The organism is Streptomyces winkii, from assembly GCF_032248595.1.
In the GTDB taxonomy this organism is placed as follows: Bacteria; Actinomycetota; Actinomycetes; order Streptomycetales; family Streptomycetaceae; genus Streptomyces; species Streptomyces winkii.
This window is the reverse complement of record NZ_JASTTH010000013.1, coordinates 1-113,768: the sequence shown is the minus strand read 5'-3', so window position 1 is coordinate 113,768 and position 113,768 is coordinate 1. Positions and strand designations below refer to the sequence as shown.

Genomic DNA, 113,768 nt, shown 5'->3' with positions numbered 1-113,768 from the left:
ACGGAGGAGCGTGACCCGGAGCGTGCTCCGTACGTCGGCCCCGAGGACGGCCGTGCGGGGGCGGACACGGCCCCGGAGCCTGCGCCCGTACGGGAAGAGGACTGTGAGCCGTCCGCCGGGCCGGAGCCCGAGCCGCCCGGAGCATCCGCCCGGGAGCCGGAGCGCGGGCCCGCCGAGGAACAGCCGCCCGACCCCCGCGCGGGCGGACCCCTCGCCCAGCCGAACCTCCAGCAGAACCTTCAGCCGAACTCGCAGCGGGAGCCGCGACAGAGCCCCCAGCCGAACCCCCAGCCCCGCTCACAGCGCGGCCCGGAACGGACCCGGGGGCCGGAGCCCCTCCGGGGGCCTCAACCGGAGCCCCGGCCAGGGCCGGAGACGTCGCCGGAGCCGGAACAGCCGCCGCAGCGGCAGCCGGTCGGCCAGGAGGCGCGTCCGGAGGCGCCCGCTGGTCCGGGGCGCCGAGCCGAAGGCGCCGGGCCAACTGCCCCTGACGCGGCCGGAGTCGAGGGCCCGGAGGCCCTCGCGCCCGCTGGTCCGATTCGCCAGGGAGGAGGAGCGGGGCCAACTGCCCCTGACGCGGCCGGAGTCGAGGGCCCGGAGACGGTCGCGCCCGCCGAGCCGGGCGACGGGCTCGCCGAAGCCGAGGTTCCGCCGAGCCCGGACCACGTCGGCGATCGCCCGCCGACGTACGAGGCCGAGCCCGCGACCTTCCCCGCGGCCGACCCCGCCTCCCTCTCCGAACTCGTCCCCGACACCGTGCTCGACGGCGCCCACTACGGCGGACTCACCCTGCGCGCCGCCTCGTTGCGCGGCGACTCCGCCCGGCACCGCGGAGCGCTGCGCCGCGACGCCCTGCTGACGGCGCGGTTCGGCTCGGGGGAGTCCGCGCTGCTGCTGGTCGCCGTCGCCGCGGGCGGCCGGGCCGCCACCGGCGGCCACCGCGCGGCCCGCGAGATCTGCCACTCGATAGGCGGCGTCGTCGGCAGAAGCCACGCCCGCCTCGCGGAGGACATACGGGCGGACCGGCGCGACGCCCTGAAGTCCGGTCTGCATCGGCTGACCGACCGGTGCTACGGCAAACTCCGCGCCCAGGCGGCCGCGTTGGAGTTGCAGCCCGAGGAGTACACGGCGGATCTGCGCTGTCTGCTGCTCTCCGCCGACCCTCGGTGCCGCACGCGCGTGTTCTTCGGCTCAGGTGCGGGCGGCCTCTTCCGGCTGCGTTCCGGTACGTGGCGCGACATCGAGCCGGGCCTGCGGATACGGGACGACGGCTCTCCGGGCGACGGCGGTTCCGCCGAGGACGCCGACCTGGACGCCCTCGACCCCTCGGAGCTGGGTGACCCCGCGGCGCTCAGCGTTCCCGTGGGCCGTCAGGAGGGCGCCCGGCGGGAGGGGGCGCGACAGCCGGGCATCCAGCAGCCGGGCATCCAACGGCCGGGCGGAGCCGCCCAGTTCGGCCCTCCGGCCACCGTATCCGGCCGACCCGGTGTGCCCGGCGCGTCCGGTCCGTACGCCGGCGACGGCGGGTCCGCCCCGGCAGGCCCGTCCTCCGCGATGTCCTCCATGGGCCCCTCCGCGATGGGCCCGCCGGGCGTCGCGGGTGCGGCCGGGGCCGCGCCGCCGCCCTTGCCGCCGCCCGTCCGCCCTGAGGCCGAGCCGTTCCGCTTCCGGGCGACCGTCGCACAGCGCGGCGACACGCTGCTGCTGTGCAGCCCCGGCCTCGCCGAGCCGCTGCGGGCCGAGCCCGCCTTCGCTCAGCGGCTGGCGCAGTCGTGGTCGGAACGCGACGAACCTCCGGGCCTCGCCGCGTTCCTCGCCGAGGTTCAACTCCGTGTACGCGGCTACGCGGACGACCGTACGGCCGTGGCGGTCTGGGAGAACTGACGCCGCAGCACGCGACGTCGGTACCCGGCACCCCACGGTCGCGTCCCGGTCGCCCCACGCTCGCGCCCTGTGGAGATCGCTCGCGGTGCGCGAGATGAACGACCGGCGAACACCCGCCGAGCCCGCCGGCGTTCAGCCGAACTGCCGCTCGATCTCGGCGAGTTTCTCCTCCAGCGAGTCGAGTCGCGGCCCCGCCGTCCCGACCCCGCTCTCGTCGCCGCGAGCCCCGGCCCCAGCACCGGCACCGGCCCCGGCGCCCGGCCCCGAGCCGTTCGCATGCTGCGCGCTCCGCGGCGCGGGCGGCACGGCGGACTCCGCAGGTGCCGCGGCGACTTGCGCGGCAGGGGCAGGGGCCGGGATGGAGGCGGAGCCCGCGGCGCCGGCTTCCTCCGCGCCGCGCCCGCGGCCGCCGCGCCCCCGGTGCTGCCGGCCCAGCGCCTTCACCCGTGCCCGGTCCAGCTTGTGCTGCTCGCGACGGCGGAGACGTTCCTGCTCGTTCCGGCGGCGCTCGTCCCGTACCTCCTCGACCGCCTGGTCGAGCGTCCGTACGCCCTCCAGCAGCATCAGCGACCAGGCGCGGAAGGTCTCGCGGGGAGCGCGGAGCCACCGTACGACCCGGATCTGCGGCAACGGCCGCGGCACCAGGCCCTGTTCGCGCAGCGCGGCACGCCGCGTCTGCTTGAGCGCGCGGTCGAAGAGGATGGCCGCCGACAGCGACATCCCGGCGAAGAACTCCGGGGCCCCGGCATGCCCGTCGCCGCGCGGCGCGTGCACCCAGTTGAACCAGGCGGCCGCACCCGCGAACGCCCATACGAGCAGCCGCGATCCGAGCGACGCGTCGCCATGGCTGGCCTCCCGTACGGCGATGACGGCGGAGAACATCGCGGCGCCGTCGAGACCGAACGGCACCAGGTACTCCCAGCCGCCGGACAGCCGCAGATTCTGCCGCCCGAAGCCGACCAGGCCGTGGAAGGAGAGCGCCGCGGCCACCGCCGCACAGCAGAACAGCAGCAGATACGCGGCCGTCGCATAGACGGTCTCCTTGCGGCGGCGGCGCTGTTCCATCTGCTCCCAGGAGTCCGCGGAGAAGCCGTCCTCGCCGCCCGAGTGCTTGTCCGCTCGTCTCCCGCGCACCATCAGCACGACCGCGGCGAGGGCACCGGCGAGCAGTACCGCGCCCGCCACCGCCCCCGCCAGCCGTAGATCCGTCACTGTCATCCGATCCCCTTGCCGCCCGTCGGCCGCCCTTCGCGCCGGCCTGCTCCGCTCTGACGCGACGCATCCTGGCGCAGCGGGCGGCACATCACGGGGGATTCGGCGCAACTGAACGCCAACGGGGCCCAGCGGGGACCGAGTTGGGCGATTGGGGTCGAAATTCTCAGCGACTCGCGGACAGCCGCGCGATGCGCTCGGCGTCGCACATACGGGGACAGGTCACGCACGTGTCCTCGGGGCGCAGCGTGTAGTAGAGGCAGCAGCTCGCCCTGTCGCGGGTGGAGAGCAACTCGCCGTGCGTGCCGGTCAGTTCACGGAAACCGGCGGCCTGCGCGTACGGATGTGTGCCGCCCGGAAGCAGCAACCCGGCCTCGCGTACGGCGCGTTGCTCCTCGCCGAGGAGATGGCCGAGATACCAGAGCCCCTCGGTGATCTCGTCCGTCGCCATGCCCCACAGCGCCCTCGGGCCGCGCCGCAAGCGGCGGCGGAACGCTTCGAGCACCGGGGTGAGGTGCTCCGCGATCGCCGCCCGCACCTCGGCGCGCAGCGCCTCCTCGTCCGGAACGGCGCGCGCACCCGGCACGCGTACGGCCGGGTCGTCCGGAAGGCACGCGAACTCCCCGATGCGCACGGCCACTTCGGCGGGCGTACGACGGAAGGCGACCGCCTCGGCCGGCAGGCGCGGCACACGCCGGTGCAGGAACCAGGGGATGGTGACGAGGAGGCAGAGCGGCCACGCGTACCGGTGCAGACCGAAGGCCGCGACGACGTCGGGGCGGGGCCGGCGACCGTAGTCCCGCAGAGCCTGCTCCGCTTCCTGGGAGAGGTACGCCTCCAGAGCCCGCCCGTCCTCGGCCAGCCGGGTGGCCGGAACCCACTGGGGGCCGTCCGGCAGGCCGCCGCCGGGCCCGGTCTCGCGCACGCGCAGCCCCGGGAACACGGCGGTCAGCCGCGCGTACGCCGCGGTGAACGGCGAGGTGGCGGCGGGTTCTGCGGAGGACTCTGCGGGGGCGGGAGCGGCGGCGGGGGCGAACGTGGGCACGGCCATGGGCGGACCACCGATCGAGATCAACGGCAGGTAAGCCTTACCTTAGCCGATGCAGCGGAGGTTTGATCTCGCGCCGGGTCGGCCTATGGTGCACAGCGAGACCTGGAGGGCACATGGAGCAGACCGCAGCGGATGCGCCCGTACGGGCGGGACGTGCCGCACTCCACCCCCACCGCCCCCACCGTCCGGCGCCGGCCGGAGAGCAACACCCCGCGGGGGCCGACGACGACCAGGGGGCACGGGGCGAGCATGTGCACAGCGAGCCACCTCCGCCGCAGATCGGGGGAGGCACACGGACGCCGGCGGACACCCGCCGCGAGCCGGACGAGCGTGCCGGGACCGCGCAGGTCCCGGACTCCCGGACCGCGCAAGTCCCGGACTCCCGGCCGCCGGCGGAGAGTTCGCCCGGCCGGCACCGGCGCCCCCGCCAGACGAAGCAGCCCGAGCGGCACTCCGTGCGCGCACAGGTGCTCGCCGCCCTGCGCGAGGCCCTGCTCTCCGGCGAACTCGCCCCGGGCGAGGTCTACTCGGCGCCCGCGCTGGCCGAGAGCCTCGGCGTCTCGGCGACGCCCGTACGGGAGGCGATGCAGCGGCTCGTATGCGAGGGCGCCGTCGAGACCGTGCCCAACCGCGGCTTCCGCATAGCGGTGTGCAGCGACCGCGATCTGGCCGAACTTGCAGAGATACGGGTCCTGTTGGAGATCCCCTCCGTGCTGGAGACCGCCCGTACGATGCCGCCGGAGTGCTGGGAGAGCCTCCGGCCGTACGCCGACGAGACCCTGGCCGTGGCCGACCTCGGCGACCGTGCCGCCTACGCCGACGCCGACTGCGCCTTCCACTGCGCCCTGCTGGAACTCACCGGCAACCGCCAACTCGTCGCCATCGCGGCGGACATACAGCGCCGCGCACAGCGCCGCCCCGCTCCGACCGCCCCGTCGCTGCGCACCCAGGAACTCGTCCGGGACGCCTCCGACCACATGGCCCTGCTGGACGCCCTTCGCACCCGCGACCTCACGACCGTGGAACGCCTCATGCGGGCGCATGTGACGGCGTGAACGAGCGCCGGGCCGCCACCGAACGGCGGCGGCCCGGGCCGCAGTTCATGCCGAGGGCAGCTCTTCGGCCAGCCAGGCCGGCACCCCGCCCAGCAGCCGGAAGAGACGCCCCGCCTCCTCGCGCAGCCGTGTGGCCTCCGGCTCCGGCTCCACGTCGGCGAGGGCCGTGAGCGCGGGCGCCATGCCGACCAGGAAGCCCAACTCCTCGCGCAGCCGCAGCGATTCGGTGAACCCGTGCCGCGCCTCCGCCACTTCGCCGTCCCGCAGCGCGAGCCCGGCCAGATGGCGCCAGGTGAAGGAGCACAGCAGCATGTCGTCCAGCGCGGTGGCCGCGGCGTGCGCACGCCGGTACGCCGCGAGCGCCGACTGCGGTGTGTCGCTGAGGTGTTCGGCGAGCAGCCCGCGCCGGTAGTCCAGCATGGCCCGGCCCTGTGCGGTCGGCGGCAGCAGGGCCGCGGCCCTGCCGAGCGCGGCGCGTGCCTCGTCGGAGCGGTCGCGCACACCCAGCACCGTTGCCGTGTAGGCCAGTTGGCCGCGCTCGCAGGCGGCGGCCCCGCGCTCCTCGTCGTCCTGGGCGAGCGCCTCGGCACCGCGAAGCGCGGACTCCGCGGCGTCCCAGCCGTCGCCCGTGAACATGCACTGCTCCACGAGCAGCGCGGCCCGCCGCAGGGATGCAGCCGTGTCCGCCGCCGCGTACGGCTCCAGGAGCGCGGCCGCGTCCTCCCAGCAGCCGCGTGAGCGCAACCGCCACACCGCGCCGTCCACGGGCGACGCCCTGCCCGGTTGTTCCGGCGGTGCGCCACCACCGAACACCGGAGACGGTTCGCCGTCCCCGGTCTCCAGCTGCACCGAACGTGACATGGCGGTTTCCGCCACAGTTGCCCTCCCAAGCGCACCGTTGAGCTTCGAGCCGGATGTGAGCGCATCTCAGCACGGAGTGCGGGACCCGGCCAAGTCTTTGCTGTGAAACAGTTCACAAAGTTTTACTCGGCGCGCTTGAATGCAAACCACAGCCTGGGGCAAACCGCCCGCTAAGCCGTCTTACGGGCGGTCCGCTGCGTCTCCTGCTCGTACGCCCGGACTCGCTCCAGGCGACCCGGGCCCCGTGACGCCGGCGGACTGTTCGCCCGTCGGGCCGAGGGCAGACGGTGGGGGCCTGGCCGGGGTCGCCGCTCGCCCGGAGCGCTGGAGGTGTGGCCGCTCTAGTTGTCGGCCTCCTTGTGGAACTTCCCGTCCTTCATGATGCAGTGCAGCTTCGACTTGTCCTGAAGGATCGTGATGTCGGCGAGGGGATCGCCGTCGACCAGCAGCAGATCGGCGAGGTAGCCGGGCTGGACCTTGCCCAACTCGTCGGGCCGCAGCATGATTTCGCCGCCCCAGGCGGTGGCGGAGATGATCGCCTCCATCGGGGTGAAGCCGAGGAGTTCCACGAAGTGCTGCAAGTCGCGGGCGTAGGTGCCGTGCGGGGTCCAGGCGAAGCCGTAGTCACCGCCCGGCAGCACCTTGATCCCGCGGCGGTGCATCTCGCGCAGGCCCGGGATCGCGATCTCCAGCTCCCTCTTGTACCCGACGGCTTCGGCCGCCTCCTGCGGGAAGCCGAACGCCTCGGCCTCGTACAGGGTGGCGACCAGCCAGTTGATGCCCGGCGCGACGAACACCCAGTCCTTGTTGGCCTCAAGCATGTCCATGCCCTCGGCGTCGGTGAAGCTGGCGTGGTAGACGATGTCCACGTGGTTGCGCACGCACATCTTCACGCTCTCGGCGCTGCGGGCGTGGGCGCACACGCGCTTGCCGCGCCGGTGCGCCTCCGCGACCGCCGCCGCGACTTCCTCGTCGGAGAAGTAGGTGTCCTCCGCCCGCTGGGTGCCGGTGATCTCCTCGCCGGTCATGGACAGCTTGATCTGGTCCACGCCGATGTCGATCAGCTCGCGGACGGCCTTGCGCATACCTTCCGGTCCGTCGGCGAACTTGGTGATCGACTTGATCAGCGCGCCGCCGGTCACGGCGATCTCCGGGCCGTTGGCCAGGTAGCGCGGCCCCGGTATCCGGCCGGAGTTGATCGCGTCGCGGCACACGACGTCGAGCCGCTCCTTGGCCGAGGCCGCGCCCAGGCACATGGTGTAGCCGGAGTCGATGTACGTCTTGGCGGACTCGATCGCGAACAGCAGGTGCTCCTCGACCGGCATGCCTCCCAGACCGTCGAGGTCGGCGGAGTTGTTCCAGGTGAAGTGGGTGTGGGCGTCGCACAGTCCGGACATCAGGGTGCGGCCGCGGCCCTCGATGACCCGCGCCCCGTGGGCGGCGTCCGGGTCGGTGGTGCCGACGGCGGTGATGCGGTCGTCCTCGACGAGTACGTCGCCCGGATAGGGGTCGGCGCCGGTGGAGTCGAGGACCGAGACATCGCGGAACAGGATCTTGCTGGTCGTGGTGGGCATGATGCACCGCCTCTTCCTTGAGGGTTCTCTGTGGTGCGGTGACCGGGCGGCGGGGCCGTCCGTGCGGGTGCGCCCTGGCGGGCGCTGACGGATGCGGTATCCAACGGATGCGTGTCCAGAGGAACTTGAGCAGGTCTAGAGGAACTTGAGCAGGTGGTCGGTGACCGGGGAGGCGGCCTCGACGGCGGTCCAGTGCCCGACGCGAGGCAGGACGTCGACCGTCGCCGAGCCGTGGGCCGAGGCCAGCTCGCGGCTGGCCTCGGGTGGCCCGACCTTGTCCTCGTCGCCGGTGATCAGCAGCAGCGGCAGCGCGGGGTCGACCGGGCCGGGGTCGGTGGCGTCGGCGAGGGCCTCGCAGTTGCGGGCGTAGCCCTCCGGGTCCTGGCGCATGATCAACTCGCGGACGAACGCGGCGACCTCGGGCTTCTCGGCGCGGGTGGTCTCGGACAGCGCGTTGGCGACGACGCCGGGGGCGACGGCTGCGGTGCCCTTCTCCCGCAGGACCGCCGCCCGGTCGCGCTGTGCCTGGCGTGCGGCCTCGGCGGGCTCGCGGACGGCGCCGAGCAGGGTCAGCGAGCTGACCCGGTCGCGGTACCGGCGCGTGAAGTCCCGTACCACCAGCGTCCCCATCGAGTGACCGACGACGTGCGCGGACGCGACGCCTGCCTGGTCGAGCACGCCGGACAGGTCGTCGGCGTGCGACTCGATGCTGATCCCGCCGGCCGTCGCCGAGCGGCCGGCGCCGGCCGAGTCGACACGGATCACGGTGTGGGAGCCGGACAGGGCGTCGGCCTGTACCTGGAAGAAGTTCGAGGTCCCGCCCAGTCCGTGCACGAACAGGACCGCCGGCCCCTCGCCCTCGATCTCGACGGCCAGTTCCTTGCCGTTAACGTTCACAACTCTCCCTCGTCGTAGGTGTCTTGGATCGCCCTGGTGAGCTGGGCTTCTCGGTTGGTCAGGGGAGCGGTGGCCTGGCAGGACCGGTCACGACACGCGGTTGCGCTGCGCGCCGAGCCCGGTGATCGACACCTCGACGACGTCGCCGGACACCATGAACTTCGGCGGATCGAAGCCGATGCCCACTCCGGCGGGAGTGCCGGTGGCGATGATGTCGCCGGGTTGCAGAGTGATGCCCGCGGAGATCGTGGCGATCAGCTCCGGGATGTCGAAGATGAGGTCCTTCACCATGGCGAGCTGGCGGGTCTCGCCGTTGACACGGCTCTCCACCTGTAGCGCGGTCACGTCGCCGATCTCCTCGGCCGAGACCGCGTACGGGCCCATCGGGCAGTGCGTGTCCAGCGACTTGCCCAGCAGCCACTGCTTGTGATTGCGCTGAAGATCCCTGGCCGTGAAGTCGTCGATGATCGTGTAGCCCCACACGTGACCGAACGCGGCCTCGCGGGAGATGCCGCGACCGCCGGTGCCGATGATCACGCCGAGCTCGACCTCGTAGTCCAACTCGGACGTCACCTCCGAGTGGGACAGGATGTCGTCGAAGGGGCCGGTCACCGACGTGGTGGCCTTGGAGAAGACGACCGGGAACTCCGGAAGCGCCTCCGAGCGGTCGGGCTGGTCGTAGCCGCTGCGGCCGAATTCCGCCACGTGGTCGCGGTAGTTCTTCCCGACGCAGAAGATGTTGCGCCGGGGGAGAGGGATCGGAGCGAGCAGCCGCACCGAGTCCAGCGGCTGCGCCCGCAGCGCGCCCGCCCGCTCGGCAAGCACCGAGCCGAACTCGGCCCAGCCCTCGATCACTTCGAGGACGCCCGCACCCTCGGGCAGCAGCCCGCTGACGTCGCGTACCTCACCGGCGTCAGCGTCCACCACGCCGACCCGAGGCCCCACGCCGTCGGAGGCCCCGGCAGGGAAGAAGGTCACCAGCTTCATCGGCGCACCAATCTGAACCAATTGAACCAATCAGTACGTTGGTGACCGTACGCCTCCGCACCGGAGATGTCGATACGTGAGTGAGCACCCGCAGCGAACTTCCTCATTGGTCTTGATTGGTCGCGATCTGTGCGTAGCATGGCGCCATGCAGACAGTGGAGCAGTCCCTGCGGGCCTTGTTGACCGAAGGGGCACAGGACGGCACGTTCCGGCCGGGATCGAAGCTGCCCACCGAGCGAGCCCTCGTCGACCGGCTCTCCGCGCCACGCTCGGCCATCCGCCGCGCGCTGGAGATCCTCGAACGCGACGGGGTGGTGACCCGCCACGTCGGGCGGGGGACCTTCCTCACCGACGCCGCCGTCCAGCAGGTCGACGGCGCCCCGGCCGACACCAGCCCGGCCGAGATCATGCAGGTACGGCTGCTGCTCGAGCCCCAAGTCGCCGCTCTCGCCGCACGCGTCGCCACCCAGGCCGACCTCGACCGCATCAGTGAGTGCCTCACCGGCGGCGGCTCCGCCGGCGACTTCGAAGGCTTCGAGTCCTGGGACGCCAGGCTCCATCGTGAAATCGCCAGGGCCGCGCACAACGGCCTGCTGATGAACATGTTCGACCTGCTCAACACCGCCCGGGCCCTGCCGGTCTGGGGCACGCTGAAACGCCGGACCTCCAGCCCCGAACGGCGCCGCTGTTACCACGAGGAGCACACGGCGATCGTCCACGCGCTGTGCGACCGCGACCCCGAGTCCGCCGAGGCCGAGATGCGCCGCCACCTCGAAGGCGTCACCGACAACCTGCTCGGACGCCGCTGAACCCGTGGCCGGCGCCCCCGGGCCTCTGCTGACCGGGGTCGGGGTCGAGGTCGGGGTCTTGTGGGTGCCGGGGGCCGGTTCCGTTCTTCCGGCAGCGATCAGGCGTCGGGAGACTGTCCTCCGAGGCCCGCACCTGGGCAAGGTGACGCCATGACTGTGGGGTTCAGCGGTGACGTCGCCGAGTACTACGCGAAGTTCCGGCGCGGCTATCCGCCTCAGGCGCTCGACGCGATGCGGGCAGCGTTCGCGCTGACAACCGACGACACGGTGCTGGATCTCGGTTGCGGCACCGGCCAGTTGGCCGTCCCGCTCGCCACCCGGGTCCGCTCGGTCATCGGTATGGATCCCGAGCCGGACATGCTCCGGCTCGCGAGGCAAGCAGCCGTGAACGCGGGCGTGCAGAACGCCACTTGGGTCCTCGGCGCCGACACCGACGTTCCCGCGCTCGGGGAGCTGATCGGGCAGCGGTCGCTGGGGATGGCCGTCATCGGACAGGCGCTCCACTGGATGCGATGCGACGAGCTCTTCCGTGCACTGCGGCCTCTGTTCCGCCCAGGGGGCGGCGTCGCGGTGGTCTCCAACGGAACGCCGCTGTGGTTGCAGGACAGCGATTGGTCACGCTCACTTAGGGCCGGCCTGGAAGACCATTTCGGCACGAAGCTTGAGGCGTCCTGCGGCACCGGCGCGCCGGATCGGCTGCGCTACGCGCAGGCGTTGGAGGCCGCCGGCTTCGAGGGCGTACGGGAGGTCGTGATCGAATACAGCGACGAGCTGAGCTTCGACCACCTCATCGGCGGGGTCTTCTCCGCCATCCCCGCAGACGAACTGCCAGGGGACCGCACGGCGTTCGCAGAGCGCATCCGGCAGTCACTTCCACAGGACCAGCACTTCATCGAGGACGTCAGAGTGTCCGTACTCGTGGGCGGGGTCTGCTAGCCGGCAGAGGCGCGTCCGGCTCGTGCACGTGTGGCCGGACACTGCGGTCGGTGCGGACATGGGGCGGTGCTCACACTTGCGTACTCCGGGGCGGCGGCTGACCTCCCGAGGGGAGGACCGCCTGGGTCTGAGTGGTCTGGGCGAGCAGGCGGTTCTCGTCGTCGTGCAGGTCGGTCTGGACGACGACGAACCTGCGGCCCACGTGCAGCGGGCGGGACATGGCGCGGACGGTGCCGGCACGGGCCGCACGGAAGAAGTTGGTCTTCGACTCGACCGTCGATGTCCCCGCACCCGGCGGGAGGTTGAGGTACGCGCAGGCCGCACCCACCGTGTCCGCCAGCGACATCAGTGCACCACCGTGCAGTGCATTGTCGACCGTGCACAGCTCGGCCTCCCAGGCAAGGCAGCCGGTGACGCGCTCCGGGGCAGCCTCGTCGACCGTGATGCCGAGCCGGGCGGTGTAGGGCATCGCCGCTGCGATTTCGGCGGGTTGAACTCTCGTCATGCCGTCCCCCCCCGGGGGTGGAAGGCCTCGGCCACGCCCGGCTGCCGGGCTGGGAGGCGGTGCGGTTGTCATGCGGCAGACGTTAAGCAGGTACGTGGGCCAGAGCCATTACCTCAGACGTCATCGACGCGACCACGGGTAGGGCAGTCGCGGAGCCGAGCTCCGAAACCCATCGGGCAGCAGACCCTGTTGACCTTGACACGGTGACAAGGTCTTCACTGCTTGCCGAGGAGGTGGTCCCGGTGACCATGGCGAGACAGGGCACGGATGCGGTACGAGCGTTCCAGGGGCTGGAGGACAGCCGTTCGTCCGTGCGACTGCGGGCTGCTCTTGCGGTGGGTACGGCACCTGATCCGTGCTTCGTCGACAAGCTCGTCGAGCGGTGCGCGATCGAGCCCGAGTTCTTCGTCCGCGACATGCTGACCTGGGCGCTCACCCGCCACCCCGTATCCCTGACGGTCCCCGAGCTGATCCGCGAAACCCGCTCGGAGCATGCGCAGGCACGCAGCCAGGCGCTGCACACACTGTCCAAGATCGGGGACCGGCGGGCGTGGCCGGCGATCACACGGGCGCTGATGTCCGATGCCGACGAGGAGGTGGCGAGGAGCGCCTGGAGGGCCGCGGTCGTGCTCGTGCCGGAAGGTGAGGAGTTCGCCTTGGCCACGGTGTTGGCAACGCAGCTCGGGCGCGGTGAGCGGGAGACACAGCTGAGTCTCAGCCAGGCGCTGGTCGCGCTGGGTGACGTGATCGTTCCGGCTCTGCATGCTGCGACAACGGCCTCTGACCAGCGTGTGCGTGCGCACGCGCTCGCCACACAAGAGCTGTTGCGCGACCCGGACGCCGGATTCGAGTCGGCGATCGAGGAGGCCAAGCGCGCCGTGGCCCTCGCCGGGGCCCCCAAGACGGAGACGATATGAGCTGTGTTGATCGGTGAGGTGGCGCGACGATCCGGGGTCAGTGCCCGCATGCTCAGGCATTACGAGTCGCTCGGCCTTGTGCGGCCTTCGGGCCGTACGGGCTCGGGCTATCGGGAGTACTCCGGCGAGGACATCCGGCGGATCTTCCACATCGAGAGTCTGCGGTCGCTGGGGCTGTCGCTGCGTGAGATCGGGCGTGCGCTCGACGACCCCGATTTCACACCCTCGGCGCTCGTCGGCGACCTCATCCGTCAGACGCGCGAACGCATCGCGGCCGAGACCGAGTTGCTCACGTGGCTCCTTCGGATCGATGCAGCGGAGCCCGCAGGCTGGGAGCACGTCCTCAAGGTCGTCGCGCTCCTCCAGGCACTCGGGTCGCAGCGTACCGAGGTGCGCCAGCGTGCGGCCCTCTCCTCGGCCGACGAGGTTCCGGTTCCGGTGGAGGCCCTGGTCGAGGCGGCGCTGAGTGAGACGGAACCGAACGTCGCCGGGGCCCTTCGCTGGGCGCTGGCACGATCGGGCGACGACGCCGGTCCGGCGCTGCTCGCGCGTGGCCTCGGCTCACCGGTGGCAGCGGTACGGGAACGCGCCGTCCGGTCTCTCGTCGAAATGCCCGGTGACGAGGCCACCGCACGGCTGCGCGACGCCCTCGCGAACACCGACGTGGCGGTCCGTGGGCATGCGGCTCTGGCACTCGGGACACGTGGAGTGACCGATGCGGTCCCGACGCTCATCGACATGATCGTGGAGGGAAGGAACGACACAGATGCAGCCGACGCACTGAGCGTGCTGGCGAGCGACACCGCGGCGGCGGACCGGATCGCGGCCGGGCTGGTGGACCGCCTCGCCCACGAGACCACGGAAGCGCCTGCCCGCGGACGGCTGACCCAGGCGCTGGCGGACATCCCGGGGAGCACTGCGTCACGTGCCCTGGTGGAGCTGTCGCATGATGAGGACCGTGCCGTCGCGCTGACTGCGGCGTACCTTCTTCAGCTCCGCGACGCACGGTGACGGATTCCTCAACGCCTCGTCCGGCACGTTCTCCTGGAGACCTCCGGCGGCCGATCGCTGACCGCCGGAGACCCCGCGCAGGAGATCGCCCCGAGCGATGGCGTTATTGGGCGAGCAGTCGTTTGCGCTGAGGGGTGTAGTGCCACCACGGGTGGGCGGGACGCCCCTCGGCCTGGTCGACTGCGGACATGACGGTGTCGAGCAGGCACGGGTCGAGCCGTTCGCCGTAGGCGGCCGACATCCGCTCGTACAACTCGACCGGGTCCTGTTCCACGAGCTGCGCGATCCTGGTGATGCCGACGCGCCGGAAGTAACGGGCCACGGCCGGGCCGACGTTGACCAGCTGTGTGAGGTCGGGCTCGCCGCCGGAGGCGTGCTTCGCGGTCATCGCGATTCCCTCGCGTCCGTCTTCCAGCCCGTCTCGTCCAGGGCGTCGGCCAGCAGCCCGATCTGCTCGAACTCGCCCGAGCACGGCAGCAGTACGAGGTCGTCGGCTCCGGCGTCGGCGAGGCGCCCGGCGCTCTCGCGCAAACCGTCCCGGTCGGTGATGACGTCGTCGCGAGCCTGGGGAGGGGCCTTGGCCCCGTAGTAGTGCGCCACATACGCCTCGGCGGTCTTCGCCGCGCCGGTGCCGAGGCAGAAGTAGCGCTCGACGATGATCCGCGGTCGTCCGGGGCGTCCCGCCCGCTCCCATTCCCGGCGTACGGCGTCGGCGCCCTCTTTGAGGAGCTCCAGCCCGAACACCGGCGCGACCCAGCCGTCGGACAAGGCGGCGGCCCTGGCGAAGCCCGCGGGCACGACTCCGGCGAGCAGCAGCCCCGGGCGCCCGCGCGGCAAGGCAGGGATCGGCCCGGAGGCACCGGTCACTCCGCCGCGCCACACCTCGCACATCCTCGCGACGGTGGCCTCGAATGCGGCGCCCCGTCTCTTCAGCGGCACGTCGCTGGCCGCGTAGTCCTCGGGCCAGCCGCCCATGCCGAGTCCCACGGTCAGCCGCCCCGCGGAGAGCCGCTCGACCGAGTCGATCTGCTTGGCCAGGACGACGGGGTTGCTGCGATAAAGGGCATTGAGGACGGTGGTCAGCAGCTCGATGCGTTCCGTACGGGCCGCAGCGGCGGACAGTGCCACCAGCGGGTCCACGTTGTCGTACACCAGCCGGTCGATGACGCTCAGCGAATGAAAGCCGCGCCGCTCGCTCTCGGCCGCCCATTCCCCGATCGACGTGGCGTCCGCCCCGGGTACGGCGGCGGGTAGTCCGATTCCGATGCGCACCATTCCTCCTCAGACGGCCAGTTCGTACGCCTGCGTGTGAGCGTAATCAGGCGGATTCAGCCAGTCTTGAAAGAATCGGACGTGGTGCCGATGCCTCAAGGCATGATCGAGGAGAGCGGCGAGAGCCTGGGGCGGAACAAGATCTTCAAGCGTGCACGGGAGCCGGCCTCCATCGTGACCGGCCACCGTCAGGTCTTCTTCCGTGCCCGCTTGGCTTCCTGCTTGAACGCGCGGACCCTCTCCAGGGACTCCTGGCCCGTGATGTCGGCCGCCGAACGGTACGCGTCCTGCTCGCCGTACGCGCCGGCCGCCTCGCGCCAGCCCTCCGGCGTCACGCCCATCTGCTTCCCCAGCAGCGCCAGGAAGATCTGCGACTTCTGTTTGCCGTAGCCGGGAAGGGCGTTGAGGCGGCTCAGCACTTCCTTGCCGGTGGGGACGTCGCGCCACACGGCGCTCGCGTCGCCGTCGTAGTGGTCGACGAGGTACTGGCACAGCTGCTGCACCCGCTTGGCCATCGATCCGGGATAGCGGTGCACGGCGGGCCTCTGCGACAGCAGCGCCGCGAACTCCTCGGGATCGCGCGCGGCGATCGCGTGCGCGTCCAGGTCGTCCTCGCCCATGCGCTGCGCGATGGTGTACGGGCCCGCGAACGCCCACTCCATGGGCACCTGCTGGTCCAGAAGCATGCCGGTCAGGGCGGCCAGCGGGCTGCGGCTGAGCAACTCGTCGGCTTCGGGCTGCTGCGCGAGGCGAAGGGAGATGTTCATGTACCGATGATCGCCCGCTCGGCGCCGCATCGCACGCCTGCCGCCGCGTCTTTCACCGCGCGCGATCGGCCGGTTGTCGTGAGCCGGGCGGCGGTGCTCGCCGCCCGGCGGCTGGTCAGCCGCGGCCCTTACGGGCGTGAGCCGGGGTCCCTTGTGCCGCCCGTGTCGGCGGGTTCGCCGCCGGAGGTGAGGTAGGCGATGACCATGTCGCCGAGCATCGTGCGGTAGTGGTCGCGGCGTGCCGCGGACGTGAGGTCGCGGTCGAAGATCGCGCGGAACGTGTAGCGGTTCGCGACCCGGAAGAAGCAGAACGAGCTGATCATCGCGTGGAGGTCGAGGGCGTCGACGTCGGCGGTGAAGACACCCTCGGCGCGGCCGGCCTCCAGGATGTGCTCGATGACCGTGATGGCCGGCGAGTTGAGCGAGCCGAGCGTCGGCGAGGCGGCGATGTGCTCGGCCCGGTGGGTGTTCTCGATGCCGACGAGGCGGATGAAGTCGGGGTGCGCCTCATGGTGGTCGAAGGTCAGCTCGGCCAGCCGCCGGATCGCGGCGACGGGGTCCAGATGCGCGACGTCGAGTTCCTGCTCCTGACGGCGGATGACCGCGTACGCCTGCTCCAGCACCGCGGTGAACAGCTGCTCCTTGCTGCCGAAGTAGTAATAGATCATCCGCTTCGTGGTGCGGATCTGCGCGGCGATCTCGTCCACGCGCGCCCCGGCGTAGCCGAGCCGGGCGAACTCCCGCGTGGCGATCTTGAGTATCTCCGCCCGAGTCCGTGCCGCGTCTCTGGTGCGCTTGGCGGGCTGCGAAGGTGGGGGGACGGCGGCGACCATGCGGCTCCTCGTCGGTGCTTTCCGGCGCGACGCGTACGGCGTGCGACGCACCCAGTCTAGGAACCTCCCGCCGTGTGCTGTGCGGTGAGCCGGACCGTCGCGTTACGCGCGCCGTAGCCGGCGTAGCCGGCGGTCCGCTGCACCACCTCGAAGAAGACCCGTCCGACGGTGACGGTGTAGAAGTGGAAGAACTCCCCTCCATCGTCCCGGTCGTAGAGGATCTGCAGCTCACGTAGCGTCTCCAGGGTCTCAGGAGCGAGCTCGCGCAGGGCGTCGAGATCGTCGTAATAGTTCGCGGGTATGGGCAGCACGGCGGTGCCGCGTTCCCGCATGCGCTGGGCCGTGGCGACGATGTCATCGGTGGCGAGGGCGATGTGCTGGGAACTGGTCGCTTCACCGTCCGGGCTCGGGGCGACGTTCAGCGCGATGCGCAGGGTTCCCTCGGCGTTGGCGACGGCGCGGCTGCGGAACAGGCCGTAGGGGTCGGCCAGATCCAGGCTCTCTTCGGGCTTCAATCCCAGCACGCTGCGGTAGAAGAGCGCTGCCTCGTCGAAGTGGTGCCAGGGCTGGGCCAGCGCCACATGATCTATACCGGTGATCCCGGTGCCGGTGCCGGTGCCGGAACGGGAGCCGGCGCCGGCTCCGGCCGCCGTACCGGGCGGTGGCAGGTGCGGTCCTGACGCGAAGTCCTGCGTCCAGCTGGGGTGGCCGGCCTGGTCCGTACGGCAGAAGAACAGCTCGGTGCCGTCGGGTGCGGCGACCGCGTCCAGGGGTGCCTCGTCCGGTCCCCGGCGGCGCGGCACCACGGGCGCGAGCAGCGTCTCCGCGCGCCGCACGGCAGCGCCCGTATCGGGCGACTCCAGGCCGATCGCCGACAGCGACGGACCGGAACGGCGGTCTGCGTGCGCGGTGTTGAGCAGTACGCGCGCGGTCCCCTGCTCCCACAGCTCCACCGGTTTTCCGGCATGCCGGCCTGTACGGGCGAAGCCGAGCGACCCCAGCAGCCCGCGCAGCGGCTCGGGGTCCGCCGCCGCCAGCTCGGCGAACGCGAAGCCCGTGGGCACGACGGGCGCCGGCGGCGCGGTGAGTCCCGCCGCCTCCTCCAGCGCCAGCAGCGAGCGCATCGCGTCGACGGCGGTGCGGCCGGCGTCGGCCTGCCGGAAGACGTCGTTGAACACTTCCAGGGAGAGCGGGCCCCGATATCCGGCCTTGACGGCATGGGCCAGCAGGCTCGTGACGTCCAGGCCGCCCTGTCCGGGGAAGCAGCGGTAGTGGCGGCTCCACTGGAGGACGTCCATCGCCATCAGCGGGGCGTCGGCGAGCTGGAGGAAGAAGATCTTCTCGCCGGGCATCTCCTCGATGCCGCGGGGGTCGGACGCGCGGGAGAGGATGTGGAAGCTGTCGAGACAGGTGCCGAGCGCCGGATGGCCGGCCGCCCGCACCACTCGCCAGGCGTGGTCGTACGTGCTGATGTGCCGGCCCCAGGCCAGCGCCTCGTAGGCCACGCGGATGCCGTGCTGCTGGGCGAGGTCGGCGAGTTGATGCAGCTGCTCGGCCGCGAGGTCGTCGTCGTCGACGGCCTCGGGCGAGACGCTGGAGCAGACGAGGATCAGGTCGGCGCCGAGTCGTTCCATCACTGCGAACTTCCGCTCCGCGCGCCGGAGATTGCGCCTCAGCTGCTCGGCGGGCACGGCCTCGAAGTCGCGGAAGGGCTGGTAGAGGTCGATGCCGAGTCCGAGGTCGGCGGCCCGTGACCGTACCTCCTCGGGACTGAGCGGTGAGGCGATCAGATCGTTCTCGAAGATCTCCACCCCCTCGAATCCCGCTGCGGCGACGGCGGTGAGCTTCTCGGAGAGCGAGCCGCTCAGCGACACCGTGGCGATCGACTTGCGCATGACGTCTCCTCCTCGGGTCTCAGAGCGCGGCACTGCCGACGAGGTCGGCGAGATCGTCGAGCATCAGGTCCGTGTGCGGCTCCAGGCCGGTGAAGAGCCGGAAGGCGTCGGCGGCCTGGAGCGCGGCCATGCCTCCGCCGTCGAGGGTGCGGCAGCCGAGCGCGCGCGCCTCGCGCAGCAGCTCCGTCTCCAGCGGGCGGTAGACGATCTCGGCCACCCACAGCTCCGGGCGGAGCAGGCCGGCGGGCAGCGGCAGCCCTGGATGGGCCGCCATGCCGACGGGGGTGGCGTTGACGACGCCGTCGGCACCGGCGAGTACGTCCGGTACGGCGGCGGGACCGGCGGCCGTGACCCGGTCCGGGCCGAAGCGGTGGTTGAGTGCTGTCGCGAGGGCGCCGGCCCGGTTCGTATCGGTGTCGACCAGGGTGAGCCGGTCGGCGCCGAGGGCCAGCAGCGCATGGGACACGGCCGCTCCCGCGCCGCCGGCGCCGAGCTGGACGACGCTGTCCAGGGGGGCGCCGGGCAGTCCACGTGCGAAGGACTGGGCGAACCCGGTCACGTCGGTGTTGTGCCCGACGGATCGCCCGCCCCGGAAGACGACGGTGTTGACGGCGCCGAGTTCCGCCGCCTCCGGGGCCAGTTCGTCGAGGTGGTCGAGTACGGCCTGCTTGCAGGGATGGGTGATGTTGAGCCCGTCGAAGCCGACCAGCTGCGCGGCGCGCAGCAGTTCGGCGGTGGCCTCCGCCGTGCTCCGCGCGGTGACTCGGCCGCCGCCGGCCCGCGGCAGCGTGTCGAGGTCGATCGTGCGATAGAGCAGGCGCAGCCCGTGCCGTTCTGCTTCGCGCTCGTGCAGTCCGGGGCTCAGCGACGGGCCGATGCCGGAGCCGATCAGCCCGGTCAGGTACGCGTGTGGGGTCGTGGTCAAGTCCCGGCCCTGTTCAGCCGGTCACGGACGAGTGGGGGGACTGCGACGACCGGGACGAGAGCGGCCCGTCCGATGTGCGTCCGGCCTTCAGACCGAGTTCGGCGGTCGGCACCCGGTAGGTCTCGCGGCCCGTCAGCGCGGCGAGCGCGCTGACGGCGCAGATGGCGGCGGTGAAGGCCGCGACGCCGACCCAGCCGTCACCGCCCGGTCCCGCGATCTGCTCGGCGAACGTCACGGCGAAACCGGCGATGGCGAAGCCGATCTGGGTGCCGACCGCCATGCCCGAGAGCCGGACCTGGGCCGGGAACATCTCTCCGTACAGCGACGGCCAGATGCCGTTGGCCGCGCTGTAGACCACACCGAAGAGCAGGATTCCGGTCAGCAGCACCAGCGGGAACTTGCCGGTGGAGATGGCTCCCAGATACACGAAGATCATCACGCCGGATCCGACGGCGCCGATCAGGAAGACCGGCTTACGGCCGATCCGGTCGGAGAGCCTGCCCCACAGCGGTATGGCAAGCAGTGCGACGGCGTTGGCGGCGACGCCGACCCAGAGCATCGACGAATCCTCAAGGCCGGCGGCGTCGCTGGTGGCGAAGGAGAGCGCCCACACGGTGAAGATGGTGCTGACGGTCGCGATCAGCGCCGCCGCGACCACCCGCAGCACATCGGCCCAGTGCTCCCGCAGCAGACTGACCAGCGGCAGCTTGGCCACCTCGTTGTTCGCCGCGACCTCCTGGAAGACCGGGGTCTCCTCCAGCTTCCGGCGTATGACGTAGCCGACGACGGCCACGACCGCGCTCAGCAGGAACGGAATCCGCCAGCCCCAGGTGTAGAGCTGGTCGTCGGGGAGGGAGGCGACGGGGATGAAGATCAACGTTGCCAGGATCTGCCCCGCCTGCGTCCCGTTCAGGGTGTAGCTGGCGTAGTAGCCGCGGCGGTTCTCCGGCGCGTGCTCCAGCGTCATGGAGTTCGCGCTGGCCTGCTCGCCCGCGGCGGAGAGGCCCTGCATCACCCGCATCAGGACAAGCAGGACCGGGGCGGTCGTCCCGAGCTGCGCGTACGTGGGCAGGCAGCCGATGAGGAACGTGGACACGCCCATGAGGATCAGGGTGAGAACCATGATCTTCCGCCGGCCGAGCCGGTCTCCGACGTGCCCGAGTATCAGGGCGCCGACGGGGCGGGCGGCGTAGGCGACGCCGAAGGTCGCGAGGGAGATCAGAGTGGCGCTGGCGGGGTCGTCGGGGTTGAAGAAGACCTTCGGGAAGATCAGCGCCGCGGCGCTGCCGTAGATGAAGAAGTCGTAGTACTCCAGGGCACTGCCGATCCAGGCGGCGAACGCTGCCTTGCGTGGCGTGCTCGGTGGGGTACCGGGGTGGGCCGGAGCACCGGCCGAGTGAGCGGACACGGGGGACTCCTACGGGGACGGGCGATACGGGGCCGGCGAGTGTTAACGCACTAGGTAGTTAATTAGCCGTTGCGGGGATGTTGCGCCCCGCCTCCACCGCTGTCAAGACCTCGCGCAGGTAAGGGGCGACGGCTCCCGCGAGGGCGCCGGTAAGGACCGGGCCGGGCGACGGTGGCCTTCTGGCCGGCCGGGCGGGAGACGCCGCAGCCGGGGTCCGAGGTCTGGGTACGGGTCAACCCCGCGCCGTAGGGACGTGAGTGATCTCGCTGGCCGTGCCGGTGGGGCCGTGCCGGTGGGGCGGACCCTTCTCCGCGCCCGGTGCCGGGATGCCGTATATCGCGGGCGTATCGAAAATCGCATACGCCGCCGCAACAGTCCTCCGGCTTCAGTGGATGCATGGACAACGACGCGTCACTGTCAGCCCAACCCCGTCGTACGCGCAGGATCGTGCTGGTCGTCCTGGCGGTCCTCGCCATGGCGAGCGCCGTATTCGTCGTGCGCAGACCGCTCATGATGTCCGTCCCGATGTGCACGAGCGGGCGGTGGCACGGGTGCTTCGGCACGTTCAACGGCGTCGCACTCATGACGGTGGCCGCACTGCCGCTGGCCGCGCTGGCGGTGTGGGCTCTGGCACGCTGCCGGAGTGTCACCGGCAGCACCCCGGCGCGGGTGTGGCGGGTGTCGCTGGCCGAGGTCGCCATGGTCTACGGGACGGTGCCGTGGGTCTGGATGATCATGCTGCCGGGCGACGAGGCCGGTGCCGTCATCAGCCTGGTACCGCTGCGGGATCTGCTGGCGATGGACACGGGCCAGGTCGTCGGCAACCTGCTGGTGTTCGCGGCGCTGGGGTTCTTCGCCCCCCTGCGGTTTTCGGCGCTGGCGTCCGTGCCCCGGATCCTGGCGCTCGGGGTGGGCTGCTCGGTCCTGGTCGAGGCCGCGCAGTACGTCCTGCGGCTGGACCGGGTCTCCTCCGTGGACGACATACTGCTCAACTCCGCCGGCGCCGGGCTGGCCGCGCTGGCGTCGCGCCGCTGGTGGCGCGCTACGGCCGGAGCGTCGTCGGACCGGCCTCGACCCGGCCCGTCGCGGGTAGTTCCACGGTGACGCGGAGCCCGCCGGCAGAGCGCGGGGTCAGGGTGAGCGTTCCGTCGTGAGCCTGGGTGATGGTCTTGACGATGGCCAGGCCGAGGCCGACGCCCGCGTGGTCGGTGCGTATGCGTTCGTTGCCGCGCTGGAACGGTTCGGTGAGTGTCGAAGCCAGCTCTGGGGTGACCTTCTCGCCGGTGTTCTCGACGGTGAGCACCACGGTCTCGGGGTGGACGCCGGTACTGACCCACACGGTGCCCTGCTCGGGCAGGTTGTGGACGATCGCGTTGTGCACGAGGTTCGTGGTCAGCTGCAGCAGGAGCGCTTGCGACCCGGTCGTCGGGGCCATCTCGGCGGAGGTTTCGATGGTGACGCCGTGCTTTTCCCCGAGGGGGAGGAGCGTCTCCGTGGCTTCTTCCGCCATGAGGGACAGGTCGACGCGTTCCCGGGGGAAGGACCGCTGCTCAGCGCGGCTGACCAGGAGCAGCGCCTCAGTGAGGTCGATCGCTCGGGTGTTGACGGCGTGGAGGCGGCTGATGAGTTCGCCGGTGCCACGGTCCGGAGCGGTACGGGCCACGTCGAGAAGCGCCTTGGAGATCGCGAGCGGGGTGCGCAACTCGTGAGAGACGTTGGCTGCGAACCTCTGCTGTTCGGCGACGTGCGCTTCGAGTCGTACGAGCATCGTGTCGAAGGCGTCCGCCAGTTCGCGGAACTCGTCCTTGCGGCCCGGCAGCCGTATCCGGTGAGCCAGTGATCCGTTCGTGGCCAGGCGGGTGGCGTCGGTGATGCGGGTCAGCGGGGCGAGCATCCGGCCCGCGAGGAGCCACCCTCCCACGAGCCCGAACACCAGCAGGAGCGCCAGCACCGCGGCTGCCCTCGGAGCGAAAACGTCCAGGAGGGCGGACCGGACGGGGAAAACGCCGTTCGCGGGCTTGTCCTCGGGGTTGATGAGCATCGCACGGTCGGGGACATAGCGGAGGAGAAACACCCATACCGCCGCGAGCAGCAAGCCGCTTGCGACCATGAGGAATCCGGCGTAGCTGAGGGTGAGTTTGAGGCGGACGCTCAGCCCAGGTGCCCTGTCCACCCTCATCCGCCCTCGCCTCTCTCGTGTCCCTCGTGTCCCTCGTGCCCGCCCTCCGGGTGCGCGTCGATGCGGTAGCCGACGCCTGGCACCGTGGCGATCAGCCAGGGTTCACCGAGCCGTTTGCGCAGCGCCGAGACCGTGATGCGCACGGCGTTGGTGAACGGGTCGGCGTTCTCGTCCCACGCCCGCTCCAGCAGCTCTTCGGCGCTGACGACACCGCCTTCGGCAGCGACGAGAACTTCGAGCACGGCGAACTGCTTCCTGGTCAGCGCGACGTAACGACCGTCCCGGTAGACCTCTCTGCGGAACGGGTCCAGCCGCAGACCTGCGATCTCCCGCACGGGCGGCCTGATGTGCGCGCGCCTGCGGTCGAGTGCTCTGAGCCTGAGCACGAGCTCCTGCAGCTCGAACGGCTTGGTGAGGTAGTCGTCGGCGCCCAGCTCGAATCCGGACGCCTTGTCGTCGAGCCGGTCGGCCGCGGTGAGCATCAGGACCGGCATGCCGCTGCCGGAGGCGACGATGCGCTTGGCGATCTCGTCACCGGAAGGCCCTGGGATATCGCGGTCCAGGACGGCGATGTCGTAGGCGTTGACGCCCAGCAGTTCCAGAGCGGCGTCGCCGTCACCAGCGGTGTCCGCCGCGATCGCTTCCAGGCGCAGCCCGTCGCGGATGGCCTCTGCCAGAAAGGGCTCGTCCTCGACAACCAGCACACGCATGTGTTTGAGGGTACGAGTCGGCGCATATCGTCGGCGTATCGAAAACCGCATACGTCCCGGCAACAGCACGCTGCCTTGACTGGCAGCATGACTCGATCCCCGCCGTCAGCACGGACAACCACCTGCCGGATTCGCCGGCTCCTTTTCGTCGGGCCCATGGTCGTCACAGCAGCGGTCACGGGAGTTCTGGGCTGCCAGGTGCCGAAGTCCCCGCCCTCCCCGGTCGCATCATCCTCGCCGACCGCATCACCGCCCAGGGACACTCCTCACGGCGAGCACGAGCGTGCAGACCGCAAAGGTGCACTTGCCGAGGCTGACGGTGCCCTCCCGGACGGCGCGACAGTGTTCAGCGACGCGTACGCAGGCGTGGCCGACCTCGACCCGGATCTGCTCCAGGCCCTGCGCGAAGCGGCGACGGATGCCGCTGACGACGGCCTCGAGCTCTACGTGAACAGCGGCTGGCGTTCCCGTGAGGACCAGGATCAGCTTCTTCGTGAGGCCGTCTCCGAGTACGGCTCGGAAGAGGAAGCCGCCCGTTGGGTGGCCACGGCGGACACCTCTCCTCACGTGTCGGGGGACGCGGTCGACATCGGGCACTCCGATGCGACGGCGTGGCTGTCCGAGCACGGCGCCCGGTACGGGCTGTGCCAGATCTACAGGAACGAGCCCTGGCACTACGAACTGCGCACCAAGGCGACCGGTGTACCACGTCTTCTCGCATGGGTACGGGTCTACGGTCGCTGGCCGGCGACGAGGCGGTCAGTCCTGTTCAGGGCGGTGACACGTTCGGGGCACAACCGCAGGCAGTTGCGACCCGCAGGTACGAGCCTGCCTAGGGTTCTTCGTGTTCAGCACAGCCGAGCATCGGGGGACGGTCCCCGAGCTCGAGGGTGCTTGAGCCCCGGATAGCCGCCTCTTCGTGCCGGGCAGCGCCTGGTGCAGATCTTCCCCTGGGTAACGCAGTCCACTTCGTGCAGGGCTCGTACATGAAAGGTGACCGAGTGACAGACGACCGCTTCGCCAACCAGATCCTCTCGATGACAACCGCCAACCCGGGGTGGCAGGTTCACGCTCGGGTCGAGGAGTTCGACAAGAAGACCAGGGAGCGCAGTATCCAGGCAGAGTTCCGCTCCCCGGTTGTTGCCTGGGCCGTGGTCCAGCGCAGGTCGAGCGACGGCGAGCTGAGCACAGCAGCCGAACCCGTCTTCCTGGACGGAGGACTACTGGTGAACTCTTCTGAGTACCGCCGGGAGAACTCCGAGCTCCACCCCGAGCCCGGCAATCCGGAGGTGACCGCTTCCGTCAGAGTCGAGGCTCCGTCGAACTGAGTCCACCTGATGCGCCTCGCACTTCACGCCTCGCCCGCACATCAGGTGGGGCGTTGCGCTGTTCCGGACCGGTGGGCCCCGGACCGGTGGGCGAGCTCGTTGCAGCCGGACGGAGCCGGGAGTCGGCCGTCCGGTTCAGAGCAGGCCGTGCCTGGGCGGGCGGGTGCCGTTGACCACGTGGCGGCCGATGTGCTGGATCTTCCAGCGAGCCGGGTCGTGGAGGGTGTGAGTACGCGCATCGCGCCAGTGCCGGTGGAGATTGAGGCTGTCCACGGCGGCACGTGTGCCTGCCACCTCGAACAGGGCGCTGCCGGTCTGCACCGCCGCCTCACCTGCCTGAACCTTCGCCGCGGCCACGGCGAGGGAAGCCTCGGCGGCGCTGTCGTCGGTGAGGTCGGCCTGGGCGGCGTCCACAGTCCGGGCCGCGACGGACAGCAGGGCCTCGGCGGCCCGCACTTGGAGTGAGAGCTCCCCGAAACGCTGTATGAGCAGGGGGTCTTCGGCGGCGCTCTCCAGGCCACTCTCGAACCAGGGGCGGCTCTTCGTCCGTACGAACTCCGCAGCTTCCCCCAGCGCGCCCGCGGCGATCCCCGCATCGATCGCCGCGTGCAGCAACTGTGCGACAGCGCCGTGGAGTTGGGGTCCCTCGAACGTCAGATGGTGCGGCACGACCCGGTTCGCGGGAACCTTGACGCGGTCCAGGTGGACGGTGCCGCTCGCAGTGGTTCGCTGCCCCATGCCGTCCCAGTCGTCGTCGACCGTCAGGCCGGGCGCGTCACGCGGTACAAAGGCGACGTACAGCGCGCCGTCCGCATGGGCCGCGCGTGCGAGGACGGGAATCCAGTGGGCGAAGAGGGCGCCGGTCGAGTAGTGCTTGACCCCCGTCAATATGAAGCCGCCGGAGCCGCCCGCGGGGTCGGGTTCGAGGCGGGTACGCAAGTCCTGTACGTGCTTGGTGCCCCTCTCGGACTGCGCGTTGCCCAGCCGTCTGCCGGCGAGTATCTCCGCGAAGAAAAAGCGCTGCTGTGCCGGACTCCCCTGGCGGCGCAGCACGTTGACGTACGCGAAATGGCTCTGCGGGATCTGCGCGAGGCTCGCGTCGCCCGTGGCGAGCAACCGGAAGACCTCCGCCAGCGTCTGTGCCGTGACGTCGGCGCCGCCGTGTTCAGCGGGAACGGTGATGCCGAGCAGGCCGCTCGCCGAGAGTTCTTCCAGCTCTTCGTGCGGCGGCAGCCGTCCGGCGTCCCGCTCCGCCGCACCCGCGCGGAATGCACGGGCGAGGCCGGCGGCTGCCGACAGAGCTTCGTCGGGGTCGGCAACCACCCGCACCGGTGCCGTCACGCCGCGGCCCCCAGCCGGCTCTGCCCGACCGCCGCGGAGAACTGCCCGAGGATCTGGTCGAGTGCTTCCTGCGAGCTCGGATCGATCGTGACAGCACCGTCCTCCCGGACAGCGATGTGCTTGTCGAGCACGAACCACCCCTGGACGATGTGCGAAGCGCCGAGTGAGGAGAGCACGGGCCGCAGCGCGTAGTCGATAGCGAGCACGTGTGCGGTGGTGCCCCCTGTGGCCAGAGGCAGCACGGTCTTGTCGGCCAGCGCGAACTGCGGCAGCAGATCGAGCAGGGACTTCAGGAGGCCTGAGTATGCGGCCTTGTAGACGGGCGTCCCGACCATGACACCGTCGGCCTGCTCGAAGAGCTCCTTCGCCTCGACAATCCGGGGGTGGTTGAAGTCCGCCCCCACCAGGGCCTCGGCGGGCAGCCTACGGACGTCCAGCGGCAGGACCTCGTGTCCGTCGGCGGCGAGCGCGGTATCGAGATGGCGCAGCAGTCGGGCGGTTCGGGACGTGGGGGAAGGGCTGCCAGAGACGGAGAGAATGGTGGCCATGGGGATTTCACCTCGTGGTTGCGGACTGCCGGGCGGGACCCGGACGTTGAGGAGGTGCGCGGGCCGGCGCCGGCCGCCGGCCCGCGTCGCTCACGAGTACCAGGTGGGCTGGGGTAGTTCGTCCGCGAGGATGTAGCGGCCGACCTCGCGGCGCTTGTAGGCGACCGGATCGTGCAGCGTGTGGGTGCGGATGTTCCGCCAGAAGCGGTCCAGTCCCTCGGTCGTGGCGGTGGACCTTGCTCCCGTCACCTCGAAGATGCGGCTTGAGGTCTCCAGCGCGACCTCCGTCGCACGTGCCTTCACGGCGGCCACCCGCACCTCGAACTCGCCACGGTCCCGCTCCGTGACGGAGTCGGGGTCGTCGTGCAGCCGTTGGCCTTCGTCCGCCACCTGGTCGGCGAACGCCTCGGCCGCCCACAGCTTGGCCGTCAGGTCTCCGTAGACGTCGATGACGTACGGCTCGTCGACCGCCTCGGCGTACCCGCCGTGCAGCCAGGACCGGGACTTGGTGCGGGTATAGGTGTTGGCCGTCTCCAGTGCCCCCTCGGCGATGCCGAGGTAAAAGCTGACGAACACCAGCTGGATTGTGGGGACGTTCAGGGTGTTGTAGACCCGCGGCCGGAACCTCTTGTCCACATACCCCGCAGCCGACTCCCACGGTGCGCGCACGCCCTCGAGTGTGACCCCGCCGCTCTCGGTGAGCCGCTGGCCGATGTTGTCCCAGTCGTCGTGGAAGGTCAGGCCTTCGCTGTCGGAGGGCACAATCGCGAAGACGTGGTCCTCCGTACCCTCGAAGACGCCTTCGAGCACGGTGACATCGGAGACCTTGCTGCCCGTCGAGAACGACTTGTGTCCGGTGAAGACCAACTCGTCGCCCTGTTCGCGTACGACGACGTCGTTGTCGCGCGGGTTGACCGCGCCTCCGAAGAACCAGCGCTGCCGGGCTGCTTCGGCCTCGACCTGTTCCCACTGCTCACGGGTGCCGACCAGCCTGGCCGCCCAGTTCCACAGATAGTGGTAGCCCAGCAGCTGACCTATCGATCCGTCTGCCTTGGCGACCTCACGGATCACGCGGTAGGCCGTCGTCCAGTTCTGGCCCGCACCGCCGTGCGCAGCGGGGCCCAGCAGCGTGACGAGGCCGGAGTCCTTCAGCAGTTCCACCTCGGCGTAGGGGGTGGCCCCTGTGCGGTCGCGGGTTGCCGCGTCCGTGGCGAGAACGGCGGACACCTCAGTGGCCCGGTCGATCCATTCCTGTGGTGTGCCGGGCGCGGGCCGGGTGCTCCAGTCGATGGACGTGACGGTGCTCAAGACCAATCTCTTTCGGGTTCGTTCGTGGTCGGTCGAGGGGCTGGGTCAGGCACGTACGGCGGTGGGGCCGGTCAGGTGGCCCGTTGCCTCCTGGGGCAGTTCGGCCTCGAGTTCGCGCACGAGAGGCAGTACGCGTCGGCCGAAGTACTCGACCTCCTCCTTGTAGTGCAGGAATCCGAGCAGGAAGAGGTCGGCTCCGAGGCGCTTGTAGGCGACAATCCGCTCCGCGATCTGTTCGGGTGTCCCGATCAGTCCGGTGCGGAAGCCGTCGTTGTACTGGACGAGGTCCTCGAAGGTGGAGTCCTGCCACATGCCCTTGCCGTCGGACGCCGACTTGCCGGCCTGCGTCACGGCGGACTCGAAGCCGCGCACGGCGTCGGTGTCCGCCTTGGCGACGATTTCGCGCAGTACGTCGCGGGCTTCGGCCTCGGTGTCGCGGGCGATGAGGAAGCCGTTGAGGCCGAAACGGGGTGCGGGGCGTCCGGCCGCCGCGGCGGCCTCACGTACGTCCTCCAACTGCTCGGAGACGCCGTCGAAATCCTTGCCGTTGCTGAAGTACCAGTCGGAGACCCGTCCGGCCATCTGCCGCGCGGCGGTGGAGTTGCCGCCCTGAAAGATCTCCGGGTGCGGACGTTCACTGCTGTTGAGCGGCTTCGGCTTGAGGGAGAAATCCCTGATCCGGTAGAAGTCGCCGGCGAGCTCGGCGTGGTCCTCGGTCCAGATCGTGCGCAGCGTGCGGATGAACTCTTCCGAACGGCGGTAGCGCTCGTCGTGTTCCAGCCACGGCTCACCGAGCGCCGTGAACTCGCCCTTGAACCAGCCGCTGACCACGTTCACGGCGAAGCGGCCACCCGACAACTGGTCGGCTGTGGCGCCGAGTTTGGCGAGGACGCCCGGATGCCACAGGCCCGGATGGACGGCGGCGATGACCTTGAGCCGCTGCGTCGCCAGCAGGAGGGCGAGGCTGAAGCTCGTTGATTCGTGCTGGTACTCGGCGCCGTAGCTCGCCATGTACCGGACCTGGCTGAGGGCGTAGTCGAAGCCGTTGTTCTCGGCAAGGACGGCCAGTTCGCGGTTGTAGTCGTAACCCCAGTCGGTGCGCTGCTCGATCTTGCTGGTGACGAGGCCGCCGCTGACATTGGGCACCCAGTAGGCGAAACGTGCGGGCTCGGAAGCGGACTTGACGGACATTGGAAAACTCCCGGGGAGACGTGGAGGGCATTGCTGTCCGGCAGCCGTGCGGCTGCACCGGAACGAGGCAGGAGCAAGTACGGGCGGCGGGATCGAAAGGGAGCAGCCGCGGCCAAGGCGAAGCCGCGGCCATGCTGGAATACCCCGCGGCGGAACACCCGCGGGACGGGCACGGAATGATTCCGGTGAGATTTCGCGAACCCGCAATACGCCGTTCATGGAATGTGACGCTGAAAGAAGCGCGACGGCGTCGATGCATACGCGACGAGCTCGGAGCCGAGAGCCGACGACGGCTTCAGTCAGCCGTCAACGCAGCTCACACGAAGGTCACGTGACGACAAGAAGCGCTGAAGACACGCGCCAGATCGACATGGCGCCGACGCGTGAGTCCGCTCTGCTTCGTCATGCCATTGATGAAAGCAGCCGACGGCGCACGGCGTCAAGGAATGCATGGGCAGCGCTGATTTATGAAGGGAGTGTTTCGTTGTTACGAGGCTGCCTGGCTTGGTCGACGAACGCCTTAATCGAAGTCTTGGACTCGCGGTTATCGAGTCAAGGACGCCATGGATGTCTCAAGAAGGTGTCGCAGTCACGAATTCACGGTAGACGTTACGTTCAGTCCGGATGGGAAGGCACTGGCCACCGGAGCCTCGAAGGACACGGTGCGGCTGTGGGACGTAGCGGGGCGCGAGCAGCGGGGGCTGCGCGTTGCTGTCACGATCACGTCGTCGGTGCAGACCGAAGTGGCGCTCCCCGACGACGCCCTCACGGGCGGCCCGGTCCACCCGGCGTTCCCCGGGTCGGAGCGGGACCAGTGGTGTTCCCCGCCATGCACGCCGACTACGGGAGACGCGGGAGGAGTTGGACCGCCGTCCACCCACCCTTCGTCCGGATCGTGGCGACCCGCGTCTCGGGCTCATGGTCGCGCCGGCCAAGCACCCCACACGGCGCTGGCACGTCGTCGACGGCCCAGCCGGACAGGGGCATTCGAACCCCGGATGCGGTCGAGCAGGGCCAAGTGCTTCTGATACTTCGCGCACCTGCTGGTCCGGCAGGGGCCGCTGCCCGGCACTACGGCCGGTGTGCCCGCGGGCGCGCCGGGCGATACTGGTCCGCGACCCAGTAGATGTACCAGGAACCGGAGTTGCCGTGGACGGCGCGGAGACCGCAGGCGAGGACACCGCGCGGGCGGAGAGCAAGCAGGTCGGGCCGGATCTGCCGGCAGCCCGGGACGCGCCGGTCAAGGACCCGCTGCCGCCGACCGGTTGGCGGCGGCTGATGATGGACACCCGCCCGCTGCGCCACCCGCCCTTCCGCCGGCTGTGGTTCTCCACGGCCCTCACCGCCGTCGGCAGCCAGCTGACCGCCGTGGCCGTGCCCAAGCAGGTGTACGACATCACCGGCTCCTCGGCCTGGGTCGGCTACGCCAGCTTCGCCGGGCTGATTCCGCTCGTACTCTTCTCGCTCTGGGGCGGTGCGATCGCGGACACCGTGGATCGGCGCAAGCTGCTGCTCGTCACCAACGCGGGCATCGCCGTCACGTCGCTGCTGTTCTGGGTGCAGGCGGTCACGGGCGCCGAGTCGGTTCTGGTGCTGATGGTGCTGCTGGCGTCACAGCAGGCGTTCTTCGGCATCAACCAGACCACCCGCAGCGCCTCCATCGCCCGGCTCGTGCCGCTGGAGGAGCTGCCCGCAGCGAACGCGCTGATGACGACCGTGGGGTCCACCGGCATGGTCTTCGGCCCTCTGCTGGCCGGCGCGCTCATCCCGGTCATCGGGCTGCCGGAGCTGTATCTGATCGATGCGGTGGGGTTGTGCGCGGCGCTGTGGGCGGTGTGGCGGCTGCCCGCCCTGCCGCCGCTGACCCGGACGCGGACGAAGACGGGGACGAAGACGGGGACGAGGACGGGGAGGGGGACCGGGGCGGAGACCGCGGCCGCGGCTCCGCGCCTCGCGGGCTGGCGTGAAGTGGCGGAAGGATTCCGGTACATCACCGCGAGCCGGGTGCTGCTGCTCTCCTTCGTGGCCGACATCGTCGCCATGGTCTTCGGCATGCCGCGCGCCCTCTTCCCGCAGCTCGCCGCCACGACCTACTCGCCGTGGGGCGAAGGGCTCGCCCTGGGCCTGCTGTTCGCGGCGATCCCGATCGGGGCCGTCGTGGGCGGGCTGTTCTCCGGGGCCTTCTCCCGGGCACGCAACCACGGCGTCATGGTCATCGGCGCCGTGGTCGCCTGGGGGATCGCCGTCGCCGGCAGCGGCCTGAGTCCGAGTCTCTGGTGGGCGGTCGGCTTCCTCGTGGCCGGCGGCGTCGCCGACATGGTCTCCATGGTCTTCCGCGGCGCCATCCTCCAGTCCGTGGCCACCGACGACATGCGGGGCCGCATGCAGGGGGTGTTCACGGTCGTGGTGGCGGGCGGCCCGCGAGTGGCGGACCTGGTGCACGGCATGGCGGGCGCCGCCCTCGGCACGCGTACGGCCGTCACCGCCGGCGGCCTGCTGGTCATCGTCACCATGCTGGCCCTGACGGTCGCGATGCCCGCGCTGCGCCGCTATCGGGCCTGAGCCCGGGGGCGGCGGAGTTCGCGGGCGTTCGCGGGTCGGAAGCAGGACATCTCGTCCTGGTAACAGGACATCTCGTTCTCTCGGATGCGCAGCGACGTCCACGACGCGTACGCCGAGCGGCTAGCCTCAGAGCGCCGGCGGCACGGCCGGGCAAGATGTCCGACGCCAACGTCCGACGCCAACGTCCCGTATGCGCCTGCCTGTTGGGGCACCTGGCCCCCTCGTCCTCGTCCACGTCGGCAATGACCAAACGGAGGAGTTCCGGATGCGAAGACTGCACGCCCAGCTGGCCGCGGTGGCTGTCGTGAGCCTGGCTCTGCCCGTGACGCCCGCGCTGGCCGAGCAGCCCGCCGGGTGTACGGACGAGTCGGTGCCGCTGACCGTGGAGGAGCAGCGCCTGGCCGAGGACGTCCCGCAAGAGATCCTTCAGCGTTCCGGATTCGACTCTGCGGCTCCGGGCTTCACCCGGGCTCTGTGCGGCGCGGACTCCTACGGCGAGGCGCAGCAGGCCGTGACGCGGCACGGGCAGCGGCTGTGGCAGCGGGCGGTGGACCGTGCCCAGGGGCGCGGCCCGGCGGACGGGGACCTGAGCCGCGCGGACGACCGGCCCCTGTACTGGGCGCGGCTGGGGATGACGGGCGCTCTGCGGCAGTGGCGGCCCGGCTTCGAGCTCTCCGATGCCCAACGCACGGCACTGCGCGACCAGTTGGAGCGCACCTCGCGTGGTCAGGACGCCATCTCCTTCCCGGGCGGAAAGGACAGCGGGAGAGAAGGCGGAAAGGACGGCGGGACGGAGAGCGGGAAGGACGGCGGAAAGGACAAGGGCCTGAAGCGGGTGCTGGTCACCGGCTTCGACCCGTTCACGCTGGACGAGGACATCCGGATCAGCAATCCGTCCGGCGCGAGCGCGCTGGCACTCGACGGCGCGGTGGTGCGCACGAAGGCGGGCCGGGCCAGGATCGAGACGGCCATGTTCCCCGTACGCTGGGCGGACTTCGCCCGCGGCACGGTCGAGGAGACGCTGTGGCCGCATCTGCCGGAGGTGGACCTGTTCACCACGGTCAGCCAGGGCCGGCCCGGACGGTTCGACGTCGAGCGCTACAACGGGGCATGGCGGGGGACCTTCCCCGACAACGACAACATCTCGGCCTCCGGCACCATCCCGGTGACCGACCAGTCGACGCAGCCGCAGTGGACGGCCACCACGCTTCCCTTCCGGGACATCGTGTCCTCCCCGACGGGCCGCTTCCCGGTGAAGGACCACACGGAGGTGGTCGAGATCCCGGCGGGAGCGAGTGAGCCGGTGACGCGGCCGGACGGGCCGACCGACGGCTCGACCGCACGCGAGGGCGGCGGCGGGGACTACCTCTCCAACGAGATCGCCTACCGGGCGACGCTGCTGCGCGACCGGCTCGGCCTGAACATCCCGGGCGGCCATGTGCACACCCCTGTCCTCGAGTTCGGCCCGGGCAACACCGACCCGGCCACGGGCACGATCACCGACCCGCAGTTCCTCCAGAACCGGCGGGACATCATCGAGCAGGTCCGCTCGATCGTCCGGGTGGCGGCCGGGCACTGACACCGTCGTACGCGGTGGGGCGGGCCGGGACTGTGACTGCACGCGGTTTCCGGCATTCGGTGGGCGCCGTCGATCGTCGCTCGTGCGGCGCAGGCCCGCGCCTGAGCGACGGACGGCGGCCACGCCCCAAGATGCCTGATCCGGCGCCTAGTTGAGCTTGATGCAGGTCTTCTTGCCGGATCCCTTGAACTGCGTGCACACCAGCGAGCCCTTGCGGAGCTTCTTGCCGCCGGGCGGCTTGGTGTACCAGTTCACCTCGGTGAACTTCTCCTTGGAGAAGTACTTCCCCTTCTTCCAGCTCTTGCCGACGTGGACCTTGCCGCCGGGCTGCTTGTACAGCCATCTCGCGTGATGCGCCTTCTTCGCCGGATCCTTCGAGGCGTAGACCCAGTTGACGCCGCGGTACTTGGAACCCTTCTTGTGCCAGTGCCCCACGACTATCCCGTACGAGCCGTTCTTGTTGCTCTCGCGCTCCTTGATGTGCGACGCCGATGCCTCAGCGGCAGGCGCGGGCGAAGCGGAGGCCGCGGTCGTGGCGCCCGACGCCAGTGCGAGAACCGCTGCCGCGCCGGTCGCCAGCGCTTTCCCTGTTGAATTCAACGCGGTGTTTCCTTCCATCAGTTGGGCAGCCGGAGGTCACCCTGAACGTGGGCGGCAGCCTCGGTCCGCCCGTACGGCCGGACGTTATGGCTGGGCGGGAGACGGCAGGCATTGCCGCGGCGCCCGGGATTTCTGCCGCGCCGCATGAAGCGAAGATTCCGCGTAATTCGCCTTTCCGCGGCGCCTGATGCTCCTTCCGCGCCGCAGGCAACGGACATTCCGGGTGGCGCGGAGCCGACTCCCGGGCGGAATGGTGAGCGTGGAGGTGAGGACGGGACAGAGGCCGGTCCTGTAGCCGTCGGGGCTCAGGCGTCGCGGGTGTCGTACTTCTCGCGGTTGGCGAGCACCTCGTCCATGTGCGCCTCCGCCCACACCTTGATGCTGCGCATGAGGTCGTGGAGCGAGAGCCCGAGGGCGGTCAGCTCGTACGTGACCGTGACGGGCACGGTCGGCGTCACCGTGCGGGTCAGCAGGCCGTCGCGCTCCAGGGAGCGCAGGGTCTGGGTGAGCATCTTCTGGCTGACACCGGCCAGCCGCCGGGACAGCTCGGAGTAGCGCATCGGCCGGGGCTCGCCCGCGCAGTCAGCACCCGGGTGCGGGCCGTCGCTGCCCAGCGCCGCCAGGACCAGCGCCACCCACTTGTCGGAGATCCGGTCGAGGAGCCGGCGGCTCGGGCAGCCGGCCAGGAATGCGTCGTACTCGACCTTCGCCTGCGCCCGCTTCTGGGCCGCCGTCATCGTCGGCATCGACCGCTCCTTCCTACCGCGCGGTGACAAACGCACTTCGAAGTGCGCACTTCCCGTTGGAGAGCTACCCCTCCACTGTGGAGGAACAGCACCGATATCTCCAGACGTAGGAGGCAGACCATGGCCACCACCTTCCGCACCGCGGTCGTCCGCACCCCAGGGGGTCCCGAGTCCATCGAGATCATCGACGTACCCGTCGTGGAGCCGGGGCCGGGCGAGATCCGGGTGGAGATCGCCGGGGCCGCGGTCAATCCCGTCGACCTGGCGGTCGCCGCCGGGGTCTTCCACGGGCTCGGGCTGGTCGATCAGCCCGAACACACCGGCCTGGGCTGGGACTTCGCGGGCACCGTCACCGCGGCCGGTCCGGACGCCGGCCTGCCGGTCGGCAGCCGCGTCGCCGGGCTGGTCGCCGGGTTCGACCGCGACTTCGGTACGTACGCGGAGCAGCTGGTCGTTCCGGCGAGCGACGCCGCCCTTGTGCCCGACGGGCTCGACCTGGCCACGGCGGCCACGGTCCCGCTCAACAGCCTGGCCGCGGCCCAGCTGGTCGACCTGCTCGGCGACGGCGAGGGCCGGAGCCTGCTGGTGACCGGGGCGGCCGGCGCGGTCGGGGGGAACGTCGTGCCGCTGGCCCAGGACCGCGGCTGGCAGGTCACCGGACTGGCCCGGGCCGAGGACGAGGAGTTCGTGCGCGGCCTCGGCGCCGGCTTCACCACGCGGGCGGCGCCCGGCTGGGACGCGGTGGCCGACGGTGCCGCGCTCCAGGAGCAGGGCGTCGAACTCGTCCGCGACGGCGGCCTCTTCGTCGGCGTACAGCCGGGTGCGGAGCCGGCAGAAGTGCGCGGCGTCACCGTACGCGTGGTGGTGGCGCACCCCGACGGCGCCCGGCTCGCCCGGCTTCTCGATGCCACCGCGAGCGGCCGCCTGCCGGCGCGGGTGCACGCCGTCGTACCGCTCGACCAGGTCGCCGCCGCCCACCGCGCGGTCGCCAAGGGCGGCGTGCGCGGGAAGTACGTCCTGCGCCCCTGAGATCCGCCGTACGTCACCCTGGCCCCGGTCGGCCCCGGTCGGCCCCGGTCGGCCCCGGTCCGCTCGCCGCCCGCGGCCCGGCCACCGGTCGGCCGGCAGGGCCTTCGCCTCCGAGGAAAGCCTTTGCGCGTGCCGCCGCCGGGCTGATGAGCTGCCACGGTGACCGACCACGATGAGGCCGCGGCTGTCCGGCCGTCGACCCTGGCGTGGGTGAGCCGGCATCTGGAGGCCGGCGAACGGATCGTCGGAACCGAGGCGCTGCACGGCGGCATCACCGCCGAGATGCGGAGGCTGACCATCGGCGGTCGGGACGGAGGCACCCGTGACCTGGTGCTGCGGACCGTCGTCGACGTGGAGCACGCCGGGGACATGCTGGAACGGGAGGCCGGCGCGCTGACCCTGCTCGCGGGGACAGGTGTGCCGGCACCAGCGCTGGTCGCGGTCGATCGGACCGCCGCGCATTGCGAGTACCCGTCGCTCCTGATGACGCATCTGGCGGGCCGGACGGTCCTCGACGACGAGGGACTGGAGGCGCGCGTCCCGCTGCTGGCCCGTCGACTCGTGGCGATCCATGCGTTGCGACCCGCCGAACGGCCCCGGGAGTACGAGGCGTTGACGACCGCCGACACCGTCGCGGTCCCGAAGGGCGCCGACGCGGCGGCGTGGGCGGCGGCGATCGCCGTGATCCGCGAGCCCCGCCCGCCCTATGAAGGGCGCTTCCTGCACCGGGACTTCCACCCCGGCAACGTGCTGTTCGACGTGCTGCCTTCACGGCCGGCCGGTGCCCGCATCACCGGCGTCGTCGACTGGGCCGGGACCTCATGGGGCCCGGCGGATCTCGATGTGGCTCACTGCTCGGCCAACTTGGCGCTGCTGCACGGCCCGGAGTGGGGTCTGCGGTTCGCCGAGGCGTACGAGAAGGCCGGAGGGCTGCTGGCCGCGGCCGCGAGCGAGCGGCTGTACTGGCAGGTGCGGGACGCGCTGGCGCTCTCGGAGGAAGTGCGGTCGGTGTCGCAGCCATGGCGGGAGGCCGGAAGGACGGAACTGACGACGCGAGCCGTGGAGGAGCGGCTGGACGCCTATGTCACCGCCCTGATGGGCGAGTCGGGCTGAGCCAGGACAGCCCAGCCTGAGCCCGGGTCGCGGACCTGGCGGCAGGCGCCGGGCCCGGCTCCCGCGTCCGGGGACGACGTTCGCCCTGGTCACGTCGAGGCGCAGACGCGACGCGGGCCCGTGTCACTTCAGCCCCGTGTGCGCGAGGCCCTCCACGAACTGGCGCTGGGCGAAGACGAACACCGCGAGGACCGGGAGGGCCGTGAGGGAGGCCGCCGCCAGCTGGACGTTCCACATGGGGCCGCCGTAGGCGTCGACGTACTGCGTAAGCGCCTGGGGGAGCGTGAACATCTCCGGGGTGGAGAGGTAGACGATCGGCTCCAGATAGAGGTTCCAGCTGTGCAGGAAGGTGAAGATGCCCACCGCCGCGAGCGCCGGCCGGGCCAGCGGCAGCGCGATCCGGTAGTAGACGGCGAAGCGGCCCAGGCCGTCCATCCGCGCGGCCTCCTCCAGCTCGCCCGGCAGGGCGATGAAGAACTGCCGCATGATGAACGTGGCAAGGACGCTCGGCGCGCCCAGCACCGGCACCAGGATCAGCGGCCAGTGGGTGTCGACCATGCCCCATCCGTGGAACATCTGGAACAGCGGGACGATCGTGACCTCGCTGGGGATGAGCAGGCCGGTGAGGACCACGAGGAAGAGCACGTTCTGCCCGCGGAAGCGGATACGGGCGAAGGAGTATCCGGCCAGCGACGACACCGCGAGCGTGCCGAGCGTCACCACGACCGCGACGTACATGCTGTTGAAGTACTGCTGGCCGAACGGCTGGAGGTCGAAGACCTTCTCGTACGCGCGCAGGCTCGGGCTGTCGGGGAACAGGGACGGCGGGAACGCGAACACATCGGCCGCCGGCTTCAGCGAGGACGTCGCCATCCACCACGTCGGGAAGACGAACGGCACGCACAGCACCAGCAGGACGCCGTACAGGACGACCTTGGCGCGGGTGGAGAGCTTACGACTCATGGAAGACCCACTTCTTGCGCATCTGCCACTGGATCACGGTCAGGACGAGCACGATCAGGAAGAGCAGCACCGACAGCGTGGCGCCGTAGCCGAAGTGGTGGTACTGGAACGCCTGTTGGTAGAGGTAGTAGACGAGGACGGTGGTGGAGCCGGCGGGGCCGCCCTGGGTGAGCACCGCGATCTGCGCGAAGACCTGGAGCGATCCGACGACCGTGATGATCGACGTGAGCAGGATGGTGGGGCTGATCAGCGGCACCGTGATCCGCCAGAACTGCCGCCACCTCCCGGCCCCGTCGACGGTCGCCGCCTCGTACAGCTCCCGCGGCACGCCCTGTAGGGCGGCGAGGAAGAGCACCATGTTCAGGCCGACGTTCTTGAAGACCTGGACGACGATGACCGAGATCATCGAAGTGGTCTCCTCGCGCAGCCAGTTCGGTCCCTGGATGCCGACGAGGTCCAGGCCGGCGTTGATGCCGCCGTTCTTCTGGAGCAGGAAGCCCCAGACGATGGTCCAGGCGACCAGCGAGACGACGACCGGCGAGAAGAACAGGGTGCGGAAGACGACGCTGCTCCGCAGTCTCTGGTTGAGCAGCACGGCCAGCACGAGCGCCAGTCCGAGGTTGAGGACCGCGAGGCCGGCGGAGAAGTATCCGGTGGCCCGCAGCACGCCCGGCAGCTTCGGGTCGTCGAGCAGCTTGCGGTAGTTGTCGGCGCCCACTGAGTGGAAGCTGCCGGCCAGCACGTTCCACTCGTGGAAGCTGTACCAGACGACCAGGATCAGCGGGATCAGCACGAAAAGGACGCTGCCGATCAGCTGCGGGGCGATGAACAGGTAGCCGGCCAGCTGGTCCCGGCGCCGGGAGGTCCAGAAGGGCCTCCCGGCGCGGGAGCCGCCGTCGCGCGGGCCGGCGGCCGGGACGCGGGGTCGTTCGAGAGTCCTCATGGCGCCGTCATGGCTTCAGTTGGGGCTTGATGGCGCGGCAGACTCCGGTGAGGACTTTCCGCACGTCGGCGTTCGGCTTCCACAGCGGGTCGAGGGCGGAGCGTACGGCCTCGGCGATCTCGGCCTGTCCAATGTGGACGGGCTTGACCTTGCCGTGCTTGATGCCGTCGACGACGACGCTGGACAGCTGCTCCTCACTGAGCTTGGGGTTGCTCTTGGCGAGCGTGCCGGCGTCCAGCTGGGAGCTGCGGGCCTGCGGGAAGTACGTGCCGAGCTTGGCGGAGTTCTTCTTGTTCGTCATGAACGCCTGGAAATCGGCGGCCGCATCGGCGTGCTTGCTCTTGTTGAGCACCGCGATCCCCGCCTGGCCGGTCACGGCGTAGTCGCCCTCGGGCCCCTCGGGCAGCGGGACGAAGTCCCACTTGAACTTGTCCGTCAGCAGCGAGGCCCGGCTCATCTGCGTGACGGTCATGGCGGCCTCGCCCGCGAAGAAGTCGGCGGGGGCGCCGGGGGCGAGCATCGCCTTGTCGTCGAAGATCGCGCTGTGCAGGCTGGTCATGGCCTTGACCATCTCCGGCTTGTCGAAGCCGCAGGTCCTGCCGTCGGCGGACCACGCCTCGGCGCCCCAACCGTCCCAGTAGGCGGCGAGGTTGTCCCACGCCTTGAAGTCGAAGTCGCGGATGACCATGCCGGTCTTGCCGGTCTTGTCGTGCACCGCGGCGCCCATCCTGGTGGCCTCGTCCCAGTTCCACTCGCCCTTCTTGATCAGCTCGGCGGGAGACGGCTGCCCGGCCTCCTCCAGCATGTCGGTGTTGACGAACACGCCGAAGGGCGAGGTGGAGAAGGGGTAGGCGTAGAGCTTGCCGTCGTGCTTCCAGATCTTCTTGGCGGCGGGCAGCACGTCGGGGTCGTCCTCGACCTCCTTCAGGGCGCCGGAGGAGACGAAGTCGGGGGCGGAGTTCTCGAATATCCACGCCAGGTCGGGGGACTTGCCGCCGGCTATCTGCGTGGTGAGCGTCTCGGTGTAGTTCTCCACCGGGAGGACGTCGAACTTGACCGACTTCACCTCGGGGTGGGACTTGCGGTAGTCGTCGGCGATCCCGTTGAGGAGCTTGAGGTGCTCCGGGGCGCCGGACCAGACCGTCATACGGAGGTTCACGGGTCCGTCGTCGGAGCCGGCGCCGCTGCCGCCGCAGGCGGTCAGGGCGATCAGTCCGGTGGTGGCCAGGGCGGCGAGCTTGGCGGTGCGCTGCTGTCGGTGGGAGATCATGCCGGTCTTACCTTTCAGCCGTGAGTCTGACCTGCTCAGTAGCCGCTGATGTCGGGCCAGCGCAGCTCGACTCCGTGGGCGGTGAGCGTGCGCTGGAAGTCCTCTAGCGGGACGGGGGTGTTGCGGACTGCCCGGGGGGTGAGGCCGTGTTCGACGCAGTGGGCGGCCAGCAGGCCGGCGGCCTCGCCGATGTTCCACTCGACGGGGTGCAGCCGGTAGCAGCCGTTGGTGATGTGGGTGGTGCCGATGTTCTTGCCGGCGGGCAGCAGGTTCTCCATCCGGACGGGGATCAGCGCGCCGAGAGGTATCTCGAACGGGCTGGACGGGACGTCGATGTAGTTGTCGCCGCCGGTGGAGGGGTGCAGGTCGATGCGGTACATGCCGATGCCGACGGAGTCGGGGTAGTTCACGGCGCCCTTGCCGCCGCGCACGTCGAGCGAGAGATCCTGCTCCGGGACGGTGTACTCGGCGCGGATACGCCGGGACTCGCGGATGTACGGGGCCTGCGCGAGGCCGTCCGCGCTTCCGGTGACGTCGCCGCGCAGCCGCAGTCCGGGGAAGCCGGTGCCGCCGTCGGGGCGGGGGGCGTCGGTCTGCATCCAGTACAGGACGGACAGGGACAGCTCCTTCGCGGCGGCGAGGTGCCGGTCCGCGTCGGTGACGTCGATGACCGGACCCTCCAGGTAGTCGATCATCGGCCAGTTGACCAGGGTGATGTCGCCGTCGTAAGCGCCCGCGGTGAAGTTGTCGCGGGCGGCGATGCGGCGGTAGGTCCACAGGTTCAGATCGCCGCCGCTGACGCGCTGGTCGGCGACGACGGCCGCGGGGTCGTCGCCGGGGTCGGGAGTGAACATCCGCTCGACGGTCTCGAGGGTGCGCGGATGGGGCGCGGACCAGGACAGCAGCGGGGCGCCCCAGAACGGCGGCCGGTAGGCGCGCCAGAAGTCGTACGAGGCGGGGCGGTCGATGGTGTGGTCCCCGTCGGCGTGGTCGACGGCGAAGCAGAAGGAGACGGCCTGCATGTTGAGCGGCTGGGCGGTGTCCGGGGCGGACGGCTCGCCCGTGTCGCCCCGCGCCTCGAAACCCGTGACGTACTCCGTGCCCGTCAGCGGCAGCAGCTCCCCGGTCTCGGTCGCGTCCAGTACGTAGGCGGCGGTGGCGGTGATCCGCTCGCCGCTGTGGCGGTGAGCCAGCGTCACCGCCGTCACACGGTCGCCGTCGGTGGCTGCGGCCACGGGGCGGTAGGGCTGAAGTACGGTCAGGCGGCCGCAGCCCCGGTACGGAGCGAGCATCGCGTCGATCACCGCGACCGATACGCGGGGCTCGTGGCACAGCCGGCTCACCCAGCCCGCGCCCGGGTTGAGGTCGCGGCGGGCCCGGGCCGCGGCCGTCAGCGGGTAGTGGCGGCGGTAGTAGTCGCGGATGCCGTCGCGCAGTGCGCGGTAGGAGGCGGTGGCGCCGAACTGCTCGATCCAGGTGTGCTCGTCCGGTGGCACGGCCTGGCTGGTGAGCTGTCCGCCCAGCCAGTCGTACTCCTCCGTGAGGATCACGGTCCGGCCGGTGCGCAGGGCGCCGAGTGCCGCCGCGACGCCGCCGATTCCGCCGCCGACGACGAGTATGTCCGCTTCCATGGGGCTCCTTGCTTGACGAGTCGTACGGTCGTCCCGGACAAGCGCGGTGCGTGGCCGCTGAGTTCCGGGCGGTGCGGGCCGGTGCTGGCGCTGGATGTCAGCGCGACGGCGCGGCGAGGGTCTCGCCCTGCGTCAGCTCGCACGCGAGCAGCCGCTGGGTCGCGGACGTCCGGTCGTGCAGCACGTCGGCCAGCAGCTCCACCGCCTGACGGCCCATCTGCTGCCGGGGGATGTGGAAGCCGGTGAAGTCCAGGGGCGAATCGACGGGGGTGGTCGGATCGCCCAAGGTGACCACCGAGAGGTCGCGGGGCACCGACAGGCCCTGCGCCTCCGCTGCCGCCACCAGGGCCACCGCCTCGGCCTGCACCTCCATGAACACCGCGGTGACACCCGCGTCCAGCAGCCGGGCCAGCCGCTCGGCCGGATCCGGTGTCTCCGCCGAGAGGTACGGCGCATCGCTCCCGGCCGCCCGGCGGAAGCCGGTGAGCCGGTCCGCCGAGGACTCCGCGCCCCTGCCGGGTCCCACGAAGGCGAAGCGCCGATGGCCGAGGTCCCTTGCCTGGTCGACGAGTTGCGCGGTCCCACTCACGTAGTCGGCTCCGACGTACGGCACAGGACGGCCGTCCGCGTCGTCGCGGCGGCCGACGCAGACGAACGGGTAGCCCTCCGCCACCAGCCGGCTGAGCTCCCCGGAGGGGATCTCGCGGCCCAGCAGGACGCAGCCGTCCGCCACCCGCAGCCGGTTGTTCTCGTGGAAGATCCGCCGCCGGCCCTCATGCACCGGAGCGCTGGTGAACAGCAGCAGATCGCATCCGCTGCGCTCCGCGCTCTCCTCGATCCCGCGCAGGAACGGGTGGTAGAAGTCGGCGCTGGTGCTCGGGAAGACCGGCTCGTAAGTGAACACGCCCAGGATCTGGTTGAGCTGCTGGAGCATGCGCCGGGCGAGCGGGTCGGCGGTGTAGCCGGTCTCGCGGATGGCGCGCATCACGCGCTCACGGGTCTCCGGAGCGATCCGGGCAGCGGCGTCGCCCCGGTTGTTCAGCACCAGCGAGACGGCGGTCTGGCTGACGCCCGCAAGCCGCGCGATATCACGTTGCGTGATTCTTCCGGGGGCTTGGCTCATGGACGATCGCTCCCGCTCCGTCGGTGCTAATACGCATTGCCTGACCAGGTGAAGGGAACGTAGAGCGCTCGGCGCCAACGCGTCAAGGGGTTGGGTCCCGGCAAAAATCCCTGAAGTAATTCGGATTACCAACTTGACGGCCGCTCCGGATGAGGCAACGGTGTCCGCTCAGAACGGACGGTCACGCCCCGTCGGCGTCGTCTCGCCTTCACTCACTCTGAGGAGTCGCCCCGTGAAGCACGGAATCGATCTGCCGCGCCGCGCACTGCTGGCAGCCGCCGGGGCCGCCGGCATCGCGGCCGCCCTGCCCGCACCCCGTGCCGCTGCCGCGGGCGGCCTGCCGGACCTCGCGCCGCTGCCCCCGGGCGCGCCCGACCGGAGCGCCTTCGCCGCCGCCGAACAGCGCTTCGCGCCCTACCTGGTGAGCCTCGCCGGGATGGTCGACGACATCGAGGGCAGCGACAGTTCGACCCCCGGCTTCATGGGCGGCGGATGGTGGCGTACGCCCTCGGCGCCCTACAACGCGCGGGTGCAGGAGCACGTCTACACCCTGGCCTGGTTCCTCACCAAGGCCCGCTCCTGGAACCCGTACTCCGGCGACGCGGCCCTGCTGGCGGGCCTCGACGCGGCGCTCGGCCACTATCTGAGCCTTCAGCACGACGACGGGTCATGGTCGGAGTACAGCCCCGGCGAGCACTCCCTCCCCGCCACCGGCTTCGCGCTCGGCTATCTCAGCAAGACCCAAGTCCTGCTGAAGGACGCCGGCTTGCTGCCCACCCGGCGCACCCAGATCGCCCGTGCGCTGCACGGTGCGATGAACTGGCTCCTCGACCCGTCCAACGGCGGCGTATGGCAGACCCCGATCACCTACGCCAACCAGGTCGCCGCCGGACTGGCGGGATCGGCGCTGGCGCTCAGGACCAATCCCGACGCGGAACTGCGCGGGCGGCTCGACGACGCCTTCGTCCGGCTGGCCCGCGACGGGCAGAGCCCGGCCGGCTTCTTCTACGAGCAGCGCGGCATGGACATGAACTACAACTTCGAGGTGATGCTGCCCGAACTGGCGGACGCGTGGCGCCAGTCGGACAACAGCCACCTGGTCACGATGACGGCGAAGTTCACGGACTGGCTCGGCTACAACCTGCTGCGCGAACCCGACGGCTCCGGGTGGTTCTGCAACATCGCGCCCTCCTCGCGCACCAGCACCCGCGCCTACGACGACACCCGGCCCGACCCGGACCGCACCGCGCTCAACGCCCAGTTCGTCCCGTCCGTGCCGGCGCTGGGAGCGTTCCTCTCCGCACGCGAGGACCTGGCTTCCGCACGCGCGGCCTGGGCCGCGACCGAGTCGCCGGTGCCGGGCCTGGTCAAGCAGGACACCTCCCCGCGCATCCTCGCCCACGCCGGCTACGGCGAGCGGAACCCGACTCTGAAGGCCAAGAACCAGGCGATCGCGGCCGTGCCCTACATCGCCTCGAAGAACTTCACCGAGCACCGCACCGACCGCGGCCAGGACTTCCTCTACGTCCGGCGGCCCGGCGTCTACCTGGGCGCCTACCTCGGGACGCGGGCGACGACGACGGCGCGCACCGGGCTGACCTTCCTGTGGCACCCGGTGGCCGGCACGGTCATCCAGTCCCTCAACGACAACGACCACGGCCTGTGGTCCACCGTGCTGCCCGGCCAGGTCCCCGACTCCGACGGTCCCCAGCCCGGGCAGTTCTTCGGCGGCGAGCCCTACGCCTTCCGATTCGGCACACCCAGCGGCTCGGTCGTCACCGATGTGAAGGTCGAGGACGGGCTGGTGCGTCGGTCCGTGCGGGCCACCTCGTCGGCGACGGAGACGGTGCCGCTGATCCTCCAGGCGTCTGACCGCGTGGTCTTCACCGACGGCACCACCGTGCCGTGGGGCGGCTCGGCCGCTGCCACCGCGACGGGCATCGACCTGCACCGGGGGACCGGCGCCGTGCACATCCGGTGGGGAGGTCCACGTGCCGCCGGCATCGCGGCGGCCTCGGTCACGTACCTGCGCGACGGCAGCCGGCGGATGCACATCCTGAAGGTTCCGCACGGCGGCGCGATCAACGTGAGCGTCAGACTTGCGTACTGACAACCGTCCGGCTGTGCGCCCGTAACCGCACGGTGCTGCGCCCGGCGGCCCCGCCACGAGCGGCGGAGCCGCCGGGCACTCCGAGGAAGGCTCGACCCGATGGCCCACCACCCGAACCTGGACCCCGAGATGGCCGCGGCACTCACCGCCGACCCCCCGGTTCCCACCGTCCTCGAAGGCCTGCCGTACGAGGGACTGGTCGCGCTGCGCGACGCCCGCGCGGCCGCCGCCGAGCCGCCCGCCGAGAGCGTCCTGGTCGCCGACCAGGACCTGCCGGGCGCCGACGGCATACGGGTGCGGACCTACCGGCCGCGCACGGCCGGCCCACGGCCGCTGCCCTGTCTGCTGTGGATGCACGGCGGAGGCATGGTGCTCGGCTCACCCGAGATGGACGACGCCCGGGTCTCCGAGTACGTCGAAGAGACCGGCTTCGCCGCGGTGTCCGTGGACTACCGGCTCGCGCCCGAGCACCCCCACCCCACCCCCGTCGAGGACTGCTACCGCGCCCTGCGATGGACGGCCGAGAACGCCGGCCCGCTCGGCATCGACCCCGAGCGCCTCGCCGTCGGCGGGATCAGCGCGGGAGGCGGCCTTGCAGCCGGCACGGCCCTGCTCGCCCGCGACCGCGGCGGCCCCGGTCTGGCCTTCCAGTTCCTGCTCTGCCCGATGCTGGACGACCGGAACACCACCGACTCCAGCCGTACGTTCAGCAGCGCGGTCACCTGGCCGCGCGCCAACAATCTCTACGCCTGGGAGGCGCTGCTCGGACCGCTCGCCGGCGGGTCCGGGACCTCCCCGTACGCGGCGCCCGCCCGCGCCACCGATCTGTCGGGGCTGCCACCCGCGTACGTCGACGTCGGCGAACTGGAGGTGTTCCGCGACGAGTGCGCGCAGTACGCGCTGCGCCTGATCGCGTCCGGAGTGTCGACCGAGTTCCACCTGTGGCCCGGCGCCTTCCACGGCTTCGACCGCGCACTGCCCCGGCTCACCCTCCCCCGCCGGGCCGCCACCGAGCAGATCGCGGTCCTGCGCCGGGCTCTCGGGCCACGCTGAAGGCTCCAGCGACCGCTACCCGGCGGCCCGTTCGAGATAGGCGCTCACGGCGGTACGACTCCGGGTCAGGCAGGAGATCTTGTCGTCCAGAGCGTCCAACTCGGCTCGCAGGAGCGCGGTGAACTCGTCGTCGCACGCGTCGGTCCAGTCGTCCGGCCGGTCTTGCGCGGTGAGAAGGATGTGGATCAGCCGAGTCGGCAGTCCGGACTGGATCAGGCTCACGATGGTCCGCACTCGTTCGATGTCGCTGTCGTGGAAGTAGCGGTAGCCGTTGGGGCCTCGCTCGGAGTGCAGAAGGTCCTGTGACTCGTAATACCGAAGCATCCGCGTCGAGATACCGGCCCGCTTCGCCAGCTCACCGATCTTCATGGGAGATCCTCGCTGAGGCTTGACTTTGACATTGATGTCAAAGTTTACGTTCTCGGACGTGACTAGACCAAGCAACTTCCTCGCACCGCTGCTGGTGCTGAGTGCCGCGACCTTCACGACCGTGAGCGCGGAGATGATGCCGGCGGGAGTCCTGGATTCCCTCAGCTCCTCTCTCTCGGTCGCCGAGGCGACTGCCGGACTGCTGGTGACAGGGTGGGCGGGCACGATCGTCCTGACGAGCATCCCGCTGGTGCGCGCGACGATGCGCTGGGCCCGCAAGTCGGTGGTCCTCGCGAGCCTCTTCGTCATGGCGGTCGCGAACCTCGCGACAGCGGTGGCGCCGACGTACGAGGCGGCCCTCGCCGCGCGGATGGTTGCGGCCGCCGCCCACGGCCTCTTCTGGGCGGTGGTGGTCTCCTACGCAGCCTCATTGGTCCCGCCGGACCGGGTGGGACGCGCTCTGTCGATCGTCCTGGCCGGGCCCACCCTCGCGGGCCTTGCCGGCCTGCCCGCCGGAACCGAGTTGGCGCACCAGGCCGGTTGGCGGGTGACCTTCGCCGTACTTGCCGCCGCGTGCCTCGCCTGCATGGCCGCGATCACCATCGTGGTGCCGGGCATCGATCGCGGATCGGCCCGGCCGACGGCCGAGCGATGGGACCGGTCGGCCAGGCCGGTGCTCCTCGTGGCCGGCGGTGGCTTCTTCTCCCTGATCGGCTACTACGCCGTGTTCACGTTCGTGGTGCCTGTCAGCGGCGCCGTCGCCGGCATCAGACCGGAGTCGATGTCGGGGGTGCTGCTCGCAAGCGGGATCGGCGGCTTCGCCGGAGTCCTCATGGCGGGCCGCATCAGCGATCGCTGGCCGCACTCCGCACTGCCGGTCACCGCGCTCGCCCTGGCCGGGTCTCTTGCCGGAATGGGGCTGCCCAGCGGCCCCGTCGTCTACGTCGCCCAAGTGACGTTGTGGGGCGCGCTGATCGGGGTTCTGCCCGTCGTGCTCCAGGCCCACGTGATGCGGGTGGCCTCCGAGCAATTCCGCAACACCGCCGGGAGCATCCTCATCACGGTCCTCAACATGGGCATCGGCGTCGGCGCAGGGCTCGGAAGCCTCGTCTCCACGCTCGACTCCCTTGCCCTGCTGCCCCTCATCGCAGCGGCGGTCGCGGCCCTCGCGCTCGCCCCGCTCGCCCTGCTTCGCAGCCCCGCTGCCGCCGGCAGGGCACCTTCGGATTCTGGAGCGCTTCCACACTCGGGCCGAGAGCGAGCACGAGGCGAGCCGCGTGGGTGAGTCAGCCGCAGTTCACCCAGATCCCCTGGACGTATACGTCCTGGGCTCCGCCCGGGAAGTAGCCCTGGTTGAACCAGGCACCGTCCCACCAGATGCCGCCCGTCGTGACGAACTGCGATCCGGCCCCGACGTACCCCGCGGGACCCGAGCCGAGTGCCCGGAAGTACGGAACCGCGTGACCGGAAGAGTCGCCGGTGATGACGCAGACGGAGGTGACGCTCGCCCGGTGTGCCTGCACGGTGCTGCCTTGCGTCCCGCGCTCCGCGGCGCTCGCCGCGGGCACCAGAAGGGAGGCAGACAGCGCGGTGGCGAGAACCGTCCCCGCAGCCAACGTCTTGACGGAGCACATCAGTTCACCTTTCTGGAAGCGATCGGCGCTTCACGCTACGAACTCCTCCGCGGTGGAGATTCAAGCATTTGCGAGGCACGTCACTCCGGGCGAGCGGACGCAGTCGGCCTTGACCGGTCCCAGGCGCTGTCCGCCGACCAGGCCGCGGCGTGGGCTCTGCCCGGTGATACCGCAGGAGCGTGAGCCTGCGCCCCGTCAGCTCTTACGACGCGGCGAGTCGGCCCTCAAGTACCCGCCGCGTACCGGGAATTCCGGCGCCAGACCGTGTAGATGGCCGCGGCGAGAATTCCGCGCCCCGGCGCGCGGTCGCCGGGAAGGACGACCCGGACCCGGCGCGGTCGGGGACGGTTAGGGTGGCTGCCCTGAAACCGGCCAGGTCATCGGCATCATCGGCGTCGGCGCGCTGCCTCGGTGCCGGGCGAGATCGGCGGGAGGTGCCGCATGGGGCCCACTCTGCGGTGGCTGCTGAACCGGAGCGAGTTGCGGCTGCGGGCGCTGGGGGAGTTCGACGAGCAGCGCACCGTGCGGTGGGTGCATGTCAGCGAACTCACCGATCCGACCCCCTATCTCACCGGCGGCGAGCTGCTGTTGACGACCGGCATGCACACCGCGCCGCCCCACTGGGACGGTTACGTCGGCCGGCTCGCCGCGCACGGGGTGGCCGCGCTCGGCTTCGGGGTGGGGCTGGGGCACGAGGAGGTGCCGGAGGAGCTCGTCGGCGCCGCGGGGCGTGCCGGTCTGCCGCTGCTGCGGGTGCCGGAGCCGACGCCGTTCATCGCGATCAGCGAGGCCGTCGCCGGGGCCATCGCCCGTACGCAGGACGAGTCGCTGACGACCGCGCTCGCCGCACAGCACGATCTGATCGGCGCCGCCCTCTCCCCGGGCGGTCCCCGAGCCGTGGTCGACGAACTGGCCCGGACGCTGGGCTGCTGGGTGGTGGTGCTGGACGAGACCGGCGCCGCCCGCTACGCGGCGCCGCACGCCTCCCGCCGCCATGCCGCCCGCATCCGGGCCGGCCTGGACCGGCTGCGCCGGGGTGCTCACGCCTCCGTACACGCGGCCTCGCTCGACGTCGACGGCGACCAGGCGGCCGTACTGCCCATCGAGAGCCAGGGACGTACGACCGGTTATCTCGCCGCGGGGCGCTCCGCGCCGCCGACCCCCGCCGAGCACACGGTCCTGGCGAGCGCGGTCGGGCTGCTCAGGCTGGACACCTCGTACCGCAGCGCGGGCCGCGAGGCGAACCGGCAGAAGCGCCTCGCCGTGCTGCGCCTCGCGATCGGCGCCCACGCCGAGTTGGCGGAGTCGACCGCGGACACTCTCGGCGTCACGCTGCCGGCCGCGCCGCTGCGCGTCGCGATGCTCGGCCGTGCCGGCGACGGAACCCACGGCGGCCACGGCGGCCAAGGCAGCCACGGCAGCCAAGACGGCGGCCGCGTCGAGGAGTTGCTGCGCGCCGCCGAGGAGCATCTGGCGCTGAAGCAGGCGGGCGCGCTGGTCGCTCCGTACGACAGATACAGCCTCGTCGTGCTGCTCCCGGAGGCGCAGGGCGACTTGCAAGCGCTGGAGGAGGTGCTGCACCGCGTGCCCGGTTCCCGCGGCGTGGTCAGCGAGGCGGCACCGCTGCCGGAGGTGCCGGACGCGCTGCGCAGGGCGCGCTCCGTCTTCTACGGCGTCTTCTACGGAAGGGCGAAGGAGACGGCGCGGCTGGTGCTGGCCAAGGACGTGGTCACGGCGGGACTGCTCGCCCAGCTGGACAACCCGGGGGCCTACGGGTGGGCGGACTCGCTGCTCGAACCGCTCGACCGGCACGCGACCCGCTCCAAGCTGGACCTGATCTCGACGCTGCACGTCTTCCTCGCGCACAACGGGCACATCGACGCGTCGGCGACGGCACTCGGCATCCACCGGCACACCTTGCGCTACCGGCTCGACCGGATCACCGAACTGCTCGACAGCGACCTGGAGGACCCGACGGCCCGCGCCGAGCTGTGGCTTGCCCTGCTGCTGCGCGAGGGACGGTGACGCGTGCCCGAAGCGGCCCGAGGCGCTCCGCATGTGCCTTGTGCGCCGACTGTCCCGTCACGACGATGGAGCCTCATCGTCCGCACCTAGCCGAGAGGCGTCCATGGGCGAACACGCGGCGATCGCCGGCACCCCGCCCTGCGCCGGCCGCCCGGCCGTCACCTACCGCCAGGCCGGAGACCGCTGGCTGCTGATCGAGTACGGAGACGAGACGCTCGACCTGAGGCTGAACTTCTTCGTTCTCGGGGTGCTCAGCGCCCTCGACGAGAACCCGCCGCCCGGGCTCCTCGACGCGGCACCGGGCCTGCGTTCGATACTGCTGAGCTTCGATCCCGGTACGACAGCGCGCAGCGTCCTCATGGACCGGCTGCAAGCCCTGCACGAGCAGCAGCCCGATCTGCCCGAACTCACCCTGCCCAGCAGGCGGATCGTGCTGCCGCTGGCGTTCGACGACTCCGCCACCCGCCGGGCCGTCGCCCGGTACGCCTCGACGATCCGGCAGGACGCGCCCAACACGCTGGGCGGCGGCAACATCGACTACATCGCCGAACAGAACGGCCTGCACGGCCGCGACGAGTTGTACGAGGCGATATCCGGCACCGACTGGTGGACGGCGTTCAACGGCTTCGCTCCCGGGCTGCCGTTCATGTTCCGCCTGCGGGGCCCGAGCACGCTGTCGGTGCCGAAGTACAACCCCACGCGCGCGTGGACGCCCGAGGGCGCGGTGGGCATGGGCGGTCCGTGCGTCGCGATCTATCCGGTGGACGCGCCGGGCAGCTTCCAGCTGTTCGGCAGGACCCTGCCCATCTACGACCTGTTCGGGCGCAACCGCGTGTTCCGTGACGACCCGTTCCTCGTGCGGGCCGGCGACCGGGTGCGGTTCACACGGGTCGAGGAGGACGAGCTGCTGGAGCTGCGGCGCCAGGTGCTCGAAGACCGGTACACCTACGAGGTCGAGGACGCGCCGCTCGTGGTCGCCGAGCATCTGGGCAACGGGGCGGAACTGCCGTGAGGCGCGGAGCAGTTGAACCGGGCCTCCCGGGTGACGCCCAGGCCGTACCGGAGAGCGGGCGCGCCCGGATGGAGATCGTCGAGCCGGGCGTGCAGACGACCGTCCAGGACTACCCGGGCCGTACGGGCCTCCAGGCGAAGGGGTTCTTCCCGTCCGGCCCGATGGACAGCTTCGCACTCCGGGCCGCCAACTTGCTGGTCGGCAACGACGCGCGGGACGCGGGGCTGGAGATACCGCTGGGCCGGTTCGCGGCACGCTTCACGTGCCCGGCGCGGGTGGCGCTGTGCGGCGCCGAGGGCGCGGGGCCCACCGTCAACGGCGTCGACGTGCCGATGTGGCAGACCGTCCCGGTACGCCCCGGCGACGTGCTGGCCTGCGGCGCGGCGAAGGGGCCCGGGTTCCGGCTCTACCTCGCCGTCTCCGGAGGCATCGACGTACCGGAGGTGCTGGGCTCGCGCTCCGTGCACACCCTCAGCGGCATCGGCGGCGTCGACGGCCGCCCGCTCGTCGAGGGCGACGAACTGCCGCTCGGCGCGGGCACGTTCGGCGGGGGCCACGACCCGGACGGCGCGGCACTGCGGCTGCCGCAGGCGCTGCGCCCCGTCTACCACACGGACTGGGAACTCGCCGTGGTACGCGGCCCGCACGGCGGCCGCGAGTTCCTGACTCCGGCGGGCTGGCGGGAGTTCACCGGACGTACGTGGCGGGTCGACCTCAACTCGGACCGGCTGGGCATCAAGCTCGACGCGCATACGTTCAGTTGGGCGCGGCACGACGGCGGCGTCGCCGGCAGCCACCCGTCCAACGTGCTCGACAGCAGCTATCCGCTCGGCGGCGTCACCGTCATCGGCGACGTGCCGACGGTTCTGGGCCCTGACGGGCCGACGTCCGGAGGCTTCACCGTGATCGCCGCCGTCGTGTACGCGGACTTGTGGAAGCTCGGGCAGCTGCGCCCCGGATACGACACCGTGCGGTTCCGCGAGATCGATCTCGACGAGGCGGACGCTCTCGCCTGGCATGCCGAATTCGCCCTGGACGCACGGCGGTTGGAGCAGCTGCCTGGCGTGACGTGACGTGATCGGACGCGACGTGACTGGGAGACCGCACAGCCGCAAGGCCGCACAGCCGCACGGGCGCACGGCCGGGTGTCCGGTCAGCCGCGGGTCGCGCCGAGCACCGCCGCCATCGGTTCGACGGTGACGCCGTCCGCGGTGAACCGCTCGCGTATGGCGGTGGCGACGTCGACGGCGTTGGGGCGGTCCCCGTGCACGCAGACGGTGTCGGCGTCGACCTCGACCCGGTGGCCGCCGACCGTGGTGACGTGCCCGTTCAGGATGTCCGCGGCCTTGTCCGCGCAGGCCCGCGGGTCCTTGGCCGGGGGGTCCGGTTCGATGATGATGCGGCCCTCGTCGTCGTACTCGAGGTCCGCGAACGCCTCCCGCGCGACCCGTACTCCACGGGCGGCCACGCGCTCGGCGGTTGGGCCCGCGAGCAGCACCACCACCGCGTCCGGGTCGACGCCGGCGACCGCGTCGGCGACGGCGTCGGCCACGGCCGGGTCCCGCATGGTGAGCCCGTAGAACGCGCCGTGCGGCTTGACGTGCGTGACCCGCACGCCGTGGGCGTCGGCGAACGCGCGCAGCGCGCCGTACTGGTAAAGGCAGGCGTCCGCCGCCTCGTCCGGCGAGAGCGCGAGTGCCCGGCGCCCGAAGCCCGCCAGGTCGGGCAGCCCGGGGTGTGCGCCGAGAGCCGTGCCGTGCTCGCCCGCCAGCCGCACCGAGCGGCGCATGATCGCCGGGTCTCCGGCATGCCAGCCGCAGGCGACGTTGACGGAGCTGACGAGCGGCAGCAACTCCTCGTCGTGGCCCAGCCGCCAGCGGCCGAAGCTCTCGCCGGCGTCGGCGTTCAGGTCGATCAGCGTCTTCATCCGAACCTCCCCGCGGCCCACCCTGCGGCGGTGGCACGGCACCGGCAATTCCTCGGTTGGGCCAGGTGAACCTGTCCGCTTGGCCCACCCGGCCAATGGCTGCGCCCGCGTCCGGACGGTGAGGGTGCTTCCGAGTGCCCAGTGTCCATTGCTCATCGCCCGAGGCCCGGTGCCGGGCGCCCGTCCGGCGAGGTGCGGTGGGCAGCGGTGGGCATCAGGCCCACAGGCCCCAGGCCCATGCTGAGAAGGAGGGTGGCGTGGTACGCACGGCTCTGACACTGCCACCGGCGCGCTATGAGCACGGCGCCGACGAGTTCGTCTTCGTCGAGATCGACGAGGCCATGAGCCTGGAGGCGAACTTCAAGGCCATGACGATCACGAACGCGCTGCGGGAGCGCGCCCTGGACGGCGTGGTGGACATCTGCCCGTCCAACGCCTCGTACATGGTCCGCGTCGACCCGGACCTGCTGCACCCGGCCGAACTGGTGCGGGAGCTGCGGGCGCTGGAGGACTCGGCCACCGAGCTGACGTCCGACCTGGTCCTGCCGACACGCGTCGTGGACGTGCCGGTGCTGTACGACGATCCGTGGACGCACGAGACGCTGATGCGCTTCCGCGACCGGCACCAGGACCCCGACGCGACGGACCTGGAGTACGCGGCGCGGATCAACGGCTTCTCGGGCAAGGAGGCGCTGATCGACGCGCTCTCCGGGGCGCCGTACATCGTGACGATGCTCGGATTCGTGCCGGGCCTGCCGTTCTGCTACCAGATGGTGCCCCGCGACCGGCAGATCGAGGTGCCCAAGTACGTGCGCCCGCGCACGGACACCCCCGAGCGGGCCTTCGGCTACGGCGGCGCCTTCGCCGTGGTCTACCCGGTGCGCGGCGCCGGCGGCTACCAGCTGTTCGGCATGGCGCCGGCGCCGGTCTTCGACGGTACGCAGACGCTGCCGGACTTCAGGTCGAGCCTCGTCTTCCCGCGTCCCGGCGACATCCTCCGCTACCGCTCCATCGACCAGGCCGAATTCGACCAGGTGCGGGGGGAAGTGGAGACCGGGACGTTCCGCTACCGGATCCGCGAGTACGACTTCCGTCCGGCCGACTTCCTCTCCGACCCCGACGGCGTCACCAACGAACTGCTGGAGGTGCTGTACCGGTGAGCGAAGCGACGGGCGCGACGAAGGGCGAGCTGATCGTGCACTCTCCCGGCCTGTACACGACCGTGCAGGACTCCGGGCGCAACGGTCACTACGACATCGGCATGCCGCCCTCCGGGGCCATGGACCAGTTCTCGTACCGCGCGGCCAACCTCCTCGTCGGCAACGCGGAGACGGAGTCGGCGCTGGAGGCCACGTACATCGGGCCGCGGCTGGAGTTCACCGACGACCGGCTGGTGGCCGTGACCGGAGCCGAGGCGCCGGTGAGCCGGAACGGGGAGCGGGTGGAGGCCTGGCGGGCCTTCGGCGTAAGGGCGGGCGACGTCCTCTCCTTTGAGATGATCGGCGCCGGCGCGCGGCTGTACGTCGCGATCAGCGGCGGCGTGGACGTGCCGGTGTACCTCGGCTCGCGTTCCACGTACACGTTGACCGGGCTGGGCGGGCACGAGGGACGCAAGCTGGCCGAGGGCGACCGGCTGCCGCTGGGGAGCGGCGGCCGGGGTGCGGGCACCCCGTCCGGCACGGGTGGAGTGCGCGAAGGAGCGGCCGTGGCCGAGGAGTTGCGGCCCGAGTTCCCGGCGGTCACACCGCTGCGGACGGTCGTGGGGCTGTGCTCCTACAGGCTGACGGAGGGCGCCGCCCGGTCGTTCCTGGAGACGGAGTGGAAGGTCACCCCTGACGCCGACCGCGTCGGCTACCGGCTGCGCGGCGGCTCCCTCGACTTCGTCGAGCGGGAGCAGCCCTTCGGCGCGGGCAGCGATCCCGCCAACGTGGTCGACCTCGGCTACCCCGTGGGATCCGTACAGGTGCCCGGCGGCGACGAGCCCATCGTGCTGCTCAACGACGCCGTCACGGGCGGCGGTTACGCCACGATCGGCACGGTGATCTCGGTCGACCGGGACCGCATCGCGCAGGCGAAGACCGGCGACCGCGTGTCCTTCGAGTCCGTCGGCCTGGAGGCGGCGCTGGCGGCGCGGCGCGAGCGGCGGCGCCGGCTCGACCGCGTCCGGGACGAGGTGCTCGGCTGAAGAGGCGTACGGCGGTGGGGAGTTGTCCGCTCGTGCCCCTGTGACGTGCCCCCGTGACGTACTCGGCCTCCGGCCGGCCGGAAGAAGCGAGAAGGAGAGACCGATGGGAACGATCAAGGCCACCATGCCCGGCGTCTTCTACCGGCGCCCGTCGCCTGACGCGGAGCCGTACGCCGAGGTGGGGTCCCGTATCGAGGAGGGCCAGACCATCGCCCTCATCGAGGTGATGAAGACCTTCAATCAGGTACGGGCCGAGTCGGCCGGCACCGTCGTCGGCTTCCTGCTGGACGACGGCGACGAGGTCTCGATGGGGCAGGAGATCGCCGAAGTGGACGCCGGATGAGTCCACTTCGGAAGGTCTTCGTCGCGAACCGCGGCGAGATCGCACTCCGCATCGTGAGGGCCTGCCACGAGTCGGGAATCGAGGCCGTCGCCGGATACTCCGACGCCGACGCGGACGCGCGGTGGGTGCGCCTCGCCGACCAGGCCGTGCACCTGGGAGGTTCGCCGGCGGCCAAGTCGTACCTCGACGCGGAGGCCGTGCTGCGCGGGGCCGCGGAGAGCGGCGCCGACGCCGTGCACCCCGGATACGGCTTCCTCTCCGAGAACGCCGGCTTCGCCCACCGAGTGCGCGCCGCGGGGCTGGTGTTCGTGGGCGCGCCGCCCGAGGTGATCGAGACCATGGGCGACAAGGCGCGGGCCCGGCACACGGCGCGGGAGGCCGGGGTGCCCGTGGTCCCGGGCAGCGAGCCGGTCGGCGGCGTCGACGAGGCGAGGGCGGCGGCCGGGGAGATCGGCTACCCGCTGCTCGTCAAGGCGGCCGCGGGTGGCGGGGGCCGCGGCATACGGCCCGTGCACGGCCCGGAAGAGCTCAAGGAGGTGCTGCCCACGGCCAGGGCCGAGGCCTCGGCCGCCTTCGGAGACGGCTCGGTCTACCTGGAGCGCCTCATCGGGCGTGCCCGCCACATAGAGGTGCAGATACTGGCCGACGGCCACGGCAACGTCGTGCACGCGTACGAGCGCGACTGCTCCGTGCAGCGCCGCCGGCAGAAGCTGATCGAGGAGGCGCCGGCCTCCGGGCTCGCGCCGGAGACACGGTCCGCGATCACCGCCGAGGCGGTACGGCTCGCCTCGCACGTCGGCTATCGCGGCGCCGGCACCGTGGAGTTCCTGCTCGAAGAGGACGGCTCCTTCTACTTCATGGAGATGAACACCCGCATCCAGGTCGAGCACCCGGTCACCGAGTGCGTCACCGGACTCGACCTGGTCGCCGAGCAGTTGAGGATCGCGGCCGGAGAGCCGCTGTCCGTGTCCCAGGAAGACATCGCGCTGCGAGGCGCCGCCGTCGAACTGCGCATCAACTCCGAGGACCCGGACAACTCCTTCATGCCGGCGCCCGGCGAGCTGGAGCGGTTCGACCTGCCGGGCGGTCCCGGAGTGCGCGTGGACACCGGCTTCACGGCCGGGGACCGCATCAGCCCCTTCTACGACTCCATGATCGCAAAGCTGATCTGCACGGGCGCCGACCGCGAACAGGCCCTGGCGCGCGCCCGGCAGGCCCTCGCCGAACTCCGGATCGCTCCGCTGCCGAGCACGGCCACCCTGCACTCGCGGCTGCTGGCGAGCGAGGACATGCGCGGCAACGCCGTGCACACGGGGTGGCTGGAGGAATGGCTGAGCGGCTGAACCGCCGTGCCGTTCAGCGGGGTTGAGCTTCCGGGTTCCACGTGAGCCAGACCACACAAGTCGCTCGGAACCAGCGGTGCTGCGCACCCGACTGGCTGAGGGAACAGACAGGGCCGCTCATGGCGGTGCCGCCGGGGAGGCACCGGCAGGGGCATCGGTGTCCGCGGCCCCTACGTCGATTCCCGAGTGCTGGAGCGCGCATGACCGACCTCGCCCCTGACGACGACGGGCGGGCTGCCGCCGCACCGTTCCGGCGGTGGCTGCCCGCACCGTCCGTGGCGGGATTCGTCCTGCTGCTGGCGATGCTGTTCGCGCTCTCGTACGCGGCCGGCAGCTCCGCCGGGCCGGTGGCACCCGGAATGCGGCCCGTCCACGGCGGCAGCGGCGGTTCGGAGCCGGGCGGGCACGAAGAGATGCGCGGCACGCACGGCCTGGGGCTTCCCGCCCCGCAGGGGGCAGGACGGTGACGAAGGGCAAGCCCGGCGTGGCCTCACCCCAGGAACCCGCCCGCGACAGTCCGAAGGGCACCGTCCCGGACGAATCCCCGCCCGCCGGAAGCGTGTTGCTCGTCGGCGGGATGACGTGCGCGGCGTGCGTGGGCCGCGTCGAGAAGAAGCTGAACCGGCTGGAGGGCGTCACGGCGACGGTCAACCTCGCCACCGGACGGGCCCGGATCGACCACCCCGCCGCCCTCCCCGTGGAGAAGCTGATCAGCACCGTGGAGGGGGCGGGCTTCACCGCGAGCCTTCCGGAACCCGCTCCACCGCCGGCTGCCGACAGCGCACCGCCGGCCGGCACTCCGGCCGCCGGGGCCGCTCCGGGTGAGGAGACGAAGGAGCAGGCATGGCAGCGGCTGATGGTCACGCTGGCCCTGTCCGCGCCCGTCCTGGCGCTGTCGATGGTTCCCGCCTGGCAGTTCCGCAACTGGCAGTGGCTGTGCCTGACGTTGGCGGCACCCGTCGCGACGTGGAGCGCCTGGCCCTTCCACCGCCGTGCGCTGCGCGGGCTGCGGCACGGCGAGACCACCATGGACACGCTCGTCTCCCTCGGAGTCGCCGCCTCCTTCTCCTGGTCCTGCTACGCCCTCTTCGGCGGCGGGGCGGGCGTGCCCGGGATGACGATGCCCTTCTCGCTGCTGCCGGCGCCCGGCGGCACGGCTCACATCTATCTGGAAGCGGCCGTCGCCGTCCCGCTGTTCGTGCTCACGGGCCGCACGCTGGAGGGCCGGGCCCGGCGCCGTACCGGGTCGGCACTGACCTCGCTCGCCGAACTGGCCGCCAAGGACGTCCTCGTACGAGTGGACGGCGAGGAGCGGCGCATCCCGATCGGCGAACTCCAGGTCGGCGACCGGTTCCTGGTCAGGCCGGGGGAGCGGGTGGCCACCGACGGAACGGTCGTCGAAGGGAATTCCGCCCTCGACCTGTCCCTGATCACCGGGGAGAGCCGTCCCGTCGAGGCCGGGCCGGGCACCCGCGTCGTGGGCGGTGCCCTCAACTCCGGCGGGCTGCTTCAGGTACGGGCGAGCGTCGTCGGCGCCGACACCCGACTCGCCCGCATCACACGCCTCGTGGAGGACGCCCAGACCGGCAAGACGACGGTGCAGCGCCTGGCCGACGCCATCGCGGCCGTCTTCGTTCCCGCGGTGCTGACGGTCTCCGTCACCGTTCTCGGCTTCTGGCTCGGCGCCGGCGCCGCAGCGCAGTCCGCCGTCACGGCAGCGGTCGCCGTACTCGTCGTGGCATGCCCGTGCGCCCTCGGCCTGGCCACGCCCACGGCCCTGCTGGCAGCCACCGGCCGCGGCGCAGGGCTGGGCATCCTCGTCAGCGGACCACGGGCGCTGGAGTCCCTGCGCCGCATCGACACCGTGGTGCTCGACAAAACGGGCACGCTGACCACCGGACGCATGAGCGTCCTCGGCGTCACCACCGCCGACGGCTCGGACGCCTCGGAGTCCCTGCGCCTGGCGGCCTCGGCCGAGCGAGCCTCGGCGCATCCGCTGGCCGCCGCGATCACCGCCCACGCGGCCGGTCTGGAGGATGCGCGACCACTCGCGCCTGCAACCGGCTTCACGGACGTTCCCGGCCAGGGCGTCCAGGCCGACGTCGAGGGGCACCTGGTGACGGTCGGCCGGCCCGTCGACGCGGACGACCTTCCCCGTCCGCTCCGTGACGCCGTACGGACAGCCGAAGAGGAGGGCCGTACCGCGGTGCTCGTCACCGTCGACGACGTCCCCGACAGCGTCATCCGCCTCGGGGACGCGCTGCGCAGCGACGCCTACCGCGCCGTGGACCGACTGCGCCGTCTCGGAATCGATCCGGTCCTGGCCACGGGGGACACCGAGGCCACCGCGCGTGCCGTCGCCGGGCAACTCGGCATCACGGACGTGCACTCGGCGGTCCGGCCGGAGGACAAGGCGGCGCTGGTGCGGCAGTTGAAGGAGGACGGCGGCAGGGTCGCCGTGGTCGGAGACGGAGTCAACGACGCCGCGGCCCTCGCCGAGGCGGACCTCGGCATCGCCATGAGCGGCGGCGCCGACGCGGCCATCGGCGCCGCGGACGTCACCCTGACCCGCGAGGACGTCCAATCGCTGCCCGACGCGGTGCACTTGGCGCGGCAGACCCTCGGCACCATCCGTACCAACCTGCTGTGGGCGTTCGGCTACAACCTCGTCACCGTGCCGCTGGCCGCCGTCGGGCTGCTCAATCCGATGATCGCCGCCGCCGCGATGTCCGCGAGTTCGCTGCTCGTCGTCGGCAACAGCCTGCGGCTGCGGACCTGGAGCCCCGCACCCGCGAGCCACGCTCGTACTGCGTCCAGGCTCAATTCCGGCTTCCAGGAGGCGACATGAGCGCACCTTCCGGTACCGGAGCGGCACGGGCCCTCGTGGATTCGCTGCGGTCCGCCGCCGTTCCGATCGTGACCTGTCTGGCTGCCCTGGCGGGGCTGACGGCGTGGACGACGGCGGGCCATGCAGGGCAGCCCCGCGGGCTGGAGGTCTCAACCGGCCGCATCTTCACGCCACTTCGGGAGGGCGCGACCTCCGCCTTCTTCACCGTCCGCAACACCGGCGAGGTGAGCGAACGGCTGACCGGCGTCACTGCCGCGCAGGGGAACCGCACCATGCTCAGCCGGAACGTCACCACGAGCGGGGGAGCCCGGACGATGACGATGGTGCCGTACATCTCCGTGCGCCCGCACAGCACTCTGCGGATGTCGCCGTACGCGCTGAACGTCATGGTCACGCCCGCGCCGAGGGTCACGCCGGGCGAGCGCGTCCGCTTCACGCTCCACTTCGACGACCTGCCGCCCATCAGGGTCCAGGCCGTCGCCGTCCGTCCCTCAGAGGTGAACTGACGTGAAGTGCCGTGAACTGACGTGAACTGACCGCGGGTTCGCGGCAGGAGCGGGAGGAGCAGCAGAGAGAGGAGCAGAGGCGGCGGCCCCTGAGCGCGTACGAGCGCGTTCAAGGACCGCCGCCTCCCGTCACGCCGCCGAGCCCGCCAGGGCGACCTGACGGTCACCCGGTTCCGTGTACTGTCCGGTCCCGGACGTGACGGCGCCGTCCTCGGCCGGGCGGTCCCGCTCAGCCTCCTCCAGCAACGAGATCAGGCTCTCGCGCGCCCGGGCGACCCGGGAGCGCACCGTCCCCAGCGGGCAGCCGATCACCGCCGCCGCCTGCGCGTAGGAGAGCCCGAGGAGTTGGGTGAGGACGAACGCCTCGCGCCGCCGGCCGTCGATGACGGCCAGCAGCTCGCTCAGCGCCACACCCTCCTCGAAGCCGGGCAGACCGTGCGGCTGCGCCTTCTCGACCGCCGCCTGCCAGTCGTCCGACCCCGAGAGCCGGGGACGGCACGAACTGGCCCGGATCCGGTCGGCCACGGCCCGCCTCGCGATGGTGAGCAGCCATGTACGGGCCGAGGACCTGCCCTCGAACCCCGGCAGACTCCGCAGCGCGCGCAGATAGGTCTCCTGGACCAGGTCGTCCGCCGCCTGGGCGTCGCCGCTGAGGTGCGTCACGAACCGGCGCACGTCGAGCTGCGTCGCCCGTACGAACCGGTGCGCGGCCTCTTCGTCTCCGGCGCGGGCGGCCAGCGCCCACGCCGTCGTCTCCGCGTCGTCAGCCATCGCGTTGCTCCCCTCCCCGCCGTTCACGTGGATCGGAGAGGATGGGCACATGCTCTGCTCCCGCGCCCGCACCGCGCTCTCCGCCCGGCTCGACGAGGAGGACCTGCCTCCCGGCGTCACCGAGCGACGGCTGCGGGAGCACCTCGCGGGATGCGCCGACTGCCGTGCGTGGGAGGCCAAGGCGCTCCGTCTGCACGGAGCCGTCGCCGGCGAAGTCGCGGGCGGCGCGGGGCCCGTGGAGGACGATTCGCAGGCGGGCTCCGGCGATTCCGGCCCCGCCACGGGGAGTTCGGGCCGGCGGGCCTGCTGACCGGACCGGTTTCCGGACCGGTTTCCGGATCGGTTTCTGTGTCGTGCCTGGCGGAGCGCCGGGATCTCCGGGCGCCCGCGTGCGCACAGGGGTCGTCATCTGAGGTCCTTCGCGTGATCCGGCCGCCGGTGTCCGGCCGGCCGGTGAACGGTCCCGGTACGCCGGCACCCGCGTACAGGCGGCGCCGGCTGGGGCTTACGGCCGTGCTGTCGTCAGACAGCGAGGCCGGCCGGCGGACCTCTCAGCCAGATGACGTGACTCAGGAACAGCTGCCGCGGCGCGTGCCGCTGCCCCGAACGCTCCAGCCGCAGTACGGGAATCGGGGCCGGCAGGGAGGGCTCGGGATCGAAGACGAGCGGCGCGAAGAGCCGCGCGGACGCCGCGCGCAGAAGCTGGAAGACGGCCCGCTCGCCGCCCCACATCCACCAGGCGCTGAGGAGCGCCACGAGGATGTGGGCGGCGAGCATCCCCGAGGAGTCGCTGTGCCCGCCGTGGAGGGCGAGGGGAGCGTCCGCACCCGAACCCGCGGCTCCAGCGGGCGCGTGTCCCGTCATCCCGTGATGCATCTGCGTGTGCAGGTGGTGGGCGTGGCCGGACATCGACCCGCCCATGCCGCCCATGCCGTGCGTCTCGTGCGCCCCGTGGGATGCGGCGGCGGCATGGCCCGCCGGGTGCGCGGCGCCGTGGCCATGCGCCGGTGGAGCGGCCGCCGAAGCCACGGCGGCCTGGCCCAGCGAGAACGCCGTGTGCAGGAAGATCTGTGTGAATACGGTCAGAGCGCCGACCAGCAGGGGCCCGCGCTCCGTGCCCGTCAGGAACCAGGCGACGCCTGCCGTACCGGCCCAGCCGACGGCGAGCATCCAGCCCGGCACCGTACTCCCGGACGTCATCGCATGTCCCAGTGCCGCGAGCATCACACAGACGGCCGCGAACGCTCCGGCGCGCAGCACTCTGAGGACGCTTCCCACATGCATGGTCCGCTCATCGTCGCACCTGCTCAGCGGGCCGAGAACGGGAGGCCGAAAAGCACTCACTTCCGGACAGAAACTGCGAACGCAAGGGCGTGTGCCGTCGAGGAGTTCCGTTCCGTGCGTGCCGCGTTCCGTGCATGAGGTGCCCCGCACTCACAACGCCCTTGCCATGAAGGCCGATCGCCGGGGACGGGACCGGGGGAGACCTCCCGGTCCCGTCCCCGGCAGCTCAGGTGACGAGTACGAACATGACGGCCATCACCAGCGCCATCACGCCGTGGCACAGAAGGTCGCCGGGCGCTCGTCCTTCGGCGCGGTCCGTGGCGGGACCCACCGCGACCGGCACCCGACCGCGTGCGGCATCGAACCCCCGGGCCAGCCACCACAGCGACAGCGCCAGGAAGGCGGCGCCCAGGATCCACGCGACGGTCTGCTGGGCGGTGCCGTGCAGCGACATCGTCGCCAAGTCGCCTGACGCCGCACCGTGATGGCCGCCCGCCGCGCCGTGCCCCATGGAGCCGGAAGCCTGATGGGAACCTCCCATCGACGTGTCCATCGCGTGCAGCATCCAGGCCATCCCGGCCATGACCGCGGTGTGCGGCAGGGCGGCGAGGACCCTCCGGGAACGGGACGGGCGAGTGTTCACCGACGGGCCGGTGCTTTTCGGTCCGCCCGCGGCAGCCGCCACGGGGTACCAGAGCGCGGCCGCCACGAAGAAGACCACCTGCGGAAGCGCCGCCAGATGCATGCCACGCGGCCAGCACATCACGGCCATCGCCACCGCCATGGTGGCGTGCAGCAGGTGCGAGACTCCGCTCGCCGGGCGGGAGGATCGCAGGGCCCGCCACAGGGCGTGGAGAGCGAGGGTCGCCAGTGCGGCGGTGAGTATCCAGCGAAGACCGGGCGCGGAGATCACACGCCCACCTCCTTCGGCTCCCGGCTCCGGCGCACCCGGCCCGTCAGCAGATCCACGGCCAGGAACAGCAGCAGCGGAATGCCGAACCACGGGAGCCAGTACGCCACCAGCGCGGTCGCCACGACGGCCGGAGCCAGCACCCGCCCCGGGATGCGGCGCCAGGCGCCTGGCGCCGGAGCACGCCCGGGACGTGGCAGCCGTCCAGCGGAAGCGGCACCGCGGGTGGGCCGCCGCAGCCACCACATCCGGTATCCCCAGAAGATCATTCCGATCAGCGCGAGGGCGAGAAGAGCCAGCACGATCTGGTTGACCAGGCCGAACAGCAGGCCCATGTGGGCGTCCACGCCCCAGCGGGAGAGCTTCGCCAGCAGGGGGTAGTCGTCGAAGCGAAGCGTCGCGGTGATCTTCCCGGAGTCCGGGGCCACCGCGACGGAGTCCTGCCGCTCCGGCCAGGAACGCGTGTTCTCCTTCACGACGTACGCAGTGCCGCTGCCGGCAGGGGGCGTGATCTCCAGAACGCCGCCGAGCCCCGCCTCCCGCGCCACACGGACGGCGCCGTCGAAGCCGATGTCACGGGCGCCCGGCCTTCCGGGGCCGTCGGCGTGCGGAACGGTCGCCCCGACCGCCGGCGTCGGGCTGTTCAACTGCTCCCGCAACTGCGTGATGTTGGCGCCCGCGTACGCCGACCACGTCAGCCCCGTCGCCGACAGCCCCAGCAGGCCCGCCGCCGCCCACAGACCGACCGCGCCGTGCCACGACCGCACCCGCCGCCGCCCGGCGGGCGCCGACTGCTCCGGCAGCAGAGTGCGGCGCAGCCTCCGGCGCGAGCGGCGGATCCCGGTCCACAGCACGAGCCCGCCGCCGGCCTCCACCCACAGCCAACTCGCCGCGATCTCACTGTAGTTGCGGCCGAACTCGCCCAGGTGAAGGTTGCGGTGCAGGTCGTCGAACCAGGCGCGGGCCGGAAGCCACTGCCCGAACGTCTCCAGCGTGCCGAGCACCGAGTGGCCGTAGGGATCGACGAAGGCAGTACGCGTGTACCCCTCCTCCAGCCCCGGCTCCTCGAAGACGACCCGCGTGCTGTCCCCGGCACCGGGCCCGGTCGTCACCGAGACCAGGCTGCCGTCCGGCACGGCCTTCCTCGCCGCCGCCACCTGAACCGCCAGCGAGTCCGGCTCGCCGTGCGGAGTCACCTTCAACTCGTGCTGGTACAGCGCCCTTTCCAGCTGCGGAGTCGCCGTGTAGAGAAGACCGGTCACGGCCGCGACGAGCAGGAAAAGAGCGATGAAGACACCGGCGTAGAAGTGCAGGCGCAGCAACAGCGCCCGTATCCCCGCCCTCGCGTCCGCCGCGCCGGCCGCCGGGGGGCCGGAGGGTGCCTCCTCCACCCGCGGCGAAGTGACCGTGCTGCTCATGGTGTTCCTCTCCGTACTCCCGTCGGCCCCCGATGCGTGGGGTGCCAGCAGGTAGTCGGAGAGAGGCACGGCGGAGTTCCGGGGCGTGCATGGGGAAAGTCCGGCCGGACCGGACTGTCAGCTCACCCTCGTCCCGGCGCCGGTGCGGCTCAGCGCCGTCGCGACCCGGGAGGCGTTGGGGCGCCGCAGGTGATCCGAGATCCACGAGCTCGTACGTACGAGAGACGCCAGGTCGATTCCGGTGTCGTATCCGAGCCCGTGGAGCATCCACACCAGATCCTCGGTGGCGAGGTTGCCGGTGGCCGATCCGGCGAACGGGCAGCCTCCGATGCCGCCCACCGAGCTGTCGAACTCCTCGATGCCCGCCTGGAGTGCCGCGTGCACGTTGGCGAGCGCCTGCCCGTAGGTGTCGTGGAAGTGGACGGCCAGCGACGACGGTTCCACTCCTGCCGCGCCCAGGGCGTCGACGAGCCCCCGGACGTGGCCGGGTGTGCCCGTCCCGATGGTGTCGCCGAGTGAGACCCGGCCGCAGCCGTGGTCGAGCAGCCATGCGACGGTGTCGACGACGCGGCCGAACGGGACGTGTCCCTCCCATGGGTCGCCGAAGCACATGGAGACGTAGCCACGCACGGCCATGCCGGCACGGGCCGCCTCGGCGAGAACGGGTTCGAGCAGGGCGAGCACGTCCTTCGCGCCGCGGTTCAGGTTGTTCCGGGCGAACGTCTCGGTGGCGCTGGCGAAGACGGCGATCTCCCGGGCTCCGGCGGCCACGGCCCGCTCCAGTCCGCGCTGGTTGGGCACCAGCACCGGGTACCTGATGCCGCGGGAGAGGTCGAGGCGTGCGAACACCTCGGCGGCGTCTCCCAGTTGGGGGACCCACCGCGGGGAGACGAAACTGGTGGCCTCGATCACGGTGAGTCCGGCGGCGCCCAGCCGGTGGATCAGGCGGGCCTTGGTCGCGGAGTCGAGAATCCTCTTCTCGGCCTGGAGACCGTCTCTGGGCCCGACTTCGTAGACCGTCACCGAGGCGGGCAGGCCGCTTTCGGGCACGACGGTGGGCAGGGCATCCATGTCGCTCCTCTGTCGGGGCGGGTGTCGGCGCGGCCGGAGGTCTCGGTGTGGAAGGAGAGCCGGGGCGGCGGATCTCGCGTCAGGGCGCCTTGTCGCCCTTCGCGGCGCGGCGCGAGGGGAAGTCCGGCTGACGGCGCAGCGGGAAGGCCGCCAGACCTTCGCGGGCGTCGGGCGACGCGAACGCCCGCTGCCCGTACAGGGCTTCGCTGTGGAACGCCTCCTCCGGGGGCAGGTTGCCCAGCCGCAGCACGGCCTCCTTGACGGTGGCGACGGCGGTTCCGCTCAGCCGCGAGAGGCGCTCGCCCCACTCCACCGCGGTCGGCAGTACGTCCCCCGCGGGCACCACGGCGTTCAACAGGCCGTATTCGAGGGCTTGCTGAGCGGTGACGGTCTCGGCGAGCAACATCAGCCGCATCGCCCACACGTACGGGATCTGCCGGGTCAGCCGGACGAGGGTGCCGCCGGCCGGTACGAGGCCGACGCCCGGCTCGGGGAGCTGGAACTCGGCGTGCTCGGCGGCGACCCGCAGGTCCGTGGAGAGCATGATCTCGAAACCGCCGCCGAGACACAGGCCGTTGACGGCGCTGATAACGGGCTTGAAGAGGTCGGTGTGCTTCTGGTGCGCGCCGTCCCAGCGGGAGATGTCGAACCGCCCCTCCGCCAGGGCGGGGATGGACTCGTTCAGGTCCGCTCCCACGCAGAAGGCGCGGTCGCCGCTGCCCGTCAGCACGGCGGCGGCGATCGCGTCGTCGTCGCGGACCTCGGCGAAAGCGGCCGCCAGTTCGTCGTACATGGCGAGCGTCAGGGCGTTGAGCTTGTCCGGGCGGTCGAACCGGACGACCGCGACGGGTCCTTCGCGCTCCAGGGTGATGCCCATTCACACCACTCCGGACGCGCGCAAAGCGGCGATCTCGTCCTCGGACAGGTCGGCCAGCCCGCGCAGCAGCACGTCGGTGTGCTCCCCGGCCCGGGGAGCGAGCCCGCGCGGACGGGCCGGCGTGACGTCGAGATGTATCGGCTGCCCGAACATCTCCAGCCCGCCGAAGTCCGGATACTCGACGTCGACGATCATGTCCCGCTCTCTGATATGAGGGTCGTTGACGACTTCGCCGATGTCCTTGATCGCCGTGAGAGGAATCTGTTCGCCCGCCAGCTCCTCCAGTTCGGCGCGCGTGCGTTCGGCCATCCACCGGTGCAGCAGCGGCCGGACGCGGCGCTCGTAGACCTCCGGGTCGAACCGCTTCGCCATCGTGTCGATCTCGGGGTCGCCGGCAAGGCCGGGCTCGCCGAACAGGGCACAGGTGAGCCGCCAGAACTTGTCGGTGTAGCCCCCGAAGAACACGTATCCGTCCTTGCAGGGGTAGAGCTCGTACGGCCGCACGAAGGGATGGGCGTTGCCGAGCGGCCCGGCCGTCGTCCCGTCCACGGTGTAGGAGACGACGGCGTTCTCGGTCAGGGACAGCACGGAGTCCTGCTGGGCGACGTCGACGAGCTGGCCCTCGCCGGTCCGTTCGGCGTGCCGGAGCGCGGCCAGGGTCCCGATGACGGCGTACATGGTGGCCGCCAGATCGCCGATGATCGTGCCGACCCGCGCCGGCGGCCGGTCCGGGAAGCCGTTCATCGACCACAGCCCCCCGGCGGCCTGTGCGCTGTTGTCGAACGCGGGACGCCCCCGGTACGGCCCGGTCTGCCCGAAGCCGGAGATCGCCGTGTAGACGAGCCTCGGGTTGGCCTTGCGCAGCTCCGCGTGGCCCAGGCCGAGCTTGTCCATCGTGCCGGGGCGGAAGTTCTCCACGAGCACGTCCGCGCGCGTGGCGAGTCGCTTGAGCAGTTCCTTCCCCTCGGGGGCGGCAAGGTCGAGGGTGAGCCCGAGCTTGTTGCGGTTGTACTGGGCGAAGAAGGCGCTGAACCGTTCTCCGTGGGGGGATTTCAGGAAGGGCGGGAAGTCCCGCGCGTAGTCGGGCTCGCTCGGCCTCTCGACCTTGACGACGGTCGCGCCGAGATCGGCCAGGATCATCGAGCAGAACGGGCCCGCCACCACGCGTGTGATGTCGAGGACGACCACTCCGGCAAGGGGGCCGCGCGGGGCCCCTTCCGTAGCGGCGGGCTCGTGGAGCGTGGTCATGGTGTCCCGGCCTCCGTTCCGCGGGGTGCGACCCGGACGCGGGTCTCCAGGAGCGTGCCGCACGCCGGGCTGATCAACTCCTCCAGCAGGACGGCCGGTTCGCTCTCCCGCGGCCGGACCCGGACGCCGAGGCCGGCGAGGCGCTCCGCCGCGACGCCGGTACGGGTGAGCACGTCCGTCCGCCAGTCGTCGCCGGTGCTCAGACGGGCCCCGCTCGCGGGGCAGTACCACCCGTCGGCGTCGCGGCGTGGTGCGGAGCTCTCGGGAGAGGCCTCCGCCGCCACGGGCCGTTCGGGCGGTGGCCCGCCGAGGCGTTCCGCGCGTATCTCCGCACGCCTCTGCCGTGTCGCCCCGGCGTCGGGACCTCCGTTGTCGCTGTCGCCGTCGAGCACCACTCCGTACACCTGCGAGGCGACCTCCACCGGGACGTACCCGTCGGCAACGTCCCGGGCGACCAGTTCCGGGTCGCGGAGCAGCGGGTCTCCGTAGCCGCCGCCTCCGGCGACCCACTGCATGAACACATCGTCCGAACCGATCGCCACATCCTGCTGATTGATCTCCAGCAGCTCCCGTCCGTCCGCCGTCAGCGTCGCCTCGGTCGGGACGGTCCCGTGGGAGAGCAGCTCGCCGACGTTGGTCCCGCGCCACACGGAGTGTCCGCTGCCACCGCCGGGATAACCGCCGCCGAAGCCGTCGGCGACCACCTGCGCGGTCGGAGCGAAGACGGTCTGGGTGACCTCCGGGGCGCCGTAGAGCCGCCACGCGAACTCGTGCCCCTGACCGCCGCGGTGAGCGCCGTGGCCCGCGCTGGCGGTGTTGAGCCGCTTCCACAGGTACAGCACCGGGTAGAGCATCTCGTTCATCTCGACGTCCGGCAGGGCGTTGTTGACCTGGGTCATCATGCCGCCGCAGTCGAGCCCGTCGGCGACGGGCTGCGCCCCGGTGCCCATGCCGCCGCCGTCCATGTTGAACAGCACGAAGTACTCGCCGTCGTCGCGCGTCCCCGCGGATATGCCCCCCGTCCACGAGTCGGCCCACACGCCCTGCGACCGGGCGCGGATGAGTGCGTCGTGGCTGGCCCGCGCCGCCTCGTTGAGCAGCTTGGTGACCAGCCGGCTGACCCGGGCGCCCGTGGTGAGGTGCCCGTTGCTGATGGGCGCCGGCGGTACGGGGTTGACGAGGGAGCCGCTCTCGGCCACCACCGAGCAGGCCGCCATCACGCCCTCGTTGAACGGCACGTCCCATGCCAGGATGGGCACGAGCGCGCTGGCCACGCTGCCCACGAGCGTTCCGTAGCTGAGGTTCACGAAACCGTCGGTCTGCGGACTGGACCCGGTGAAGTCCAGCGTGATCTGCTCGCCCGACTTCGTCATCGTGCAGTGCACCCGGTAGAGGTCGTTGACGTGCCCGTTGTGCTCCGTCCACTCGTCCGCCTCGTAGACGCCGTCGGCGAGGAGGGCGATCCGTTCGCGGACCACGCGTTCCGCGATCTCGAAGTTGACCCTCGTGTAGTCGCGGAAGGCGTCGAGGCCGAACTCCTCGACGGTCGCGCACAGTCGGCGGATGCCCGTGTTGTTGCTGGCCACCAGGCTGCGCACGTCGTTCCAGAACAGCGTCGGGACGCGGACGTTGTTCAGCAGGACGCGGCGCACCCACTCGACGGGCCTGCCCCGCTCGAAGACCTTCACGCCCGGAGGCAGCCGCAGCGCCTCGCTGAAGCAGTCGTAGGCGCCCGGTGCGAAGCCTCCCGGTGTCATGCCGCCGACGTCCACCAGGTGTGCCTGCGACTGGGCCCAGCCGATGAGTTCGTCCCCGTGGAAGACCGGCGAGATGACGTTGGTGTCCGGCGGGTGGGCCGAGCCGGCGGTGTGGGGATCGTTGCAGATGAACGCGTCCCCGGGGTGCAGCGGTTCGCCCTCGATCTCCGCGACGAGGTTCTGCACCGCGACGCTTCCGGAGCCGATATGGAACTGGACGAAGTCCGAATAGGAGTAGATCCTCCCCTCGGGGTCGAACAAGGCCGTGTTGAAATCGCCGGACTCGGTGATCACCGGTGACCCCGAGGACCGGATCATCGCGCTGCCCATCTCCTCGACGATCGAGTCCAGGCGCATCCGGATCACTTCGAGAGTGACCGCGTCATACCCTTCAGGTACGTATGTGTGGTTCGCAGGCATGTGTGTCTCCGCGGGGTGAACGGGCGGGCTCGGGACCTGGGGCCGCATCGGCTCACGCACCGTTCCGGCGGATCGCGAAGTGGCCTCCGTCGACCACTTCCACGACCGCTCCGTCCGGCACGTACACGGTGGTGTCGGGCTCTTCCAGCAGACAAGGGCCGTGGGCCCGGCCCAGGGCGCCGAATCCGCGGTGCACGTCGACGAGGCGGCGCCGCCCGGTGACGGGGTCGACGCACTCCCGCGTGCTGTGCGCGTACTGCTCGCCGTCGCCGGGATCGCCGGCGATCTGCTGCGCGTCGGTGCGTCCGATCGCCTTGACGCGGGAGTTGACGAGCAGGACCTCGGCCTCGGTCCAGGCCGTGCCGCTGCCGAACTCCGCCTCGTAGTCCTCGATGAACCGCTGCCGGAGGAGGTCCTTGTCCTCCTCGCCGAAGCTCTTGCCGGGCAGCCGCGTGGTGACCTCGAAGATCTGGCCCATGAACTTCATGTCCGCTTCGCGGTACAGCTCACGCCGCTCCTCCGGTATGCCCTCGGACTCGAACCACTCCTGCGCGCGGGCCTGGAGCGACGAGAACTCCTTCTCCAGGTCGGCGGCGGGCTCCCCGAACGTCCACGGCGTCGTCTGCACGGCGGAGAAGACGGAGTCGGCGTGCATGAGGCCGTAGGCGGAGAAGACCGCCGCGTTGCGCGGGACGACGACCTCGCCGACACCGATCTCCGCGGCGATGGCAGCCGCGAACAGCCCGCACGCGCCGCCGAAGCCGACGAGGGTGAACTCCCGGGGATCATGGCCCCTGTTGACGGTGATCTTCCGTACGGCGTTCGCCATCTGCGACACGGCCAGCCGGTACACGCCGTGTGCGGCGGCGTCCGCCGACAGGCCCAGCGGTTCGGCGAGATGCCGCAGCACGGCGGCCCGCGCCTCGTCCTCGTACAGGTCCACGGTGCCGCCCAGGTAGTAGCCGGGGTTGAGCAGACCCATCACCAGGGCGGCGTCGGTGACGGCGGGCCGCTCGCCGCCCTTGCCGTAGCAGGCGGGCCCCGGCACCGAACCGGCGCTGTGCGGCCCGACCCGCATCACGCCCCGGCCGTCGATCCAGGCGAGGCTTCCGCCGCCCGCTCCGATCGTCTCGATGTCCACCGCGGTGAGACTCGTCGGCAGGCCGCCGATCTCGGCCCGCGGCAGCACACGGAACTCGTCGTCGACGATCGCGGCCGCGTCCAGGCTCGTACCGCCCATGTCCGCGGTGAGCACCCGGTGCCGCCCGAGGCGCTGACCCAGCAGACGGGCGCCCGTGACGCCGCCCACGGGGCCGGAGTTGAACATGGCGATCGGTGCCTTGCCGGTCTCCTCCGCGGACAGGAAGCCGCCGTGCACCTGCATGATCTGCACACGGGTGCGCAGGCCCCGCCCGGCCAGCTCGGCGGCGAGATGCTCGAAGTGCTGCGCCACGATCGGCTTGACGGCCGCGTCCAGCGTGGTGGTCACCATCCGCTCGTACTCGCGGTAGACGGGCGTCAGCGAACTCGACAACGTGTACGGCAGGTCCGGGTGGTGCGTCTCCAGGTACTTGCCGATCTCCTGCTCGTGCTGCGGGTTGCGGAACGACCACAGCAGGCACACCGCGAGCGACTCCGCCCCCGCCGCCAGGACCTTCTCGACGGCGTCGGCCAGGGCCTGCGGGCTCAGCGGAACGAGGACGTTGCCGTGGGCGTCGATGCGTTCGGGGACCTCGACGATGCGGCTGCGGCGGACGATCTCCGGCGGCGGAGCCATCCTGTGCGGGTCCCGCTCGTCGTCACGCGCCGAGCGGGCGATGCGTAGCGTGTCCCGGAACCCCTGCGTGGTCAGCAGGCCGACGGCCGAGTACTTCTGCTCGTCGACGGCGTTGGTGACGATCGTGTTGCCCAGGACGAATCGGTCGATCTCCGGGTAGAAGCCGCCCTCGGCCGTTCCGAGCCGCTCTTCCAGAACGGCGAGGGCGTCGAGGATGCCCGTCGTGACGTCCGGGGTGGAGAAGGCCTTGCCGCGCAGAGCCCGGCCGTCGTGCACGGCGACGGCGTCGGTGAACGTGCCCCCCACGTCGATGCCCACATGCAGTGTCATTCCGCGTCTCCTTTGACGTGTGGTGCGGTGTGTCCGTGGCGCCCGTTCCTCAGGCGTGCTGTGCGCGGAGTTCGGCGAGTACGTGCGCGGCGTGGTCCGCTCGTACGGCTCCGTCACCGATCAGGCGCTCGACCACTTCGGGGATCTCTTCGGGGGCGGCTCCGGCGGCGACCGCCACGTTGCGCGCGTGCAGCGACATGTGGCCGCGCTGGATCCCCTCGGTCGCCAGCGCGCGCAGTGCGGCGAGGTTCTGCGCCAGGCCGACCGCCGTGACGGTCTCGGCCAGTTCGCGTGCGGTGGACACGCCGAGAAGGCGTACGGCCGCCGCGGCCGCCGGGTGGACCTTCGTCGCGCCGCCGACAAGGCCCACCGGCATGGGGAGTTCCAGTGTGCCGACGAGGTCGCCGTCCCCGTTCACTTCGAAGTGCGACAGGGCGGTGTAGCGTCCGCCGGCACCGACCGCGTGGGAGTGGGCGCCCGCCTCGACGGCCCTGGTGTCGTTGCCCGTCGCCAGCACCACGGCCGTGATCCCGTTCATGATCCCCTTGTTGTGCGTGGCCGCACGGTAGGGATCGGCTTCGGCCAGCGCGGCCGCGTGCACGATGTCGTGGACGACGTCGGCACCGCCGAGCGGGCCGGCGGCGAACACCGCCCGTGCCCGCGCCAGTCGAAGGTCCGCCTTGTTGGTGAGGATGCGCAGCAGCGTCCGGCCGCCCGCGATGTCTCCGACGCGGTCCGCGACCGCCTCCGCCATGGTGTTGACCGCGTTGGCGCCCATGGCGTCACGCACGTCCACGGCCAGATGCACGACGATGTAGCGCCCGGGGCGGGCGTCGACCACGTGTACCGAGAGTTCCCGCACTCCGCCGCCGAGGGAGACGAGCATCGGGTCCTGCTCGTCGGCCAGGCGGACCAGTTCCCCGGCGGCTTCGAGCAGCCGCAGTCGTGCGCCGTAGGGGTCCGCCACGTCGAGCACCTGGACCTGCGCCTGCATGACCGGTTCCGAGCTGGACGTGTGGAAGCCGCCCCGCTCGCGGGCGATGCGTGCGGCGTTACTGGCCGCCGCGACGACGGAGGGCTCCTCCGTGGCCATCGGGACCAGCACGTCCGTGCCGTTGACGGTGAAACCGGTGGCCACTCCCACGGGCACACCGAGCAGTCCGACCACGTTCTCGATCATGTGGTCGGCCTGCTCGACGCTGAGCCCGCCGGAGGCCAGCACGTCGAGGGATTCGAGCGGGACGCCGGTGGTCTCGGCCAGCAAGGCCCGCCGGCCCGCCGGAGATTCGTCCCGGAATCCGCGAATCCTGCTCTTCGTAGCCACTCATACCTCCACGTCGTCCCGGGCGTCCTCCCGGGCTGCACGGCACCTGCCGCAGCGCGGCGAGGGAGCGTTCCGGCGACTCGCTGCCGTCCTCGGTTGGCAGTAACGCTATGGAGGCGGGGATCTCGAAAACACGGTTGATTCACACATACTTCGCCGCCTCGGCGCGTGTGATTCCAGCGGCAGGATCAGCAGAACCACGAGTTCAGCGCCCTGCGGAGGGCCGCGCGGTCCGGCGGCCCACGCTCTTGCGGACCACGCCCTCCGCGGACCGGCCTCATCCCGCCGTCACGCGGCGCGAGAGCGCGTGCAGCCGGGCGGCCACCGAGACGCGGAACAGCGGCTCCGGAGCACGCCACTCCGCTCCCAGCAGCACGCTGATGCGCTCCAGCCGCTGCGTGACGGTGTTGATGTGCACGTGGAGGGCCCGAGCCGTGCGGCTCGGGCTCGCGTACGAGTCGGCAAAGGTGTGCAACGTCTCGAAGAGCTGCGTTCCGTGCTTCTCGTCCCACCGCAGCACGGGCCCGAGCGTCGATTCGATGAACCCGGCCAGCTCCGCTCCCCCCGTCCCGAACATCGCCATGTACGGCTCGTAGCTCTGCGCGTCCACGGTTCCGTCCGCCGTGTCCAGGCTCCTCAGCAGCCGGACGCACCGCTGCGCGGAATCGAAGCAGCGCCCCAGTGCCTCCGCGGAGCGGGCAGGCGGACCGGCGACGGCCAGCACCGGTTCCTGCTGGACGCCGCGCACCGCATGCCACGCTTCCTGTGCGGCGGTCACCGGTTCCCGGCAGGGGCTGAGAACCACCAGCACACCGTCGCGTTCGCCGACCAGACCGCCCGGAACCGCCCGCCTCAGCGCCTCGGACGCGGCCCTGCGCCGCTCGGCGGCGACGCTCACGGCGACCACTGACCGCAGCTCCTCCAGCCGCACTTCGCGGGCTCGAGCCCTGAGCAGCAGCTCCTGCCGGCGCGAGGCGTCGCCGCGCAGGATGTCAGAGACCAGCTCCCCGCGGACGCGGTCCTCGGCCGCGGCGACCGCTTCCTGCTTCACGGCCACGAAGGCGAGGATCTGGGCTGCGCGTTCGATGGTGCGCTGGTCGACCTCGCGCAGTTCGAGGTCGCCGTATCCCACGAGTACCGCGCCCAGCAGGGTCTCCGCGGCCACGACCGCCACCGCGACCTCCGGCAGCGGGGCCCCGCCGTCGACGAAGACGCACCGTCCGGACCGCCGGCTGGCCTCGACCGCCTCACGTACCGCGGAGAGCAAGCTTCCGTCCGTCCCGGAGTAGTGCACCCCGCCGGTGCCCGGTTCCCTCGCCACGGGCGCGAGTTCCCTGTCGAGGATCGTCACCGGGCGGCCCAGTGACGTGCCGAGCGTCCCTGCCACCTCCCCGGCGCTGCCGCCTTGCAGCACCACGGCCGTCAGGTCCTCGTGGACGGCGCTGGCGCGTTCCATGGCGGTGACGTGGCCGGCCAGTACGGAGTTGGCGCGCTCGGCGTCCTGAGCGGCGACGTTCGCCTGCTCCAGCAGCCGCGCGGTCTGAAGGACGACCGCCGCGTGATCGGCGAACGCGCTGAGCAGCGCTATCTCCTCGGGAACGAACTCGTGCTCGCTGCGGTCGGCCGCGAACAGCACGCCCAGGACGCGGTCCCCTGCCACGAGCGGCACGCCGAGCAGGGCCACCAGCCCCTCCGCCGCCACGGCGGCATCGATTCCGGCCTCGTGCGGGATCGACCGGTTGTCCTGGTAGACGGACGTCCACTGCGGGCTCCGGGTGCGCACGACCTTGCTCGCGAGCCCCATACCGGGAGGAACGCGCAGCTCGCGGAAGGACTCGGCCACCGCCCCCAGCGTCGAGCGCACCCGCAACTCGTCACTGTCCTCATGGAGTTCGGACAGGTACGTGACGTCGGTGCCCATCAGGTCATGGGCGCGTTCGACGAGGCGGTGCAGCAGCGCGTCGGCGTCCCGCAGCTCAGCGAGCTCGCGCGCGCTGGAGAACAGCGCCGACAGCTCCTGTCCGCGGCGTCGCCAACGCCCCAGCACCGAGCGGAGGTTGCGGACCCGGTTCGCCAGATCCGCCGCTTGCTCCGCCGGGAGCCGGGCGTTCAGCTCCTCGTACGCCTTGGCGGCCTCGTCCTCGGCCTCGGCGACCGCGGCGTCCAGCAGCGCCGCCACCTGCGCCACCGGGAGAGCCCCGCCCTGCTCGTCGACGTTCCTGGTCACGGCGACAGAATGCCTCCCGCCCGGCGGCCGGAGAAGAAGCGGTGCGCGACCCGTACGCGGGGCGGCAGCAGGGTCGCGGTGAGTGACGGCTCGAACGATCTCCGGCTCGCGATGTCACCGACCGCGAACCGCGACCGCGATTGCGGCTGCGGGGGACAGCCGCGGCCGGAGCCGATCTCAGCGGCGAAGCGACGCGGATACGGGCCGGCTGTGCCCGTTGGCGCCCGCCGCGCCCCCGTCGCCCCGTGCGCGCCGGCTGAAGGCCGCGCAGATCAGGAATCCGGTCGGCACGCTCAGAAGGCTCGGGGAGGTCAGCGGCCACACGCTCCAGTCGGCGTTGGGGAAGAGCGCGTGGGTGGTGCCCGAGACCAACGGCGACAAGAAGATCAGGGCCAGGTTGATCACGGTGGTGATCAGGACGCAGTACCTGATCCCGGTCGCCGGGACCGGCCGCTTGCCCAGGCTGAACACGAGCAGCGGCAGCAGCGTCGAGACCGTCTCCGTGTAGGTGAGGACCAGCCAGAACTGCGGGCTCACATCGATCGTCAGCGTCGCGACCAGGATGGCGAAGACGCCCAGGCCCACCATGGCCAGCCGCGCGCGCACCGCCCCGGTGTCGCGGCGGGCGCTCAGCTCCACCTCGGCGCTGCCGCCGCGGCTCAGGTCGTGCACGATCGACGCGGCTCCGGCCAGCAGCAGCACGGAGGCCGAGGCGAGGATCGTAAGGAAGATGGCGCACATCATGAAGAACAGGAGCTTGCCCACGTCGCCTGTCTCGCTGCCGTCCAGGGCCATGGCGAGCAGTGCCAGGTTCACACCGCCGAACGGCCCCTCCCGGGCGAGCTCCTGGCGCCCGACCAGGGCGCCTATGCCGAAGCCGAGGAACATGGCCGTGGTGACGAGGAAGCACAGAGCGGCCGCCCCCACACCGGCCGCCTTCCGGGCGCTGCGCGCGTCCGGTGACTGGGCAAGCCGTACGACGATGTGCGGCAGGAAGGCCGCTCCGACCAGCACGCAGCCGGCGTAGCTGAGGAGATCCAGGTGCCCGGCGATGCCCCCTCCGAAGAGGCCGCCGGTGCTGAAGTACGCGTCTGTGGCTCCCTGTTGCCGCTGGGCGGTCTCCAGCAGGGCGCCGATGTCACCGTCGAAGCGCAGGAGCACCATGACCGCCATGACGGGGGCGATCAGTACGAACGAGGTGGCCGTGCCGATCTGGTGCATGGTCGCGCCGCGGGCGGCGCCGATCGTGGCGCAGGCGAGGATCAGCCCGCCGGCCAGTACGACGACGACCCGCCGGGAGAACGGATCGCTCAGCCCGATCAGTTGGGCGGCATGGCTGAGCGGCTGGAGCTGCCCGATGAGCAGCGGCACGACGGCCACCAGGCACGCGATCCCCACCCAGCGCTTGGCGGGCCCGTGCGGCAAGTGGCGGGTGACCATCTCGCCGAAGGTCTTGCCTCTGGCCCCCGGCAGCCTGCCGGCCAGCCAACTCCGCATCAGCAGGGGGGACATGGCCGCGCAGCAGAAGATGATCACTCCGTCGAGACCGCCGATGGCGACGGTGCCGAGCAGGTAGAGCACGGCCGCGGTGGGCATGAGATCGCTGGCGAAGGCCAGGCCGGTGGGAACGGTGCCGAGCTGTTTGCCCTCGCGGAAGAATCCGTCGCCGAGGCGCAGATCCGGGCTGACCCACATCGCCAGGAACAAGCACGCGGCGATGAACAGCATGAATAAACACACGGCGAGGAAGCGCGGTTCGAGGAAGTCGTTCATGAGCCGAACAGCCCGTTCGGCGAGCGGGAGGTCATCGTGATCGCTCCGGTAGTGATCGCGGGCTCACGCGGCTCCCGTGCGCTCAGGGCTTCGGCATGGCTCGACGATGTTACTGCGGGTTACTTGGTCGCTCGTGAGTTTAGTTTTCCCGTTACACCCTCCTCAAGCTGACCTGTGGGTACGGCAAAGGAGATCGGGTCTGTGTTGTGAAGGTACGGCGAACGGGATGACGGGCGGGCAGGCCGGTGTGCCCTTCCACCGTCATGAGCGCCCGTCGGTACGTCGCCGGTACGTCTCCGGTGCGCGCCGGCCCCAGTCGGTACCGGCGGGCGCCGGGGACTCACCGTGACGGCACTGCCCGTACCGTCCACGTGCCGGCGCGACCGATTGGCGGCGATAGCGTGAGCCGCGAGCCGGACGACGAGGAGGGCGCGTGCGATTCGCGTTGGACATGCTGTTCGCCGACGTGCCCGAAGAGCAGGTCGATGAAGCTCGTGCCTTCTACAGGGCGAGGGCGGCGGGCCGTGGCCCCGGCACGCTGGAGGAGCTGAAGCAGGCACGAGCGAAGAGGCCCGAACCCTCTCCGGCCGATCCGCCCGCCGTCGAAGAGACGATCGAAGCCGCACAAGTGCCCGTCCCCGTACGGATCTTCACCCCTGCCGACGGTCCGTCGCTGGGGGTCTACCTGGACATACACGGCGGCGGCTTCTACATGGACTCCGCGGCGCGAGGAGACGCGCGCAACCGCGAACTCGCGGACGCCCTGGGTCTCGCCGTCGTCAGCGTCGACTACCGGCTCGCCCCTGAGTACCCCTGGCCCGCGGCACCGGACGACTGCGAAGCGGCGGCGCTCTGGCTCGTCGAGGAAGCCGCATCGCGCTTCGGAACGTCCCGGCTCGCGATCGGCGGAAGCTCCGCCGGAGCCACGCTCGCCCTGGCGACCCTGCTACGGCTCAGAGACAGAGGCGCCGCCGGCCGATTCACCGGCGCTGCGCTCCAGTTCGGCACCTACGACTTGAGCGCGCGGACCCCGGCCGGTCGCCTCATCGCGGACGAGTACTTCATCCAGGCGTACGCGGGCCACGTGGAAGACCGCACCGTTCCCGACATCTCTCCCATTTACGGCGTCCTGAACGGGCTTCCCCCGACGCTGCTGATCGTCGGAAGCGCGGACGTACTGCTGGAGGACAACCTGGCGATGGCGGGCCGGTTGTCGGCAGCCGGCAACGACGTCGAACTCCGGGTCTACCCCGAGTCACCCCACGGCTTCACGGGCCACCCCACGGCACTGGCCAGGACGGCGCTCGGCGGCGTCGACTCCTGGGTGCGGGACCGGATCACGGAGTAGCAGGGGCGAGACACACATAGAACTTCTGGAGCTCGTTCAGACAGGCCGCGTCGAGCCGCTTTCGATCGGGCGTTCCCCGGGCGGCCCGGTACGGAGCCCGGCCGCCTCACCGAGCGCCGAGGTCAACTGCCCCCAGGCTTAAGGGGACTTCAGGGCGGAGGCCGCCGCGTTGCGCACGTGCCCGCACCACAGTTCGCTCGCCCGGGCCGCCTCCCGGGCCTCGACGGCGCGGACCACCTCCTCGATCTCGGCGATGCTCGCCGCCGCACGGCCCGGCCGGGAGAGGGAGAGCGAGCGCAGCCGCGCCAGGCGGCCCTGGAGCAGGCCGGCCTGGGCCTTGAGCGCGGCATTGCCCGCCCCGGCGTAGAGCACGTCGTAGAACTCCTCCTTCGCCTGGAGCATCGCCGCAGTGTCGGCCGACCGGTGTGCCGCGGCCAGCTCGCCGAACCGCTCCCTCAGCCGTGCGACCGCCTCGTCCGAGGCGCGTTCCGCGAACAGGCGGATGGCGAAGCACTCGAGGGCCTCGCGCAGTTCGTACACGTCACGAGCCTGCTGCTCCGTCAGTACGGCGACGACGGGCCCCTTGTGCGGAGGGATCTCCAGGAAACCCTCGGCTTCGAGCTGGCGGCACGCCTCGCGCACCGTGTTGCGGGCGACGTCCAGCCGCTCGCACAACTCCCGTTCCACGAGCCGCTGTCCGGGCGCCAGGGAACCGTCGACGATCTCGGCCCGCAGGGCTTCGACCACCTGCGCCCTCACCGGCGCCACAACGCGAGCGACCTTCACCTGACCTCCTCTTGCCGGACGAGCGGGAAGCGTATCCGAACTCGACTGTCCAACCGCCCCATTGACCAATTGTATTACGATCCATAGTCTCCGGGGACAGAACGCTCACGGCAGAGCGCACACCGTGCGAAGGGCGCCTTCGCCTCACGCGCCACAGAAGGGCAGGTCATGTCTTCAGCCACGTCCGTCGGTGCTAACCCGCCGGCCGAGCCCCGCCGGTACGGCCTGTTCATCGACAACAAGCAGACCGAGGCGGACTCCGATGCCTGCGTGGAAGTGACCAACCCCGCCACGGGCGCCGTCTGGGCCCGGGTCCCCGATGCGTCGGAAGCGGACGTCGACCGTGCGGTCGCCAGCGCGCGCCGCGCCTTCGAGGAGGGCGACTGGCCGCGCTACCGGGCCGCCGACCGTGCGCGCTTCCTGATCCGCTTCGGAGAGGCCGTCGCCGACCACGCCGAGGAACTAGCGCGGCTCCAGGTCGACGAGAACGGCAAGCTGATGCGGGAGATGGCCGGCCAGGCCAGGCTGATGCCGGAGTACTTCAACTACTACGCGGGGCTCGCGCAGTTGCCGACCGGCACGACCAACGCGCTGCACGTCACCGACATGCTCAACTACACCGTGCGCGGCCCCCTCGGCGTGGTCGCCGCGATCACACCGTGGAACTCGCCGCTCCTGCTGCTGGCCTGGAAGCTCGGCCCGGCGCTCGCCGCCGGCAACACTCTCGTCGCGAAGCCCTCCGAGGTGACACCGGCCTCCACGATCCGCTTCGCCGAGATCGCCGCCGAATGCGGGCTTCCTCCCGGCGTCTTCAACGTCGTGACGGGGCTGGGCACACCCTCGGGAACGGCGCTCACGGGCCACCCGGACGTCGACAAGATCGCCTTCACGGGATCGACCGCCACGGGACAGGCCATCGCCTCGCAGGCGGGCGCGACGCTCAAGCGCGTCTCGCTGGAGCTGGGCGGCAAGTCCCCGAACATCGTCTTCGACGACGCCGACCTCACCAGCGCCATGAACGGGCTCGTCGCCGGGATCTTCGGCGCCAGCGGGCAGACCTGCATGGCCGGTTCACGCATCCTGGTCCAGGAGAGCGTGTACGAGGAGGTCGTCGGCGAGCTCGCCGCACGTGCCGACGCCGTCACGGTGGGAGATCCGCACGACGCGCGCAGCGAGATGGGGACGATCGCCTCCCGTGCCCAGTACGAGAAGGTGCTCCACTACATCGGCCTCGCCGCCGCCGACGGCGCCAGGCTCGCTGCCGGCGGGACTCCCGCGACTGTCGAAGGCCTCCCGGACGGCCTGTTCGTCCGCCCCACGGTCTTCGCGGACGTCACCAACGACATGCGCATCGCCCGGGAGGAAGTCTTCGGTCCCATCGCGGCCGTCATCCCCTTCCGGGACGAGGCGGAGGCCGTACGCATCGCCAACGACTCCCCGTTCGGCCTGGCCGCCGGTGTCTGGACCGGCAACGTACAGCGCGCCCACCGGATGGCCGCGCGGCTCCGGGCCGGCACCGTCTGGGTCAACAACTACCGCAAGACCTCGTACGCGACGCCCTTCGGCGGATTCAAGCAGAGCGGCCTCGGACGCGAGAACGGACCGGACGCGCTGCGCGAGTACACCGAGGAGAAGAGCGTCTGGGTCGACACCGGGCAGGGAGTGAAGGACCCCTTCAATCCCCGTGCCTGACACCCGTCCGTCCGTTCAACGGTGAACACGACAGCAGGGGACGTCTCATGAGTGAAACGGCCGGCCGGCCGGAATCGCCGGCATCGTCGGCACGCGGGCAGAAGGCCATCGTGGTCGTCGGTTCCGGAATCGCGGGACTGTCGGCGGCCGTCTCGGCGGCCGAAGCCCTGGAGGGGGCGGAGCAGACCCGGGTGATCGTGGTGGAGCGGGCCGAACCGCACGAGGCGGGCGGCAACACCCGCTGGACATCGGCCTATCTGCGCCTCGACGACGTCTACGAACCCGGCGACTCGTTCGTCGAGGACATCCTCGCCTTCTCCGGCGGCCGCACCCCGGCCGAGTACGTGGAGACGCTTCTCGACCGGCTGCCCGAGGCGATGGAGTGGATCCAGCAGCACGGGGTGCGGTTCCGCAGACTCCCCACGTACTTCATCAACAGCAGCAGGCGCCGCCTCCAGCCGGTCGGCGGAGGCGAAGCGCTGCTGGCCGCGCTCAGGCCGGCGGCCGAACGGCTCGGCGTGCGGTTCCGCTACGGGACGACCGCGCAGCGCCTCGTGAAAGACCCCTCCGGGCGGATCAGCGGCGTGGTCGTGAGCGGCCCCGACGGCGAGGAGACCGTCCCCGCCGAGAGCGTGATCATCGCCTCGGGCGGATTCGAAGGCGACGCGGACGCGCTCTCCGAGGCGCTCGGAAAGGACGCGTCCGGGCTCCGGCCGATCGCCCCCGGCGTGCGGTTCAACAAGGGGGAGGGCATCCGCATGGCGCTCGACGCGGGCGCCAGGCGGGGCGGCCAGTGGGACGGCTTCCATGCCGAACCCGTCGACCCTCGCAGCCCCGACCCGGAAGCCCTGGTGATGGTCTTCCCGTACGGAATCCTCGTGAACGAGCGCGGGGAGCGCTTCGTCGACGAGGGCCGGGGCACCGTGGACGAGACGTACGAATCCACGGCCCGCGCGATCTGGGCCCAGCCCGGGGGCACCGCCTACTTCCTCACCGACCGCAGCTTCGAGGCCGTCACCAGCCGCGACCGCGGTCTGCTGACCACCGCCAGGCCGGTGGTCGCCGACAGCCTCGACGACCTGGCGGGCCGATTGGGCCTGCCCGCCGGGAAGCTTGCGGAGACCGTGGCCTCCTACAACGCCTCCGTTCAGGACGGCACCTTCGACTGGCGGCAGCCCGACGGCAAACGGACGGAGGGACTCGACCCGCCGAAGAGCAACTGGGCCGTGCCGCTGGCCGATCCGCCGTTCCTGGCCTATCCGATCGTCTGCGCCATCGTCTTCACCTTCGGCGGGCTGGAGACGACGGCACACGCCGAAGTGGTGGACGGCACCGGCGCGCCCGTTCCCGGGCTGTACGCGGCAGGGGAGTGCACTGGCATCTACCACGGCAAGTACCCCGGGGGCACGTCCGTACTGCGCGGCATGATCTTCGGCCGCGTCGCAGGCCGGCACGCGGCGCGTGCCACGGCCCCTTCCTGAGCCGCCGGACCAACCTGCGCGGCACGCACGGGAGTTCCGGGAGCGGGGGCTCGGGGCCGCGAGCGCGGCCGTGCCGTCTCGCGGCCCCGCAGCAGTTCAACGCCTACGTCTGGCCGGCGGGGTTCAGTACCCGGCCGAGCCAGTCGTTGCGCGTCCGGCGCGCGGCCTCCGAGACCCGTACGTGCGGGAAGAGCGCGTCGAAACCGTGGAACCCCCCTGCCCAGACGTGCAGTTCGGCCTGTCCTCCGGCGGCCCAGATCCTGGTGGCGTACTCGACGTCCTCGTCGCGGTAGACCTCGGCGGAACCCGCGTCGATGTAGGTGGGAGGCAGGCCGGAGAGGTCGTCGGCGAGTGCGGGTGAGACGTGGCGCGGCACCTCCTCGTCCCGTGCGTCGCCGCCGAGGAGCGACCGCCACGCGAACGCGTTCTTCTCGCGGGTCCAGACGGCGGGCACGCCGGAGTACTGCCGGCTCGACACCGTGTCGTTGCGGTGGTCGAGCATGGGCCCGATCAGCACCTGGGCGGCGACGGCGGGAGTGCCTCGGTCGCGGGCGGTCAGCGTGACCCCGGCAGCGAGGCCCCCTCCCGCGCTGGCTCCCGCCACGACGATGCGGTCGGGGTCGACGCCCAACTCGCCGGCGTGCTCCGCGATCCAGAGCAGCCCCTGGTAGGAGTCGTCGAGCGGCGCCGAGCCGGTGGACTCCGGTGCCAGCCGGTAGTCGGCGGAGACCACGACCGCGCCGAACAAGTCGAGCCACTCCAGCGGGATGTCGATCTGCCAGAAGCGGTTGCCCATCACCATGCCGCCGCCGTGCAGCCAGTACACGCACGGAAGCATCGAGGAGGACGTGGTTCCGGCGGGGCTGAAGACCGACAGCGGGATCCGCGTACCGTCCGGGCCGGGGATTGTGATCTCGCGCCGGTCGGCTGCCCGGTCCTTGAGGAGGTCGTCGACCGGGGGCGACGGCTGCCGGCGCAGCTCTTCGAGCATCTCCGGGTCGAGCCGGGAGGAGAGCGGCATGCCGTCGAGCTGCGCGTGCAGCTCGGGGTCGATGCCGGGGCGGGCCAGGGTCACGGCGGGTCCTTTCTGGGAGGTCAGAACGCGGCTCTGGGAGGTCAGAACGCGGCCTTGCCGCGGACCGGTACGTAGTCGGTGTACACGGACTCCCCGACGACCATCCCCCCGATCCGCGAGACGATGGCCTGAGCGGCCTCGCCTGCGAAGACCCGGTGATGGTCCTCCTCGCTCGTCCAGCCCTCGGTGACGTGGACGACGTCGGGGTCGGACGCCGAACGGCACACGAGGTAGACGACGCAGTGCTCGCTCGCACCGGGGCTGCCGTCGTCGAGTCCGCTCAGCAGCAGGTCGACCAGCTGGTCGCCCATTCCGGGCTTGGCGGTGAGGGTTGCTTGAAATCCGTAGTCGACGGTCACGGCTTCTCTCCTGTCAGATGTACGTGGATACCGGACTGGAGGCCGCCAGCGGGGGCCCGTAGGATTCCGGTGATTCCATGAAACTCCTCTGACCTGCGGGAATGATAGACCGTTCATCGCGGGCCCTTGCACGATCCTCCCGCATGGGGGAGCGAGGCACCGGCTGGTGTGGTGCAATCGGGGTGTGCACCTCGACGAACTCCGCACTCTGCTGATGCGGCATGCGCGGCCCGACTGGACCACGGCCATCGACGGCGTGCTCGTCTCGAAGACCGAGCGCCCGGATCCGCCGGCGCCGTCCATGTCCGGCACGGTGCTGGCCGTCATCGCACAGGGCGCCAAGACCCTCGCGCTGGGCGAGAGGGTGTTTGAGTACGGGGCCGGGCAGTACCTCGTCGCGTCGGTCGACCTGCCGGTCACCGGTCACTTCACGGAGGCGAGCCCGGAGCGCCCGGCCCTGGGGTTCGGACTCATGCTGGAACCGTCCGCCGTGGCCGAGCTGTTGTTGCAGACCGGGGCGGGCGGCGCTCCCCGCAGCGGCGGCGGCGCACCGTCGGGCATCGCCGTGAGCGACGCACCGGCCGAGCTGCTGGACGCGGTGATCCGGATGCTGCGCCTGCTCGACGAGGAGCCCCGCGACCGCGCGGTGCTCGCTCCTCTCGTCAAGCGGGAGATCCTGTGGCGGCTCATCACCGGTGAGCAGGGCACCATCGTGCGCCAACTCGGCCTGGCCGACAGCAGCTTGAGTCACGTCGCGCGGGCCGTCCACTGGATCCGCGAGCACTACGCCCAGCCGTTCCGCGTCGAGGACGTCGCGCGGCTGTCCGGCATGAGCGTCTCCGCCTTCTACCGCAACTTCCAGGCGGTGACGGCGATGAGCCCCATCCAGTTCCAGAAGCAGATCCGCCTTCAGGAGGCCCGCCTGCTGCTGGCGACCCGCCCGCACGATGTGACGGGGGTCGGCCAGAGCGTCGGCTATGACAGCCCCTCGCAGTTCAGCCGCGAGTACCGCCGTCAGTTCGGCGCCCCGCCGAGCCAGGACGCCGCCCGCCTCCGCGTCACCGCCGGAACCACGGCCACCGTCCTGCCCTGACGGACCGGCGGTCTCCGCCTCACTCGGACCGTGCCCCTTGAAGCGGCACGATTGTGCAAGGAACCGAGACGATCTTTCTTCTGTTTCCGCAGCTCAGGGTGGTTCGATGGATGACATGAGTTCCCGTACGGGAACCAGCGAATCCACTCATGTGCAGGAGGCACACCATGAAGACCGCCATCGTCACCGGCGCCAGTTCCGGGATCGGACAGAGCGCCGCCAAGCAGATCGCGGCACGCGGGACCGGGGTGATCCTCACCTACAGCTCCAACCGCCAGGGCGGCCTCGACACGGTGGAGGCGATCAAGAAGGAAGGGGGCACGGCCGTCGCGCTGCCGCTCGACCTCGGCGACAGCGGGAGCTTCCCCGCCTTCCGGGACTCCGTGGCCGAGGCGCTGCGCGAGAACTGGCAGCGCGAGACCTTCGACCACCTCGTCAACAACGCGGGCTTCGCGCAGAGTTCGCTGATCGAGGACACCACGGAGGAGCTGTTCGACACGTCCGTGCGGGTCCTGCTCAAGGGCCCCTACTTCCTGACGCAGCAGCTCCTGCCGCTCATGGCCGACGGCGGGGCCGTCGTCAACACGACCAGCAACTCCGCACTGCCGACGGGCGAGGAGCCCGGCTACTCGGTGTACGGGACGATGAAGGGCGGTCTGGCCGTCCTGACCCGCTACATGGCCAAGGAGTTCAGCAAGCGGGGCATCCGCGTCAACGCCGTCGCGCCGGGTCCGACGCGTACCCGCCTCGGCGGCGACGCGTTCGAGCGGTTCCCCGAGGTGATCCCGCCGCTGGCCGAGAAGACCGCGCTCGGCCGCCTCGGCGAACCCGACGACCTCGGCTCGGCGATCGCGTCGCTGCTCTCCGAGGAGGGACGCTGGATCACCGCCCAGCACATCGAAGTCTCCGGCGGCTACAACCTCTAGCCTTCGGCGAGAAATCCGCGGGGTCGGGGGCCGACCTCAACGGCGTCTTCAACGTCCTGGCGGGAGCGGCGCGTTGGGCTCACGCCGGTCCGGGAGAGCGCTCGCGTCCGGGGCCCACGCTGGGCGCGGCGGCCCCGGCCGGGCGCCGGCCGGCCGCCGTCGCGGTCGGGGGCCTGCGCACCGCACGTGCAGTCGAACCGGCCGAGTCCTTATAGGCTGTCGGCCTCGAAGCCCGGTGGGGCTGCGACGCGTCAGGGGGGGTTGACGACGGTGGTGGACGGCGAAGCGGCACAGCTGAGTGCGACCTTCGACGCCGTGTCCCGGCGCCTGCACGCCGGGCAGTCGAGCGAACGTGTGCTGCGGGAGATCGTGACCACCGCGGTTTCCCTGATACGGGGAGCGGACTACGCGGGGATCTCGGTACGGGGAGGCGGCGGCCGGTTCGAAAGCCCCGCCTACACCGACGACTTGGTGGTCACGATCGACCGCGTCCAGCAGGAGGTGGGCGAGGGACCCGCCATGGACGCCGCGACCGGAGCCCCCGTCCTGCACATCGCCGACATGGAGCAGGAGCACCGGTGGCCGCTCTTCGCGGAACGTGCCCGGGAGTTGGGCGTCCGCTCCATGCTGCGCTGCCGTTTCCCCGGTGAGCGCGGGGTACAGGCCGCACTGAATCTCCACGGCAGGCAGCAGCACGTCTTCGACTCCGCGGCCATCGAGACCGCCGCGGTCTTCGCCGCGCACGCCTCCGTGGCCTTCGCGGAAGCGGGGTTGATCGCCTCGCTCAACTCCGCCGTCTCCGGCCGGCAGCACATCGGCGAAGCCACCGGCGTCCTCATGGAACGCCACAACATCGGCTCACGGGAGGCGTACGAGATGCTCGTCGAGGTCTCCCGGCGCTCCGGCACCGAGCTGCGCAACGTCGCCGCGGGCCTGGTGACCGACCGCGAACTCCCGCGGCCCCACGACCGTACGGGCGGCGAGTCGCCCTCGGACCCGGACTGAATCCCCCTGCCCGCGGGGGCGGTTCGCGGTGCGCGCCGACCGGTCTCCGCCCACGCCCGCAGTCTGGTCCGTACGCGACGTCGGGTCACGTGGCAGACCTTGCGCGAGCCGGCGGAAGAGGCCGCCGGGCCGGCCCGCGGAGGGGCGGGGGTGCGATCATGGGCGGGGCCGCGCAGCGCGTACGGAGGAGGGCTCGCCATGCCTGCTGTTCCCGCCGATCCCACGGTGCTCCACCCGATCCCCGAACAGCCTCGTGTCGTGCTCCTCAAGCCGCTGGTGACCTCTCCGCTGATCGAAGCCGGTGAGTTCTCCTACTACGACGACCCGGAGGAGCCCACCGCGTTCGAGACCCGCAACGTGCTCTACCACTACGGCCCCGAGAAGCTGATCATCGGGAAGTTCTGCGCGCTGGGCGAAGGGGTGCGGTTCATCATGAACGGCGCCAACCACCGCATGGACGGCCCGTCGACGTTTCCCTTTCCCATCATGGGCGGCTCGTGGACGGACCACTTCGACTTGATCACCGGCCTGCCCGGACGGGGCGACACCGTGATCGGCAACGACGTCTGGTTCGGATACCGGAGCACGGTGATGCCCGGAGTCCGCGTCGGGCACGGAGCGGTCGTCGCCTCGGGCGCCGTGGTCGTCGACGACGTCCCCGACTACGGCGTCGTCGGCGGCAACCCGGCCAGGCTCATCCGCTCCCGGTTCGACGAGGCGGAGGTCGCGCGCCTTCTCGAAATCGCCTGGTGGGACTGGCCGATCGAGCACATCACCGAGCACATTCCGCTGATCATGTCGGGCACCGTCGACGAGCTGGAGGCCGCTGCCCGGACCGTGACGAGCGGCCCCTGAGCGGTGCCGCTCGCCTGTCGGACTCCGCCCGGCGGCTGAAGCTTCCGCCCTTCGGCTGTGCGCCGCCGAGGATCGCGAGGTCGCGGGTGCCGAGCCCGTGGCCGGAGCAGGCTCCGCCGCCGTCGTTTTCTGCGCGCTGAACGCTCCGTCGGTTGTCAGACGGGCCCGATTGTCAGGCGAGCCCGGTGAGGTCGAACTCGATGACGACCTCGTCCGCCAGGCGCAGGGCGCCCGCGAACGCGGAGTACGGCTTGATGCCCCACGTGCTCTGCACGACGGTGGCGGAGCCGCGTACGTGCCCGTCCCCGTCCAGACGCCCCTCAAGGGTGACCGGACGCGTCGCTCCCATGATCGTGAGGTCCCCGGTCACGGTGAAGGACTCCGGACTGCCGGCGACCCCCGTCGAGGTGAAGGTGATCGCGGGGTGCTCGGCGGGGCGAAGGATCTTGGCGGCTATCGTCTGCTTGATGTCCGCCCGGTCGGAGTCCGTGAGCGGCTTCAGGCCGCCGACTCCCTCCAGGACGTTCAGGGAACCGGTCTCAGCGGTCACGGTCACGGACGACCGTGCGAGGTCGGCCGCGTCGACCTCGACGTCACCGGTCCATCTGGTGACCTCGATCGTCAGATCGTGACCGGCCTTGCGACCCAGTCCGGTGCGGCTCGTCTTGATCCTCAGGTGACCTGTGTCCGAGCCGATTCGGTATGTCCCGCCGACAGGCTGCATACGGTCAACATACGTCCGGGAGCGATGCTTTCCGCCCGGATAGTCACGCTGATGACAACCCTTGGCGGCACCCTGGCAGCGGGACCAGCGGGACCAGCGGGACCAGCGGGACCAGCGGGACCAGCGGGACCAGCGGGACCAGCGGCGCCGGCCAGCCGCACTCGGGCCTCGTCGCTCCGGACTGCCCTCGCCCCTGGCAGCCCTCGCCCCCCGGCATCGGCGTCGGTCCGCGATCAGAGCCCGGCGAGCAGGTCGTCGAGCGGCGCGGGTATGCGGTCGGGGTCGAGGGCCTCGACGAGAACGCGGCCGTAGTGGATCTTGCGCCCCTTCTTCGTGCCGAGGAAGCGCCGCAGCTGCTGCTGCGGGTCGCGGCCCCGCTGTGCGGGCTGGCGCAGAAAGGCCTGGAGGGCGCGCAGGTCGCCCTCCGCCCGTACGAGCTCCTCCACCCGCGTCACGCCCAGCGCGCGGATGAGCTCGTCCTCCAGATCCGCCGCGCAGACGAAGAACCCCGGCTGCGCCGCGCCGACGCGCTCCAAGCCGCGGGCGTAGTAGTCGCGTTCGCCCTCGTCGCACAGCCCCGTGAGGCGGAGGCCCAGGCCGGGCGGCCCGAGGAGGCGGGCGAAGCGCCCGACACTCATCGCACCGCCCATCGGCAGGACGCAGACTCCCTCGGCCGCCAGATTCCGGCCGCGGCTCGCAGCCAGCGCGCCGACCGCCGCGACGTCGCTCGGTCCTTCGAGCAGGACGGCCGCCCGGACGGGCAGCCGCGCGGCCAGCTCGCGCGCGGGGCCGTCGGGGCCGCCGGCCGCCCACGCGACGACCGCGTCCCGGAACGACCCCATGTCAGCCATGGGAGGAGTCTCCGCTCTTCGCGGGCGAACGCGGTAGGCAATTTCCGCGGGGGGCGGCCGCCCACGAGCGTGGTGCGCCCCGGCCGGTGGCACATGATGGGAGCGCCGTGGACCGCGGAAGGCACCTTGGACGGCCGTGAGGAGTCGCCATGACCGAAATGCCCGAACCCCTCTCCGTGCCGGTGCGGACCGACCCCGGCACGCAGGCGGCGACGAGGCTCATGAGCTCGCTCGTACGGATCCGTGCCGGCGGGGAGCACACGGCGGGGGCCTTCGCGCTGCTGGACCATCAGGCGGAACGCGGCTACGCCGCTCCGCAGCACGTCCATGAGCACGAGGACGAGACCTTCTTCGTACTGGACGGCAGCGTGCGCTTCCTCGTCGGCGACGACGACTACACGGCGGGTCCCGGTGTCGTGGCCGTCCTGCCTCGCGGCATTCCGCACTCCCTCGTCGTCACCTCGCCGACCGCGCGCCTGCTCAATCTGGTGACGCCCGCGGGGTTCGAGAGGTTCGTGCTCGAAGCCGGAACTCCCTTGGAGGCGCCTGCGGGAGCCCCGCCCGGCATCGAGACCCTGACGGCCCTGGGCGCCCGCTTCGGCATCGAGATCATCGGCCCGCCGCCCGCCCCGTGAGGCCCCGCGCCAGGCGCTTCAGGTCTCGTCGGGTTCGAGCTCGAACGTGAAGTAGATGCTCAGCGTGTAGGGCTCGTCCTCGTCGTATGCGTAGTCCCACGAGACGTCCACCAGGAACACGTCGTGTCCGCCAACCCACTCTTGGGCCTTGCCGAAGGTGTCCGCGGCGGTCGTGCCGGTGAACAACTTCCTTGCCATGGGGTGGACTTGGGAGTCGGCGTCCGAGTCGTCGAAACCCTCCGGGACGTCCAGGCAGAGGCCGGGGTCGAGCTCCATGGACTGCGCCCTTTCCAGTCGGTCGCCGCTACGGGTCCAGAGCCGGTCCTCTGAAGCGCGGCGTCCCGTAAGACCGCGGTGGCATCCGGAAGGGTTGCTCTGCGTCGGGCCCTATTCGCGTTTCGCCCCGGGCCCCCGTGCGCGTCACCGCACGGGGCCCGAGCCGCGGCCACCCTGACTCGCCACACTGACAGCCGGATCGCTGAGCGCATTCCGGGCTTGCGGGCACTACCTGCCCCGGCGGCCGTCGCCGCCGTCCTCGTTCTCGTCGTTCTCGTCCTCGTGCCGCCGCACCTGATCGATGAGGCGGTGCAGCAGGGCACGCGCCGCGGCGATCTCGTCCGGCTCGATGCCCTGCGTGAGCACGTCGTGCACCTCGGCGGCACGGGCCGTGATCCTGCGCAAGGTCTCCTCGCCAGCGGACGTGAGCGCCAGGAGCGGAGAGCTCCGGTGGTCGGGGTTGGCCTGGAAGGCGGCCAGGCCTTCGCGCACGAGGTCGTTCGCCACGCGCTGCGTTCCCTGGCGGGAGACGCCGAGCCGGCGTGCCGCGCGGGCCACGCTCAGCGGGCTCTCGGAGACGACGCTGAGCAGCTGCCATCGAGCCTGCGTCTGCCCCTCCGCGGCGGCGACCGCCTGGCCGGACCGGCGCAGCAGTCCGGCCGCCTCGTACACGTCGGCGACCAGGAGGGCCATCTCGTCGGGCATGTGTCGTCGCTCCTCAATTGACAATATATTGTCGTTCCGTATATCAGTTGTCATCCTATCCGTGGCCATCCGAGGCGAACCACGCCCGGTGCCAGTCCCTGCCTCATCGGAGACGACCATGAACGACGCGCTCGACAACCTTCGGTCCGCCCTGGCGCGTGCCGACGCCGTACGCCCCAAGGTCGGCGGCTTCCCGTATCTCGCCGAGACGCTCCGCCAGTCCGGTGCCACCCGCTGCCGGATGGCCGTCCCGTCGAACGCGATGCTCTACCTCACCGCCGACGGCCCCGTCGCCGTCCAGGGCGAGCCGCTGGTGACCGGCATGGTCGGCGTCCCGCGATTCGACCGCCGGGCGCTGATCGCCGCGCTCCGCTCCGATCAGGCGGGCGAGACCAGGTTCCCGGAGTTCGTCCAGGGCTGCTGGAACGCAGGCGTCGTCTGGTACGAGGTGGACCTCGACGAGCGGACCTGCACGTACCACGGCGCGGACGGCGACAGCTACGCCGAGAGCTATCCCGCGGTTGAGGTCTGACGGCGATCCCGAACGCGCCGGAACCGCAAGGCCGTTGGGCCCCCGCGTTACGTGGCCCGCGAGCCCGCGAACCCGAACCCTGCTGCGTTGGCGCACACTCGTCTGTACGGGCCGCGCCCAGGTCGGTCACTCTCGGAGCGTGTACGGGATGTCGAACGCCGATCCGGAGGGGAGCCCCCGTGGACGGTGAGCGTCGGCCGCCCGCAGACGGCGGCGGCCACGGCAACGGCGGCAGCCGCTACGACGCGGGCAGCCAGGGCGAGTCGGGCGATCACGGCGAGCTGGGCGACCCTGGCGGCGGCCGCGGTGGCAGGGCCGTGGCGGTGGCCATGCTCGTACTGACGGCTCTCACCGTCGTGATGGCGGCGGTCGCCGCCTGGCGCCTGTTGTCGTAGGACGCGGTTGCCGTCGTCGGGGCCGTCGTCGCGGGCCGTGGTCGTGTGCTGGGTCGTGGGTCGGCAGGGCTCCGCCTCGGAAGACCGCAGGCCGGTGCCCATGTCCCGCGGGGTGCCCCGTACGCCGCTGTACACCAAGATCACCCTGTTCTAATCTTGTGCGCCTGCCCGCTGGTTGACACTTTGTCCAGGAGGTTCGCGTGGTTGCGGAGGAACAGAGCGCGGGTGCCTCCACGTCCGCCTCCACCATCGGCGAGACCACGTCCGTCGTCGTGGTCGGCGCAGGGCCCGCCGGGCTGACTCTCGCGAACCTCCTCCAGGCCGAGGGAATCGACTGCTTATTGCTGGAGGCCGAGAGCCGGGAGTTCGTCGAACAGCGGCCCCGCGCGGGCTTCCTGGAGGAGTGGGCCGTGCGCGCGCTGGAGCGGCGCGGCCTCGCGGGGCAGGGCCTGCTGCGGGCGGAGGCGCAGGGCGACTGCGAGTTCCGGCTCGACGGGACGCGGCACCTCTTCCCATACGGAGAGCTCTCCGGCAACCGGCACATCGTCTATCCGCAGCAGCTGCTCGTGACGGACCTGGTGCGCTCGTACGCCGACGAGGCCGGGGGAGACGTGCGGTTCGGCGTACGGGACGTCGCCGTGCACGGCGTCCGCACGGGCCGTCCCTCCGTCTCCTGGACCGACCCGGAGACCGAGCAACGGCACACCGCCGTCTGCGACTTCATCGCCGGCTGCGACGGAGCCCGCGGCTCCACGCGTGCCGCGATACCCGAGGGCGGCGTCGAGGTCTTCCGCCACGACCTGGGCGTGGGCTGGCTCGCGCTGCTCGCCGAGGCGCCGCCCTCCGCGGAGAGGGTCGTATTCGGGCTGCACCCGCAGGGCTTCGCGGCGCACATGGCACGCGGACCCCGGGTGACCCGCTACTACCTGGAGTGCCCGCCGGGAGACTCCCCGGACGACTGGCCACACGAGCGGGTCTGGAGCGAACTGCGCACGCGGCTCGCCGCACGCGACGCCGCGCCGCTGAACGAGGGCGAGTTGATCGAGCGCCGGGTCCTCGACATGCACAACTACGTGGTCGAGCCGATGACTTACGGGCGGCTGCATCTCGCGGGCGACGCCGCGCACCTCGTGGCGCCCGTCGCCGCGAAGGGCATGAACCTCGCGCTGAACGACGCGCTGCTGCTGGCGGACGCCTTCCGCGCGTACTACCGGGAAGGCGACGACAGCGGCCTCGAAGGCTACTCGGACGCCTGCCTGCGGCGGGTGTGGCAGTACCAGGACTTCAACAAGTGGCTCTCGGAGACCGTGCACGGCCCGTCCTCCGGCGACCCGTTCCGCGCGGGGGTCGCGGCGGCGCGGCTGCGGCGCATGACGCGCTCGGAACAGGCGGGAAGGGCCGTCGCCTCGCTCTACACGGGCAGCGACGCGGACCACTGACGAGTCCTCTGGCCTCTCCGGCCTCCGGCCTCTTGAGTACGGTCTCGCGCGCCCTACGCCCCGCCCCCGCGGTCGCCCCCGCCCCCGCTCCCGCCGTCGACGAAGAGCAGGCGGCGGTCGATCGCCGTGGCGCGCAGCGCGAGGGCCTCGGCGTACTCGGGGGAGTCGTACCAGCGCCGCGCCGCGTCCAGATCGGGGAACTCCACGATGATCAGGCGGGCTTCGTCCGGCCACGCGCCCTCGACCGCGTCGGGACGCCGCCCACGGGAGAGGTACCGCCCGCCGTGCTTCTCGATGGACGCCGCGGCCAACTCCCGGTAGGCGTCGGCCTGTTCCTCATCCAGAACGGTCACTTCGGAGATCACGTACGCAGGCATGCGCCCGAGGCTAACGAACGAGCCGCGCCCGTCAGTCGCGGGGGAAGTTCTCCGTTGTGAGCGTGAGGCCGACCGGGGTGTCGGACAGATCGATCTCCTCACCGAAGTCCACGGTCAGATCCCTGCCGTAGTCGCCGTCCTTGGGGTGTGTGAAGAGTCGGCAGCGGCCGACGTACGGATCGACGATCAGATACGCCGGAACGCTCGACGAGGCGTAGGTCGCCAGCTTGGGCCCGTAGTCGTTCGCGGCGGTGGAGCGGGAGACGACCTCGACGACGAACTCGATGTCCTGCGGGGAGAAGAGGCCGCGGGCGTCCGGCGTCGCGTCATCGGCGATCTTCATGACGGTCACGGTGACGCTCCTCCCCGCCGCGCCGGATCGCGCAGCCGCGCGGTACAACGATACGCACAATTGGGGGGTTACGGGCGGCTCGCCGGCGTGGAGCCTTCGTCGTCCGCGCCGGTCAACTCAGGCGCAGCGCAAGGAAGAAGTCGAGTTTGTCCTCCAGGCGGGACAGGTCGCGGCCCGTGAGCCGTTCTATTCGGCCCACGCGGTAGCGGAGGGTGTTGACGTGGAGATGGAGCTGTGCGGCGCAGCGCGTCCAGGAGCCGTCCGCGTCCAGGAACGCGGCCAGGGTCGGGACCAGTTCGGCGCGGTGGCGGCGGTCGTAGTCGTGCAGCGGCGCCAGCAGGCGGGCGGTGAACGCGCGGCGCACGTCGTCGGGGACGAAGGGGAGGAGCAGCACGTGTGACGCCAGCTCCTCGTGCCCGGCCGCGCAGACGCGCCCGTCGCGCGCCGCCGCCACCCGCCGTGCGTGGCGGGCCTCTTCGAGCGCGCCGTGCAGCGCCCCCGCGGTGTGGACGGTGGCGCTCACGCCGAGCGTGAGGCGTTCGCCGTCGGCGAGGCCCGCTTCGAGCGGTTCGCGGACGGCGGCGAGCAGGGTCTCCGCGTTGAGGCCGCGGCCGGGGGAGTCCGCCGTCTCGTCCTCCTCGGCTTCGGGGTCGCCGTCCCGCGCGCCGTGGCCGCCCGCGAGCGCCGGCAGCGGCACGAGTGCCACGGCCTCGCCGTCCCCTCGGTGCGCGACCGCCACGCGGTCGCCCGTCTCCACGCCGCCCGTGCGGGGGTCGAGCAGGATCTCCTCCAGGAGGGACCGGCACTCGTGGCCGTCCCCGTGGCGCGAGCCGCCGGTGCGCGTACCGCCGCGCGAACCGTCGAGCCGCGCCACGACGACCTGCCAGTGCGGGGCGCTGCCCAGGCCGGGGAGGAGCACGGGGGCGGCGACGCGCAGGCGTGCGGCGATCTCGGCGGGCGGCGCGCCGGTGTGCAGGAGTTCCAGCACCTCCGTGGCGAGGCGGCGGCGGACCGTACGGGCCGCGTCCCGCCTGTCGCGCTCGACGGCGATGAGCTGCGTGACGCCGCGCAGCAGATCGAGGCGCTCCGCCGGCCAGTCGCCCGCGTCGTCCTCCACCGCGAGGAACCAGTCGGAGAGAGCGGGCGGTTCGCCGTGTTCGGCCGTGCCCACGTCGCGGGGGGCGGCACCACCCGCCGGGTCCGCCGCGGAGCCCGTGCCGTGGACCGGGAAGAGCGAGTAGGTGCTGCCGCACGCGGTGACCCGGTGCGGATGCCCGCCCGGTCGCCCTCCGCGCACGGAGGTGAGGTGCTCGCTCGCGAGCCGCGAGCGCACCACGGGCGGCAGCTCCGGAACCGGACCCGAACCCGGACCCGAACCCGGGCCCGAACCCGAGGCGGAACCCGGACCCGGGCTCGGCCCCGGACCAGTCCCCGCGCCCGAACCCGCGTCGGCAACCCGGCCCGCGCCCGCCACCGTACGTCCCGTCACGGACAGCACCCACGCCCGCAGATCGAGGTCCGAGCCGAGCAGGTCGAGTACGACGTCGGGGCCGCCGCCCGCGGGACCGGCCGACATCATGCGGCGGTGCCTCTCCACCACGGCCGCCAGGTCGCCCGCACGTTCCGTGGAGACCTGCCGCAGCACATGCTCCGTGACGGTCGCGAACGCCACGGCCTCCGCGACGGCGAACAGCGGCATCCTGTGCTCTGCGCACGCCGCCACCAGCGAATCCGGGACCAGGCCCAGTTCGGCCTCGCCCGCCGCGAGCCCGGCGACGCCCGCCGCGGCGACGATGCGTACGAAGGGCTCGGCGTCCTCCGGGGCCCGGTACCAGGCCAGGCCGGTCAGGACCAGCTCGTCGCCAGAGAGGTAGCGGCTGGGATCGCGCAGGTCGGTCGTCATGACGCCCCGCACCGTACGGTCCAGCTCGTCCTCCCCCGTGAGGAGACGCAGACCGAGCGAGCCGGTCTCCAGGAGTGCGCGCAGGCGCATGGTCGTTCGCCGCCGTTCTGTGAGCTGTGAGTGCCGGTTGTGCTGCCGCGCCCGTCCGGAGAACGGGGAGCGGAAAGCAGGGAGCGTAGTGGGGCGGGATGCGAGCCGGGGCCGGGGAGGCCCCGTGCGATGCCGCGGGCGGCACGCTCCGCGGCGTTCGTACGAATCTACAAGAAGGTTCCGGTGAGCGGACAAGAGCTTCATGGCTTTGGTGACTGCCCGTGGTAGGGCACACATCGGTGTACTGATCCGGAATCGCAAACGCACGACGCGTACGCCGACGACTCGCGTACGTCCGGGAACGAACGTCCGAGACCGCGCACGTCCGAGACGGCGTACGTCAGCGAACGCGTACGTCGGCGACCTGAAGCGAATCGAGAAGAGCATGGAGTTCCTGCGCCCCGCCCGGTGGGAGGAGGCGCTCGCCGCGAAGGCCGAGCACCCCACAGCCGTGCCCATCGCGGGCGGCACCGACGTCATGGTCGAGATCAACTTCGACCAGCGCCGCCCCGCACAGCTGCTGGACCTGAACCGCATCACCGAGCTGCACGAATGGGAGACCGGCGAGGAGGACGTCGCCCTCGGCGCCTGCGTGCCGTATGCGCGGATCATCGACGACCTCCGGCGTGAACTGCCGGGGCTCGCGCTCGCCGCGCACACGGTCGGTTCGCCGCAGATCCGCAACCGCGGCAGCGTCGGCGGCAACCTCGGGGCGGCCTCGCCCGCGGGCGACTCGCACCCGCCGCTGCTGACCTCCGGCGCGGAGGTCGAGGCCGAGTCCGTGCGCGGCTCGCGCCGCATCCCCGTCGAGGACTTCTTCACCGGCGTCAAGCGCAACGCTCTCGCCGACGACGAACTGATCAAGCGCGTGCACATCAAGAAGGCGACCGGACCCCAGCAGTTCTCCAAGATCGGCACCCGCAACGCGATGGTCATCGCGGTCTGCGGCTTCTCCGTCGCGCTGCACCCTGAGCGCCGCGGAGTGCGGGCCGCGGTCGGCTCCGCGGCGCCCACGCCGTTCCGTGCCCTCGCGGCCGAGGACTTCCTCTGCGCCGCGCTGGAGGACGCCGGGCTCTGGGAGAGCGGCGGGGCCCTGCCGCCGTCCATGGCGCGGCAGTTCGCCGAGCTGTGCGCCGCGGCGTGCAACCCCATCGACGACGTACGAGGCAGCGCCGCGTACCGCAGGCACGCCGTCGGCGTGATGGCACGCCGCACGCTCGGCTGGGTCTGGGACGACTACCGCGCCGGCGGTGCGGCCCGCACAGGAACCGCCACTGGAACCCGTACCGCGACCGGCACTGCGGCCGGCACCGACGAAGGAGGCTCGCGATGCGCGTGACGTTCACCGTCAACGGACGGCGGCACGAGGCCGACGACGTGTGGGAGGGCGAGTCGCTGCTCTACGTGCTGCGCGAGCGCATGGGCCTCCCCGGCTCCAAGAACGCCTGCGAGCAAGGCGAATGCGGCTCCTGCACCGTACGGCTCGACGGCGAGTCCGTGTGCGCGTGCCTGGTGGCCGCCGGGCAGGTCGAGGGCCGGGACGTCGTGACCGTCGAGGGGCTCGCCGAGTACGCACGGCAGCGCACCGCATCCGCGGACGCCCCCGCGGCGGTCACCGCCCCCGGGACCGCGCCCGTCTCCGCCGCCGAGGAGCAGCGCTGGCAGCCCGCGCCCGGGCCCGGCGCCGAGGTCCGGCTCTCGCCCGTACAGCAGGCGTTCATCGACGCGGGTGCCGTCCAGTGCGGCTTCTGCACGCCGGGCCTGCTCGTCGCCGCCGACGAGCTCATCGAGCGCAACGCGCGTCCGTCCGACGCCGACATCCGCGAAGCCCTCTCGGGCAACCTGTGCCGCTGCACCGGCTACGAGAAGATCCTCGACGCGGTACGGCTGGCGGCCGCCCGTACGGACCACGAACCGGGACACGGACCGGGACACGGACCCGGCGGCGAACCGGGACACGAATCCGGCCCTGCGCAGGGAGAGGTGGTCTGAGATGCCCGGAGCGGCCCCGACCCGCATCCCCACCGCCCTCACCCAGGGCAGCGCCACCCGAGGCGGCGTCGGCGAATCCACGCTGCGCCCCGACGGGACGCTGAAGGTCACCGGCGAGTTCGCCTACGCCTCCGACCTGTGGCACGAGGACATGCTCTGGGGCTGCACGCTGCGCAGCCCGTACTCGCACGCCGAGATCCGGTCCGTCGACGTGTCCGAGGCGCTGAAGGTCCCCGGCGTGTACAGCGTGATGACGCACGACGACCTGCCCGCCGAGACGCACTTCGGGCTGGAGATCCACGACCAGCCGGTGCTGGCGAAGGACCGCGTGCGCTACCACGGTGAGGCCGTCGCCGTCGTCGCCGCCGACCACCCGGAGACCGCGCGCCGCGCCGCGGCGAAGATCCACGTCGAGTACGCCGAACTGCCGCCCGTGCACGACGAGGAGAGCGCGACCGCCCCCGGCGCCCCCGTACTGCATCCCGGCCGCGAAGACCATCACGCGCCGCACGTGCCGCACCCCAACATCGTCCACCGGCAGCCCATCGTGCGCGGCGACGTCGCGGCGGCCAGGGCACGCGCCGACGTCGTCGTGCGCGGCGAGTACGAAGTGGGCATGCAGGACCAGGCGTTCCTCGGCCCCGAGTCGGGTCTCGCCGTCCCCGCCGAGGACGGCGGCATCGACCTCTACATCGCCACCCAGTGGCTGCACGTCGACCGCGACCAGCTCGCACCCGTGCTCGGCCTGCCCAGCGACAAGGTGCGGCTGACGCTCTCCGGAGTCGGGGGCGCGTTCGGCGCGCGCGAGGACATGTCGATGCAGGCCCACGCGTGCCTGCTGGCGATGGCGACCGGCAAGCCCGTCAAGATCGTCTACAACCGCTACGAGTCCTTCTTCGGGCACGTGCACCGCCATCCGGCCAAGCTCACCTACGAGCACGGCGCCGACAGCGACGGCAAGCTCCTCTACATGACGTGCCGCATCGTGCTCGACGGCGGTGCGTACGCCTCGTCCTCGCCCGCCGTCGTCGGGAACGCCGCGTCGCTGGGCGTCGGCCCGTACGAGGTCCCCAACGTCGACGTCGAGGCGGTCGCCCTCTACACCAACAACCCGCCGTGCGGCGCCATGCGCGGCTTCGGCGCCGTCCAGGCCTGCTTCGCGTACGAGGCGCAGATGGACCGCCTCGCCGCCGAACTCGGCATGGACCCGGTCGAGTTGAGGCAGCGCAACGCCATGTCGCAGGGCTCGCTGCTCCCGACCGGGCAGCGTGTCGACTCGCCCGCGCCGGTGGCGGAGATCCTCCGCCGCGTCAAGGCGATGCCGATGCCGCCCGAGCGGCAGTGGAAGAGCTCCGACGCCCTCGGCGCCGGGAGCGGCGGCGCCACCGGCGTCGACGTACGGGCGCTGCCGGGCGGCCTGTCCAACACCACGCACGGCGAAGGCGTCGTGCGTGGCGTGGGGTACGCCGTCGGCATCAAGAACGTCGGCTTCTCCGAGGGCTTCGACGACTACTCGACCGCCCGCGTCCGCCTCGAAGTCGCCGGCGGGGAGCCCGTCGCCGTCGTGCACACCGCGATGGCCGAGGTCGGCCAGGGCGGCGTCACCGTGCACGCGCAGATCGCCCGCACCGAACTCGGCGTATCGGGCGTGAGCATCCTGCCCGCCGACACTCAGGTCGGCTCCGCGGGTTCGACGTCGGCGTCACGGCAGACCTATATGACGGGCGGCGCCGTGAAGCAGGCGTGCGAGGCCGTACGCGAACGGGTCCTGCGGCTCGGCCGGGAGAGGTTCGCCGGGCAGCACCCCGCGTGGGACGCCGGAGGCACGCTCCTGCTGGAGGGCGGCAAGGTCGTCACCGAGGGCGGCGAGGTCCTCGCCGCGCTCGCGGACGTACTCGGCGACGAAGTCGTCGAGGAGGAACTGGAGTTCAGGCACCGACCGACCGAGCCGTTCGACCTCAGGACCGGGCAGGGCTTCGGCCACGTCCAGTACTCCTTCGCCGCACACCGCGCCGTCGTCGAGGTCGACACCGAACTGGGCCTGGTCAAGGTCGTCGAACTCGCCTGCGCGCAGGACGTCGGCAAGGCCATCAACCCCCTGTCGACCGTCGGCCAGATCCAGGGCGGCACGACACAGGGCCTGGGCCTGGCCGTCATGGAGGAGATCCTCGTCGACCCGGGCGGCAAGGTGCGCAACCCCTCCTTCACCGACTATCTGATCCCCACCATCCTCGACACCCCCGCCATCCCCGTGGATGTCCTCGAACTCGCCGACGAGCACGCCCCGTACGGGCTGCGCGGAGTCGGTGAGGCGCCGACGCTCTCCTCCACCCCCGCAGTCGTCGCCGCCATCCGCGACGCGACCGGCCTCGCCCTCAACAGGGTTCCGGTCCGTCCCGAGCATCTGACCGGCACCACCCCCGCCGGCAGCGCATAGCGGGCAGCAGCCCGCCGTCCCTTCTCGTCTCGGGCCGTCCCCCGGGTCGTGCATCCCAATCCCCGCAGCCTGCGGGCACCTCCCAGACGGAGTCCGTGGAGGCGCTCACACCGCACTGCGGGGTGCCCTACGAAACTTGGGAGCCCGCACATGACCCAGCACACCTCGTCCTCCCCGCCCGTCTCAGGCCCGGGCGCCGGGGAGCGTCCGGCGCGCACGCCCGCCGGACGCTCCCGGCTCGACCGGTACTTCCGCATATCGGAGCGTCACTCGACCCTCGCGCGCGAAGTGCGCGGCGGCGCGACGACGTTCATGGCCATGGCCTACATCGTCCTGCTCAACCCGGTGATCCTCTCCGTGCCCGACGTGGGGAAGGCCACCCTCGACGCCGGACAGGTCACCACCGCCACCGCGTTCGCCGCCGCGGCCACCACCCTCGTGATGGGCGTGCTCGGCAACGTTCCGCTGGCGCTCGCGTCGGGGCTCAGCGTCTCCGCCGTGCTCGCCTACCAGGTCGCGCCGACGATGACGTGGCCCAACGCCTTCGGCATGTGCGTCGTCTACGGGTCGGTGATCATCCTGCTCGTCGTCACGGGACTGCGGCGACTGATCATGGACGCCATCCCGCCGGCGATGAAGCACGCCATCACCATGGGCATCGGCCTCTTCGTCACGCTCATCGGGCTCGTACAGGCCGGCTTCGTGACGAGCATGCCCGGGCCCGGCGGAGTGGCCGGCGCCAAACCGCTCCAGCTGGGCACCCACGACATGCTCACGGGCTGGCCGGTGCTGTGCTTCGCCGTCACCGTGCTGCTGGTCTTCGTGCTCCAGGTGCGGCGCGTACCCGGAGCGATCCTGACCGGCATCGTCGGCGGCACCGTCGTGGCGGGTCTCGTCCATCAATTCGCCGGGCTGGACAAGAAGGACTGGGGCGGGCGCAACGCGCCGGAGATCTCCGGAAGCATCGTGAGCACCCCCGACTTCGGGCTGTTCGGCAAGGTCTCCTTCGACGGCATCACGGACGTCGGCGCGGTGACGGTCGGCGTCATCGTCTTCACGCTCGTACTGGCGGGCTTCTTCGACGCCATCGGCACGATCATCGGCATCGGGCAGCAGGCGGGCCTCGCCGGGAGCGACGGCCGCATGCCGGGGCTGAACAAGGCGCTGGCGATCGACGGCGCCGGGGGAGTGGCGGGCGGACTCACGGGCGCCTCCGGGCAGACCGTGTTCGTCGAGTCCACGGCAGGCGTCGGCGACGGCGCACGGACCGGACTGGCCAGCGTCGTCACCGGACTCGGCTTCACGCTCTGCCTGTTCTTCACGCCGCTCGCGCAGGTCATCCCGACGCAGGTCGCGGCGGCGGCGCTCGTCGTCATCGGCTCGATGATGATGACCAACGCACGGCACATCGACTGGAACGACATCGCCACCACCGTCCCGGTCTTCCTGACGACGGTGCTGATGCCCTTCACATACTCGATCACCGCGGGGATCGCCGCCGGAAGCATCTCCTACGTCGTGATCAAGTCGGCGCAGGGCAGGTGGCGCCAGGTCGGCCCGCTGATGTGGGGTCTGGCGGCCGTCTTCCTGGTGTACTTCGCGCTCAGCCCGCTGGAGGGGTGGCTGGGGGCGGGGTGACGGAGGGGGTGACGGGGGTGGTCGCGAGCGTGAGGCGACCGGCGTGGGGTGGCGGGCGTGGGGTAACGGAGGTGGGCTGACGGAAATGGGCTGACAGATATCGGTTGTTGTCAGCTGAGAGGCGACGGACGTCAGCTGCCAGCTGACAACTACCAGCTGACAACGCCACTACGTCCGCCCGACGCTCACCCCGTACGTCCGCCCACACCCCGCCCACACCCCGCGCAACGGTCAGTCCACACACCGGAGCACACGCCCGGTCACCCCCACCGCGCGTAAGCTCGCAGGTCGCAGCCGCCGCGCATGCCGTAAGGAGCCATCGATGCTGGACATCGCCGCCGAACTGCACCGGTGGTGCGAAGAGGAGCGCGACTTCGCCGTCGCGACCGTCGTCGCCGTGAGCGGCAGCGCGCCCCGCAGTCCCGGCGCCGCGCTCGCCGTGGACGCGCGCGGTGAGGCGGTCGGCAGCGTCTCCGGCGGGTGCGTCGAAGGCGCCGTATACGAGCTGTGCCAGGAGGCGATGGACTCCGGGCGCAGCGTGGTCGAGCGCTTCGGCTACAGCGACGAGGACGCGTTCGCCGTCGGACTGACGTGCGGCGGCGTCATCGACGTCCTCGTCACGCCGGTCCGCGCGGGCAGCGGTGTATACGCGTTGTACGCGGACGCGGTGGCCGCCGCCGCGCGGGGCAGCGCCGTCGCGCTGACCCGCGTCGTCGAGGGGCCGGAGGAGTTGCTGGGCGGCGCGATGTGTCTGCCCGCCGACGGCGCGGCCTCGGGCACCCTCGGCGGCTCCGCCGCCCTCGACGAGACCGCCGCCGCCCACGCGCGCGCACTGCTCGACGCGGGCCGCACCGCCACCGTCGAGACCGGCACGGAGGGCGGCCCGCCCGGCGCGGGCGGCCTGGGCGCGGCGGGCGAGGGCGACCCGCTGTGCGGGCCCGCGGTGACCCTGCTGGTCGAGTCGAGCGCGCCGCCGCCGCGGATGCTCGTCTTCGGGGCGATCGACTTCGCGGGAGCGCTGGCCCGCACGGGTGCGTTCCTGGGCTACCGGGTCACCGTCTGCGACGCCCGTCCCGTCTTCGCGACCGCGGCCCGCTTCCCGGACGCGGACGAGGTCGTCGTGGAGTGGCCGCACCGCTATCTCGACTCCCAGGAGCTGGACGCCCGTACGGTCGTGTGCGTGCTGACGCACGACACCAAGTTCGATGTGCCGCTGCTGGAGCGGGCGTTGCGGCTTCCGGTCGCGTATGTGGGAGCCATGGGTTCGCGCCGCACCCATCTCGCCCGGCTGGAGCAGCTGCGCGAGGCGGGTGTCGGCGAGGCCGAACTGGAGCGGCTGCACTCGCCGATCGGCCTCGACCTCGGCGCCCGTACGCCCGAGGAGACGGCCGTCTCGATCGCCGCCGAGATCGTGGCGGCACGCCACGGCGGCACCGGCGTCCCCCTGACGGGCGCCCACACCCCGATCCACCGTTAGGCACGCCGTCGAAGTTCCGCGCGGGGCATGGGGGTTGGCACGCGCCGCTCTCGGCCTGAAGGGGTGTGCGCCACAGGGCTGTGGTGTCGGTCGTCGGCGCAGCGTTGCTACGCCTTCTCCCTTGCGCCGTTTCTGCGTGCAGCTTCTGCCCCTTGCGGGTGGTGGTCCGCGTGATGCGTGTCGTCCGCTTGTTTTCCGGTTGCGGCCCGGGGCCGGGTCCGGTGCTCAGCGCCGGTCCGAACAGGCCGCGGTGACCGCCGCCGTGATGGCGGCGCCTCCGGCGTCCCCGCCCCAGGGACCCGCCGCGGACGCGGCCACGCGGGCGGGCCCCGTCGCGTCCAGTCGCCCCGGTGTGCGTGCGGCGGTGGCCGTCGCCGGGCGGCCGTCCAGCAGCGCGAGGCCGACCGGGGTGAGCATGTGACGTACCGCGTTGCGTTCGCGGCTGCTCGCGATCAGTCCCGCGCCGCGCAGCACCGCGGCGTGCTCGCTGGCCGAGGAGACCGACACCCCCGCCCGGCGGGCCAGTTCGGTCGTGGTGCAGTTGCCGCCGACGGACTGGAGCACCGCTGCCCTGGTGTGCCCCAGCAGCCGGGAGAGGTGTACGCCCGTCGCGGTGTCGCCGGTCATGTGGACGGGACGGCCCGCGGCCCGCGCCGGATAGACCATCGTCGGCGGCAGTGACGGGTCAGCCAGAGCGACCGGCGTACGGCGGCAGAAGTACGACGGGATCAGCAGCAGCCCGCGGCCGTCGAGACGCATGTCGTTGTCGATCGGGTAGTCGCACTCCAGCACCGGCGGCTTCCAGCGCATGACGGGCGCGAACGTCCGCAGCATCGCGTCCGTGCCGGCGTTCCACTGGATGCGCGTCCGCCAGGTGCGGTCCGCCTCGATGCCCGCACGAACGCGCTGCCAGGACGTGCCGAACGCCACGCGCCGGTAGTCGCGCAGCGCGGACCCGAGGCGGCGCAGCGCGGGCGCCGAGCCCTCCGCGACCGAGCGCGTCCAGGGACCCGGCCGTCTTCCGTCGCTCAACTTCTCGATCTGGCTGCGGAGTTGGCCGCGGGGCGTGGAGAGCAGCGAGTCCAGTCCGGCCTCGAATCCCTGCGAACCCTCCGCCGGAGTGAGGAAGTCGGGAAAGTAGCCGCGCGCCGGGACGAGCGGCAGCAGCAGCCGAAGCGACGGTGAGACGTTGCGCAGCACATGGCCCCGCCAGTCGTCCAGTACGACCTCCCGGTTCCTGTCCTGGAGTTGATGCAGACTCAGTACGGACTCCCAGAGCGGGTCCGGTCCGTCGGCGACCCTCGTACGGGCCATGTCCCCCGCGGTGAAGTGCACACGCAGCATGAATCCCCCGATGTACCAAGCGTGTTCGTGCCGCTCGGCCTGTGCGGCACGCACGTCGGCGTGAGCCGACCGTCCGACCCTGCTGTGCGGGCTTGTCCCGTGACAAGAGAAAAGCCCCACTTGGGACAACGGGACGATCCGGGCCTCATGAGCTGCTAATTTCCCTTGATGTGGGACGCGTCGGCGCGCGGTCCCACGGGCGTGGGCCACGGGGGAAGGCAGGAGGGGGCCGCGATGTCATCGGCGAGAGGCGCTCCGGCGCCGCCGGGACTGGGGGAAGAGCTCGAGGCGCTGAAGCGGCGCAGCGGACGCAGCTATGCGGCGCTCGCTCACCGCACCGGGCTGAGCAGCTCCACGCTCCACCGCTACTGCCAGGGCAGTACGGTGCCGAACACCTTCGGTGCGGTCGAGAGCATCGCCCGCGCGTGCGCGGCGGACGAGGCGGAGTTGGACCGCCTCTACCGGGCGTGGCGGCGGGCAGTCGCCGAGCAGGACGCCGATCCGGGCACCGGCACCGGCAGCGGCACCGGTGCCCATGCCGCTGCCGAATCCGGTTCCGGCAAGGGCGTGGACACCGGCTCAGGAACCGCCGCCGTCACAGGTACGGACACCGCAACCGGCCCGCCCGGAGCCCGACATCCCGCCGTCCCCCGCGCGTTACATGCCGGTTTCTGGCTCCGGGCCGCGGCGCTGCTGGTGGTCCTCGTCGTCACCTCGTACGCCACGGCCGCCTCCCATCTGCGCTCCCGGAGCGACCCGCGCGGGCCCGCCACTGGCGCGGAGGCGGCCGCCCGCGGCGGCGCCGGTGAGCAGCGGCTCCGGGGGCCGGACTGGTCCGCGACACCCCGCCGCGTACCGGCGCGGTTCTTCGGCCTCACGCTCAACACCGACACCGGGCGCATGCCGGGCTTCCGCACCGGCGCCGTGCGGCTGTGGGAGAGCGAGACCCGCTGGGGCACCATCGAGCCGGACCGAGGCCGCTACGACTGGTCGACGGCGGACCGGATGGTCGAGGGCGCCGAACGCAAGGACCTGCCCGTCCTGTTCACCCTCTCCGGGACGCCGCTGTGGGCGGGGCCGCCCGACGCCCGCAGGAGCGGCTACGAGGACTCGCTCGCCTCGCCTCCCGAAGACCTCGCCGACTGGGACCGGTTCGTCGGCGAGATCGCGGAGCGCTACCGCGGGCGCGTCGAGTCGTACGAGCTGTGGGACTACCCGAGCCACCCCCTGCACTACGCGGGAAGCCTCGCCACCCTCGCGGAGATGGTCGAGCGCGCCTCCCGGATCATCCGCCGCGCCGACCCCTCGGCGCTGATCGCCTGCCCGTCCTTCGGGGGGCTGTGGACGGGTGAAGGGAGGGAGACACTGCGGAAGTTCGCGCGTACGGGCGCCTTCAAGAGCTGCGACGCGGCCGCGTTGAAGCTTCCGCCGCGCAAGGCCGCCGGCCCTCCCGAGGAGACCGTCGAACTCGCAGAGGAGGCGCGGGACATCCTCTACGAGGAGGGCGTCGTCGACCTTCCGCTGTGGAACACCGGCACGGACCGCGACGTCGCCGTCGCCGCGCCGCTCGACGCCCGCCGTGCCCGCGACTACGCGGTGCGCTTCTATCTGGCGGGCCTCTACGCCTGGCACTCAGGCGTGCGGCGGATGTACTTCTACAGCTGGGGCAGCACGGGCATCCCCCTCGTGGTGCAGCCCGTCGGGGGCCGTCCCACGGAGGCCGGCCGCCGCATGGAGCGGCTCTTCCGGTGGCTGGCGGACGCCCGGATCTCCGGCTGCGGTAAGGGCACCCGGATGGGTCTCGCCGAAGGCGCGTACACCTGCCGCTTCGAGCGCCACGGGGAGCCGGTCCACGTCTACTGGACGACGCGGGGGCGCGCCCGCGTGACCCTGGGCGAAGGTGCCGGCGTCCTGCGCCACATGGACGGCGGTACGGCACGTGTACGGCCCGGCGACCGGATCGGCTTCGGCGAGGAACCGGTGCTGGTCGAGTACCGCGCGGGGTGAACCGTCCGGCGCGGGACGAGCCGTTCACGGCGGCCCGCCCCGGGCCCGCCACAACGACCTGGCGTGCCGGGGGAGTTCGCGGACGGGGAGTTCAGAACAGCTTGATGTCCGCGAGCACCGCGAGGTGGTCGGAGCCGTCAAGGTCGAGGAACTGCGCCTCGACGGCGGTCAGCGGGTCGCTGACCAGGACGTGGTCGATCTGCGCCCCCATCGGCCGCAGCGGCGTGTTGTCCGGCCAGGTCGGCGTGCGGGACTGCCCGGTGAGGCGGGCCGCGTCGTTCATCCCGGTCCGCAGGACGGAGCGGAAAGCGGCGTGGTCCTGCGAGGAGTTGAAGTCGCCGGCGATGATCGTCGGCGTCTCGCCGCGCGAAGCCCCGTACGAGCGCAGCGTCTTGAGCTCCTCGCGCCAGCTGCCCAGCGCGTCCGGCTTCGGCGGCATCGGATGGGCCACCTGCACCTTCACGGACTTGCCGGAGACGTCGGCGACGGCGCCGGGCATGGCCAGCCGCCCCGGCAGGGCGTCCTTCTTCTCCAGCGGGAACGCGCTCAGCAGAGCCGAACCGCGCGCGCCCTCGCCCTCGATGATGTGCCGGTAGGGGTAGGTCTCCCGCATCCGCGCGCCGCGCAGTGCCTCCGCGCACCGGCTGTCGCACTCCTGGACGGAGACGATCTGCGGGCGCTCTCGTCGCAGCGTGTCCAGGAGCGCCTCGGTCGCGGTGCCGTACCGCAGGTTGGCGGTCAGCACGCGGAAGCGCGCGACGCCGTTGCGCTCGGCGGCGCCCGCCGGTGCGTCCGGGCCCTGGGGGAGGGTGTATCCGACGGTGGCGGCGAGCACGGCGATCGCCCAGACGGCGAGGAGACCGCGGCGGGACAGCACGGCGTACAGCAGCGCCAGCCAGCCCGGCACGAGGAACCAGGGGAGAAACGCGAGGAGTTGGGCGATGGGCGTGGGCCCGTCGTCGTCCATGCCGCGGAAGACGATCGGAACGGTGAGGACGGCCAGCACCAGGGCGACGAACCAGGCCATGGGCCGCCGGCCCGTCCGCCGCGGAGCCTGCTCGCGGCGTACGCGCTCGAAGGGGGGTCGGACGGGCCGTGCGGTGGGCTGGAGCCGATGCCCCGTCACCGTGCCACGGCCGCCGCCCCGCCTGATGCGATGGTTCCGGTCCCCCGTCAACACGCTCCTGATGGTGCCTTATCGCACGCGCCTTCGGCTGCCTGTCCTTCTGATCTTTTCTTCGTCCGCGCACTTCCCGACGAGACATGACGGACCTGGTCGCGGAGCGTCAAGAACTCCCCTCACACGGTCCTCAACGGCTCTTCACACGGGCATGGAGCCGGGGCACTTGCCCCCCTTTTGCAGGGCCGGACACCTTCCGGGCGATGAGTTCCAGCAGCCCCGGGTGTCTGCACGCGCACCTGCCCCCGAAGTGCGGGGGCGAACTGCGAGCGAGGAGGCCCGCTGTGAAGTTCATGATCATGCTTCAGGGGACGCAGTCGGACTACGACGCCATGAACGGCAGCCCGTCCGAGGACGCACCCGCCTGGACCAAGGACGACATCCAGGCGATGTTCGGTTTCATGCAGAAGCTCAACGAGGACCTCGCCGCCTCCGGCGAACTCATCGGCGGGCAGGGGCTGACCGCCCCGGCGGAGGCCGGCGTGGTCACCGCCGACGGCGACGGACGGCCCGTGGTCTCCCGCGACGGGTACGGCGTGCGGCAGGAGGTGCCCGTGGGCTACTGGCTGCTGGAGTGCCCGAGCTTCGAGCGGGCGACGCAGATCGCGGTCCGCATCCAGATGTGCCCCGTCCCGGAGGGCACGCCGAACTACCCGGTGATCGTCCGGCCGGTGCAGGCGGAGCCGCCGACGGGCTCGTAGCAGGCGGCCGTGCGGCCGGGAGCGGGAGGCGGGGAGCGGCGGGAAGCGGGCGCCGGAGGGCGCGCGATCGCTGCCGGGCCGGTCCAGGCCCGGCCGGTCCCGGCGGGTGCGCTCCGGCCGGGGACGGAGGTCAGCCCGGCGACGTCGGAGAGGAGTCCGCCGGGGCGGCCGGCAGGCACGAGGCGACCCGGTCCGCGGTGGCCCGCGCGCGTGGACCGGTGGTGGCGAGCGCGAGCAGCAGTACGACGGCGCCGCACCCCGTGAAGATCCACCACGCCGTCGTGTGCGAACCGGCCGCGACCGCCGCACCGATGACGGCGACGCCCAGCGCGGAGCCGACCTGACGGCTCGTCGAGGCGATGCTCGCGGCCACCCCGGAGCGCGACCGCGGCATGCCGGAGACGGCGGCGTTGGTGATGGGCGCGTTGACCAGCCCGAAGCCGATGCCGAACAGGACGTACGCGGTGAACAGCAGCACGTCGTTCCGCTCGGCGTCGAGGAGCGCGAACAGCAGGCCGCTCGCCGTCATGAAGAGACCGGCGAGCAGCAGCGGCAGCCGGGCGCCGCGGATCGCGACGAGATGACCTGACAGCGGTGCGAAGACCGCGGTCATCGCCGCCATCGGCAGCAGGTGCAGCCCGGCCTGGAAGGCGGAGAGCCCCCGGGTGTTCTGGAGATACAGGGTGCTGAGGAAGAGGAAGCCCGCGAGCGCCGCGAACGACGTGACCGCGGTGAGCGTCGCGCCGGAGAAGGGGAGGCTGCGGAAGAAGCGGAATTCGACGAGCGGTTCGCTCCGCCGCCGCTCGTACGCGGGCAGAGCCGCCGTCGCGCACGCGCTCGCGCCGAAGCAGCCGAGGATCAGCGGCGACGTCCAGCCGGAGTTGCGGCCCTCGATGATGGCGAAGGTGAGCGACCCGAGGGCGGCCATCACGAGCAGTTGACCGCCCGGGTCCAGCTTCCGGGGGTGCGGCGCCCGCGACTCCGGTACGAACAGCGCGGTCAGCAGCAGCGCGGCGAGGCCGATGGGGATGTTCAGCCAGAAGATGGAGCGCCAGCCGACCGACGCCACGAGCACGCCGCCCAGCAGCGGTCCCGCCGCCATGGAGACGCCGACGACGCCGCCCCACACGCCGATCGCGCGGGCACGCTCCCGCGGTTCGATGAAGGTGTTCGTGATGATCGACATGGCGACGGGGTTGAGCATCGAGCCGCCGATCGCCTGGAGCGCGCGGAACGCGACGAGCCAGCCGAGCCCCGGCGCCAGCGCGCACAGCAGCGAGCCTCCCGTGAAGAGCACCAGGCCGGTCTGGAACACGCGCCGCCGCCCCACCCGGTCGGCCGTCGAGCCGGACAGCATCAGCAGGGAGGCGATGACGAGCGTGTAGGCGTCGAGAGTCCACTGCAACCCGGAGACGGACGCGTGCAGTTCCCGCTGGAGCGAGGGCAGAGCGACGTTCAGCGCCGTGTTGTCGAGGCTGACGATCAGCAGGCTCATGCAGCAGATCGCCAGCACGAGGAGGCGCCTGGGGGTGCTCGCACTCGTCTCGTCCGTGGATGCGGGGGACATGACACCAGCATCCACGCCCGCCGTACGAACTGCTGCTCGGGGGTGGTGTGCGGCGGCTCGGTGACTCAGGATGATCCGCAGTGTGACCAGCGGCGGGCCCGCGGCGGGTTGATGACGGCCCGGCGGTCGGGCCGTCGGGCGGGCCGGATGACCGGGCGACCGGCGTCGGCGCCCGTCCACCGGCGCCACCGGCAGCCACCGGCGGCGGGCGGCAAGGCGCCCGACGGCACACAGCACGCAGACAGCGGCATCCGAGGAGTGACGATGACGGCGACCGAGCCCACCAGCCCCACCGACGCCTTCCGCGCCGCCCGGGACACCCTGCTGCGGCACCGGACCGACTACGACGCCGCGCGCGCCGCCTTCTCCTGGCCCCGTCCCGAGCACTTCAACTGGGCGCTCGACTGGTTCGACGCCGTGGCCGAGGGCAACGACCGCACCGCGCTGCACATCGTCGAGGAGGACGGCGCCGGCGCCCGCTACTCGTTCGCCGAGATGCGCGACCGCTCCGCGCAGGCCGCCAACTGGCTCCGCGCGCAAGGCGTCGAGGCCGGTCACCGCGTCATCGTGATGCTCGGCAACCAGGTCGAGCTGTGGGAGACACTGCTGGCCTGCATGAAGCTGCGGGCCGTCGTCATCCCGGCCACCCCGCTGCTCGGCCCGGCCGACCTCGCCGACCGGATCGACCGCGGCGAGGCCCGCCACGTGGTCGTACGGGCCGAGGACACCGGCAAGTTCGCGACCGTCGAGGGCGACTACACCCGCATCGCCGTGGGCGGCACCGGCGCCCCGGAAGAGGGCTGGCTCGCCTACGAGGACGCCTACGGCGCCTCCGCCGCCTTCGAGCCCGACGGCCCGACCCGCGCCGCGGACACGCTCCTGCTCTACTTCACCTCCGGGACCACGGCGCAGCCGAAGCTCGTCGAGCACACCCATGTCTCGTATCCCGTGGGCCACTTGGCGACGATGTACTGGATCGGGCTCCAGCCCGGCGACGTACACCTCAACATCTCCTCGCCGGGCTGGGCAAAGCACGCGTGGTCCAACGTCTTCGCGCCGTGGAACGCCGAGGCGACCATCTTCATCTACAACTACGCGCGCTTCGACGCGGACCGCCTCCTCGCCGAGATCGAGAAGGCCGGCGTCACCAGCTTCTGCGCGCCGCCCACCGTGTGGCGCATGCTCATTCAGGCCGACCTGAGCAAGCTGACCGCCGTGCCGCGCGAGGTCGTCGCGGCGGGCGAGCCGCTCAACCCGGAGGTCATCGAGCACGTGCGGCGCGCGTGGGGCACGACGATCCGCGACGGCTTCGGCCAGACCGAGACGGCCGTCCAGGTCGCCAACTCCCCGGGGCAGCGGCTCAAGCCGGGGTCCATGGGGCGCGCCATGCCCGGGTTCGACGTGACGCTGCTCGACCCGGTGACGGGTGAGGCGGGCGTCGACGAGGGCGAGATCTGCCTCGACCTGTCCGCTCGTCCCGTCGGGCTGATGACCGGCTACCGCGGCGACGGCGAACGCACCGGCGAGTCGATGGCGGGCGGCTACTACCGCACGGGAGACATCGGTTCGCGCGACGAGGACGGCTACATCACGTACGTCGGCCGCTCCGACGACGTCTTCAAGGCGAGCGACTACAAGATCTCCCCGTTCGAGCTGGAGAGCGCGCTGCTGGAGCACGAGGCGGTCGCCGAGGCCGCGGTCGTCCCCTCGCCGGACGAGCTGCGGCTGGCCGTGCCGAAGGCGTACGTGGTGCTCGCGGAGGGGTGGGAGCCCGGGGCGGAGACGGCCGACGCGATCTTCGCGCACTCGCGGGAGACGCTGGCGCCGTACAAGCGCGTGCGCGTCATCGAGTTCGCCGATCTGCCGAAGACGATCTCCGGCAAGATCCGCCGCGTCGAACTGCGTGCACACGCGGCGCAGGGGCCGGGGGAGGAGTTCCGCGAGCGCTGAGGACGGGCACCAGCGGGGTGGTGCCGACGGGGTGGTGCCGACGGCGCGACGGCCCGTGTGGTCCCTCGGTCCGGTCGTCAGCAGACGGAGCGGATCAGGTCGTCGGCCGGGTCGTTGACGGCCTGCGGCATGCCCGTCAGATCGAGGACGAAGAGCGGCACGGACAGCGAGTCCGCACGGGTGCGGGCCTCGCGCGAGTAGCCCGCCAGGGAGAAACAGGCCGTGTCCACATCCTCGTTGAGCCCGTTCAGCCAGAGCGTCTCGACCTCGCGCAGGGTCGTCGGCGCGGTCGTGGGATCGACGTGCGCGATGATGCCCGCCCCGCGCACGTCCACCCCGGAGGACGGACGCTTCTCCGTGACCCGCACCTCGGGAAAGCCCAGCCACCGCAGATACTCGGCCGCGGCGGTACGGGCGTCCTGTGCCGTACGGATCGTGACGGGGCGGAAGGCGGGGCGCGACCTGTGCCGCGGTTGCTCCTGCGTGCCGTGGGCCTTGACCGGCGCGGGCGCGGACGAGGAACCCTCGTTCCCCGCCGGCGTCCCGGCCGGGGCGGGCGGTGCGGCACCTTCGGGCTCGCCGTTCGCACCGGTCGCCTCGGGGGCTCCGGCGACGCCCGCCGGGGCGGCGTCACCGGGGGTGGCCGCGGGCGAGGTGCCCGCGGGCTGCTCGTCCGCGGCGGGGCCCGGCTGCGGCGGCACGACCGGCATCCTCAGCAACGTGCCGCACCCGCAGCCGAGTTCGGGCTGCGGCCACTCCTTGGACATCCCGCACGCCGGACAGCGGACCTCCACCCAGGACCCGGCCCACGTACGGTGCCGCACCTGCGCGGGCGTGCCGTCGCGAAGCAGCGGCAGCGCGACGGGGGCGCCGCAGTCGCACGGGTAGACCGGCGGCGTGTAGGTGTGCTCGCGGCGGCACTCCGGGCAGCGCACGGGCACGCTTTCTGCCATCTCTTCGGCTCCAGCGGCATCAACGGGACGGTCATCGGTACGACGGGCAGGGGGCGTTGAGGGCCTGCCCATATCGTCGCCGAAAGGACGCGGTTTCCGAAGAGGAACGGCCCAGAAA

102 protein-coding genes and 1 pseudogene (1 of these 103 running past the window's edge) are annotated in these 113,768 nt (G+C 71.5%); 46 read left to right on the top strand and 57 right to left on the bottom strand.

What is annotated here, in order from left to right:
• On the top strand, positions 1-1,884 hold the 3' portion of the coding sequence (locus QQM67_RS30290) for a protein phosphatase 2C domain-containing protein (RefSeq protein ID WP_314178566.1). 405 nt of this gene lie to the left of the window's left edge; the window shows 1,884 of its 2,289 coding nt (coding positions 406-2,289); its start codon lies beyond the left edge, outside the window; the stop codon is at positions 1,882-1,884.
• 132 nt (positions 1,885-2,016) lie between these two features.
• On the opposite strand, the gene QQM67_RS30285 is transcribed toward QQM67_RS30290, so the two are convergent.
• Entirely contained in the window at positions 2,017-3,102 is a 1,086-nt protein-coding gene (locus QQM67_RS30285; protein WP_314178564.1) for a DUF2637 domain-containing protein, read from the bottom strand.
• A 160-nt stretch (positions 3,103-3,262) separates the two neighbouring features.
• Positions 3,263-4,147, bottom strand: coding sequence for a (2Fe-2S)-binding protein (locus QQM67_RS30280; RefSeq protein ID WP_314178562.1), 885 nt, complete (start codon positions 4,145-4,147; stop codon positions 3,263-3,265).
• 113 nt (positions 4,148-4,260) lie between these two features.
• Between QQM67_RS30280 and QQM67_RS30275 the strand changes: the two genes are divergently transcribed.
• A complete protein-coding gene (locus QQM67_RS30275) occupies positions 4,261-5,202 on the top strand; it encodes a GntR family transcriptional regulator (protein ID WP_314178559.1) in 942 nt (313 codons plus the stop codon).
• Positions 5,203-5,247: 45 nt separating this feature from the next.
• Here QQM67_RS30275 and QQM67_RS30270 read toward each other — a convergent pair whose 3' ends face one another.
• From QQM67_RS30270 to QQM67_RS30255, 4 genes are all read right to left on the bottom strand, one after another.
• Positions 5,248-6,078 (bottom strand): hypothetical protein, encoded by an 831-nt coding sequence (locus QQM67_RS30270; RefSeq protein ID WP_399067951.1) that lies wholly within the window; start codon positions 6,076-6,078, stop codon positions 5,248-5,250.
• A gap of 326 nt (positions 6,079-6,404) precedes the next feature.
• Entirely contained in the window at positions 6,405-7,637 is a 1,233-nt protein-coding gene (locus QQM67_RS30265; RefSeq protein WP_314178556.1) for a metal-dependent hydrolase family protein, read from the bottom strand.
• Positions 7,638-7,772: 135 nt separating this feature from the next.
• Complete coding sequence (locus QQM67_RS30260; RefSeq protein WP_314178554.1) at positions 7,773-8,534, bottom strand: alpha/beta fold hydrolase; 762 nt, start codon at positions 8,532-8,534, stop codon at positions 7,773-7,775.
• 87 nt (positions 8,535-8,621) lie between these two features.
• Complete coding sequence (locus QQM67_RS30255; protein WP_314178552.1) at positions 8,622-9,521, bottom strand: fumarylacetoacetate hydrolase family protein; 900 nt, start codon at positions 9,519-9,521, stop codon at positions 8,622-8,624.
• Positions 9,522-9,667: 146 nt separating this feature from the next.
• Between QQM67_RS30255 and QQM67_RS30250 the strand changes: the two genes are divergently transcribed.
• Positions 9,668-10,330, top strand: coding sequence for a FadR/GntR family transcriptional regulator (locus QQM67_RS30250; protein ID WP_314178550.1), 663 nt, complete (start codon positions 9,668-9,670; stop codon positions 10,328-10,330).
• A gap of 150 nt (positions 10,331-10,480) precedes the next feature.
• The gene (locus tag QQM67_RS30245) at positions 10,481-11,266 is read left to right on the top strand and encodes a class I SAM-dependent methyltransferase (RefSeq protein ID WP_314178549.1); all 786 of its coding nucleotides are present in this window, start codon (positions 10,481-10,483) and stop codon (positions 11,264-11,266) included.
• Positions 11,267-11,336: 70 nt separating this feature from the next.
• Here QQM67_RS30245 and QQM67_RS30240 read toward each other — a convergent pair whose 3' ends face one another.
• Positions 11,337-11,771: a PaaI family thioesterase gene (locus QQM67_RS30240; RefSeq protein ID WP_314178547.1), complete on the bottom strand. Its 435-nt coding sequence runs from the start codon at positions 11,769-11,771 to the stop codon at positions 11,337-11,339.
• Between the two features lie 242 nt (positions 11,772-12,013).
• Here QQM67_RS30240 and QQM67_RS30235 point away from each other — a divergent pair, with 242 nt between their 5' ends.
• Together QQM67_RS30235 and QQM67_RS30230 are read left to right on the top strand one after the other, a co-directional pair.
• Complete coding sequence (locus tag QQM67_RS30235; RefSeq protein WP_399067948.1) at positions 12,014-12,688, top strand: HEAT repeat domain-containing protein; 675 nt, start codon at positions 12,014-12,016, stop codon at positions 12,686-12,688.
• Between the two features lie 3 nt (positions 12,689-12,691).
• On the top strand, positions 12,692-13,699 hold the full coding sequence (locus tag QQM67_RS30230; protein WP_314178546.1) for a MerR family transcriptional regulator: 1,008 nt from the start codon (positions 12,692-12,694) through the stop codon (positions 13,697-13,699).
• Between the two features lie 103 nt (positions 13,700-13,802).
• Here QQM67_RS30230 and QQM67_RS30225 read toward each other — a convergent pair whose 3' ends face one another.
• From QQM67_RS30225 to QQM67_RS30195, 7 genes are all read right to left on the bottom strand, one after another.
• Positions 13,803-14,087, bottom strand: a complete 285-nt coding sequence (locus QQM67_RS30225; RefSeq protein ID WP_314178543.1) for a helix-hairpin-helix domain-containing protein — start codon at positions 14,085-14,087, stop codon at positions 13,803-13,805.
• Positions 14,084-14,974: an LLM class flavin-dependent oxidoreductase gene (locus tag QQM67_RS30220; protein ID WP_314178541.1), complete on the bottom strand. Its 891-nt coding sequence runs from the start codon at positions 14,972-14,974 to the stop codon at positions 14,084-14,086. Before QQM67_RS30220 ends, QQM67_RS30225 begins: the two co-directional genes overlap by 4 nt.
• Before the next feature lie 185 nt (positions 14,975-15,159).
• Positions 15,160-15,738 carry an HhH-GPD-type base excision DNA repair protein gene (locus QQM67_RS30215; protein WP_314178539.1) on the bottom strand — a complete coding sequence of 193 codons (579 nt, stop codon included), beginning with the start codon at positions 15,736-15,738 and terminating at the stop codon, positions 15,160-15,162.
• Between the two features lie 128 nt (positions 15,739-15,866).
• Complete coding sequence (locus QQM67_RS30210) at positions 15,867-16,571, bottom strand: TetR/AcrR family transcriptional regulator (protein ID WP_314178537.1); 705 nt, start codon at positions 16,569-16,571, stop codon at positions 15,867-15,869.
• A 56-nt stretch (positions 16,572-16,627) separates the two neighbouring features.
• Positions 16,628-18,466: a bifunctional sugar phosphate isomerase/epimerase/4-hydroxyphenylpyruvate dioxygenase family protein gene (locus tag QQM67_RS30205; protein WP_314178534.1), complete on the bottom strand. Its 1,839-nt coding sequence runs from the start codon at positions 18,464-18,466 to the stop codon at positions 16,628-16,630.
• A gap of 19 nt (positions 18,467-18,485) precedes the next feature.
• Complete coding sequence (locus QQM67_RS30200; RefSeq protein WP_314178532.1) at positions 18,486-19,391, bottom strand: shikimate dehydrogenase; 906 nt, start codon at positions 19,389-19,391, stop codon at positions 18,486-18,488.
• A gap of 13 nt (positions 19,392-19,404) precedes the next feature.
• On the bottom strand, positions 19,405-20,799 hold the full coding sequence (locus tag QQM67_RS30195; protein ID WP_314178530.1) for an MFS transporter: 1,395 nt from the start codon (positions 20,797-20,799) through the stop codon (positions 19,405-19,407).
• A gap of 396 nt (positions 20,800-21,195) precedes the next feature.
• On the opposite strand from QQM67_RS30195, the gene QQM67_RS30190 reads away from it, so the two are divergent.
• Complete coding sequence (locus QQM67_RS30190; RefSeq protein ID WP_314178528.1) at positions 21,196-21,903, top strand: VanZ family protein; 708 nt, start codon at positions 21,196-21,198, stop codon at positions 21,901-21,903.
• On the opposite strand, the gene QQM67_RS30185 is transcribed toward QQM67_RS30190, so the two are convergent.
• Together QQM67_RS30185 and QQM67_RS30180 are read right to left on the bottom strand one after the other, a co-directional pair.
• A complete protein-coding gene (locus tag QQM67_RS30185) occupies positions 21,842-22,954 on the bottom strand; it encodes an ATP-binding protein (RefSeq protein ID WP_399067970.1) in 1,113 nt (370 codons plus the stop codon). The two genes, QQM67_RS30190 and QQM67_RS30185, sit on opposite strands and share 62 nt — an antisense overlap.
• 20 nt (positions 22,955-22,974) lie before the next feature.
• Complete coding sequence (locus QQM67_RS30180; RefSeq protein ID WP_314178523.1) at positions 22,975-23,688, bottom strand: response regulator transcription factor; 714 nt, start codon at positions 23,686-23,688, stop codon at positions 22,975-22,977.
• An 87-nt stretch (positions 23,689-23,775) separates the two neighbouring features.
• Here QQM67_RS30180 and QQM67_RS30175 point away from each other — a divergent pair, with 87 nt between their 5' ends.
• Both QQM67_RS30175 and QQM67_RS30170 read left to right on the top strand, forming a co-directional pair.
• Positions 23,776-24,597, top strand: a complete 822-nt coding sequence (locus QQM67_RS30175) for a M15 family metallopeptidase (protein WP_399067946.1) — start codon at positions 23,776-23,778, stop codon at positions 24,595-24,597.
• A gap of 92 nt (positions 24,598-24,689) precedes the next feature.
• On the top strand, positions 24,690-25,016 hold the full coding sequence (locus tag QQM67_RS30170) for a hypothetical protein (RefSeq protein ID WP_314178522.1): 327 nt from the start codon (positions 24,690-24,692) through the stop codon (positions 25,014-25,016).
• A 135-nt stretch (positions 25,017-25,151) separates the two neighbouring features.
• Here QQM67_RS30170 and QQM67_RS30165 read toward each other — a convergent pair whose 3' ends face one another.
• The 5 genes from QQM67_RS30165 to QQM67_RS30745 all read right to left on the bottom strand — a co-directional run bounded on the left by QQM67_RS30165 (position 25,152) and on the right by QQM67_RS30745 (position 29,810).
• A complete protein-coding gene (locus QQM67_RS30165) occupies positions 25,152-26,357 on the bottom strand; it encodes an SfnB family sulfur acquisition oxidoreductase (protein WP_314178520.1) in 1,206 nt (401 codons plus the stop codon).
• On the bottom strand, positions 26,354-26,905 hold the full coding sequence (gene ssuE, locus QQM67_RS30160; RefSeq protein ID WP_314178518.1) for an NADPH-dependent FMN reductase: 552 nt from the start codon (positions 26,903-26,905) through the stop codon (positions 26,354-26,356). Before ssuE ends, QQM67_RS30165 begins: the two co-directional genes overlap by 4 nt.
• A gap of 90 nt (positions 26,906-26,995) precedes the next feature.
• Positions 26,996-28,213, bottom strand: a complete 1,218-nt coding sequence (locus QQM67_RS30155; protein ID WP_314178516.1) for an acyl-CoA dehydrogenase family protein — start codon at positions 28,211-28,213, stop codon at positions 26,996-26,998.
• 45 nt (positions 28,214-28,258) lie between these two features.
• The gene (gene sfnG, locus QQM67_RS30150) at positions 28,259-29,404 is read right to left on the bottom strand and encodes a dimethylsulfone monooxygenase SfnG (protein WP_314178514.1); all 1,146 of its coding nucleotides are present in this window, start codon (positions 29,402-29,404) and stop codon (positions 28,259-28,261) included.
• 316 nt (positions 29,405-29,720) lie between these two features.
• Positions 29,721-29,810, bottom strand: a complete 90-nt coding sequence (locus tag QQM67_RS30745) for a putative leader peptide (RefSeq protein ID WP_399067944.1) — start codon at positions 29,808-29,810, stop codon at positions 29,721-29,723.
• 743 nt (positions 29,811-30,553) lie between these two features.
• On the opposite strand from QQM67_RS30745, the gene QQM67_RS30145 reads away from it, so the two are divergent.
• Complete coding sequence (locus QQM67_RS30145; protein ID WP_399067942.1) at positions 30,554-31,966, top strand: MFS transporter; 1,413 nt, start codon at positions 30,554-30,556, stop codon at positions 31,964-31,966.
• Between the two features lie 265 nt (positions 31,967-32,231).
• Entirely contained in the window at positions 32,232-33,545 is a 1,314-nt protein-coding gene (locus QQM67_RS30140) for a pyroglutamyl peptidase (RefSeq protein WP_314178512.1), read from the top strand.
• Between the two features lie 147 nt (positions 33,546-33,692).
• On the opposite strand, the gene QQM67_RS30135 is transcribed toward QQM67_RS30140, so the two are convergent.
• The gene (locus QQM67_RS30135) at positions 33,693-34,145 is read right to left on the bottom strand and encodes a hypothetical protein (RefSeq protein WP_314178510.1); all 453 of its coding nucleotides are present in this window, start codon (positions 34,143-34,145) and stop codon (positions 33,693-33,695) included.
• A 305-nt stretch (positions 34,146-34,450) separates the two neighbouring features.
• Positions 34,451-34,891 (bottom strand): winged helix-turn-helix transcriptional regulator, encoded by a 441-nt coding sequence (locus tag QQM67_RS30130; RefSeq protein ID WP_314178508.1) that lies wholly within the window; start codon positions 34,889-34,891, stop codon positions 34,451-34,453.
• A gap of 120 nt (positions 34,892-35,011) precedes the next feature.
• On the opposite strand from QQM67_RS30130, the gene QQM67_RS30125 reads away from it, so the two are divergent.
• Together QQM67_RS30125 and QQM67_RS30120 are read left to right on the top strand one after the other, a co-directional pair.
• Positions 35,012-35,920, top strand: coding sequence for an NADP-dependent oxidoreductase (locus QQM67_RS30125; RefSeq protein ID WP_314178506.1), 909 nt, complete (start codon positions 35,012-35,014; stop codon positions 35,918-35,920).
• 159 nt (positions 35,921-36,079) lie between these two features.
• Complete coding sequence (locus tag QQM67_RS30120) at positions 36,080-37,033, top strand: phosphotransferase family protein (RefSeq protein ID WP_314178504.1); 954 nt, start codon at positions 36,080-36,082, stop codon at positions 37,031-37,033.
• A 123-nt stretch (positions 37,034-37,156) separates the two neighbouring features.
• On the opposite strand, the gene QQM67_RS30115 is transcribed toward QQM67_RS30120, so the two are convergent.
• The 5 genes from QQM67_RS30115 to QQM67_RS30095 form a co-directional block, all read right to left on the bottom strand.
• On the bottom strand, positions 37,157-37,996 hold the full coding sequence (locus QQM67_RS30115) for a carbohydrate ABC transporter permease (protein WP_314178502.1): 840 nt from the start codon (positions 37,994-37,996) through the stop codon (positions 37,157-37,159).
• The gene (locus QQM67_RS30110; protein ID WP_314178500.1) at positions 37,986-38,939 is read right to left on the bottom strand and encodes a carbohydrate ABC transporter permease; all 954 of its coding nucleotides are present in this window, start codon (positions 38,937-38,939) and stop codon (positions 37,986-37,988) included. Before QQM67_RS30110 ends, QQM67_RS30115 begins: the two co-directional genes overlap by 11 nt.
• A 7-nt stretch (positions 38,940-38,946) precedes the next feature.
• Positions 38,947-40,209, bottom strand: coding sequence for an ABC transporter substrate-binding protein (locus QQM67_RS30105; RefSeq protein WP_314178498.1), 1,263 nt, complete (start codon positions 40,207-40,209; stop codon positions 38,947-38,949).
• 35 nt (positions 40,210-40,244) lie between these two features.
• The gene (locus tag QQM67_RS30100; RefSeq protein ID WP_314178496.1) at positions 40,245-41,840 is read right to left on the bottom strand and encodes an FAD-dependent oxidoreductase; all 1,596 of its coding nucleotides are present in this window, start codon (positions 41,838-41,840) and stop codon (positions 40,245-40,247) included.
• A 97-nt stretch (positions 41,841-41,937) separates the two neighbouring features.
• The gene (locus tag QQM67_RS30095; RefSeq protein WP_314178494.1) at positions 41,938-42,963 is read right to left on the bottom strand and encodes a LacI family DNA-binding transcriptional regulator; all 1,026 of its coding nucleotides are present in this window, start codon (positions 42,961-42,963) and stop codon (positions 41,938-41,940) included.
• Between the two features lie 232 nt (positions 42,964-43,195).
• Between QQM67_RS30095 and QQM67_RS30090 the strand changes: the two genes are divergently transcribed.
• Both QQM67_RS30090 and QQM67_RS30085 read left to right on the top strand, forming a co-directional pair.
• On the top strand, positions 43,196-45,073 hold the full coding sequence (locus QQM67_RS30090; RefSeq protein ID WP_314178492.1) for a hypothetical protein: 1,878 nt from the start codon (positions 43,196-43,198) through the stop codon (positions 45,071-45,073).
• Positions 45,074-45,172: 99 nt separating this feature from the next.
• Positions 45,173-46,126 (top strand): alpha/beta hydrolase, encoded by a 954-nt coding sequence (locus QQM67_RS30085; protein ID WP_314178490.1) that lies wholly within the window; start codon positions 45,173-45,175, stop codon positions 46,124-46,126.
• A 15-nt stretch (positions 46,127-46,141) separates the two neighbouring features.
• Here QQM67_RS30085 and QQM67_RS30080 read toward each other — a convergent pair whose 3' ends face one another.
• Positions 46,142-46,495, bottom strand: a complete 354-nt coding sequence (locus tag QQM67_RS30080; protein ID WP_314178488.1) for a MerR family transcriptional regulator — start codon at positions 46,493-46,495, stop codon at positions 46,142-46,144.
• Positions 46,496-46,553: 58 nt separating this feature from the next.
• On the opposite strand from QQM67_RS30080, the gene QQM67_RS30075 reads away from it, so the two are divergent.
• Positions 46,554-47,780: an MFS transporter gene (locus QQM67_RS30075; protein ID WP_314178486.1), complete on the top strand. Its 1,227-nt coding sequence runs from the start codon at positions 46,554-46,556 to the stop codon at positions 47,778-47,780.
• Position 47,781: 1 nt separating this feature from the next.
• Here the strand turns inward: QQM67_RS30075 and QQM67_RS30070 are convergent, their stop codons facing one another.
• Positions 47,782-48,129 carry a hypothetical protein gene (locus QQM67_RS30070; protein ID WP_314178485.1) on the bottom strand — a complete coding sequence of 116 codons (348 nt, stop codon included), beginning with the start codon at positions 48,127-48,129 and terminating at the stop codon, positions 47,782-47,784.
• Between the two features lie 441 nt (positions 48,130-48,570).
• On the opposite strand from QQM67_RS30070, the gene QQM67_RS30065 reads away from it, so the two are divergent.
• The 3 genes from QQM67_RS30065 (at position 48,571) to QQM67_RS30055 (ending at position 52,239) form a co-directional block, all read left to right on the top strand.
• On the top strand, positions 48,571-50,154 hold the full coding sequence (locus tag QQM67_RS30065) for a PucR family transcriptional regulator (RefSeq protein WP_314178484.1): 1,584 nt from the start codon (positions 48,571-48,573) through the stop codon (positions 50,152-50,154).
• 103 nt (positions 50,155-50,257) lie between these two features.
• Positions 50,258-51,166: a 5-oxoprolinase subunit B family protein gene (locus QQM67_RS30060; RefSeq protein WP_314178483.1), complete on the top strand. Its 909-nt coding sequence runs from the start codon at positions 50,258-50,260 to the stop codon at positions 51,164-51,166.
• Positions 51,163-52,239, top strand: coding sequence for a 5-oxoprolinase subunit C family protein (locus QQM67_RS30055; RefSeq protein WP_314178482.1), 1,077 nt, complete (start codon positions 51,163-51,165; stop codon positions 52,237-52,239). Before QQM67_RS30060 ends, QQM67_RS30055 begins: the two co-directional genes overlap by 4 nt.
• A gap of 80 nt (positions 52,240-52,319) precedes the next feature.
• Here the strand turns inward: QQM67_RS30055 and QQM67_RS30050 are convergent, their stop codons facing one another.
• The gene (locus QQM67_RS30050) at positions 52,320-53,093 is read right to left on the bottom strand and encodes a LamB/YcsF family protein (RefSeq protein WP_314178480.1); all 774 of its coding nucleotides are present in this window, start codon (positions 53,091-53,093) and stop codon (positions 52,320-52,322) included.
• 257 nt (positions 53,094-53,350) lie between these two features.
• Between QQM67_RS30050 and QQM67_RS30045 the strand changes: the two genes are divergently transcribed.
• The 7 genes from QQM67_RS30045 to QQM67_RS30015 all read left to right on the top strand — a co-directional run bounded on the left by QQM67_RS30045 (position 53,351) and on the right by QQM67_RS30015 (position 60,318).
• The gene (locus tag QQM67_RS30045; RefSeq protein ID WP_314178477.1) at positions 53,351-54,253 is read left to right on the top strand and encodes a 5-oxoprolinase subunit B family protein; all 903 of its coding nucleotides are present in this window, start codon (positions 53,351-53,353) and stop codon (positions 54,251-54,253) included.
• Positions 54,250-55,278 (top strand): 5-oxoprolinase subunit C family protein, encoded by a 1,029-nt coding sequence (locus QQM67_RS30040; protein ID WP_314178475.1) that lies wholly within the window; start codon positions 54,250-54,252, stop codon positions 55,276-55,278. The genes QQM67_RS30045 and QQM67_RS30040 overlap by 4 nt, the downstream gene beginning before the upstream one ends.
• A 103-nt stretch (positions 55,279-55,381) precedes the next feature.
• On the top strand, positions 55,382-55,621 hold the full coding sequence (locus QQM67_RS30035; RefSeq protein WP_314178474.1) for an acetyl-CoA carboxylase: 240 nt from the start codon (positions 55,382-55,384) through the stop codon (positions 55,619-55,621).
• Entirely contained in the window at positions 55,618-56,964 is a 1,347-nt protein-coding gene (locus tag QQM67_RS30030; protein ID WP_314178473.1) for an acetyl-CoA carboxylase biotin carboxylase subunit, read from the top strand. The genes QQM67_RS30035 and QQM67_RS30030 overlap by 4 nt, the downstream gene beginning before the upstream one ends.
• Positions 56,965-57,164: 200 nt before the next feature.
• Positions 57,165-57,431, top strand: a complete 267-nt coding sequence (locus QQM67_RS30025) for a hypothetical protein (RefSeq protein ID WP_314178471.1) — start codon at positions 57,165-57,167, stop codon at positions 57,429-57,431.
• 110 nt (positions 57,432-57,541) lie between these two features.
• Entirely contained in the window at positions 57,542-59,812 is a 2,271-nt protein-coding gene (locus QQM67_RS30020; RefSeq protein ID WP_399067968.1) for a heavy metal translocating P-type ATPase, read from the top strand.
• Positions 59,809-60,318 carry a copper chaperone PCu(A)C gene (locus tag QQM67_RS30015; protein WP_314178469.1) on the top strand — a complete coding sequence of 170 codons (510 nt, stop codon included), beginning with the start codon at positions 59,809-59,811 and terminating at the stop codon, positions 60,316-60,318. The genes QQM67_RS30020 and QQM67_RS30015 overlap by 4 nt, the downstream gene beginning before the upstream one ends.
• Positions 60,319-60,447: 129 nt before the next feature.
• Here the strand turns inward: QQM67_RS30015 and QQM67_RS30010 are convergent, their stop codons facing one another.
• Complete coding sequence (locus tag QQM67_RS30010; RefSeq protein WP_314178467.1) at positions 60,448-61,089, bottom strand: sigma-70 family RNA polymerase sigma factor; 642 nt, start codon at positions 61,087-61,089, stop codon at positions 60,448-60,450.
• A 49-nt stretch (positions 61,090-61,138) separates the two neighbouring features.
• On the opposite strand from QQM67_RS30010, the gene QQM67_RS30005 reads away from it, so the two are divergent.
• On the top strand, positions 61,139-61,399 hold the full coding sequence (locus tag QQM67_RS30005; protein ID WP_314178465.1) for a zf-HC2 domain-containing protein: 261 nt from the start codon (positions 61,139-61,141) through the stop codon (positions 61,397-61,399).
• A 212-nt stretch (positions 61,400-61,611) separates the two neighbouring features.
• On the opposite strand, the gene QQM67_RS30000 is transcribed toward QQM67_RS30005, so the two are convergent.
• From QQM67_RS30000 to QQM67_RS29950, 11 genes are all read right to left on the bottom strand, one after another.
• A complete protein-coding gene (locus QQM67_RS30000) occupies positions 61,612-62,373 on the bottom strand; it encodes a PE-PGRS family protein (RefSeq protein ID WP_314178463.1) in 762 nt (253 codons plus the stop codon).
• A gap of 226 nt (positions 62,374-62,599) precedes the next feature.
• Positions 62,600-63,286, bottom strand: a complete 687-nt coding sequence (locus QQM67_RS29995; protein ID WP_314178461.1) for a DUF5134 domain-containing protein — start codon at positions 63,284-63,286, stop codon at positions 62,600-62,602.
• Positions 63,283-64,701, bottom strand: a complete 1,419-nt coding sequence (locus QQM67_RS29990; RefSeq protein ID WP_314178459.1) for a PepSY-associated TM helix domain-containing protein — start codon at positions 64,699-64,701, stop codon at positions 63,283-63,285. The genes QQM67_RS29995 and QQM67_RS29990 overlap by 4 nt, the downstream gene beginning before the upstream one ends.
• A 117-nt stretch (positions 64,702-64,818) precedes the next feature.
• Complete coding sequence (locus tag QQM67_RS29985; protein ID WP_314178458.1) at positions 64,819-65,772, bottom strand: hydroxymethylglutaryl-CoA lyase; 954 nt, start codon at positions 65,770-65,772, stop codon at positions 64,819-64,821.
• A 79-nt stretch (positions 65,773-65,851) separates the two neighbouring features.
• Positions 65,852-66,649 carry an enoyl-CoA hydratase/isomerase family protein gene (locus QQM67_RS29980; RefSeq protein WP_314178456.1) on the bottom strand — a complete coding sequence of 266 codons (798 nt, stop codon included), beginning with the start codon at positions 66,647-66,649 and terminating at the stop codon, positions 65,852-65,854.
• Positions 66,650-67,897 carry a CaiB/BaiF CoA transferase family protein gene (locus QQM67_RS29975; protein ID WP_314178455.1) on the bottom strand — a complete coding sequence of 416 codons (1,248 nt, stop codon included), beginning with the start codon at positions 67,895-67,897 and terminating at the stop codon, positions 66,650-66,652.
• Entirely contained in the window at positions 67,894-70,074 is a 2,181-nt protein-coding gene (locus QQM67_RS29970; RefSeq protein WP_314178453.1) for a hydantoinase B/oxoprolinase family protein, read from the bottom strand. The genes QQM67_RS29975 and QQM67_RS29970 overlap by 4 nt, the downstream gene beginning before the upstream one ends.
• A 52-nt stretch (positions 70,075-70,126) precedes the next feature.
• Positions 70,127-72,181, bottom strand: coding sequence for a hydantoinase/oxoprolinase family protein (locus tag QQM67_RS29965; RefSeq protein WP_314178451.1), 2,055 nt, complete (start codon positions 72,179-72,181; stop codon positions 70,127-70,129).
• Positions 72,182-72,230: 49 nt separating this feature from the next.
• The gene (locus QQM67_RS29960; RefSeq protein ID WP_314178449.1) at positions 72,231-73,505 is read right to left on the bottom strand and encodes a hydroxymethylglutaryl-CoA reductase, degradative; all 1,275 of its coding nucleotides are present in this window, start codon (positions 73,503-73,505) and stop codon (positions 72,231-72,233) included.
• Between the two features lie 277 nt (positions 73,506-73,782).
• A complete protein-coding gene (locus tag QQM67_RS29955; protein WP_314178447.1) occupies positions 73,783-75,732 on the bottom strand; it encodes a helix-turn-helix domain-containing protein in 1,950 nt (649 codons plus the stop codon).
• A gap of 177 nt (positions 75,733-75,909) precedes the next feature.
• The gene (locus tag QQM67_RS29950; protein ID WP_314178445.1) at positions 75,910-77,505 is read right to left on the bottom strand and encodes a sodium:solute symporter family transporter; all 1,596 of its coding nucleotides are present in this window, start codon (positions 77,503-77,505) and stop codon (positions 75,910-75,912) included.
• 433 nt (positions 77,506-77,938) lie between these two features.
• Here QQM67_RS29950 and QQM67_RS29945 point away from each other — a divergent pair, with 433 nt between their 5' ends.
• Positions 77,939-78,853, top strand: coding sequence for an alpha/beta hydrolase (locus QQM67_RS29945; protein ID WP_314178443.1), 915 nt, complete (start codon positions 77,939-77,941; stop codon positions 78,851-78,853).
• A gap of 138 nt (positions 78,854-78,991) precedes the next feature.
• On the opposite strand, the gene QQM67_RS29940 is transcribed toward QQM67_RS29945, so the two are convergent.
• Positions 78,992-79,639 (bottom strand): GntR family transcriptional regulator, encoded by a 648-nt coding sequence (locus QQM67_RS29940; RefSeq protein ID WP_314178441.1) that lies wholly within the window; start codon positions 79,637-79,639, stop codon positions 78,992-78,994.
• Positions 79,640-79,807: 168 nt separating this feature from the next.
• On the opposite strand from QQM67_RS29940, the gene QQM67_RS29935 reads away from it, so the two are divergent.
• Both QQM67_RS29935 and tcuA read left to right on the top strand, forming a co-directional pair.
• Positions 79,808-81,331: an aldehyde dehydrogenase gene (locus QQM67_RS29935; RefSeq protein WP_314178439.1), complete on the top strand. Its 1,524-nt coding sequence runs from the start codon at positions 79,808-79,810 to the stop codon at positions 81,329-81,331.
• Positions 81,332-81,378: 47 nt separating this feature from the next.
• On the top strand, positions 81,379-82,812 hold the full coding sequence (tcuA, locus tag QQM67_RS29930) for an FAD-dependent tricarballylate dehydrogenase TcuA (RefSeq protein WP_314178437.1): 1,434 nt from the start codon (positions 81,379-81,381) through the stop codon (positions 82,810-82,812).
• Positions 82,813-82,915: 103 nt separating this feature from the next.
• On the opposite strand, the gene QQM67_RS29925 is transcribed toward tcuA, so the two are convergent.
• Together QQM67_RS29925 and QQM67_RS29920 are read right to left on the bottom strand one after the other, a co-directional pair.
• Positions 82,916-83,887, bottom strand: coding sequence for an alpha/beta hydrolase (locus tag QQM67_RS29925; RefSeq protein ID WP_314178435.1), 972 nt, complete (start codon positions 83,885-83,887; stop codon positions 82,916-82,918).
• 41 nt (positions 83,888-83,928) lie between these two features.
• Complete coding sequence (locus tag QQM67_RS29920) at positions 83,929-84,246, bottom strand: putative quinol monooxygenase (protein ID WP_314178433.1); 318 nt, start codon at positions 84,244-84,246, stop codon at positions 83,929-83,931.
• Positions 84,247-84,430: 184 nt separating this feature from the next.
• Between QQM67_RS29920 and QQM67_RS29915 the strand changes: the two genes are divergently transcribed.
• The 4 genes from QQM67_RS29915 to QQM67_RS29900 all read left to right on the top strand — a co-directional run bounded on the left by QQM67_RS29915 (position 84,431) and on the right by QQM67_RS29900 (position 88,125).
• On the top strand, positions 84,431-85,339 hold the full coding sequence (locus tag QQM67_RS29915) for an AraC family transcriptional regulator (protein WP_314178432.1): 909 nt from the start codon (positions 84,431-84,433) through the stop codon (positions 85,337-85,339).
• 167 nt (positions 85,340-85,506) lie between these two features.
• Positions 85,507-86,265: an SDR family NAD(P)-dependent oxidoreductase gene (locus tag QQM67_RS29910; protein ID WP_314178430.1), complete on the top strand. Its 759-nt coding sequence runs from the start codon at positions 85,507-85,509 to the stop codon at positions 86,263-86,265.
• Between the two features lie 270 nt (positions 86,266-86,535).
• Positions 86,536-87,270, top strand: coding sequence for an ANTAR domain-containing protein (locus QQM67_RS29905; RefSeq protein ID WP_314178627.1), 735 nt, complete (start codon positions 86,536-86,538; stop codon positions 87,268-87,270).
• A 198-nt stretch (positions 87,271-87,468) separates the two neighbouring features.
• The gene (locus QQM67_RS29900; protein ID WP_314178428.1) at positions 87,469-88,125 is read left to right on the top strand and encodes a CatB-related O-acetyltransferase; all 657 of its coding nucleotides are present in this window, start codon (positions 87,469-87,471) and stop codon (positions 88,123-88,125) included.
• 172 nt (positions 88,126-88,297) lie between these two features.
• Here QQM67_RS29900 and QQM67_RS29895 read toward each other — a convergent pair whose 3' ends face one another.
• Positions 88,298-88,849, bottom strand: a complete 552-nt coding sequence (locus QQM67_RS29895) for a YceI family protein (protein WP_314178427.1) — start codon at positions 88,847-88,849, stop codon at positions 88,298-88,300.
• 233 nt (positions 88,850-89,082) lie between these two features.
• On the bottom strand, positions 89,083-89,700 hold the full coding sequence (locus tag QQM67_RS29890; RefSeq protein WP_314178426.1) for a TOPRIM nucleotidyl transferase/hydrolase domain-containing protein: 618 nt from the start codon (positions 89,698-89,700) through the stop codon (positions 89,083-89,085).
• A gap of 149 nt (positions 89,701-89,849) precedes the next feature.
• Here QQM67_RS29890 and QQM67_RS29885 point away from each other — a divergent pair, with 149 nt between their 5' ends.
• Positions 89,850-90,335: a cupin domain-containing protein gene (locus QQM67_RS29885; protein ID WP_314178424.1), complete on the top strand. Its 486-nt coding sequence runs from the start codon at positions 89,850-89,852 to the stop codon at positions 90,333-90,335.
• Positions 90,336-90,353: 18 nt separating this feature from the next.
• Here QQM67_RS29885 and QQM67_RS29880 read toward each other — a convergent pair whose 3' ends face one another.
• Both QQM67_RS29880 and QQM67_RS29875 read right to left on the bottom strand, forming a co-directional pair.
• Positions 90,354-90,611 (bottom strand): hypothetical protein, encoded by a 258-nt coding sequence (locus QQM67_RS29880; RefSeq protein ID WP_314178421.1) that lies wholly within the window; start codon positions 90,609-90,611, stop codon positions 90,354-90,356.
• A gap of 228 nt (positions 90,612-90,839) precedes the next feature.
• Positions 90,840-91,316 carry a MarR family winged helix-turn-helix transcriptional regulator gene (locus QQM67_RS29875; RefSeq protein ID WP_314178419.1) on the bottom strand — a complete coding sequence of 159 codons (477 nt, stop codon included), beginning with the start codon at positions 91,314-91,316 and terminating at the stop codon, positions 90,840-90,842.
• A 118-nt stretch (positions 91,317-91,434) separates the two neighbouring features.
• Here QQM67_RS29875 and QQM67_RS29870 point away from each other — a divergent pair, with 118 nt between their 5' ends.
• From QQM67_RS29870 to QQM67_RS29860, 3 genes are all read left to right on the top strand, one after another.
• Positions 91,435-91,848, top strand: coding sequence for a DUF1398 family protein (locus QQM67_RS29870; RefSeq protein ID WP_314178418.1), 414 nt, complete (start codon positions 91,435-91,437; stop codon positions 91,846-91,848).
• 179 nt (positions 91,849-92,027) lie between these two features.
• Positions 92,028-92,243, top strand: a complete 216-nt coding sequence (locus tag QQM67_RS29865; RefSeq protein WP_314178416.1) for a hypothetical protein — start codon at positions 92,028-92,030, stop codon at positions 92,241-92,243.
• Positions 92,244-92,491: 248 nt separating this feature from the next.
• The gene (locus QQM67_RS29860) at positions 92,492-93,682 is read left to right on the top strand and encodes a 4-hydroxybenzoate 3-monooxygenase (RefSeq protein ID WP_314178625.1); all 1,191 of its coding nucleotides are present in this window, start codon (positions 92,492-92,494) and stop codon (positions 93,680-93,682) included.
• Positions 93,683-93,735: 53 nt separating this feature from the next.
• Here QQM67_RS29860 and QQM67_RS29855 read toward each other — a convergent pair whose 3' ends face one another.
• From QQM67_RS29855 to QQM67_RS29845, 3 genes are all read right to left on the bottom strand, one after another.
• Positions 93,736-94,059, bottom strand: coding sequence for a DUF1330 domain-containing protein (locus QQM67_RS29855; RefSeq protein WP_314178414.1), 324 nt, complete (start codon positions 94,057-94,059; stop codon positions 93,736-93,738).
• A gap of 31 nt (positions 94,060-94,090) precedes the next feature.
• A complete protein-coding gene (locus QQM67_RS29850) occupies positions 94,091-94,402 on the bottom strand; it encodes a Uma2 family endonuclease (protein WP_314178624.1) in 312 nt (103 codons plus the stop codon).
• Positions 94,403-94,523: 121 nt separating this feature from the next.
• A complete protein-coding gene (locus QQM67_RS29845) occupies positions 94,524-96,404 on the bottom strand; it encodes a helix-turn-helix domain-containing protein (RefSeq protein ID WP_314178411.1) in 1,881 nt (626 codons plus the stop codon).
• A gap of 385 nt (positions 96,405-96,789) precedes the next feature.
• On the opposite strand from QQM67_RS29845, the gene QQM67_RS29840 reads away from it, so the two are divergent.
• From QQM67_RS29840 to QQM67_RS29820, 5 genes and pseudogenes are all read left to right on the top strand, one after another.
• Positions 96,790-97,743 carry an FAD binding domain-containing protein gene (locus QQM67_RS29840; protein WP_314178410.1) on the top strand — a complete coding sequence of 318 codons (954 nt, stop codon included), beginning with the start codon at positions 96,790-96,792 and terminating at the stop codon, positions 97,741-97,743.
• A pseudogene (locus QQM67_RS29835) lies at positions 97,734-98,312 on the top strand ((2Fe-2S)-binding protein); the annotation flags it as partial. The gene QQM67_RS29840 and the pseudogene QQM67_RS29835, both read left to right, overlap by 10 nt.
• Positions 98,313-98,397: 85 nt before the next feature.
• Positions 98,398-100,833 carry a xanthine dehydrogenase subunit D gene (gene pucD / locus QQM67_RS29830; protein WP_314178407.1) on the top strand — a complete coding sequence of 812 codons (2,436 nt, stop codon included), beginning with the start codon at positions 98,398-98,400 and terminating at the stop codon, positions 100,831-100,833.
• Positions 100,834-100,983: 150 nt separating this feature from the next.
• A complete protein-coding gene (locus tag QQM67_RS29825; protein WP_314178406.1) occupies positions 100,984-102,471 on the top strand; it encodes an NCS2 family permease in 1,488 nt (495 codons plus the stop codon).
• A 322-nt stretch (positions 102,472-102,793) separates the two neighbouring features.
• On the top strand, positions 102,794-103,948 hold the full coding sequence (locus tag QQM67_RS29820; RefSeq protein WP_314178403.1) for an XdhC/CoxI family protein: 1,155 nt from the start codon (positions 102,794-102,796) through the stop codon (positions 103,946-103,948).
• 225 nt (positions 103,949-104,173) lie between these two features.
• Here QQM67_RS29820 and QQM67_RS29815 read toward each other — a convergent pair whose 3' ends face one another.
• Positions 104,174-105,292, bottom strand: a complete 1,119-nt coding sequence (locus QQM67_RS29815) for an ArsR/SmtB family transcription factor (protein WP_314178401.1) — start codon at positions 105,290-105,292, stop codon at positions 104,174-104,176.
• A 234-nt stretch (positions 105,293-105,526) separates the two neighbouring features.
• Between QQM67_RS29815 and QQM67_RS29810 the strand changes: the two genes are divergently transcribed.
• Complete coding sequence (locus QQM67_RS29810; protein WP_314178399.1) at positions 105,527-107,299, top strand: helix-turn-helix domain-containing protein; 1,773 nt, start codon at positions 105,527-105,529, stop codon at positions 107,297-107,299.
• 91 nt (positions 107,300-107,390) lie between these two features.
• Here QQM67_RS29810 and QQM67_RS29805 read toward each other — a convergent pair whose 3' ends face one another.
• The gene (locus tag QQM67_RS29805) at positions 107,391-108,326 is read right to left on the bottom strand and encodes an endonuclease/exonuclease/phosphatase family protein (RefSeq protein ID WP_314178398.1); all 936 of its coding nucleotides are present in this window, start codon (positions 108,324-108,326) and stop codon (positions 107,391-107,393) included.
• A 446-nt stretch (positions 108,327-108,772) separates the two neighbouring features.
• Between QQM67_RS29805 and QQM67_RS29800 the strand changes: the two genes are divergently transcribed.
• The gene (locus tag QQM67_RS29800; protein ID WP_314178621.1) at positions 108,773-109,180 is read left to right on the top strand and encodes a YciI family protein; all 408 of its coding nucleotides are present in this window, start codon (positions 108,773-108,775) and stop codon (positions 109,178-109,180) included.
• Positions 109,181-109,310: 130 nt separating this feature from the next.
• Here QQM67_RS29800 and QQM67_RS29795 read toward each other — a convergent pair whose 3' ends face one another.
• Complete coding sequence (locus tag QQM67_RS29795; RefSeq protein WP_314178396.1) at positions 109,311-110,747, bottom strand: MFS transporter; 1,437 nt, start codon at positions 110,745-110,747, stop codon at positions 109,311-109,313.
• Between the two features lie 264 nt (positions 110,748-111,011).
• Between QQM67_RS29795 and QQM67_RS29790 the strand changes: the two genes are divergently transcribed.
• Positions 111,012-112,697, top strand: a complete 1,686-nt coding sequence (locus QQM67_RS29790) for an AMP-binding protein (RefSeq protein ID WP_314178393.1) — start codon at positions 111,012-111,014, stop codon at positions 112,695-112,697.
• Positions 112,698-112,774: 77 nt separating this feature from the next.
• Here the strand turns inward: QQM67_RS29790 and QQM67_RS29785 are convergent, their stop codons facing one another.
• Complete coding sequence (locus QQM67_RS29785; protein WP_314178391.1) at positions 112,775-113,650, bottom strand: hypothetical protein; 876 nt, start codon at positions 113,648-113,650, stop codon at positions 112,775-112,777.
• Positions 113,651-113,768: the final 118 nt, after the last annotated feature.

Coding starts and splice junctions, on each gene's coding strand:
- QQM67_RS29970 (WP_314178453.1), bottom strand. CDS start 70,074: ATGCCTGCGAACCACACATACGTACCTGAAGGGTATGACGCGGTCACT.
- QQM67_RS30180 (WP_314178523.1), bottom strand. CDS start 23,688: ATGCGTGTGCTGGTTGTCGAGGACGAGCCCTTTCTGGCAGAGGCCATC.
- QQM67_RS30100 (WP_314178496.1), bottom strand. CDS start 41,840: ATGGAAGCGGACATACTCGTCGTCGGCGGCGGAATCGGCGGCGTCGCG.
- QQM67_RS29820 (WP_314178403.1), top strand. CDS start 102,794: ATGCTGGACATCGCCGCCGAACTGCACCGGTGGTGCGAAGAGGAGCGC.
- QQM67_RS30025 (WP_314178471.1), top strand. CDS start 57,165: ATGACCGACCTCGCCCCTGACGACGACGGGCGGGCTGCCGCCGCACCG.
- QQM67_RS30060 (WP_314178483.1), top strand. CDS start 50,258: ATGGGCGAACACGCGGCGATCGCCGGCACCCCGCCCTGCGCCGGCCGC.
- QQM67_RS29790 (WP_314178393.1), top strand. CDS start 111,012: ATGACGGCGACCGAGCCCACCAGCCCCACCGACGCCTTCCGCGCCGCC.
- QQM67_RS30210 (WP_314178537.1), bottom strand. CDS start 16,571: ATGGTCGCCGCCGTCCCCCCACCTTCGCAGCCCGCCAAGCGCACCAGA.
- QQM67_RS30085 (WP_314178490.1), top strand. CDS start 45,173: ATGGCCCACCACCCGAACCTGGACCCCGAGATGGCCGCGGCACTCACC.
- QQM67_RS30190 (WP_314178528.1), top strand. CDS start 21,196: ATGGACAACGACGCGTCACTGTCAGCCCAACCCCGTCGTACGCGCAGG.
- QQM67_RS30265 (WP_314178556.1), bottom strand. CDS start 7,637: ATGCCCACCACGACCAGCAAGATCCTGTTCCGCGATGTCTCGGTCCTC.
- QQM67_RS30130 (WP_314178508.1), bottom strand. CDS start 34,891: ATGCCGACGATGACGGCGGCCCAGAAGCGGGCGCAGGCGAAGGTCGAG.
- QQM67_RS30070 (WP_314178485.1), bottom strand. CDS start 48,129: ATGTGCTCCGTCAAGACGTTGGCTGCGGGGACGGTTCTCGCCACCGCG.
- QQM67_RS30255 (WP_314178552.1), bottom strand. CDS start 9,521: ATGAAGCTGGTGACCTTCTTCCCTGCCGGGGCCTCCGACGGCGTGGGG.
- QQM67_RS29785 (WP_314178391.1), bottom strand. CDS start 113,650: ATGGCAGAAAGCGTGCCCGTGCGCTGCCCGGAGTGCCGCCGCGAGCAC.
- QQM67_RS30010 (WP_314178467.1), bottom strand. CDS start 61,089: ATGGCTGACGACGCGGAGACGACGGCGTGGGCGCTGGCCGCCCGCGCC.
- QQM67_RS30095 (WP_314178494.1), bottom strand. CDS start 42,963: ATGAGCCAAGCCCCCGGAAGAATCACGCAACGTGATATCGCGCGGCTT.
- QQM67_RS30280 (WP_314178562.1), bottom strand. CDS start 4,147: ATGGCCGTGCCCACGTTCGCCCCCGCCGCCGCTCCCGCCCCCGCAGAG.
- sfnG (WP_314178514.1), bottom strand. CDS start 29,404: ATGTCCGTCAAGTCCGCTTCCGAGCCCGCACGTTTCGCCTACTGGGTG.
- QQM67_RS30030 (WP_314178473.1), top strand. CDS start 55,618: ATGAGTCCACTTCGGAAGGTCTTCGTCGCGAACCGCGGCGAGATCGCA.
- QQM67_RS30215 (WP_314178539.1), bottom strand. CDS start 15,738: ATGAACATCTCCCTTCGCCTCGCGCAGCAGCCCGAAGCCGACGAGTTG.
- QQM67_RS30105 (WP_314178498.1), bottom strand. CDS start 40,209: ATGATCTCCCACCGACAGCAGCGCACCGCCAAGCTCGCCGCCCTGGCC.
- QQM67_RS30225 (WP_314178543.1), bottom strand. CDS start 14,087: ATGACCGCGAAGCACGCCTCCGGCGGCGAGCCCGACCTCACACAGCTG.
- QQM67_RS29840 (WP_314178410.1), top strand. CDS start 96,790: ATGGAGTTCCTGCGCCCCGCCCGGTGGGAGGAGGCGCTCGCCGCGAAG.
- QQM67_RS30115 (WP_314178502.1), bottom strand. CDS start 37,996: ATGAGTCGTAAGCTCTCCACCCGCGCCAAGGTCGTCCTGTACGGCGTC.
- QQM67_RS30015 (WP_314178469.1), top strand. CDS start 59,809: ATGAGCGCACCTTCCGGTACCGGAGCGGCACGGGCCCTCGTGGATTCG.
- QQM67_RS29850 (WP_314178624.1), bottom strand. CDS start 94,402: ATGAAGATCGCCGATGACGCGACGCCGGACGCCCGCGGCCTCTTCTCC.
- QQM67_RS30140 (WP_314178512.1), top strand. CDS start 32,232: ATGCGAAGACTGCACGCCCAGCTGGCCGCGGTGGCTGTCGTGAGCCTG.
- QQM67_RS30285 (WP_314178564.1), bottom strand. CDS start 3,102: ATGACAGTGACGGATCTACGGCTGGCGGGGGCGGTGGCGGGCGCGGTA.
- QQM67_RS29875 (WP_314178419.1), bottom strand. CDS start 91,316: ATGCCCGACGAGATGGCCCTCCTGGTCGCCGACGTGTACGAGGCGGCC.
- tcuA (WP_314178437.1), top strand. CDS start 81,379: ATGAGTGAAACGGCCGGCCGGCCGGAATCGCCGGCATCGTCGGCACGC.
- QQM67_RS29795 (WP_314178396.1), bottom strand. CDS start 110,747: ATGTCCCCCGCATCCACGGACGAGACGAGTGCGAGCACCCCCAGGCGC.
- ssuE (WP_314178518.1), bottom strand. CDS start 26,905: ATGGCCACCATTCTCTCCGTCTCTGGCAGCCCTTCCCCCACGTCCCGA.
- QQM67_RS29880 (WP_314178421.1), bottom strand. CDS start 90,611: ATGGAGCTCGACCCCGGCCTCTGCCTGGACGTCCCGGAGGGTTTCGAC.
- QQM67_RS30080 (WP_314178488.1), bottom strand. CDS start 46,495: ATGAAGATCGGTGAGCTGGCGAAGCGGGCCGGTATCTCGACGCGGATG.
- QQM67_RS30020 (WP_399067968.1), top strand. CDS start 57,542: ATGACGTGCGCGGCGTGCGTGGGCCGCGTCGAGAAGAAGCTGAACCGG.
- QQM67_RS29890 (WP_314178426.1), bottom strand. CDS start 89,700: ATGGCTGACATGGGGTCGTTCCGGGACGCGGTCGTCGCGTGGGCGGCC.
- QQM67_RS29950 (WP_314178445.1), bottom strand. CDS start 77,505: ATGAACGACTTCCTCGAACCGCGCTTCCTCGCCGTGTGTTTATTCATG.
- QQM67_RS29805 (WP_314178398.1), bottom strand. CDS start 108,326: ATGGCCTGGTTCGTCGCCCTGGTGCTGGCCGTCCTCACCGTTCCGATC.
- QQM67_RS29910 (WP_314178430.1), top strand. CDS start 85,507: ATGAAGACCGCCATCGTCACCGGCGCCAGTTCCGGGATCGGACAGAGC.
- QQM67_RS30125 (WP_314178506.1), top strand. CDS start 35,012: ATGGCCACCACCTTCCGCACCGCGGTCGTCCGCACCCCAGGGGGTCCC.
- QQM67_RS30050 (WP_314178480.1), bottom strand. CDS start 53,093: ATGAAGACGCTGATCGACCTGAACGCCGACGCCGGCGAGAGCTTCGGC.
- QQM67_RS30240 (WP_314178547.1), bottom strand. CDS start 11,771: ATGACGAGAGTTCAACCCGCCGAAATCGCAGCGGCGATGCCCTACACC.
- QQM67_RS29885 (WP_314178424.1), top strand. CDS start 89,850: ATGACCGAAATGCCCGAACCCCTCTCCGTGCCGGTGCGGACCGACCCC.
- QQM67_RS29965 (WP_314178451.1), bottom strand. CDS start 72,181: ATGACACTGCATGTGGGCATCGACGTGGGGGGCACGTTCACCGACGCC.
- QQM67_RS30745 (WP_399067944.1), bottom strand. CDS start 29,810: ATGACGAAGCAGAGCGGACTCACGCGTCGGCGCCATGTCGATCTGGCG.
- QQM67_RS29935 (WP_314178439.1), top strand. CDS start 79,808: ATGTCTTCAGCCACGTCCGTCGGTGCTAACCCGCCGGCCGAGCCCCGC.
- pucD (WP_314178407.1), top strand. CDS start 98,398: ATGCCCGGAGCGGCCCCGACCCGCATCCCCACCGCCCTCACCCAGGGC.
- QQM67_RS29815 (WP_314178401.1), bottom strand. CDS start 105,292: ATGCTGCGTGTGCACTTCACCGCGGGGGACATGGCCCGTACGAGGGTC.
- QQM67_RS29825 (WP_314178406.1), top strand. CDS start 100,984: ATGACCCAGCACACCTCGTCCTCCCCGCCCGTCTCAGGCCCGGGCGCC.
- QQM67_RS30220 (WP_314178541.1), bottom strand. CDS start 14,974: ATGGTGCGCATCGGAATCGGACTACCCGCCGCCGTACCCGGGGCGGAC.
- QQM67_RS29800 (WP_314178621.1), top strand. CDS start 108,773: ATGATCATGCTTCAGGGGACGCAGTCGGACTACGACGCCATGAACGGC.
- QQM67_RS30035 (WP_314178474.1), top strand. CDS start 55,382: ATGGGAACGATCAAGGCCACCATGCCCGGCGTCTTCTACCGGCGCCCG.
- QQM67_RS29810 (WP_314178399.1), top strand. CDS start 105,527: ATGTCATCGGCGAGAGGCGCTCCGGCGCCGCCGGGACTGGGGGAAGAG.
- QQM67_RS30065 (WP_314178484.1), top strand. CDS start 48,571: ATGGGGCCCACTCTGCGGTGGCTGCTGAACCGGAGCGAGTTGCGGCTG.
- QQM67_RS30205 (WP_314178534.1), bottom strand. CDS start 18,466: ATGCGCAAGTCGATCGCCACGGTGTCGCTGAGCGGCTCGCTCTCCGAG.
- QQM67_RS29990 (WP_314178459.1), bottom strand. CDS start 64,701: ATGAGCAGCACGGTCACTTCGCCGCGGGTGGAGGAGGCACCCTCCGGC.
- QQM67_RS29895 (WP_314178427.1), bottom strand. CDS start 88,849: ATGCAGCCTGTCGGCGGGACATACCGAATCGGCTCGGACACAGGTCAC.
- QQM67_RS30245 (WP_314178549.1), top strand. CDS start 10,481: ATGACTGTGGGGTTCAGCGGTGACGTCGCCGAGTACTACGCGAAGTTC.
- QQM67_RS30000 (WP_314178463.1), bottom strand. CDS start 62,373: ATGCATGTGGGAAGCGTCCTCAGAGTGCTGCGCGCCGGAGCGTTCGCG.
- QQM67_RS29870 (WP_314178418.1), top strand. CDS start 91,435: ATGAACGACGCGCTCGACAACCTTCGGTCCGCCCTGGCGCGTGCCGAC.
- QQM67_RS30250 (WP_314178550.1), top strand. CDS start 9,668: ATGCAGACAGTGGAGCAGTCCCTGCGGGCCTTGTTGACCGAAGGGGCA.
- QQM67_RS29845 (WP_314178411.1), bottom strand. CDS start 96,404: ATGCGCCTGCGCGCACTCCTGGAGACCGGCTCGCTCGGTCTGCGTCTC.
- QQM67_RS30175 (WP_399067946.1), top strand. CDS start 23,776: ATGACTCGATCCCCGCCGTCAGCACGGACAACCACCTGCCGGATTCGC.
- QQM67_RS29855 (WP_314178414.1), bottom strand. CDS start 94,059: ATGCCTGCGTACGTGATCTCCGAAGTGACCGTTCTGGATGAGGAACAG.
- QQM67_RS30275 (WP_314178559.1), top strand. CDS start 4,261: ATGGAGCAGACCGCAGCGGATGCGCCCGTACGGGCGGGACGTGCCGCA.
- QQM67_RS30005 (WP_314178465.1), top strand. CDS start 61,139: ATGCTCTGCTCCCGCGCCCGCACCGCGCTCTCCGCCCGGCTCGACGAG.
- QQM67_RS29980 (WP_314178456.1), bottom strand. CDS start 66,649: ATGGGCATCACCCTGGAGCGCGAAGGACCCGTCGCGGTCGTCCGGTTC.
- QQM67_RS29975 (WP_314178455.1), bottom strand. CDS start 67,897: ATGACCACGCTCCACGAGCCCGCCGCTACGGAAGGGGCCCCGCGCGGC.
- QQM67_RS29985 (WP_314178458.1), bottom strand. CDS start 65,772: ATGGATGCCCTGCCCACCGTCGTGCCCGAAAGCGGCCTGCCCGCCTCG.
- QQM67_RS29900 (WP_314178428.1), top strand. CDS start 87,469: ATGCCTGCTGTTCCCGCCGATCCCACGGTGCTCCACCCGATCCCCGAA.
- QQM67_RS30110 (WP_314178500.1), bottom strand. CDS start 38,939: ATGAGGACTCTCGAACGACCCCGCGTCCCGGCCGCCGGCCCGCGCGAC.